This window comes from Streptococcus sp. CCUG 71758 (assembly GCF_011714815.1).
Classification (GTDB): domain Bacteria; phylum Bacillota; class Bacilli; order Lactobacillales; family Streptococcaceae; genus Streptococcus; species Streptococcus halitosis.
Genome location: NZ_RXXO01000002.1, coordinates 1 through 115,343, shown reverse-complemented (window position 1 = coordinate 115,343; position 115,343 = coordinate 1). Strand labels below are relative to the sequence as shown.

Annotated in this window: 102 protein-coding genes, 4 tRNA genes, 1 pseudogene and 1 riboswitch (1 of these 108 running past the window's edge); of the genes and pseudogenes, 28 read left to right on the top strand and 79 right to left on the bottom strand. The window is 39.8% G+C overall.

All coding sequences use genetic code 11. From position 1 onward, the window contains the following. The 12 genes from EKB01_RS04045 to EKB01_RS03990 form a co-directional block, all read right to left on the bottom strand. Nucleotides 1-98, bottom strand: partial view of an XRE family transcriptional regulator gene (locus EKB01_RS04045; protein ID WP_109289559.1) — the 5' end (the start) only. The gene continues 826 nt to the left of window position 1, outside the view; 98 of the gene's 924 nt are visible here — the first part of the coding sequence; it begins with the start codon at nt 96-98; the stop codon falls past the left edge of the window. A 154-nt stretch (nt 99-252) separates the two neighbouring features. Continuing rightward, complete coding sequence (locus EKB01_RS04040) at nt 253-1,113, bottom strand: DUF4299 family protein (RefSeq protein WP_167265745.1); 861 nt, start codon at nt 1,111-1,113, stop codon at nt 253-255. Nucleotides 1,114-1,234: 121 nt separating this feature from the next. Continuing rightward, nucleotides 1,235-2,221 carry a rhodanese-related sulfurtransferase gene (locus EKB01_RS04035; protein WP_001030025.1) on the bottom strand — a complete coding sequence of 329 codons (987 nt, stop codon included), beginning with the start codon at nt 2,219-2,221 and terminating at the stop codon, nt 1,235-1,237. A gap of 129 nt (nt 2,222-2,350) precedes the next feature. Continuing rightward, on the bottom strand, nt 2,351-2,647 hold the full coding sequence (locus EKB01_RS04030; RefSeq protein ID WP_167265743.1) for a bacteriocin immunity protein: 297 nt from the start codon (nt 2,645-2,647) through the stop codon (nt 2,351-2,353). A gap of 68 nt (nt 2,648-2,715) precedes the next feature. Continuing rightward, on the bottom strand, nt 2,716-3,405 hold the full coding sequence (locus EKB01_RS04025) for a CPBP family intramembrane glutamic endopeptidase (RefSeq protein WP_167265741.1): 690 nt from the start codon (nt 3,403-3,405) through the stop codon (nt 2,716-2,718). A gap of 160 nt (nt 3,406-3,565) precedes the next feature. After that, entirely contained in the window at nt 3,566-5,050 is a 1,485-nt protein-coding gene (locus EKB01_RS04020; RefSeq protein WP_084939959.1) for an ABC transporter substrate-binding protein, read from the bottom strand. A 108-nt stretch (nt 5,051-5,158) separates the two neighbouring features. After that, nucleotides 5,159-6,082, bottom strand: coding sequence for a carbohydrate ABC transporter permease (locus tag EKB01_RS04015; protein ID WP_000818344.1), 924 nt, complete (start codon nt 6,080-6,082; stop codon nt 5,159-5,161). Nucleotides 6,083-6,095: 13 nt separating this feature from the next. Next, nucleotides 6,096-7,025, bottom strand: a complete 930-nt coding sequence (locus EKB01_RS04010) for a sugar ABC transporter permease (RefSeq protein ID WP_000714584.1) — start codon at nt 7,023-7,025, stop codon at nt 6,096-6,098. Between the two features lie 402 nt (nt 7,026-7,427). Further along, entirely contained in the window at nt 7,428-9,308 is a 1,881-nt protein-coding gene (locus tag EKB01_RS04005; protein ID WP_167265739.1) for a beta-N-acetylhexosaminidase, read from the bottom strand. After that, nucleotides 9,302-10,171, bottom strand: a complete 870-nt coding sequence (locus tag EKB01_RS04000; protein ID WP_000150731.1) for an ROK family protein — start codon at nt 10,169-10,171, stop codon at nt 9,302-9,304. Before EKB01_RS04000 ends, EKB01_RS04005 begins: the two co-directional genes overlap by 7 nt. Nucleotides 10,172-10,269: 98 nt before the next feature. Then, complete coding sequence (locus EKB01_RS03995; protein ID WP_167265737.1) at nt 10,270-12,915, bottom strand: alpha-mannosidase; 2,646 nt, start codon at nt 12,913-12,915, stop codon at nt 10,270-10,272. 54 nt (nt 12,916-12,969) lie between these two features. Further along, the gene (locus EKB01_RS03990) at nt 12,970-14,250 is read right to left on the bottom strand and encodes a glycoside hydrolase family 125 protein (RefSeq protein WP_000263081.1); all 1,281 of its coding nucleotides are present in this window, start codon (nt 14,248-14,250) and stop codon (nt 12,970-12,972) included. Between the two features lie 168 nt (nt 14,251-14,418). Between EKB01_RS03990 and EKB01_RS03985 the strand changes: the two genes are divergently transcribed. Next, entirely contained in the window at nt 14,419-16,503 is a 2,085-nt protein-coding gene (locus EKB01_RS03985; protein WP_109289551.1) for a GH92 family glycosyl hydrolase, read from the top strand. 37 nt (nt 16,504-16,540) lie between these two features. On the opposite strand, the gene EKB01_RS03980 is transcribed toward EKB01_RS03985, so the two are convergent. The 11 genes from EKB01_RS03980 to EKB01_RS03930 form a co-directional block, all read right to left on the bottom strand. Next, the gene (locus EKB01_RS03980) at nt 16,541-18,220 is read right to left on the bottom strand and encodes an alpha-L-fucosidase (protein ID WP_167266174.1); all 1,680 of its coding nucleotides are present in this window, start codon (nt 18,218-18,220) and stop codon (nt 16,541-16,543) included. Nucleotides 18,221-18,759: 539 nt separating this feature from the next. Beyond that, on the bottom strand, nt 18,760-20,265 hold the full coding sequence (gene adcA / locus EKB01_RS03975) for a zinc ABC transporter substrate-binding lipoprotein AdcA (RefSeq protein WP_061588548.1): 1,506 nt from the start codon (nt 20,263-20,265) through the stop codon (nt 18,760-18,762). A gap of 9 nt (nt 20,266-20,274) precedes the next feature. Continuing rightward, nucleotides 20,275-21,081 carry a metal ABC transporter permease gene (locus EKB01_RS03970; RefSeq protein WP_061588547.1) on the bottom strand — a complete coding sequence of 269 codons (807 nt, stop codon included), beginning with the start codon at nt 21,079-21,081 and terminating at the stop codon, nt 20,275-20,277. Continuing rightward, nucleotides 21,074-21,778, bottom strand: a complete 705-nt coding sequence (locus EKB01_RS03965; protein ID WP_061588546.1) for a metal ABC transporter ATP-binding protein — start codon at nt 21,776-21,778, stop codon at nt 21,074-21,076. Before EKB01_RS03965 ends, EKB01_RS03970 begins: the two co-directional genes overlap by 8 nt. Beyond that, a complete protein-coding gene (adcR, locus tag EKB01_RS03960; RefSeq protein WP_001249327.1) occupies nt 21,778-22,218 on the bottom strand; it encodes a zinc-dependent transcriptional regulator AdcR in 441 nt (146 codons plus the stop codon). The genes EKB01_RS03965 and adcR overlap by 1 nt, the downstream gene beginning before the upstream one ends. 148 nt (nt 22,219-22,366) lie before the next feature. Further along, nucleotides 22,367-24,430 carry a cell surface ecto-5'-nucleotidase Nt5e gene (gene nt5e / locus EKB01_RS03955; RefSeq protein WP_084872340.1) on the bottom strand — a complete coding sequence of 688 codons (2,064 nt, stop codon included), beginning with the start codon at nt 24,428-24,430 and terminating at the stop codon, nt 22,367-22,369. Between the two features lie 142 nt (nt 24,431-24,572). Then, nucleotides 24,573-25,841, bottom strand: a complete 1,269-nt coding sequence (dltD, locus tag EKB01_RS03950) for a D-alanyl-lipoteichoic acid biosynthesis protein DltD (protein WP_084872338.1) — start codon at nt 25,839-25,841, stop codon at nt 24,573-24,575. Continuing rightward, nucleotides 25,834-26,073: a D-alanine--poly(phosphoribitol) ligase subunit DltC gene (gene dltC / locus EKB01_RS03945; RefSeq protein WP_000351972.1), complete on the bottom strand. Its 240-nt coding sequence runs from the start codon at nt 26,071-26,073 to the stop codon at nt 25,834-25,836. Before dltC ends, dltD begins: the two co-directional genes overlap by 8 nt. Nucleotides 26,074-26,086: 13 nt before the next feature. After that, a complete protein-coding gene (gene dltB, locus EKB01_RS03940; protein WP_084872336.1) occupies nt 26,087-27,331 on the bottom strand; it encodes a D-alanyl-lipoteichoic acid biosynthesis protein DltB in 1,245 nt (414 codons plus the stop codon). After that, nucleotides 27,328-28,878: a D-alanine--poly(phosphoribitol) ligase subunit DltA gene (dltA, locus tag EKB01_RS03935; RefSeq protein ID WP_167265735.1), complete on the bottom strand. Its 1,551-nt coding sequence runs from the start codon at nt 28,876-28,878 to the stop codon at nt 27,328-27,330. Before dltA ends, dltB begins: the two co-directional genes overlap by 4 nt. 20 nt (nt 28,879-28,898) lie before the next feature. After that, nucleotides 28,899-29,030 carry a teichoic acid D-Ala incorporation-associated protein DltX gene (locus EKB01_RS03930; RefSeq protein WP_007518064.1) on the bottom strand — a complete coding sequence of 44 codons (132 nt, stop codon included), beginning with the start codon at nt 29,028-29,030 and terminating at the stop codon, nt 28,899-28,901. Between the two features lie 286 nt (nt 29,031-29,316). On the opposite strand from EKB01_RS03930, the gene hslO reads away from it, so the two are divergent. Further along, on the top strand, nt 29,317-30,189 hold the full coding sequence (gene hslO / locus EKB01_RS03925; protein WP_167265733.1) for an Hsp33 family molecular chaperone HslO: 873 nt from the start codon (nt 29,317-29,319) through the stop codon (nt 30,187-30,189). Beyond that, nucleotides 30,176-31,156, top strand: coding sequence for a tRNA dihydrouridine synthase DusB (gene dusB, locus EKB01_RS03920; RefSeq protein WP_162279321.1), 981 nt, complete (start codon nt 30,176-30,178; stop codon nt 31,154-31,156). Before hslO ends, dusB begins: the two co-directional genes overlap by 14 nt. Nucleotides 31,157-31,211: 55 nt before the next feature. On the opposite strand, the gene EKB01_RS03915 is transcribed toward dusB, so the two are convergent. The 34 genes from EKB01_RS03915 to EKB01_RS03750 all read right to left on the bottom strand — a co-directional run bounded on the left by EKB01_RS03915 (nt 31,212) and on the right by EKB01_RS03750 (nt 69,258). Beyond that, entirely contained in the window at nt 31,212-31,898 is a 687-nt protein-coding gene (locus EKB01_RS03915) for a YoaK family protein (RefSeq protein ID WP_167265731.1), read from the bottom strand. A gap of 126 nt (nt 31,899-32,024) precedes the next feature. Beyond that, a complete protein-coding gene (locus tag EKB01_RS03910) occupies nt 32,025-32,708 on the bottom strand; it encodes a hypothetical protein (RefSeq protein WP_084872328.1) in 684 nt (227 codons plus the stop codon). 272 nt (nt 32,709-32,980) lie between these two features. Next, complete coding sequence (locus tag EKB01_RS03905) at nt 32,981-33,754, bottom strand: NUDIX hydrolase (RefSeq protein WP_000763405.1); 774 nt, start codon at nt 33,752-33,754, stop codon at nt 32,981-32,983. A 1-nt stretch (nt 33,755) separates the two neighbouring features. Then, complete coding sequence (pnuC, locus tag EKB01_RS03900) at nt 33,756-34,535, bottom strand: nicotinamide riboside transporter PnuC (protein WP_167265729.1); 780 nt, start codon at nt 34,533-34,535, stop codon at nt 33,756-33,758. A gap of 9 nt (nt 34,536-34,544) precedes the next feature. Continuing rightward, a complete protein-coding gene (locus EKB01_RS03895) occupies nt 34,545-35,603 on the bottom strand; it encodes an AAA family ATPase (RefSeq protein WP_084872325.1) in 1,059 nt (352 codons plus the stop codon). A gap of 318 nt (nt 35,604-35,921) precedes the next feature. After that, entirely contained in the window at nt 35,922-39,179 is a 3,258-nt protein-coding gene (locus EKB01_RS03890; protein WP_109289543.1) for a GAG-binding domain-containing protein, read from the bottom strand. 82 nt (nt 39,180-39,261) lie between these two features. Then, nucleotides 39,262-39,789: an isoprenylcysteine carboxyl methyltransferase family protein gene (locus tag EKB01_RS03885; RefSeq protein WP_033584714.1), complete on the bottom strand. Its 528-nt coding sequence runs from the start codon at nt 39,787-39,789 to the stop codon at nt 39,262-39,264. Nucleotides 39,790-39,897: 108 nt separating this feature from the next. Further along, entirely contained in the window at nt 39,898-41,238 is a 1,341-nt protein-coding gene (gene bgrS, locus EKB01_RS03880; protein ID WP_033584712.1) for a sensor histidine kinase BgrS, read from the bottom strand. Continuing rightward, the gene (gene bgrR / locus EKB01_RS03875; protein WP_001024193.1) at nt 41,235-41,888 is read right to left on the bottom strand and encodes a response regulator transcription factor BgrR; all 654 of its coding nucleotides are present in this window, start codon (nt 41,886-41,888) and stop codon (nt 41,235-41,237) included. Before bgrR ends, bgrS begins: the two co-directional genes overlap by 4 nt. Nucleotides 41,889-42,141: 253 nt before the next feature. Then, entirely contained in the window at nt 42,142-44,574 is a 2,433-nt protein-coding gene (locus EKB01_RS03870) for an ATP-dependent Clp protease ATP-binding subunit (protein ID WP_001109664.1), read from the bottom strand. A gap of 1 nt (nt 44,575) precedes the next feature. Next, nucleotides 44,576-45,034 (bottom strand): CtsR family transcriptional regulator, encoded by a 459-nt coding sequence (locus tag EKB01_RS03865; RefSeq protein ID WP_001211252.1) that lies wholly within the window; start codon nt 45,032-45,034, stop codon nt 44,576-44,578. A gap of 118 nt (nt 45,035-45,152) precedes the next feature. After that, nucleotides 45,153-45,881, bottom strand: a complete 729-nt coding sequence (locus EKB01_RS03860; RefSeq protein WP_000136199.1) for an ABC transporter ATP-binding protein — start codon at nt 45,879-45,881, stop codon at nt 45,153-45,155. Further along, entirely contained in the window at nt 45,881-46,888 is a 1,008-nt protein-coding gene (locus EKB01_RS03855; RefSeq protein WP_000754533.1) for an ABC transporter substrate-binding protein, read from the bottom strand. The genes EKB01_RS03860 and EKB01_RS03855 overlap by 1 nt, the downstream gene beginning before the upstream one ends. A 37-nt stretch (nt 46,889-46,925) precedes the next feature. Continuing rightward, nucleotides 46,926-47,684 (bottom strand): ABC transporter permease, encoded by a 759-nt coding sequence (locus EKB01_RS03850; protein WP_162279548.1) that lies wholly within the window; start codon nt 47,682-47,684, stop codon nt 46,926-46,928. Next, on the bottom strand, nt 47,647-47,937 hold the full coding sequence (locus EKB01_RS03845) for a thiamine-binding protein (protein WP_002880743.1): 291 nt from the start codon (nt 47,935-47,937) through the stop codon (nt 47,647-47,649). The genes EKB01_RS03850 and EKB01_RS03845 overlap by 38 nt, the downstream gene beginning before the upstream one ends. Before the next feature lie 72 nt (nt 47,938-48,009). Further along, nucleotides 48,010-48,112, bottom strand: a riboswitch (TPP riboswitch). Between the two features lie 102 nt (nt 48,113-48,214). Continuing rightward, entirely contained in the window at nt 48,215-50,848 is a 2,634-nt protein-coding gene (gene polA / locus EKB01_RS03840; RefSeq protein ID WP_049501318.1) for a DNA polymerase I, read from the bottom strand. A gap of 84 nt (nt 50,849-50,932) precedes the next feature. Further along, on the bottom strand, nt 50,933-52,042 hold the full coding sequence (locus EKB01_RS03835; protein ID WP_000143407.1) for a CHAP domain-containing protein: 1,110 nt from the start codon (nt 52,040-52,042) through the stop codon (nt 50,933-50,935). A 99-nt stretch (nt 52,043-52,141) separates the two neighbouring features. After that, on the bottom strand, nt 52,142-52,408 hold the full coding sequence (locus EKB01_RS03830; protein ID WP_001278165.1) for a Veg family protein: 267 nt from the start codon (nt 52,406-52,408) through the stop codon (nt 52,142-52,144). A gap of 1 nt (nt 52,409) precedes the next feature. After that, a complete protein-coding gene (gene dnaB, locus EKB01_RS03825) occupies nt 52,410-53,762 on the bottom strand; it encodes a replicative DNA helicase (RefSeq protein ID WP_000852476.1) in 1,353 nt (450 codons plus the stop codon). Nucleotides 53,763-53,805: 43 nt separating this feature from the next. Beyond that, nucleotides 53,806-54,258: a 50S ribosomal protein L9 gene (gene rplI, locus EKB01_RS03820; protein WP_000864211.1), complete on the bottom strand. Its 453-nt coding sequence runs from the start codon at nt 54,256-54,258 to the stop codon at nt 53,806-53,808. Then, on the bottom strand, nt 54,255-56,228 hold the full coding sequence (locus tag EKB01_RS03815) for a DHH family phosphoesterase (RefSeq protein WP_167265727.1): 1,974 nt from the start codon (nt 56,226-56,228) through the stop codon (nt 54,255-54,257). The genes rplI and EKB01_RS03815 overlap by 4 nt, the downstream gene beginning before the upstream one ends. Nucleotides 56,229-56,403: 175 nt before the next feature. Continuing rightward, nucleotides 56,404-57,384, bottom strand: coding sequence for a nitronate monooxygenase (locus tag EKB01_RS03810; RefSeq protein WP_256283325.1), 981 nt, complete (start codon nt 57,382-57,384; stop codon nt 56,404-56,406). Nucleotides 57,385-57,448: 64 nt separating this feature from the next. Beyond that, nucleotides 57,449-58,366, bottom strand: coding sequence for an MBL fold metallo-hydrolase (locus tag EKB01_RS03805; RefSeq protein WP_000137959.1), 918 nt, complete (start codon nt 58,364-58,366; stop codon nt 57,449-57,451). 3 nt (nt 58,367-58,369) lie between these two features. Beyond that, nucleotides 58,370-59,482 (bottom strand): acyl-CoA dehydrogenase, encoded by a 1,113-nt coding sequence (locus EKB01_RS03800; protein WP_000221881.1) that lies wholly within the window; start codon nt 59,480-59,482, stop codon nt 58,370-58,372. 15 nt (nt 59,483-59,497) lie between these two features. After that, the gene (locus EKB01_RS03795) at nt 59,498-60,406 is read right to left on the bottom strand and encodes a LysR family transcriptional regulator (protein WP_000351428.1); all 909 of its coding nucleotides are present in this window, start codon (nt 60,404-60,406) and stop codon (nt 59,498-59,500) included. 194 nt (nt 60,407-60,600) lie between these two features. Further along, the gene (locus EKB01_RS03790) at nt 60,601-61,254 is read right to left on the bottom strand and encodes a 3-oxoacid CoA-transferase subunit B (protein WP_000644731.1); all 654 of its coding nucleotides are present in this window, start codon (nt 61,252-61,254) and stop codon (nt 60,601-60,603) included. Between the two features lies 1 nt (nt 61,255). Beyond that, nucleotides 61,256-61,978 (bottom strand): 3-oxoacid CoA-transferase subunit A, encoded by a 723-nt coding sequence (locus tag EKB01_RS03785; RefSeq protein WP_000869893.1) that lies wholly within the window; start codon nt 61,976-61,978, stop codon nt 61,256-61,258. 15 nt (nt 61,979-61,993) lie between these two features. Further along, complete coding sequence (locus tag EKB01_RS03780) at nt 61,994-62,773, bottom strand: enoyl-CoA hydratase-related protein (protein WP_167265725.1); 780 nt, start codon at nt 62,771-62,773, stop codon at nt 61,994-61,996. A 320-nt stretch (nt 62,774-63,093) separates the two neighbouring features. After that, nucleotides 63,094-64,272 carry an acetyl-CoA C-acetyltransferase gene (locus tag EKB01_RS03775; protein WP_000656060.1) on the bottom strand — a complete coding sequence of 393 codons (1,179 nt, stop codon included), beginning with the start codon at nt 64,270-64,272 and terminating at the stop codon, nt 63,094-63,096. Nucleotides 64,273-64,290: 18 nt separating this feature from the next. Then, nucleotides 64,291-65,139, bottom strand: a complete 849-nt coding sequence (locus tag EKB01_RS03770; RefSeq protein WP_167266171.1) for a 3-hydroxybutyryl-CoA dehydrogenase — start codon at nt 65,137-65,139, stop codon at nt 64,291-64,293. 80 nt (nt 65,140-65,219) lie between these two features. Continuing rightward, complete coding sequence (locus EKB01_RS03765) at nt 65,220-66,428, bottom strand: acyl-CoA dehydrogenase family protein (protein WP_167265723.1); 1,209 nt, start codon at nt 66,426-66,428, stop codon at nt 65,220-65,222. A gap of 244 nt (nt 66,429-66,672) precedes the next feature. Beyond that, nucleotides 66,673-67,221, bottom strand: coding sequence for a ribosome-associated translation inhibitor RaiA (gene raiA / locus EKB01_RS03760; protein WP_000599111.1), 549 nt, complete (start codon nt 67,219-67,221; stop codon nt 66,673-66,675). A 79-nt stretch (nt 67,222-67,300) separates the two neighbouring features. Further along, nucleotides 67,301-67,963 (bottom strand): ComF family protein, encoded by a 663-nt coding sequence (locus tag EKB01_RS03755; RefSeq protein ID WP_007520941.1) that lies wholly within the window; start codon nt 67,961-67,963, stop codon nt 67,301-67,303. Next, nucleotides 67,960-69,258 (bottom strand): DEAD/DEAH box helicase, encoded by a 1,299-nt coding sequence (locus EKB01_RS03750; protein ID WP_007520942.1) that lies wholly within the window; start codon nt 69,256-69,258, stop codon nt 67,960-67,962. The genes EKB01_RS03755 and EKB01_RS03750 overlap by 4 nt, the downstream gene beginning before the upstream one ends. 56 nt (nt 69,259-69,314) lie before the next feature. Here EKB01_RS03750 and EKB01_RS03745 point away from each other — a divergent pair, with 56 nt between their 5' ends. The 3 genes from EKB01_RS03745 (at nt 69,315) to cysK (ending at nt 71,432) form a co-directional block, all read left to right on the top strand. After that, on the top strand, nt 69,315-69,950 hold the full coding sequence (locus EKB01_RS03745) for a YigZ family protein (protein ID WP_167265721.1): 636 nt from the start codon (nt 69,315-69,317) through the stop codon (nt 69,948-69,950). Nucleotides 69,951-69,965: 15 nt separating this feature from the next. Continuing rightward, nucleotides 69,966-70,409 (top strand): PH domain-containing protein, encoded by a 444-nt coding sequence (locus EKB01_RS03740; protein ID WP_049537937.1) that lies wholly within the window; start codon nt 69,966-69,968, stop codon nt 70,407-70,409. A gap of 96 nt (nt 70,410-70,505) precedes the next feature. Continuing rightward, nucleotides 70,506-71,432, top strand: a complete 927-nt coding sequence (cysK, locus tag EKB01_RS03735; protein ID WP_167265719.1) for a cysteine synthase A — start codon at nt 70,506-70,508, stop codon at nt 71,430-71,432. Between the two features lie 279 nt (nt 71,433-71,711). On the opposite strand, the gene tsf is transcribed toward cysK, so the two are convergent. The 12 genes from tsf to EKB01_RS03675 all read right to left on the bottom strand — a co-directional run bounded on the left by tsf (nt 71,712) and on the right by EKB01_RS03675 (nt 82,909). Next, nucleotides 71,712-72,752 carry a translation elongation factor Ts gene (tsf, locus tag EKB01_RS03730; RefSeq protein ID WP_000808088.1) on the bottom strand — a complete coding sequence of 347 codons (1,041 nt, stop codon included), beginning with the start codon at nt 72,750-72,752 and terminating at the stop codon, nt 71,712-71,714. A gap of 78 nt (nt 72,753-72,830) precedes the next feature. After that, a complete protein-coding gene (rpsB, locus tag EKB01_RS03725; RefSeq protein ID WP_000268476.1) occupies nt 72,831-73,610 on the bottom strand; it encodes a 30S ribosomal protein S2 in 780 nt (259 codons plus the stop codon). Nucleotides 73,611-73,834: 224 nt separating this feature from the next. Then, entirely contained in the window at nt 73,835-75,064 is a 1,230-nt protein-coding gene (locus EKB01_RS03720) for a CHAP domain-containing protein (RefSeq protein WP_000727001.1), read from the bottom strand. Nucleotides 75,065-75,157: 93 nt separating this feature from the next. After that, nucleotides 75,158-75,652: a rod shape-determining protein MreD gene (gene mreD / locus EKB01_RS03715; RefSeq protein WP_001237922.1), complete on the bottom strand. Its 495-nt coding sequence runs from the start codon at nt 75,650-75,652 to the stop codon at nt 75,158-75,160. Nucleotides 75,653-75,654: 2 nt separating this feature from the next. Continuing rightward, nucleotides 75,655-76,470: a rod shape-determining protein MreC gene (gene mreC / locus EKB01_RS03710; RefSeq protein ID WP_001078968.1), complete on the bottom strand. Its 816-nt coding sequence runs from the start codon at nt 76,468-76,470 to the stop codon at nt 75,655-75,657. A gap of 60 nt (nt 76,471-76,530) precedes the next feature. After that, a complete protein-coding gene (locus EKB01_RS03705) occupies nt 76,531-77,325 on the bottom strand; it encodes an energy-coupling factor transporter transmembrane protein EcfT (RefSeq protein WP_033584631.1) in 795 nt (264 codons plus the stop codon). Beyond that, nucleotides 77,318-78,157 carry an energy-coupling factor transporter ATPase gene (locus EKB01_RS03700; protein ID WP_033584628.1) on the bottom strand — a complete coding sequence of 280 codons (840 nt, stop codon included), beginning with the start codon at nt 78,155-78,157 and terminating at the stop codon, nt 77,318-77,320. The genes EKB01_RS03705 and EKB01_RS03700 overlap by 8 nt, the downstream gene beginning before the upstream one ends. After that, complete coding sequence (locus EKB01_RS03695; RefSeq protein ID WP_033584626.1) at nt 78,142-78,969, bottom strand: energy-coupling factor ABC transporter ATP-binding protein; 828 nt, start codon at nt 78,967-78,969, stop codon at nt 78,142-78,144. The genes EKB01_RS03700 and EKB01_RS03695 overlap by 16 nt, the downstream gene beginning before the upstream one ends. Then, nucleotides 78,966-79,511: a CDP-diacylglycerol--glycerol-3-phosphate 3-phosphatidyltransferase gene (gene pgsA / locus EKB01_RS03690; RefSeq protein WP_000712151.1), complete on the bottom strand. Its 546-nt coding sequence runs from the start codon at nt 79,509-79,511 to the stop codon at nt 78,966-78,968. Before pgsA ends, EKB01_RS03695 begins: the two co-directional genes overlap by 4 nt. A gap of 10 nt (nt 79,512-79,521) precedes the next feature. Next, nucleotides 79,522-80,343: a cytoskeleton protein RodZ gene (rodZ, locus tag EKB01_RS03685; protein ID WP_033584624.1), complete on the bottom strand. Its 822-nt coding sequence runs from the start codon at nt 80,341-80,343 to the stop codon at nt 79,522-79,524. 35 nt (nt 80,344-80,378) lie between these two features. Further along, the gene (locus tag EKB01_RS03680; RefSeq protein WP_000170122.1) at nt 80,379-81,662 is read right to left on the bottom strand and encodes a pitrilysin family protein; all 1,284 of its coding nucleotides are present in this window, start codon (nt 81,660-81,662) and stop codon (nt 80,379-80,381) included. Next, nucleotides 81,659-82,909: a pitrilysin family protein gene (locus tag EKB01_RS03675; protein WP_167265717.1), complete on the bottom strand. Its 1,251-nt coding sequence runs from the start codon at nt 82,907-82,909 to the stop codon at nt 81,659-81,661. The genes EKB01_RS03680 and EKB01_RS03675 overlap by 4 nt, the downstream gene beginning before the upstream one ends. Before the next feature lie 160 nt (nt 82,910-83,069). Between EKB01_RS03675 and yaaA the strand changes: the two genes are divergently transcribed. Together yaaA and recF are read left to right on the top strand one after the other, a co-directional pair. Beyond that, nucleotides 83,070-83,438: a S4 domain-containing protein YaaA gene (yaaA, locus tag EKB01_RS03670; RefSeq protein WP_033584618.1), complete on the top strand. Its 369-nt coding sequence runs from the start codon at nt 83,070-83,072 to the stop codon at nt 83,436-83,438. A gap of 2 nt (nt 83,439-83,440) precedes the next feature. After that, nucleotides 83,441-84,532 (top strand): DNA replication/repair protein RecF, encoded by a 1,092-nt coding sequence (gene recF / locus EKB01_RS03665; protein ID WP_033584616.1) that lies wholly within the window; start codon nt 83,441-83,443, stop codon nt 84,530-84,532. 55 nt (nt 84,533-84,587) lie between these two features. Here recF and guaB read toward each other — a convergent pair whose 3' ends face one another. Both guaB and trpS read right to left on the bottom strand, forming a co-directional pair. After that, the gene (guaB, locus tag EKB01_RS03660) at nt 84,588-86,066 is read right to left on the bottom strand and encodes an IMP dehydrogenase (protein WP_033584615.1); all 1,479 of its coding nucleotides are present in this window, start codon (nt 86,064-86,066) and stop codon (nt 84,588-84,590) included. Nucleotides 86,067-86,225: 159 nt separating this feature from the next. Next, a complete protein-coding gene (trpS, locus tag EKB01_RS03655; RefSeq protein ID WP_033584613.1) occupies nt 86,226-87,254 on the bottom strand; it encodes a tryptophan--tRNA ligase in 1,029 nt (342 codons plus the stop codon). A 195-nt stretch (nt 87,255-87,449) separates the two neighbouring features. On the opposite strand from trpS, the gene EKB01_RS03650 reads away from it, so the two are divergent. Together EKB01_RS03650 and EKB01_RS03645 are read left to right on the top strand one after the other, a co-directional pair. Beyond that, on the top strand, nt 87,450-89,072 hold the full coding sequence (locus EKB01_RS03650; protein ID WP_000958793.1) for an ATP-binding cassette domain-containing protein: 1,623 nt from the start codon (nt 87,450-87,452) through the stop codon (nt 89,070-89,072). Nucleotides 89,073-89,133: 61 nt separating this feature from the next. Continuing rightward, nucleotides 89,134-91,686, top strand: a complete 2,553-nt coding sequence (locus tag EKB01_RS03645; protein ID WP_033584611.1) for a YfhO family protein — start codon at nt 89,134-89,136, stop codon at nt 91,684-91,686. A gap of 21 nt (nt 91,687-91,707) precedes the next feature. On the opposite strand, the gene EKB01_RS03640 is transcribed toward EKB01_RS03645, so the two are convergent. Beyond that, on the bottom strand, nt 91,708-94,362 hold the full coding sequence (locus tag EKB01_RS03640) for a YhgE/Pip domain-containing protein (RefSeq protein WP_109289535.1): 2,655 nt from the start codon (nt 94,360-94,362) through the stop codon (nt 91,708-91,710). Nucleotides 94,363-94,490: 128 nt separating this feature from the next. Here EKB01_RS03640 and EKB01_RS03635 point away from each other — a divergent pair, with 128 nt between their 5' ends. Then, nucleotides 94,491-95,033 (top strand): TetR/AcrR family transcriptional regulator, encoded by a 543-nt coding sequence (locus EKB01_RS03635; protein ID WP_000665084.1) that lies wholly within the window; start codon nt 94,491-94,493, stop codon nt 95,031-95,033. A 39-nt stretch (nt 95,034-95,072) separates the two neighbouring features. Here EKB01_RS03635 and EKB01_RS03630 read toward each other — a convergent pair. The 7 genes from EKB01_RS03630 to rlmH all read right to left on the bottom strand — a co-directional run bounded on the left by EKB01_RS03630 (nt 95,073) and on the right by rlmH (nt 98,252). Further along, nucleotides 95,073-95,146: transfer RNA gene (locus EKB01_RS03630), tRNA-Asn, on the bottom strand. Between the two features lie 5 nt (nt 95,147-95,151). Next, a tRNA-Glu gene (locus tag EKB01_RS03625) sits at nt 95,152-95,223 on the bottom strand. 51 nt (nt 95,224-95,274) lie between these two features. Continuing rightward, nucleotides 95,275-96,027: a competence system response regulator transcription factor ComE gene (gene comE / locus EKB01_RS03620; RefSeq protein ID WP_000866079.1), complete on the bottom strand. Its 753-nt coding sequence runs from the start codon at nt 96,025-96,027 to the stop codon at nt 95,275-95,277. Beyond that, nucleotides 96,024-97,343, bottom strand: a complete 1,320-nt coding sequence (gene comD / locus EKB01_RS03615) for a competence system sensor histidine kinase ComD (protein WP_167265715.1) — start codon at nt 97,341-97,343, stop codon at nt 96,024-96,026. The genes comE and comD overlap by 4 nt, the downstream gene beginning before the upstream one ends. Nucleotides 97,344-97,363: 20 nt before the next feature. Continuing rightward, the gene (gene comC / locus EKB01_RS03610) at nt 97,364-97,489 is read right to left on the bottom strand and encodes a competence-stimulating peptide ComC (RefSeq protein WP_033583718.1); all 126 of its coding nucleotides are present in this window, start codon (nt 97,487-97,489) and stop codon (nt 97,364-97,366) included. A gap of 166 nt (nt 97,490-97,655) precedes the next feature. Continuing rightward, a tRNA-Arg gene (locus EKB01_RS03605) sits at nt 97,656-97,729 on the bottom strand. A gap of 43 nt (nt 97,730-97,772) precedes the next feature. Then, on the bottom strand, nt 97,773-98,252 hold the full coding sequence (gene rlmH, locus EKB01_RS03600) for a 23S rRNA (pseudouridine(1915)-N(3))-methyltransferase RlmH (protein ID WP_167265713.1): 480 nt from the start codon (nt 98,250-98,252) through the stop codon (nt 97,773-97,775). A 177-nt stretch (nt 98,253-98,429) separates the two neighbouring features. Between rlmH and EKB01_RS03595 the strand changes: the two genes are divergently transcribed. From EKB01_RS03595 to EKB01_RS03520, 17 genes and pseudogenes are all read left to right on the top strand, one after another. Beyond that, on the top strand, nt 98,430-99,620 hold the full coding sequence (locus EKB01_RS03595) for a S1C family serine protease (protein WP_084851116.1): 1,191 nt from the start codon (nt 98,430-98,432) through the stop codon (nt 99,618-99,620). Nucleotides 99,621-99,677: 57 nt separating this feature from the next. Continuing rightward, the gene (locus EKB01_RS03590) at nt 99,678-100,436 is read left to right on the top strand and encodes a ParB/RepB/Spo0J family partition protein (protein WP_109289533.1); all 759 of its coding nucleotides are present in this window, start codon (nt 99,678-99,680) and stop codon (nt 100,434-100,436) included. A gap of 216 nt (nt 100,437-100,652) precedes the next feature. Further along, nucleotides 100,653-102,014 (top strand): chromosomal replication initiator protein DnaA, encoded by a 1,362-nt coding sequence (gene dnaA / locus EKB01_RS03585; protein WP_167265711.1) that lies wholly within the window; start codon nt 100,653-100,655, stop codon nt 102,012-102,014. Nucleotides 102,015-102,172: 158 nt separating this feature from the next. Continuing rightward, entirely contained in the window at nt 102,173-103,309 is a 1,137-nt protein-coding gene (gene dnaN / locus EKB01_RS03580; RefSeq protein WP_000581142.1) for a DNA polymerase III subunit beta, read from the top strand. 64 nt (nt 103,310-103,373) lie between these two features. Next, nucleotides 103,374-103,568, top strand: coding sequence for a DUF951 family protein (locus EKB01_RS03575; RefSeq protein ID WP_000285177.1), 195 nt, complete (start codon nt 103,374-103,376; stop codon nt 103,566-103,568). Nucleotides 103,569-103,652: 84 nt separating this feature from the next. After that, complete coding sequence (gene ychF, locus EKB01_RS03570) at nt 103,653-104,768, top strand: redox-regulated ATPase YchF (RefSeq protein WP_167265709.1); 1,116 nt, start codon at nt 103,653-103,655, stop codon at nt 104,766-104,768. Nucleotides 104,769-104,841: 73 nt separating this feature from the next. Next, nucleotides 104,842-105,411, top strand: a complete 570-nt coding sequence (pth, locus tag EKB01_RS03565; RefSeq protein ID WP_007520977.1) for an aminoacyl-tRNA hydrolase — start codon at nt 104,842-104,844, stop codon at nt 105,409-105,411. Continuing rightward, entirely contained in the window at nt 105,412-108,915 is a 3,504-nt protein-coding gene (mfd, locus tag EKB01_RS03560) for a transcription-repair coupling factor (RefSeq protein ID WP_167265707.1), read from the top strand. A 57-nt stretch (nt 108,916-108,972) separates the two neighbouring features. Further along, nucleotides 108,973-109,239 carry an RNA-binding S4 domain-containing protein gene (locus EKB01_RS03555; RefSeq protein ID WP_007520979.1) on the top strand — a complete coding sequence of 89 codons (267 nt, stop codon included), beginning with the start codon at nt 108,973-108,975 and terminating at the stop codon, nt 109,237-109,239. After that, nucleotides 109,232-109,600: a septum formation initiator family protein gene (locus tag EKB01_RS03550; protein WP_000041917.1), complete on the top strand. Its 369-nt coding sequence runs from the start codon at nt 109,232-109,234 to the stop codon at nt 109,598-109,600. The genes EKB01_RS03555 and EKB01_RS03550 overlap by 8 nt, the downstream gene beginning before the upstream one ends. A gap of 4 nt (nt 109,601-109,604) precedes the next feature. Next, nucleotides 109,605-109,727, top strand: coding sequence for an SP_0009 family protein (locus tag EKB01_RS09345; protein WP_000429343.1), 123 nt, complete (start codon nt 109,605-109,607; stop codon nt 109,725-109,727). Continuing rightward, nucleotides 109,720-110,988, top strand: coding sequence for a serine hydrolase (locus EKB01_RS03545; RefSeq protein WP_033583701.1), 1,269 nt, complete (start codon nt 109,720-109,722; stop codon nt 110,986-110,988). Before EKB01_RS09345 ends, EKB01_RS03545 begins: the two co-directional genes overlap by 8 nt. Then, on the top strand, nt 110,985-112,262 hold the full coding sequence (gene tilS, locus EKB01_RS03540) for a tRNA lysidine(34) synthetase TilS (RefSeq protein ID WP_033583699.1): 1,278 nt from the start codon (nt 110,985-110,987) through the stop codon (nt 112,260-112,262). The genes EKB01_RS03545 and tilS overlap by 4 nt, the downstream gene beginning before the upstream one ends. Before the next feature lie 4 nt (nt 112,263-112,266). Further along, nucleotides 112,267-112,809, top strand: a complete 543-nt coding sequence (gene hpt, locus EKB01_RS03535) for a hypoxanthine phosphoribosyltransferase (RefSeq protein WP_000889395.1) — start codon at nt 112,267-112,269, stop codon at nt 112,807-112,809. A 15-nt stretch (nt 112,810-112,824) separates the two neighbouring features. After that, nucleotides 112,825-114,783, top strand: a complete 1,959-nt coding sequence (ftsH, locus tag EKB01_RS03530; protein WP_033583696.1) for an ATP-dependent zinc metalloprotease FtsH — start codon at nt 112,825-112,827, stop codon at nt 114,781-114,783. Between the two features lie 54 nt (nt 114,784-114,837). Then, nucleotides 114,838-115,083: pseudogene (locus EKB01_RS03525) on the top strand (23S rRNA (uracil-5-)-methyltransferase RumA); the annotation flags it as partial. A gap of 58 nt (nt 115,084-115,141) precedes the next feature. Further along, nucleotides 115,142-115,213, top strand: a tRNA-Glu gene (locus tag EKB01_RS03520). Nucleotides 115,214-115,343: the final 130 nt, after the last annotated feature.

Below are 115,343 nucleotides of genomic sequence, written 5' to 3'. Positions count from 1 at the left end.
GTTATCTCAGTTTCATCATCACAAAGAGTTTCACGAGTGATATGTTTCATCTCTCGCAACATTCGGATTCTTTTACCTACTTCCTTCTTGATATCCATCTCAAGATCTCCTGATCATTATTTAACGAACAATATTCTATTTTTTGTTATATTATACTATTTTTCATTGAACTAAGCAATTTTTGAAATTTCACATTACAAAACCTAACTAAGCTAAACTATCTTTCGCATGCTAAATAGCAGTTGACCTGCTTTACTTTTCTTGTGCCAATTCTTCAAAGTCTTTTCCCAAAATGGCTTGTACTTCTAGTTGATTGGCATCTAGTTGGTGGTAAAATGCTTCTGGTAGCGACTCTAGGAATCTTGCATAGTCCAAGCGAGCGATGGATTCATAGTCTTCTGCTTTGGACCCATCACCAGAAATCTTCACTAAATCAATCTCCCAAACAAGCTCCTTACCTGCCAGCTGCTCCGTATAAGGCACAGGTACAATGGGTTCTTTTGGCAAAATCGTCTTGACTCCTTGGGCTAGGTGATAGATACCGTGCACCTTGCCTTGAGCATCTGGGTAAAATTTCACACTGGCAAGGTAGGCATCAGAGCCTTGAACCTTCTTGACCAACTCTTCAAAATGTGCCAATCCATCCTCAGCCAAAAAGCTCTCGAGGTATTCCTTGTTGAGATAGATAGGTGACAAGAGCCCTTGGCAATATACTAAACGAACTGCCTTATCCGCTAAATATTGCTTGACCGTTTGTCGGAAATAAGCTTCAAAGTCAAAGTCTTCTAGCCCTTCTACCGCTTCCCCCAACTTGCCAGATAGGGCCTGGAGGAGAGTCTCTACAATCTCCCAGTCTGCTCTAGTAAGAAAATCTGGAATCACCACTTGATAACCTTTTCGACTATCCGCATAGTTCACCTTGAAGAGAAATTGCGACTGGCCTACAATCCCACACTCGATATACTCGAGACGATTGAGGGGCTGACGGAGATAGACGGCATCATAACTATGCGACTCCAAGCCCTCCACCAAGGCCAAGATGGACTTGGCAGTCAAGACCTCCTGTTGTCCTAGGATGCTTTCTTTATTTGGGATAAAAAATGTTTTCGCCATAACCGGCCTCCTTTGAAATCGTTTACATATAGTATAATCTATTTTCCTGAAAGATACAGAAACAAATTTTAGATTTTTAGATAAAAAGCATAGAAAAACAGCCCCTGAAGGCTGTTTGATGTTATACAGTAGCGACTTGATCCAAGCTTTCACCGATAGCAGCTAGGCGCTCAACAACTTCTGCTTGTGTCAATTCATTTTCTGAAACATAGCGGTTGCGTGGGTGAACACGGCACTCGTGTGAGCATCCACGGAGGTACTTGTCTTCATTTTCTTCTGATGTCAAGATACGACGGTTACAGAAGGGATTTCCACAGTTGACATAGCGTTCACATGGTGTTCCATCAAACCAGTCTTTCCCTACGATGGTTGGGTTAACATGGTTAACATCAACGGCGATACGCTCGTCAAAGACGTACATTTTCCCATCCCAAAGCTCACCTTGAACTTCTGGATCTTTACCGTAAGTTGCGATTCCTCCGTGCAATTGGCCGACATCTTTGTAGCCTTCACGGACCATCCAGCCTGAGAATTTCTCACAGCGAACGCCACCTGTACAGTAAACCACAACACGTTTATCCATGAATTTTTCCTTGTTGTCACGGACCCATTGTGGCAACTCACGGAAGTTGCGGATGTCTGGACGGATAGCCCCTCGGAAATGTCCTAGGTCGTACTCATAATCGTTACGTGTGTCAAGAACCACTGTATCTTCGTCAAGAAGGGCTTCTTTAAACTCTTTTGGAGACAAGTAAGCGCCTGTTGTTTCAAGTGGATTGATGTCGTTGTCAAAATCGTTGTCTTCCAAACCAAGGTGGACAATTTCTTTCTTGTAGCGAACAAACATCTTCTTGAAGGCTTGTTCACTTTCTTCGTCAATTTTGAACCAGAGGTCTTCCATACCTGGGAGGCTGTGAACGTAGTCCATGTATTTTTGAGTTGTTTCGTAATCACCTGAAACAGTCCCGTTAATTCCCTCGTCAGCGACTAGGATACGGCCTTTGAGACCGATTGATTTACAGAAAGCCAGGTGGTCTGCCGCAAATTGCTCTGCATTTTCAATTGGAGTATAAAGGTAGTAAAGTAAGACACGAATATCTTTTGCCATAAGATTTGTTCTCTTTTCTATTCTTAAATTTTCAGAATTTTTCATTCAACTATACTAGTATACCCACTTGAGAAAACGAATGCAATTTATTTGACCGGAAATTGTAGAGAGACCTGCCACTGCACTTCATCAGTAACCATACCGAATCGCAGATAATTCTCTCAATTTTTTGATTTGTTTAGCTTGACTTTCTGACAAACTTAGCTTGTTTTCAATCAACACACGTGAGATGTCAACGTTCATTTGGCTCAGAATAAATGGAGTAGAGGTTCCATCGTCCTTTAATCGTTTTTTATAACGAACTAACTGATTTTTCAGGGGAGTAAGTTGAGGCGCAGCCTTTATATCTTCCAATAGATGATCGATGATGGTCATCGCTTCACAACGCCTTTCTCTACCTCCATCGAACCATTTTAATGGTGTCATTCTCATTTTCCTCCTGGAATTCGCTTATAAATTGAAAAACTATAATTCCTAACTCTCCAGCCAGTATTTTACCCAAACACCCTATGTAAAAAAGTCAGCAAAAATGGCAAGGTTGCTACGATATTATTGATAACATGCACCGCATAGGATGGATAAATGCTCTTGGTATAGCGGGTCAAACCAGCAAAGATGATTCCAACTATTGCAAAGACGAAGATATCTAACAGACTAGGCAGGCTTGAAAAATGAGGGAGAGCAAATAAAATGGACGGAAGAAGCAAATCAAGACCACATCTCGAATCTTTAAAAAAGGCGTGTTGCAGTAATCCTCTGTAGATTAACTCTTCCATCAGCGGAACCAGAAAGAACAGGGCTATATAGATACCTAGCTCTGCAAAGTTAGTCCCACTATAGCCAATCAATACAGCCCAACCTTCAGCAGTTGACTGGACATGTTTAGCTGTCTGAACGTTAAAAGAGATCTGGAGCACTACCACTAATACTGTCAAAATCGAATACCAAAGCCATTTTTCTCTTGGAATGCGAAAGAGATAACCATGGCCTGTCTTAACCAGAATCCAAATCATGACTCCGCTAAATAGCAAACTCAAGATATTTTGAATCCAGAAGAAATTGCCAATCTGGGAAGAAAATTGCCAATAGTTTTGGACAATAAGCGTCAGCTGGGAAAGGCCAAATACGAAAAATAGATAAGAGAAGACAGCACTCATTTTGAAAAGAAGACGATATTTTTTCATAATAAATCCCCTATAGATGTATGTGTATCACATCGCATAAACCCTCAGAACCACTGTTTTCATTTTTACATCCTAAAAATCACTACCTCCCCTAGAGAACTAAGGAAGGCAGTGATCACATTTTTAGGAATTAGGAATGAATACACGAAATCAATCAATCTTATGATTTTTTGTTTTTCAAGAATTCGTCATATTGTTTTTGCATTTCGTTCAATACTTTTTCGTAGGCACCTTCAGATTTCAATTTTTCCATCAATTCTGGAATAGCTTTATCTGGGTCTACAGTACCAGTGTTGATAGCTGTATCGAATTGTTGCATTGTGTTAGAAATTGCTGAGATTTCAGATTTCACATTGTCAGTGTTAAAGATAAATCCAAGTGCTGGAGATTCTTTAGCTTCTGCCAATTGTTTCTTAGAATCTTCGATTTGTTGGTCTGTAACGTTTTCGTTAATGTAAAGGATCCAGTTGTTACCAGTGTTCCATCCACCCATGTGAGTATTTCCTTTGTAGCCATCAAGGACGCGTACACGGTTTTCTTTACCTTGAATTTTTTCCCAGTTCTTGCCTTCTGGACCGTAAACAAGACCGTTCAAGAGTTCTGGGTTCGTGTTCAAGAGGTTCAACACTTCCATTGATTTTTCTTTGTTCTTAGAGTTGTTTGAGATAACAAAGTTGGCAACTTGTGTTGTTTGGTTTTTCTTGATAAAGTTAGTGATTGGTTTGATTTGGATGTCTTTGTTCGCAACGCGTGAAAGCAAGCTGTTACCGTAGTCAGCTGGTCCTACTGTTTCTTCACGAACAAACCAAGTATCTTGTTGAAGGTCAAATGAAGTGTCGCTTGTTGCTACGTCTTTTGGAATGTATCCTTCTTCATAGAATTTGTGAAGAGTCTTCAAATGTTCTTTGAAACGAGGTACTTCGTAACGGTTTACGATCTTAGTAGTGTCTCCTTCAAGGTCGATAACAAATGGAAGTCCATTTGGTACTGGGTAGTCAAAATTATCAGATGGGATAAAGTTCTTCGTAACCGCAAATGGTACTACATCTGGAGCTTTTTCTTTGATTTGTTTCAAGACTGGCTCAAGTGTTTCGTATGAAGTGACACCTGAAATATCGATACCGTATTTAGCAAGAAGAGTTCCGTTGAAGGCAAAGTTTTGAGATGATGCAACGTTAGCTGCAACTGGTACTGCATAGATCTTACCGTTTACAGTGTTCCCTTTGATGTAAGCTGGGTCAAGTGCTTTGTAAAGCTCTGCTCCTTCTTTTTTATACAATTCTGTCAAGTCAGCATAAGCACCTTTTTGAGCATTTACGACATAGTTAGATGCAAATGCGATATCATAGTTTTCACCAGATGATGTGATAACTGACATTTTCTTATCATAGTCACCCCATCCGAGGTATTGGATATCCAATTTAGCACCGACTTTTTCTTCGATGATTTTGTTTGCATTTTCTAGCAATTCATCCAAGTTGTCTGGTTTGTCACCGATTTGGTACATTTTGATTACAGGTTTTTCACCTGAAGTAGTATCTGCAGCTTTTTTGTTGTTACCTGTAAGGTTTCCACAAGCAGCAAGACCAGCAGCCAAAGCGACTACGCTAGCAGATGCAAAAGCATATTTTTTCCAGTTTTTCATGATAAAAACTCCTTTTTTTATTTTTAAACTTATAAACGATTTAATAATTTGTAACTTCAGTCACTAAGATGAAGTTGGGAAGGGAGAAACGGTGTTTCTCAGCAAGTGCTATTCTTTCACACCACCGATTGTCAACCCTTTAACAAAGTAGCGTTGGAAGAATGGATACAGAATCGCGATTGGAAGGGTTGCAACCACAACCATGGCCATACGACCTGTTTCTTTTGGTAGAGCAACTCCCAGTTGGCCAGATAGGCCGACTGCTTTTGCAATGTAGTCCATATTTTGCTGGATTTGCATAAGCAAATATTGCAATGGATACAAGTTGTCACTCTTGATGTAAAGAAGGGCGTTGAACCAGTCGTTCCAGAAACCAAGAGCTGTCAAAAGCGTGATGGTTGCGATACCTGGAAGTGACAATGGCAAACAAATCTGGAAGAAGATCCGAGCTTCACTGGCACCATCGATACGAGCAGATTCGAGAATGGCTTCTGGAATGGTCTTCTTGAAGAAGGAACGCATCAAGATGATGTTGAATGGTGAGAGAAGCATTGGAACAATCAAGGCCCAAACGGTATCACCCAGTTGAAGCAGGCGAGTGACCACGATATAGCCCGGTACCAAACCAGCATTGAACAACATACTAAGAAGAGCGAAGATCGTAAAGAATCTGCGGTACTTAAAGGTTGTCCGTGAGATGGCATAGGCATAAGTGGTTGTAATGAAGACGTTGGTCACTGTTCCGACTACAGTTACAAAAACTGAGATAAAGAGCGCTTGGAGGATCTTATCTTTAAACTGAGCTAGGAACTGAAATCCATCTACACCAAACTTCGAAGGGAAAAAGCTATATCCATACTGGAGAATGCTCTTTTCATCTGTTACCGAAATGATGATAACGAAGATAAATGGCAAGATACAAGAAAGAGCGATCAAACCAGAGATAATACTAAAGAAGATATCTGCTTTCTTACTGAAGGAGTGAATGCCGACATTATCGATTTTTTCTTTTTTAATTTTCTTTTCTGCCATATTCTCCTCCTTTCTAGAACAAAGCTGAGTTTGGATCAACTCGTCTTGCAAGCAAGTTTGATAGGATAACCAGAATCAAACCGACTACGGATTGGTAAAGACCGGCTGCTGAAGCCATACCGATATCTGCTGTCTGAGTCAAACCATTAAAGACATATACATCCAAAACGTTGGTTACATTGTAAAGCTGACCAGCATTGTGTGGGATTTGATAGAAGAGACCAAAGTCTGCACGGAAGATATTTCCGACTGCAAGGATGGTCAAGACTGTCACAAGCGGAGTCAACTGAGGAATGGTTACGTTGCGAATACGTTGCCACTTGCTAGCCCCGTCCACTGTTGCTGCTTCGTAGTAGGTTGGGTCAATTCCCATGATCGTCGCATAGTACATGACACTGCTATATCCAAAGCCTTTCCAAATACCTAGGAAAAGGAGAAGGTATGGCCAAATGCCTAAGTCAGCGTAGAAGTTGACTTCCTTCATGCCAATGGATGTTAGGAAATGGTTGAAGACCCCTTTGTCAATGTTTAGGAAGGCATCTGTAAAGAAACTGATGATAACCCATGACAGGAAGTAAGGGAACAACATAGACGTTTGGAAAATCTTAACCATTCTCTTAGAGCGAAGCTCGCTGAGGATGATGGCAATCCCTACTGATACAATCAAACCGATAAAGATAAAGCCGAGATTGTAGAGAACGGTATTTCGAGTGATGATAAAGGCATCTTTTGAACTAAACAAGAATCTGAAATTATCTAACCCGACCCATTTACTATTCACAATACTATCTATGAAACCATTACTGGTCATATGGTAGTCTTTAAAGGCGACCACATTCCCAAATACTGGAATGTAAAAGAATAGAATCAACCAGAGTGCCCCTGGTAAAACCATCAAGAGAAAGATCCAGTTATCTCTCAAGGTCTTTGAAAACTTTTTCATAATTTCCTCCCTTTTTATTCCTAAAAACTGATTTCATCGAATTTTTAGGTTTGATAACGATTACATTATTAGTATACTCCTATTTGAAGGCTAGGTTAAACTACTAATTATAGAAAAAACTCCACAAATTATTTTTTGTGGAGAAGTTTTTTATAAGAAATAGGTTTCACGAGAAACACTCTGAACAAGGGACACTGTTCTTGTTTTTATACTCAATGAAAATCAAAGAGCAAACTAGGAAGCTAGCCACAGGCTGCTCAAAGCACTGCTTTGAGGTTGCAGATAAAACTGACGAAGTCAGCTCAAAACACTGTTTTGAGGTTGTAGATAAGACTGACGAAGTCAGTAACATCTATACGGCAAGGCGAAGCTGACGTGGTTTGAAGAGATTTTCGAAGAGTATTAAGTCGTATAAATCGTCGATGCGGTCGCAATAGTGTGCCACTGATTGGCTGTAGTTGCTGCGAAATCCTTGTCTGCGTAGAAATCAGTAAATGGTAGGATTTCAACTTCTAGCTCGTCGATGCGATCAATCTGACCTGCCAGATAAGCCTCGATGCGACTTTCTGCTCGTTTGATACGTTGCAAGAGTCCGCCCATACGGATATCGACTGTATCCAAGCCAAAGACCTTGTTTTCTTTCAACCATTGGTGGCTAAAGAGAGCATGGAAGTGTTCAATCTCGCTTCTGAGTTTTGGTAATTCTTCTCTGGCGATTTGCTGCAAGCTGACTTTGTCATCGACTTTATAAGTTTCACGAATGCGTCGTCCAACATCTACTTTACTGCTTAAAATCTGGTTCAATTGAGCCTGAGTTTCAAAGAGATAAGAGTAGGCACCAGCTTTTTCTTTGATAGCAGCAAGGGTCACAGCAGCCTGAGCGAAGTGCGGTTTGTCCTGTTCAGGTGTCATGTGTCTGTCAAGAATCGGACAGAGAACATCCTGATAAAAGACATAGCGGTTGGGATTGATACCACTGAGATTGCCTGGCAAGTCTGGCAAGAGATTGGCAAGGTCAATCTGCATAAAGTCCTCAACTGATAGACCCGTATTGGTCTTGAAGTGAGCAGACAAACGATCTAGGTCATTGCGGTAGCTGAGTTCTGCCCAGATTTGCAGACTTGGTAGGATAGAGAACTGTGCAGTTTCCCCACCGTTATCCCCCCAACCCGTCACGATGACTTCTTTGATATCATTGGCGCGGCAGGCTTTGTTGGCTTCTACAGCAATGAGACGGCTGAAATGGTTGTTGGGTGTGAAACCGATCCACTTCCAAGCTCCGCCTGCAAAGGCAAGGTCTTGGCTAATCTTGTGGTGGTTGCGGAAATTGCGATTGTACTTTTCTTCGCTGTCTTGATAATAATCCCAGTAAACCAAGGTCACACGGTCTTTTAGACGGTCTAGGTAGACATGCGTTTCCTCTGGAATCTCCACATCACGGTCGTACTGACCATCCGCTGACATGAGTTTGAAGAACATATCGCTCCACATCTGGCAGTGGAAACCATACTTGTCGGCAATATCCAGCACGCGCTCCAAGTGTTGACACATGAGGAGACTACGGTCTACAACGCCGTTCAAAATGAGGTAGCGCCCCAAACCAACCAAATGGGCTTCGTCCATCCCGATATTGACCTTGCGAGTCTGCAGTTTAGATAGAGTGGCAAACATGCCATCAATCAGGTCATAAACCTTTTCTTCGCCAATAAGGAGAATGTCCTCCACATCACGGAGTTCTTGCACTTCCTTAACACCCCATTTGACGAAGGCTGACAAGTGGGCCAAGGTCTGGATGCAAGGCACAAAGGTCATATCAAACTGCTGGACATAGGCTTCGATTTCCTGCAACTCCTCTGCTGAATAGGCGCCACGGAAGTAACCAAAGTAAGGTTGCCCCTCAATCTGATAGGTGTCTTCCATGTAAAGTTCAAAGGTTGAGTAACCCATGAGAGCCAAGACCTCAATCATCTGCTTGGCAGAAGCCACATTCAGCACCGCATTTCGAGAACAGTCTGCCATGTAGGCCAAATCTTCATAAGCTGCCTGCTCCTCAATCGCTACTTTATCACCTTCTACTAGAGCTGTTGCCAATAAGGACAAGGCGCGGTAAAGTTGGTGAGGTTTGCGATAAGTTAGTTGATAATGTCCACCTTCACCCTTGATAGAGATAGAGGCTTGGTCAGACTGAGCGACTACTACCTCTACATCTGCTAGCGAAATATGCTTTTTAAGCAACTCTAATGCTTGCTCTTGTTTGGGACTAAGTCCTGTAAAAATTACCATTGATTTTCCTCCTGTAGCCAGTTGACAAGGGCACCATAGAGATTGGCATCTGCATGATAGGTGCAAGCTTGGATAACTGGTGCGACCGTGTATTCTTCGTAGGTTTTGACAAATGCATCGACAGCTTTTTTGACGCCTTGGATAAAATCTGGATTCTGGCTAATAGATCCTCCCAGACTAATGACATCTGGGTCGATGAGGTACTGGATATTGAGCAGTCCTTGCGCCAGATTACGGTTCATACGTTCAATGGCTTCTTGGCAAAGGGCATTGCCTGCTGCAGCTTCTTGGTAAATCTTGCGACCATCCCAGTCAGTCTGACCAGATTTTTCAATCACGTAGCGAACCATGTTTCCTGTAGAGGCTAGTAGCGACCAGTTGTTGAGTTTTTCAGCTGGTTCAATGGTTGTCATATAGCCAAACTCACCACCTAAGCCGTGGCGACCACGGTGAAGTTTGCCATTGATTATCATAGCTCCGCCAATTCCTGTCCCAATCACGACACAGGCTGCATTTTCAATCTCTGGGTGAGCCAGCAGTTCACTAAGTCCAACACAGTTGGCATCATTTTCTAGATGGACAGGTAGCTGATGATGAGCAAGCGTCTCATACCAAGAAAAGCCATGAATGTAAGGTACGGCACTGATTCCCTCAATCACACCTGTTTCTTGATTGACCGCGCCTGGAACGCTCATGGCAATGCCCTTATAATCTTGTTCTGCCAAGCGTTGGTCTAGCCAATCTAGTAAATCCTCCAAACTTTCTGGCGTCGGAGTACTTGTCTTATCTAGTATCTTTCCATCAGGAGTCAGACTGGCAAACTTAATCCCAGTCCCTCCGATATCAATGGTTGCAATGGTCATTGTTCTTCCCATAAAAAGGGGCGAATCAGTAGTTAGTCCTTACTCTTTCGCCCCTCCTTTCTATCTCATAGTATTAGTTATCAAACACTTTAAAACTATTAAATGTCTTCTTTTTTGATCAATTCTGTGCGAATTTCTTGTGGTGCTAAGAGTCCTGAATGAACGGGATATGGCCGCTCAAGCAAGTCCAAAATGGTTTGTTGGTGTTCTGATATACGCACATTTTCTTGACTCATATTGTAGTAACGAAGTACATATCCTTCTTCATTTTCAGCTACCTTAAAGGCTGTCGGGCAGACTTGTGGCAAGCTGAGCGCCGCATGGCACAAGAGGCTGCCAGTCGCAGCAACACTTCCTTCTTGTTTAGCAACTTGAAGACTAGTGAATGGTGTTTGGAAGGCTTTAGCACGACGGAAGGCTGAGAAGCGTTCCCCTGCTTGGTGGCATTCGAGAGCAAACTCGACTTCAAACTCACGCAAGCACTGAGCCTCTGGTGTCGGGAAGTAACCCCAGTCACCTAACTCACCTGAGGCACGAAGAATGGTCACAGCAATGGTATCGTCTCCAAGGATTTCATACTCGTGCAGTCCTTTATTAGCCACTGTCACCCCTTTTTCATCGTCATAAAGGCTGACGAAGGCTTGCTGGTGTTGTGGATTTTCAGGATTTTCCCAAGAAGCAGCTGGTTTGTTTGGTCGTGTTACTACCTCATAGATGCTTTCAGAGTCATTGCTTGGACGCGTGTTATGAGTCTTAACCAAGAGACGGATACGGTGGTCCTTGGCAGTATTGGTAAAGCGAGTCTTGAAGCGGATTTGTGGATTGTCGACAAAGACGGTCATCTCTGTTTCCAGAGGAAGGGTTGTCAATTCTTCTGAGCGCCCAGCTTCACGCGTCATAAACTCGATGATACCTCTTTGTTCCGCATCCAGTTTTTCATCTGCACTTACTGGAATTGTCAATTCATGCTTGAGCAAAATCTTGGCAAAACGAGCTGTATTTTCCAAGACTTCACAGCCTTTGAGTTCTGCGTAGATAGGTTCTGTTCCTTTTGGTTGGAAATAGATGTACTCATTTCCAATGTCACCACGGTCTTCAAAGCGAAGAACATCTTCATAAGCTTCATGAGTTGTCTTGTCGTAGACTGTGATATTTTCATCTACACTGACCGTTACAAATGGCGTATCAATCACTCCATTTTGGTAAATACCGTCACGGTGTTCTTGTTCTCCTTCAAGCAATTGGAAGGTTGTCCAAGAAAGTGGTGCCAGATGAACAGGCACTGTCACGCGCACTTGTCGAGCGATACGAGCCTGACGGAACTTGTCTTTTGGTAAATCATACTCAAAATTAGCTCCCAGATCTTCGATTTTCGCTTCTACAGCATGCCCTTCTAAGTCTTCGACACGGTAGCTTGGCAAGGTCAAAGCTGCCATCTTCTTATAGCCTTCTGTTGGGTGCAATTCCTTGAAATCACAAGTCGCCACATCAATCACGGTGCTGACCGTATCAACCTTGTCATGCAAGCCTGTGTTGATGACCGTAAAGAGATGATCGCTTTGGGCTTCGTGGGTTGCAATTTTACCCTTCCACTCGTTGAGAAGATTGGTCTTAACGAAATTTCCAACTTGGTTAACCTTGGCAAAACGTGTCTCCATCTCACGGTGAACCTCGTCCACGCTACAGCCACAGATACTGTCATGTGGCGCATTTTGTAGAAGGACTTTCCAAGCATAGGTCAACTGGTCCTTATGGTTGTGCCCGCCAGTGATGACAGTCAATGGCTCCACTACTTGTTCTAGCAAGTTGCTATTTTCTTGGAAGGCTTGTTTGAGGTAAATGCGTGAAGAAGAAGTGTTGGCAAGTGTGTACCAGCCATCTGTTTCCTGACTGGTCAACTCACCTGTAACGGTAGATAGTTGCTCAGGTAGAGCACTTTCTACTGCATGGACATAGTCATCAAAGGAACTATGCACAAAGGTCACATCTGGAAAGAGTTCATTGGCCACACGAATGGCTTCGCTCAGATTTCGCTGTACAGGCTGGTGGTCACATCCGTTCATCATCAACCATTGGTTGGTCGAAGCGTAGTCACGCACGTCTGACAGTTTTTGTTTCCAGAAGGCCAGGGCTTCATCCTTATCAACTGGAATTTCATTTCCATTACTGTACCAGTTGGCAAAGAGGATACCGAGGACACGACTTCCGTCTGCACCCTGCCAGTACATTTCTGAAAACTGGGAAGTAAACTGCTCATCTTCGAGAACTTGGTTGTCAAATCCAATCGGCTTCACACCACGCCCAAAAGCTGCCACGTGAATGCCTGATTTTTGAAGGATTTGAGGAGCTTGTCCCATATTTCCAAAGGTATCTGGGAAATAACCAATCTGGGTTGATTTGCCCCATTTTGCACATTCTGCTTGACCAATCAAGGTATTGCGGACATTGGCTTCACTTGAAATCAAGTAGTCATCCTGCAAGATGTAAAAAGGACCAATTTTGAGTTTGCCTTGGTCGATGTAACGTTGGACTTTGTCGCGATTTTCAGGGCGAATTTCCAAGTAGTCATCAAGGACAATGGTTTGTCCATCCAAGTGGAAACTCTTGAACTCAGGGTCATTTTCAAAGAGATCAAAAAGATTGTCAAACAATTCCACCAACTGCATCCGGTGGCTTTCAAAAGGTAGATACCACTCACGGTCCCAGTGACTATGTGAGATAATATGTACAACAACATTTTCCATGAGTAAAACCTCATTCTAACTTAAATTTTTATTTCTATCTAACTAAAGAACTGACTAGCGAATATCTAGATAATCCAAGACTAACTCACAAAACATCATGTTGGCCCAAGAGAACCATTCACGAGAGTAGAGCGTTGGATCATCTACGTGGAAGCTTTCATGCATGACACCTGTGCCACCATCGCAGGCAACGAGCTGATCCAGCAAGAATTTCTTCTCTGCCTTATCTCTTGTTGTCAAACCTTGGATAGAAAGGGCAATCGGCCAGATATAGCGATAGAAGGTATGAGAACTTCCGAGACCGCTAGCGTATTCTCCTTGGTAAAAATATGGATTTTCAGGGCTCAGAATGGTACGGCGTGTGGCTTGGTAAACCTCATCGTCAATCGCACAGTAACCAAGATATGGAGCAGCCAGTAGACTTGGTACGTTTGGATCATCCATGATGCTAGCATTTCCTAGACCATCCACTTCAAAGGCGTAAATCCTTTCTCCCTTGCTGTTGGTTGTATAGGCATAGTTTTCGATGCCTTCTTGAATCTCTGCTTGGAGACGCTTAGCGTCTGCCACGATGTTTTGGCTATCAGCTAGGTCTAGTTCTGCAAAGATTTCTTGCACATACCCCAATACGACTACGGCAAACATATTGGACGGAATCAAATAGCTATACTGACAGCAGTCATCACTCGGACGAAAAGCTGACCAGGTCATACCTGTCACTACAAAATCAGGTCCAAAGCCATCATTTACTAAGGTGTCTTCCTTGCGGTCCGTATCCCTAACAAAACGATAAGGAGAGTTCTTGTGGTCTTGTTCCACTGTCCAGAGATGAAGAATTTCCTTGGTCGCTGTGACAAAAGTCTCATCAAACTGACTGGTCTCGCCAGTCTCTTTCCAAAGGAGATAAGCCAGCTGCAAAGGATAGCAAAGCGAATCCACCTCGTACTTGCGTTCCCAAATCCAGCCATTAAGCTCTGTGTGATCAGTCTCATGGTGCCCCTTCCAGTTTTCCTCAATATTGAAGGAATTGGCATAAGGATCCTTGAGCACCAAAGTCATCTGACGCTTGACCAAACCTGCAATGGTCTGACGCAAGAGAGGATCTCTTTTAGCCACGTGCAGGTAGGGTCTGAGTTGGGCTGTCGAATCCCGAAGCCACATAGCAGGAATATCCCCTGTCAAGACAAAAGTTGAGCCATCTTCTAGAATCTCGACCGTATTGTCCAAGGTGTCTGTATAGCAACGCTCAAAGACATCCACCCACTCGGGATGGTCCTTAGCCCGCTCCGCTACTTGGTCTAGCCATTCTCTAACAATTTCTTTCGAATAAACCATAGTATTTTTTCCTCTTTCAAACAAGATTCATTTTCAGTATATAGCTTTTAGCCCAGAAAATATATACACAAATGATAGTCATTTTTCTACAAAATTGTTATATTTGAAACTCCTTTTCTAAAGACCATTTTTTCTGATATAATGTAGAAAACAGCTAAAGGAAATACCATGAAACCACTACTTGAAACCATCGATACCCGCTTTGGGACTGCTAGCAAGCATGCCTTTTCTCGGGGAAATACCCTGCCTTACACGGGCGTTCCTTTTGGGATGAATTATTTTGTGCCTCAGACCAGCGATCAGGAGGGAGCTTGGTTTTTCGAACCACATCTGCCCATCTTTCAAGGGATTCGATTAACCCACCAGCCCAGTCCTTGGATTGGCGACTACTCTTGGCTGCTTCTGACACCTATCACCGGCCAGCTTGGGGGAGATAGCCTCTTTCACCGTCAATCCTCCTATGATAGGGATAAAGCTTCCTTCCAACCTCATTATCTGAAGATTTTCTCCCTGCGCTTTCAGATTGAAACCCAGCTTACACCGACTTGCTATGGCGCTTCTATTCGTTTGGAGCAAAAGCAAGGCAAAGCCCTCTCCCTCTATCTTCACGCAGCAGATGACTTGACAGTCAAGCAAGTAGATAAGCGGACTCTTTCCCTACGACAAGAAGGAAAAACAGAGACAAACAAAAATACGCTAAAACTATTCACTGCCCTGCAAATGAATACGGATATTCTTGCTGTCAGCCAAGAAGGTGGAGACTGGCGAATTGACCTGACAGATAGTCATGCTGACATCCAGCTAGCAACTTCTTTCATCTCGCCTTCTCAAGCTCTGCTTAATCTACCTCAAACGGACTTTGATAGCTGTAAAGAAAGTGCGAAAGCAGACTGGGAAGACCTCCTCCATCGTTTTGACATACTAGAGACAGGAGAGACTGACCGGACCTTCTTTGATCACTGCCTCTACAGACTCTTCCTCTTCCCGCAGACTTTTTATGAGGTTGATGAATCAGGGCAAGCCATCCACATGGATCTGGCTACTGGTACTATCAAGCCCGGCGTCCTCTTTAGCAACAATGGCTTCTGGGATACCTTCCGCACCACCTTCCCCCTCTTTGCCCTTATCATACCGGAGCACTATCACCGCTTTTTAGAAGGTTTCCTCAATAGCTACCGCGATACTGGATTCCTTCCAAAATGGCTAGCTCCGGACGAACGGGGTATGATGCCTGGTACCCTTTTAGATGGCATTATCGCAGACAGCGCCTGCAAGGACATGGCCCCCGACCTAGAAAAAGAACTCCTTCAAGCCATGCTTGAAACAGCCACTAAGTCCGACCCTCTCGGCATCAATGGCCGCCACGGACTAGCCCAATACCAAGAACTGGGCTACCTCTCTACCGACCACCACGAAAGCGTCAGCCATACCCTAGACTATGCCTATAGTGATTTTTGTATCGCCAGCTGTGCCGAAAAACTAGGTCAGAATGACATCGCGGAAACTTATAGAACTGCGTCTCAAAATTACCGTCATCTATTTGATGCTGAGACAGGTTACATGCGAGCGCGAGATAGCCAAGGCAACTTCCGCCCTGACTTCTCTCCTTATGGTTGGGGACGCGACTACGCCGAATGCTCTGCCATTCAAGCGACTTTAGGCGTCCTCCATGACATCCCAGGCTTAATCCAACTTATGGGTGGAAAAGAAGCCTTCAGCAATTATCTATTGAAAGCCTGTCAGGACGCTCCTCTCTTTGAAACCACCGGCTATGGTTACGAGATTCACGAGATGAGCGAGATGGCAACAGCTCCCTTTGGACAACTCGCCATCTCTAACCAGCCTAGCTTCCACATCCCTTATCTCTTCCGCTACAGCAACTACCCAGACTACACTGCCCTTCTCATCAAGACGCTCCGTCAGAAAGCCTTTCACCCCAGCTGGAAAGCCTATCCTGGCGATGAGGACAATGGCAGTCTCTCTGCTTGGTACATCTGGTCAGCTCTTGGATTCTACCCGACCTGTCCGGGCAAACCAAGTTATGATCTCGGAATCCCTCTCTTTGACCATCTCCGTATCTACCTAGCTAAGGAAAATAAATGGCTGGATATCCATGCCGAGCAAAACCACAGCCATTTCAACTTTGTCAAAGAATGCCGATTGGACAAGACTATAGTATCTAGCATTCAACACCAAGACCTCTTGAAAGCTGAGCAACTGACCTTCACCCTCAGCTGGCTACCAAATCACTAATAACCCAAAAAACCTTTGCATCGCGCAAAGGTTTTTTTTATGAAACTTGGACTTGAAGTTGATCTACAAGCTGACCACCCACCGTTAGGTTCAGATAGAAATCCAAGGTTTTATCTCCTGTATAATACAAGGTTGGAAGCGTCAATCTTTTTTCAGTCTCGCCAACTTGAAACGCAAGGACTTGAATCTCATCCTGATAAGCGACACCATGTACACCCGTCCCTGGTTGAATCGAAATCTTAGCTTCTAAAGGACCACTACATTCTCTGCGCTTAACTGTAAAGTGGACATTTTCTCCCTTGGTCACAGCTAGACTTTTTTCTGAAAACTCTAGTTGCTGAACAGCTTCTTTTTTCAACAAGGTAGGTGTTTTATAGAGTGAAATTTTGGTCAACAAAGGCAAAGCCTGTGCCTCTGTAATGGTCACGCGTATCTTCTGCGCCTCAACGACTGATCCTCGTAAGAGACGTTTGTAGCCAACAGTATAACCAGAGCCAAACTCCTGCCAGACACCATCCAACTCTACCTGAACATGGTAAGCAGCGATGCGTTGCCCCAACTTCAAATCTTCTCTTAACTCAATCACATCAAAAGTTTTAAGTGCCCCTAAATCGAGCTCTAATTGGATTGGCAACTCTGCATCACTTGCCCAAGAACTAGCCTCCAGTCCATCTGTCAGATGATGACAAGCAAAGTCTGGTGATAGAGCAGGGCCAGATACCTTGGCTCCCAGAGCTAAATCTTCCCTATAGAGTGTGTCACGGTAGGCAGCAAATTCATACAGTCGCCGGATATCCTTTTCGTCAAAGAGGCCATCTTGGTTCGGTGGGATATTAAGCAAGAGTGGAGTTCCCCGCCCTACCGAGTGAAAGTAGATTTCGACCAACTCCTCCAGAGACTTAGGATCCTGATCCTCATGGTAAAACCAGCCCGGGCGAAGAGAAACATCTGCCTCACCGATTGAAAATAGCGTCCCAGAGGGGTCTCCGTGCTGTAGATAATCTAATTCCGCCTCTGTCCCCAACTGGTCTGGCTTGACTTTTTGCCACAAGGAATCCCCTGCATAGCCTCGTTCATTGCCAATCCAGCGAATACTAGTTCCCTCTGTTGAGAAAATCAAACAATCGCCCTGCAAGTCACGAATGGTTTCAAACCAAGTCTCAAACTCATAGTTGACCTGCTGGGCCCCTTCCCCTCTAGCACCATCCATCCAAACCTCAGCGAACTTACCAGCATTCCCATAGGCAGGATTTGATAAGATTTCCTTCAATTGAGCCAGATAATAGGCATTGTAGTCCGCTTCTCGGTCCACATGATAGAGGGGACTATGGGCATCCCACGGAGACAAATACACTCCCAAATCCATGTCAAACTCAGTTGCAGCTTGAGAAACTTCGAGAAGCAAGTCCCCCTTTCCATCCCTCCAAGGGCTAGCCTTGACCGAATAATCTGTATGGGCTGTCGGATAGAGGACAAATCCATCGTGGTGCTTCACCACCAAAATCAGTTTTTTAAAACCTGTTTCTTTGAGCACCCGAACCCATTCACGCGCATCCAACTTGGTCGGGTTAAAGCGCTCAGGCTCCTCCTGACCTGTTCCCCATTCCTGGTCATAAAAGGTATTAGGACCGAAGTGGATAAAGGCTGCTAGCTCATCGCCCAGATAAGTTAGCTGGACCTGACTTGGTAATGGTCCGTTTGGTTTTATGTTCGTCATCATCTCATATCTCTTTCTCTTATCAATTTGCTTATTCAAAAAGTTATCCACAACCTGTGGATAAGAAAACATACCTAAAAATTAGCTTTTTCAGACTCCAGCTCTTAGACTTTAACCCTGTCACTCTCAGGCAGACCTGCTCAAATCCCTACTAGACTAAGATTTCTACTAGAAAGATAAGCCCGTTACTAGTTTCCGGAGCAATTCTCAAGATCCCTCTAGGATATTAGCTAAATGTCCTGTTCTCCCCAGACTTATCCACAACTTGTGAATAAACTATTGTTTCAGGCCACTCTCTCCTTGACTATAACAAAAAGCGATAGCAGCGTCAATATGGCTAAGCTCCCTTCCTAAATCCCCTGAAAAGATTCTATAATTTGTACAATCGTAGCTTTTGCATTCGCCAGCTAGTGAGAATCAGCCAGTAGAAAATGACCTCTTTATCACATTGTGAACAGCACAACTGTGGTACTATAATACCTAACAACCTAATCACTTCCAGCAAAAAATCCCGCAGATTTGCGGGATTCTCTCTTGCATCAATGTGCCAACATTTCTTGGGCGATTTCTTGTCCAGATAAGTTATCTGGATAGTAGGTTGGCCAGTTATCCATCTCTTCAAAGAGGGCTTCTTGGCTAGTACCTCCAAAGAAGATATGGAAATGTTCTGCCTTGACTGGGGCGATATTGTGGTCACTAAACTGAACGTACTTGAACTGTCCAGCATCCGCATCTGTCGCTTCAAAGAGGAAGCGCACGCCACGATTGCCTTTCTTGTAAGTCAAGATTTTCTTACCAACATACTTGTAGGTGAATTTCTTACTTTGTCCACCTTGAACAAATTCCATAGTGTTATCAGTAATGTTAATCTTGGTCACATCTGTCTGATAGCCTTTTCTATAGTAGGCCTTGTACTCATCCTTTGTCATCTTGCCAGTTAACTTAGCCTTGTAGTCAAAGACTTGATCAAAAGTTCCATCTTCAAGGAAAGGATAAACTGACTGCCAGTTACCAGCATAGTCACTCAAGGTACGGTCCTTGACAGCTGCATCCTCAAAGTAACCATTGTGAACTGTCTTGGTGTTTTCTTCCTTCTCTGGCTCGATTTCCGATCCTTCTTGGTCTGTTGTTTGTTTCAAAGCCTTGAGGTTTTTCTCCATGATAGAGATGTAATTTTCTCCCGCCTTGGTGTCCTCTTCTGTCAGACTTTCTAAAGGATTGAGGACATCTGTTTTGACACCTGCCTCTTTTGAAAGTGTATTGGCTAGGGCTTGTGAGGCATTTTCTTCAAAGTAAATATAGGCGATTTTATTTTTCTTGACGTACTCTGTCAATTCTGCCAAACGTGCTGCTGATGGCTCAGCATCTGGTGAGAGACCTGAGATGGATACTTGCTTGAGACCATAATCCAAGGCAAGGTAGTTAAAGGCAGCGTGCTGGGTCACAAAGCTCTTTTGTTTGGCTTGAGACAAACCATCTGTGTAGGCCTTATCTAAGGCTTGCAATTTTTCGATATAGGCAGCAGCATTCTTCTCAAAGGTTTCTTTTTTATCAGGATAATCTGCTGACAAGCTGTCACGGATATGCTCTACTAGTTTAATGGCACGGACTGGTGATAACCAAACATGGGGATCGAACTCATGGTGATGGCCTTCTTCTCCATGGTCATGGTCTCCCTCTTCTTCATCGCCACCTGGCAAGAGCAACATATCGCCTGTCGCCTTGATGGTTTTCACCTTTTTCTTATCCAAAGTATCTAGCAATTTTGGAACCCATGTTTCCATGTTTTCATTTTCATAAACGAAGGTGTCTGCGTCTTGGATTTTGGCAACTGCCTTGGCAGACGGTTCGTATTCGTGAGGTTCTGTACCAGCACCGATTAGAAGTTCTACATTAGCAGTATCTCCTGCGACTTGCTTGGTAAATTCGTAGATAGGGTAAAAGGTTGTCACGATATTTAGCTTCCCATTTGCCTGTTTTTGATTGGAACAAGCCACTAAAAACAGGGCACATAGACTAGCTAGTAGTAAGCTCAGTTTTTTCATTTCATTCTCCTATTTGATAAAACGTTTCAGTAGACTGACTAATAAAAAGACAGCTACAAAGATAATGGTAATACTAGCGCTGGCAGGGGTTTCCGCATAGTAGGAAATATAAAGTCCTGCCACCATTCCCAAAAAGCCAATAACGCTGGCTAGTAACATAACGGATTTAAAGTTTTTCCCCAGACGCAGGGCAATACTAGCTGGCAAAACCATGATGGTCGATACCAGAAGAGCTCCTGCCGCAGGAATCATAAGGGCAATGGCTACCCCTGTCACCATGTTAAAAAGAATGGACATGGTACGAACGGGCAAGCCATCCACAAAGGCCGTATCCTCATCAAAGGTCAGGATGTACATTGGTCGCAAGAATAAGAAAGTCAAGAATAAAACGACCGCCGCAATGGCAAAGAGGAAAATCACCTGCTCCCGGCTAATGGTCACAATCGAACCAAAGAGATATTGGTCCAAACTCATAGAACTCGAACTTTTACCCTTACTCATGACAATCAGAGACACTGCAAGTCCTGTTGACATGAGGATGGCAGTCCCGATTTCCATAAAGTTCTTGTAAACCGTACGGAGATACTCCAGAAAGACCGCAGCGATCAAGACAATGGCAATGGTTGAAATAGTTGGAGAAATTCCCAAAACCAGACCAAAGGCTACTCCTGATAGAGAAACGTGACTGAGGGTATCGCTCATGAGACTCTGACGACGTAAGATAAGGAAGGTACCAAGAACTGGAGAAAAGAGACTCATGGCAATGACCGCCAAGAAGGCACGCTGCATAAAGTCATAGGATAACAAACTAAGCATGTTCCACCTCCTGGTCGCTTTCGTGAACGTTGAAACAACGCCATGGCGAATCTTGGTTACGAACTAGATGAATATTGCGATCCGCATAGTCCTTGACCTCCTCAGGATCATGGGTAATCATCAAAACGGCCTTGCCATGATGATGAGCGCTGTGGTGCATGAGTTCGTAAAATTCATTTTTGCTCCCCACATCCATCCCTGTCGTCGGCTCATCCAAGACAAAGATGTCTGGGTCAGAAGCAAACATCCGTGCAATCACTGCTCGTTGCTTTTGCCCTCCCGATAGGGAGCCAATTCGTTTATCACGATGTTCCCACATACCAACTGAGTCTAGACTGGCCTTGATATGCTCCTCATCGTGGGCATTCAAACGACGGAACCAGCCCTTTCGCGGATAGCGACCCGACTTGACAAATTCATAAACTGTACTTGGAAAACCAGCATTAAAACTAGCAATCTGCTGGGGAAGATAAGCTATCCTTAGCTTTTTTCCATGAGTATTTGTCTTTGAGATAGTTACCTTGCCAAATCTTGGCTGCAAGATGCCTAGGCTCGCCTTGATAAGCGTTGTCTTGGCAGCTCCATTTTCACCAGTCAGGGTGACAAACTCCCCACTATCAACACTATAGTTGATGTGCTCGAGGACAGGCTCTTTGTCATAATAGAAAGACAAGTCCTCTACTGTAATATACCGCATTATTTGATTTCTCCTACTAAAGCAGTTAAAAACCGCTGGATAACTTCTTGTTCATCTGGAGTAAACTGACTTGCCACTTGTTCATAGGCTAAGAGCGTGTGTTCATGATGATGGTGGTGTTCCTCTGCCACTGGTCGAGCTAGCTCTGTCAGTTGGTAAAAAATCACACGCGCATCTTTTGGATCTCTGGATGTCTCTAACATGCCCTCTTTGACCAAAGATTTGATAGCCTTGGTCACTGCCGCCTGACTGACATTAAGGCGACGGGCCAACTCCGAGTTGGTTAGGGATTCTTCTGACAAGAGCATGAGGATGTGTTCCTGAGTATTGGTCAAGGCAACGTCACTTGTGCAATGCCCGATCAGAATTTCATGCTGGTTCTCAGATCTCAAGATCACCTCGTTTAAAAAGTTATCGATTTCCTGTGCAAGCTGTCTCATGTGTTACTCCTTCCCTAGCTATCTTTTCCATAAAAAACTTAGATAGCCACCGATTCTTTACTGGTTAATTATATCATAAACCAAAAAAGAGTCAAGGGAAAAAGGCGTAAAAACGTTTCCCTAGACTCTTCTAGATGTGAAATTTAACCTATTTTTGCTTTGGTTTTCGACTCGATAAGATACCTGCCAAACCAGCTACCATTCCCATCAAGAGTAAGAAGATGGATTGTTCACTTCCTGTATTTGGGAGAGCTTTTTCTGAGACAACTGCCTTCTTGCTAAATTGACCTGCCACCTCATAAGTAAGTGGTACATTCGTAGTCGCATCGCTAGCAGCTGTATTCGTTTGAGGTGTTTCTACTGGCAGACTAAAGTTTTTAGAATCCACAGAAATCGTCCGTGAGTTCGGATTGATCTTTTCATACTGAGTCAAATCAGCTGTTTTCAGATACTCTTCAAAGGCCGCATCCATAGAAGGACCCTCTTCTCGCGCACCACCTAACATCGTGTAGCCATCGCCACCTGCAGCTAGGAAATCATTGGTTGCAAGATAGTAGGTTTTTGCGAGGTCTAGGAGATCATAACGACCAGTTGTACGGTTTTTGGCCTGGATGGCCAAGACACGTTTACCTGATGGTAGGTTGGTATCATAGTAGACCTTCACACCTGAAACTTGCAAGAAGCCACCACTTGGTTCTAGCAATGGTTGTCCGTTCTCATCCAAAACCTTCTTGCCATCCTTATCGACCTGCAAGATAGATCCGAGTGATTTTTCAAACATATCTAAGACTTGTTGCCCCGTCACTTGGATTTGTGAAATGGTATTTCCAAATGGAAGAACAGCAATGACATTTCCTTTAGTGATTGGTTTGCCTTTTGCAATGGTTTCACGCAAGCCACCACCATTTGTCACAGCGATGTCTGTCGGATGGCTAAATCCTGTTTGACCATACTGATAGAGGGAGTCTGCTACGACGTTTCCGAGGTTGGTTTCACGAACTCGAACATTTTCACGATCACCGTTTAGTTCTACAGGGCTGTTTGAGACAATCTCAACTGCATTTTCAGCATCGTATTTTTGTTTAATGTCTTTGACTAGTTTTTCAACTTTTGGATTGGCAGTCAATTTCTTGGCATCAGCAGCTGCAATCAACGTAGGATTCCCCAAAAGCTGACGTGATTTGTAGATAACTTTCCCAACATTATGAAGGTAACTTCCTGTTTGGTTATAGGTAACATTGTTGCCATAAGTTGTGGAAGCTACTGTATGAGAATGCCCATCAATAACTGTCACACGTTTGCCTTTGAGACGAGGATTTTTAGATAGAGCTTCTGCCAAGGTTGAACCACGCCACTCGACTGGAGTTGTGGTATCTACACCCAAGTGAGCGAGCACAACATAGTGTTTGTAGTCCTTGCCTTCTGCACGAGCCTTGGCTTGAACTTCTTCGATGACCTTATTGACTTCAGAGATTGGATCTGTAAAAGTTACCCCTTTAATGTTTTTAGGGTGAGTTTTGGTTGCTGTTTCAGGTGTTGTCACGCCGATTACAACAAACTCATCACCTTCCACAGTCTTATCTTTATCAACGATTGTAGAAGCTTCAAAGAGACGAGCACCATTGACATAGGTATTTGAGCTAAGTAATGGGAATTTCAAGATTTCCTTGTATTTTTTAACTTCATCAAGGCCAAAGTCAAACTCATGGTTTCCTACTGCCATGGCATCATACTGCATCTGATTGAGAATTTCAGCACGCGCTTCACCCTTCGTAGAGTTGGAAATCGGCAAACCTTGGAAGGCGTCTCCCGCATCAACAACCAGAGTATTTTGATTTGATTTCGCACGTTCCTGCTCAATGACAGTCGCTAACTTGGCATCTCCAATTACTCCTTTTTCCTCTACGATACGACCATGGACATCATTGGTGTGTAAGATAACGGTGTCCTTTTCTTCGCTTTTAGTAGATTCAGCAGGAGCTGACGGAGCTTCTGCAGATGCAACGGTTGCTGGAGTCTCTACCTCGTTTGTTGGAGTTGCTGACGCTACAGGGTTCGACACAGGAGCAGGAGCCTCCGACGTGGCGGGAGTTGCTACAACAGCTGAACTTTCTGCAGGAGTTGTTGCTTCTTCAGCGTATACTTGTCCAGCTAAAAAGGCTGGGGCTAATAGAGCTGTCGATAAGACAGGTAACAAAGAACGTTTATTCATTTTGAAATCCTTTTCTTTTCTTTTTTCCTTTATATTATACGATATTTCTAGAAAATTTGAAACTTTTGACTTATTTTCATCTAAAACATTCGCTATTTAAACAAAAAAAGCTTGGGTTCCAATCCCAAACTTTTAGCTGATTTTATTGGAAATCATTCATATTCCCATCATAGCTTGCCCAGTCCTTGCTAAAGAAGCGGTTATTCATCTTGTAGTCTGGAGCTGGCTTTGGATCCGTTAAGAAAGGATTGGCAACTTTATCAAAAGCTAGCCAACCCAACCATCCTAGATGAATGGTATCTTTAACAAAATATGGATCTCCTCCATTTTTTGAAAAATCAGCAATATTGGTAAAGCCCTGACTTTCTAATTGGTAACGAATTTTCTCCACTGCATGTTGATACATCTCTTCGCTGAGCCCTGTGTACTCCATCCACTTCTTGTTAACGGGCTGGATGACAAAGAGTACATTGACATTCGACTTAGCAAATTGATTGAGGACCAGCTGCAAATCATTGTACTCAGAGGACTTGAGGAAGTTGTAATTTTTTTGATACCCTTCCCATTTTTTTAAATCCTTTTTAACCTCTCTCGTATAGAAATGATTTTCCATTCCCATATCGTTATTGGTCGTATTTGCTTCTGCGTCCTTACGAACAATTTTTTCTAACTCATCATAAGAAAATTGATCCGGAAGATCCTTTAAATAGTTCTCCACGTGTTCCTTGTACTTGAGTTTTCCTCGAATGGAGAATTGTCCAAAGAGAGCGGATTGCTTTTCATTGAATCGCGCAAAAATATCAATAGCAACCTGATCAACCTCTGATAATTCTTCACCCTTTGACAGTTTTTGAACAATGCCTTTTAATGCAACATTAGGATTCTGCTTTAACAATCGAATAGCCGCATGCTTTGCAGCAATATCACCAGATTGATTTTCCAAAAAAGCTGTCAATTGGTCACTGTTAAAAAATCTCTGAAACGCTGCGGGTTCATAATCTGTCTCCGTAAACCACTGAGGCGAAATCACAAATACAGCCTGCTTATTCTCTATTTCTGGCAAAATTTGCTGTAGACCAAAATATTGATTGAGAGAGGCTGCTCCTGCTTGACCTAGAAAGTAAGGACGATAGGGACGATGGTATTTTTCCGCTAAAACAGCTGGATGGACACTATCAAATCGAATCCATTCACTGGACCCTAGAAAAGGAATAAAACGCATATTTGGATCCGTAAGAGCCCTTACTTTTTGGCTTCTCTCTTTAAAACTCTCTATACTAACAGAAGCCGCTGAGTACTTCTCCTCCGTCAGATTATGACTTGTTGTACTTGGATAAAAAAAGATGAGTAAAAGAATCAAAAGGCCAGCAATGAAGATAGGCCCGAAGATCAGCCACAAGCGTTTAAGCATTCTTCAACTCCGTAATACCTTCTACGATTTTATTAGCCGTATTCCAGTCATCACGACCGAACTCCGTCACTGGAACACGAATGTCAAAACGATTTTCAATCTCAACAATCAATTCAACCGTTCCCATGCTATCCAAGACACCGGCATCAAAAAGATCTTCATCCATCATGTCAGAAACATCTTCCATAAACAACTCATCAATAATTTCAATAACTTCTGATTTGATATCCATTTTTTATATCCTTTTATTTTTTAAACCACAAATCATTCAAAAATCCAGAAAAGATTAAGAATGAAACCATCACGACATGGAAGGTGACAACCATGCCAAGCAACTGAATCCAGCGATTCTCAGGTAAGGAACCCTTTCCAGCTTTTTTCCGTTCTTTATTGAGCGCTTTTTTCTTACGAACCCAAGCGTCATTGATGACTAGCCCAATCCCATGAAAAAGTCCATAGGCGATGTAATACCAAGTCACACCATGCCAAAACCCCATAATCAGCATATTGACAACATAGGCCACACTTGAGGTCACATTGCGATTTTTAAAAATCTTCTTTCTGGTCATGACCATCACCATCCGCATAAAGACAAAGTCACGAAACCAGAAAGACAGACTCATGTGCCAGCGATTCCAAAACTCTTTTAAATCCCTTGACAAAAAGGGCTTGTTAAAGTTGATGGGACTATGAATCCCCATCAAGTTTGAAATGGCTAAGGCAAACATAGAGTAGCCCGCAAAGTCAAAGAACAAGTCTAGACCAAAAGTATACATCACCGCCAGAGCATAATGATTAAAGAAACCACCTGTCTGTAAGGCCAAATTTTTCAGCGGAGGCAGTAATATCTCTCCTAAAACATGGGCCAAGATAAACTTGTAAAGGAAGCCAAGCATGATATACTTGACAGCCTCTTCTAGCATGTCCATCAACTCATCCCGTTCAGGAATGGTCTCATAATTTTCATTGAAGCGTTTAAAACGATCAATGGGACCACTCGAGAAAGTCGGCATAAAGAGAAGAAAACGTAAGAATTGCCGAATCGTTAAATCCTTGATAACACCATCTCTCAACTCAACGATAACCCCAACTGCACGAAAAGTTAAGTAAGAAATCCCTAAAAAGCCAAACAAAGATTGAGGTCCATGAATAGCAGGAGATACCTTCACAAAAACTATTGGCAATAGGGATAGAAAGCTAACCAGGTAAAATATCCATTTGCTATCCCGTTGTTTCCTGTACCTTTTGTAGAAAGATATAAGCAACACTTGCCAGATAACATAAAGGATAAGAGCACTTATTTGATTCGTCTTTCCACCGACCAACATGGTGACGATAAAGAAGAGACTAACAAGCACCTCGTACAAGGCAAAACGTTTCTTGAAAAAGAGACCAATGAAGATAGGTAAAGTCGCAACAATTACGTATAAAAAGTACTGAAGATCACCATAAGGTTCCAAATGAGGTAGCTGTTTATAAAGCTCCATCATCTACTGTTTACCTCGTTAATCAAGCCCTTGATATCAATTTTACCATTAGGCGTTAGCGGCAAACTATCTCGATAAAGAAACTTAGACGGCATCATATAAGACATCATGATATCTGCTAGGTCTTCTTTGATAGCCTTGGTAATATCGATATCACGTTCAAACTGTTCACGAACACCGTCCTTTAGGATGACATAGGCCAATAGATTTTGTACCTTGTGGTCCTTGTTATAACGTGGGACAGCAACAGCCGACTCGATATAGCGAGACTTGTTGAGGTTTTGAGAGACATCTTCAAGCTCAATGCGATAGCCATTAAACTTAATTTGGAAGTCCATGCGTCCGCCATAGAGAAGCAAGCCCTCCTCTGTCATGGTTCCTACATCCCCTGTGTGGTAGGCTGGAAGACCTTCGAACTCAAAGAAAGCTTCTGCCGTTTTTTCAGGATTGTTCATATAGCCTTTTGAAACAGCTGGTCCAGAAACAATGATTTCTCCCTGTTCACCATTTGGCAGTTTCTTACCTTCTTCATCAATGACAAAGGTTGGAGAATCCGCCTTGGTATAGCCGATTGGCAGGCGTTTGAGAGTCTTCAACATCTCGTCTGTTACAGCAACTGCTGACAAAGCTACTGTCGCTTCTGTTGGACCGTAGGCATTGATAATACGAGCATTTGGGAACCGCTCACGTAGTTTTTGAGCTGTTTTAACCGTTAATTCTTCACCATCAAAGTAGAAATGCGTGATCCCTGGCATTTTCTCGCTGTTAAAGTCTTCTGACAACATGGCCATATCTGCAAAGGACGGTGTTGATGTCCAGATAGCGATTGGCAATGAAAAAATCGTCGCAAAGAGTTTTTTGAAGTCCTGAGTAATGGCTGAAGGAAGAGCGAAAAGCGTACCACCTAGTGCCAAGGTTGGCGCCCAGTACATGACAGATAGGTCAAAAGAATAAGGGGGCTGAGCCAGCATTTGTGGACGACTTGGCGTCGCAAATTCCTTATCTGTAATCATCCAGTTGGTAAAACTGAGGAGATTGTCATGGGAAATCTGCACCCCCTTAGGCTTACCAGTCGTACCAGAAGTAAAGATGATGTAGTAGTTGTCATCCCCCTTGACTGGATGGGTCATCTCGTAGCTGGAAGCTTGAGCAAAAGCTTCATGGACTTGCTCCAAATTCAGCATCGGTGTGCTAGTTTGCTCTAATGGAAAATCTGAGATAGCAATAATCAAACTTGGCTCTGCAACTTCTACGATAGCAGAAACTCGTTCCAAGGCCGAATGGCTATCAATTGGGATGTAGGCATGACCTGACTTAGTTAGCGCTACAAAGGTAGCCAACATCTCATATTCCTGACCACCAAAAACGACGACTGGAGATTTCTCAGGCAAGTCAAGTCGATCGATAGCTGCAGCTAAACTATCTGAATCAGCCTTCAGATCACCATAAGTATGCTCTTGACCTAAAACATTATAGACAGGATATGTTGGTTGTATTTGAGCAAAGTGCTCAATCGTTTCAATCATATCTTTTATCGGTTTATTAGACACTGTTCCTTTTCTCCTTTAAACTAGAACTCATTATAAATAAAGCCACCTTGTCCCTGCCCAAGGTAACTAAAAAAATAAAGCAGGCCAAGCAAGATTACAAAATATAGGGCCGTCCGGCCTAAAAATACATGTAGGTTTCGTTGTTTTTTCATAAGCTATCCATTAATATATCATTTCTATCGACTACAAATACGCACTATTAGTAACTTATCTTCCTAACATTTTACCACTTTATCAACCTTTTTTTCAACTGTTTACCATAACTTAAAAGTTCGTTTTAGGTTATTTTAAGATAAATTAAAATGTTAACAGTAGATGCAGGCAAAGATTTCCATTTCTATAAATCTCCTATACCAGTCATCAGAAATTAAACAGTTTAAAGAATGACAGCAAACACACGGCTCCCCCTTTGGGCATTTTTATGCTAAAATAGTAGCTATGGATAAAATTATTAAAACTATATCAGAAAGCGGAGCCTTTCGTGCTTTTGTCCTTGATAGCACTGAAACCGTCCGCACTGCTCAAGAAAAACATCAAACTCAAGCCAGTTCGACTGTTGCACTTGGTCGTGCCCTTATCGCTAGCCAAATTCTCGCAGCCAATGAAAAAGGAAATACCAAGATTACTGTAAAAGTTCTTGGAACGAGCTCTCTCGGTGCCATCATAACGGTCGCAGATACCAAGGGAAATGTCAAAGGCTACGTTCAAAATCCAGGTGTTGACATCAAAAAGACTGCAACTGGTGAAGTTCTAGTCGGACCTTTTGTTGGAAACGGTCAATTCCTCGTTATCACAGACTATGGTACTGGAAATCCTTACAACTCTATGACTCCCCTCATATCTGGGGAAATCGGTGAAGACTTGGCCTACTACTTGACCGAAAGTCAACAAACTCCTTCAGCCGTCGGCCTCAATGTTCTTTTGGATAAAGACGACAAGGTCAAAGTTGCCGGAGGTTTCCTTCTCCAAGTGTTGCCAGGAGCCAAGGACGAGGAGATTGCTCGCTTTGAGAAACGCATTCAAGAAATGCCAGCCATCTCAACTCTTCTAGAAAGCGACGACCATATCGAGGCCCTTCTCAAGGCTATCTACGGCGACGAATCCTACAAACGCCTTTCCGAAGAAGAAATCCGTTTCCAATGCGACTGCAGCAAAGAACGCTTTATGGATGCTCTTGCCAGCCTTCCAAGCTCAGACTTAGAGGAAATGAAAGAGGAAGACCACGGGGCAGAAATCACTTGTCAATTCTGCCAAACAACTTATAATTTTGATGAAAACGACCTGGAGGAACTCATTCGTGACAAATCTTAATACACCTTTTATGATTGGCAATGTTGAGATTCCCAATCGTACTGTTTTAGCGCCCATGGCTGGTGTCACCAACTCAGCCTTTCGTACCATCGCAAAAGAGCTTGGAGCTGGACTCGTTGTGATGGAAATGGTCTCTGACAAGGGAATCCAATACAACAACGAAAAAACCTTGCATATGCTTCACATCGATGAAGGCGAAAATCCCGTTTCTATCCAACTCTTTGGTAGTGATGAAGACAGCCTCGCACGCGCAGCAGAATTCATCCAAGAAAATACCAAGACTGATATCGTCGATATCAACATGGGCTGCCCAGTTAACAAAATCGTGAAGAACGAAGCTGGCGCTATGTGGCTCAAGGATCCAGACAAAATCTACTCTATCATCAACAAAGTCCAGTCTGTCCTTGATATCCCACTTACTGTCAAAATGCGCACCGGCTGGTCTGATCCATCCCTAGCCGTGGAAAATGCTCTCGCCGCTGAGGCTGCTGGTGTCTCTGCCCTTGCCATGCACGGTCGTACCCGTGAGCAAATGTATACTGGTCATGCGGACCTTGAGACCTTGCACGATGTAGCCCAAGCCCTGACAAAGATTCCATTTATCGCCAACGGTGACATTCGTACGGTTCAAGACGCTAAACAGCGTATCGAAGAAGTTGGTGCTGACGCAGTTATGATTGGCCGAGCAGCCATGGGAAATCCCTACCTCTTCAATCAAATCAATCATTACTTTGAAACAGGAGAAATCCTTCCTGATTTGACCTTTGAAGATAAGATGAAAATCGCCTACGAACACTTAAAACGCTTAATTAACCTCAAAGGAGAAAAAATTGCAGTCCGTGAATTCCGTGGCCTCGCTCCTCACTACCTTCGTGGTACATCTGGTGCAGCCAAGCTTCGTGGAGCCATTTCACAAGCTAGTACTCTTGCAGAAATTGAGGCCCTCTTGCAACTAGACAAAGCATAGTCTCACATCTACAACTCACAAAAACGGCAAAGCTCAAAAATGAGTCTTGCCGTTTTTATATGTTTTCATCTTGTAAATCTAATTGCTTCACTCTAGCTATATAGTAGGACATAATCAAAAACAAATTAAGGCTGACAATCCATATAGACCATTCATGAAGAAAATGCATCAATACAGCCAAGCTGATTGCGCCCACTATAAAACTTCCCACAACAATCCCATAATTTAAGGCCTGACGACAGTATTCTTGGATATTTCCTTCTCTTCTAGCAATGCGATACAAAGCAGTCAACATCTTTCGGTAATTTCCAGACGTCATAAAAATGACATAGGGATGATCTTCAATCAAACTGCCCGTAAATGTTAGCATCATCATTCCTGTTCCAAAAGCGATGAAAGGAACTTCTAATAGAGGAAATCGTGAAAAGAAAGGTAGAATAAGAGTTCCAATAAATAAAGGAAGCAGCATCTTAACCCGCCAGTAGGCCGTTTTACGGTATTCTTTCATGTGCAATGCAAACAGAAACCCTAGAGAAAAGAAAATAATGGAGCAGAATCGTAGCATCGTATTGATAACATTTGGATCGTGCCAATCAGATATCAATAGGAGAATATTCCCTGTCTGTGTCGCTACCAAACTATGGTATTGAATATGGCAAAACACATCCAAAGAACCACCTACAAATCCAAGAAATACTCCCATCAATCGTGTGTTTTGAGGTAAGATTAATTTATCCGCCATGTATTATCACTCGTTTTCCTTTGATTTTTTTATTATACCACTTTCTCTTGGAGAAACTAAGTGAAAAACAGTTGACTCACTCTTTTACAGAACGATTTCTAGTAAGAGTTAAAACACCAAATTTTATTATTGAATCAAGGCAACGCTTGAAACTTTACCATCCGCACCTGTTGTAATTTGGATGATTTTTCCTCCTCCGATTTTAGCATTATACTTGCCATCATCAAGAGTGTAAGAGTAGCCTCTAATAGAGTAGTTTTCTTTATTTCCTTCTGCAGTTTCTACTGTAAATTGGCCCCCTGATGAAACCGTAATAGTTTCGCCATTCGCTCCCTTCCAGTTGCCTGCTGCAGCTGAGAAGTCACCATCCACCATGGTTAAAACTCCCTTGTAGCGTTTGTTGTGTTCTGCTTGCTTGTCTTGAAGTTTGCGGTCAGTTGTTGGATCATAGCCTGACTGGTTAGACTGGGCTTGAGAGCCTTGCTGAGTTGAAGGTGCCTGAGATGGAGCTTGCTGACTAGGGGCTGCTTGTTCTTGTCTTGATTCAGGCGCTGGTTTCGCTTGTGACTGATCCGCCGCTGTAGAAGACTGACCAGAAGATGCCTGGGCCTTTTCAGATGAAGCTGAGCTTGAAGATTTTTGAATCTTGCTTTCTTTGCTAGAAGAAGTTGCTTTAGAGCTTGATGATTGACTTGTCTTTGCAGAGCTACTAGTTTGAGTGGTTTCGTTTTTATTTCCACAAGCTCCTAGTAGCAAGGTAGAAGCCAACACAGTCGCTGCCATCAATTTGATATAGGTTTTCTTTTTCATTTTTTACTCCTTTGTAACGTTTTTGAAATATTAAGAAATCTTTTTGTAACATAATTGTAACATTAGGTTTTGAATCTGTCAACTATTTAGAGAACCTATTTTAAAAATTGTTCCCTCCACTATTTCAATTCGTAATCGAAACGAAAAAATAGGAAATTTTTTAGATTAGAGTCCTATTTTTTGCATCGTTCTTGTGTAATTCTAAGAAAGATAGCCATTCATAAAAATGATGATAAATAAAGAGGTCGGAAACTTTGTCCCGGCCTTACTTTTTATTTCAATCGATAGGTTTTTCTTGGTTTCTTTTTAGGTACTCGTTTGAGCCCGACTTCTTCTACATATTCTCCGTATTTTACGAGAAAGTTATTGCTGACGATGGGCCGACCAGGATTGATGAGATTGACCAGTTCAGTCCCTTCGTAGACAGTGAACTCTTCCTCCAGCAGATAGAGGAAGGTCGGATTCCAGTCAAGACGGCCTTGGATTCGTTTGATGGATTCTTGGATAATGGCATAATGGTCAAAGGCGAAGGCTTGCTCCTCCAGCTCCACTCCCTCTAGGAAGCATTTCCCCGTCTGAAAATCGACATCTACGAAAACAACATCCTTAGCATCGTCTCCTGCCTGAACGAGGTCTAATGCACGACTAGGTAGGTACACCAAGTGGGCAATGGTCACTGTCCAGCCCCGTGGATCACGCCCAGGGGTCGATACGGTCATCAATTGCTCGATTTTTTCCAAAGGTAGATCGAGATTGACTTCTTCACTCACCTCGCGCTGACAGGCATGTGCAGCATCTTCTCCCTTGTCCATAAAGCCTCCAACCAGAGCCAAGCAGTTTTGATAAGGGTGGGCCTTGCGACGGATCAGTAAGAGCTTGATCTTTCCTTCGACAAAGCAGTAAGCCACCATATCCACTGTCACACTTGGTTTTTCATATTGAGGGAGTTCCTGCCTGTAGTACCAGTCTAAAAACTCCTCCTGACTGGCATGGATTTCATAATATTCTTTTTCCGTCATTCCTTCTGGAATCTTTATGTCTGCCATCTTATGCCTCCTTTCGAACTGCCTTGGTCCATTGGTACCATCCCACTAGACTGTTCAGTGTGTAAACCCAGTACATCCCTTGAATGTGGATATTTTCACCCCACCAGAGGTAGATACTAAAGAGATTGGTTGCAATCCAGAAAATCCATTGCTCGCGGTAAAGACGTGTCATCAAGAGCTGACCAACACCATTGGTCGCATCGGTAACACTATCACGGAAAGGGCGAGCACTATGGATACTTTGGTAAGCCAAGCCCATACCAATCCAGATAATGGCAGTCAAGACCAAGTACTTGAGCCAGTCAAGAACAGATAATTTCTTAGCTTCAAAGTGGGATTCTTCTGGTTTTCCTTGGTCATTGATACGATTGGACAGCCAAGCATAGAGACCAATCGGCTGCATGACAAAGAAGTAAACAGTCGTCAAAACTTCTCCGTAAAAAGTCGCATTCATGGCCAAGATCAAATAGATAGCCGAGTTAATGGTCCCAAAGAGATAATTGCTTGCACGACCTTCTGCTACCAAGATAACACAGACAATCCCAGTCCAGGATGCAAACAAGCTAAGCCAGTCATGGCTTTCCGTATTTTGTGTAAACTCCAAGATCAAGGGAACACTTGACAGGGCGATGAGATACAACCACTGGAAAAGACTGCGACCGACAAAGAGATCTTTCCAGAGCAAGCGCATGATTCCTGCAAAACCAATCTTGCGAGCTTCGGCATGGACATTTTTAAAGTTTTCGATAAATTGTGTGATTTTTTCAGTTAGCTTTTTCATCATTTTCTCCTAATCTGCTTGGTAAATGGCATCAATAGCTACTTTTGCTGCTTCATAATTGCCTAGATAATCCTCAGCCAGATAAACTAAAGGAATGGTCGTTAAGTATCGCTCCCTCATCTGGTCCAAATGCTGGGAAAAACTGTAGCGAATGTGGTCTTCTGCCATGGTCATATCTCTAAATCCGTCATTGACATAGGAACCAACAGGCTGCACAAAGAGAATCAAGTCCCATTTTTCCTTAGCCAAGATTGAAACAAAGAGATTGTCAAAGGTTTCTCCTGATAAGTCCTCTTGGTCCTCAGTCTCCATGTAATAGTCATAGTAGCCCTTGGTTACCAAAGAGTTGGTATCGGCTATCACAAGGCCTCGATTGGCATTACTATCGATTAACTTAGAGGTCTGGTCATACTGTCCCAACAGGAGATAGTAGTAATCCTTTGGAGTCAATTCATCGTCGCGGACATTGTTTTTGATCTGGTACTCACGCGCGTATTCCAAACTAACGGGCGCATCGTAATACCTAGCCAAATCCTTGGCCAGAGTGGTCTTCCCATTGCTAGCACTTCCCATGATCAACACTTTCTTTGTAAACTGACGACGGAAGGGTTGAGCGATGTATTTCCAATATTTGCTTGGATTTTCTCGAATCATAGTCGCTGAGATACCAAACTTTCTTTCTTGCAAGACAGTGCCAAATCCACGTTTAGCTAGCTCCTGCTGGTAGTCTTCTTCTCCTACAAAAAAAGTCAGTTCTTGCTGGGTTTCATCATAGGAAATCTCCGCTAACATCTGGTCCAACCACTCCTGCCAGCCCATAGGGTAACGAGGAAGCTTGGTCTCATCCAGCTTGCAGACAGAGGTCAATTCGTCATCACGAAAAGCCTCTCTGATATAGCGAAATCTTTTTTGAAGACTTAAACCTACCTGCTCACCTCGGTCTCCCTCGTAGCCTGAAACGACTACCCAGACCTGGTCACACTGACGCTTCGCTCGCTGGATCAGATCGATATGCCCTTGATGGAGAGGGGCAAAGGTCCCAAATACCACTGCTGTTTTCTTTTTCATAAACGCTTTATCTTTTTATAGTTTTTAATATTTTTATTATATACTATATTTTTGTTTTGTCAATAGTCTTTTATTACTTTTTATAAAAAGGTAACAAAAAAAGAGAAGGCCATCTTTATACTGCCCCTCAAAAGTTGGACATAAAAAATCTAACTTTTGCGGTTCACTAGCCTTCTCTTTTTATATCTTAGATTCATCTCTATATGAAATGACTTATCATTATTAGATACCAATTATAAGTAAAATCTTTGGGATCTTCAATGGTTAACCAATCAAATGCTAAATATCGAAAGTGGATATTTTTAAAAAACTGAATCATTATTTCCTTCTTTTCATCGCGATGAATGAAGTTCCAATCAAACCAAGGAGACCAATGATCTCAAGAACTAGATTAGACGCCACTCCTGTAGATGGTAATTTCTTCTCAGTTGCTGATGTAGGATTTCCTTTTGCCACCGTTTCATTTCCAGTAGCCAGTGGTTTATGATTAACTTCTTTATTCTGGAATTTTCCAGTTCGGCTCTCTCCTATCTGTGTTTGACTATCTTGGATAGACGGCTTAGTCTGCTTAGGTGTAGTGACATTTTGATTCTTAGAAAGTGTCTTAATCGCAAACAAACTGAAGTGGCTCGTTTTAAAGACAACTTGCCCATTTTCAACTTTAGAAGGAATGCGTTCAAGGTCGCCATTTTCCTTTATGTGATAGACGTGAACATCTGATCCAGTCTGCCCAAGCGCGAGCCGAACAGTTCGTTCTCCATTGACATGAGTTTCCTTGCCTCCTTTAGAAAGAGATAAGTCAAACACACGAACTGTTCCCCCTCCTGTTTTACGAGCAATTTTATCAGCCAACTCTTTCGTCGTTACTTCCTTGAGATGTAACTTATCAGCATCTGTAGGTTTATCAAATATTACTGAGACTTTCGTCTTGCCATCTGCTGCTGTAAAAATTTTATGTGTCTTTGGTTGTGCCGGTGTTTGCGGTTTCTTACCCTCTGGTTGAGGACTTGGTTGCATACCTGGTTTTGGAGCAGATGGCTTCTTATCCTCAGTACCGGGTTGCGCCGGTGTTTGCGGTTTTTTACCTTCTGGTTGAGGACTTGGTTGCATATCTGGTTTTGGAGTAGATGGCTTCTTATCCTCAGTACCGGGTTGCGCCGGTGTGTGTGGTTTCTTACCCTCTGGTTGAGGGCTTGGTTGCATACCTGGTTTTGGAGCAGATGGCTTTTTATCCTCAGTACCAGGTTGTGTCGGTGTTTGCGGTTTTTTGCCTTCTGGTTGAGGACTTGGTTGCATATCTGGTTTTGGAATTTCTTTCTTATCTTCTTTCTTTGGCACTAAGTTGGCCTTCGCTACCTTCAATTCCGATAAGCTCTTCTGAAGCTCTCCTATCTGAGTATCTAGCTGCTTTTCTGTAATATTTACTTGTTCTAGAAGCTCTTTCCCCTGTTTAATGATTTCGCTTGCGCGATTTCTGACCTTTTCATAAGCAGAACCAGCTTCTCCTGTTAACTTAGCTCCATCTGGAACCGTCTTCATTTCTTCTTCAAGCTGACTGATAGCCTTCTGAAGTTCCACAATCTGCTGAATCTTATTAAAGGATGGAAGAAATTCGTTCTTAAAGTAATCCGCTAGATATTTCCCTTCTAAGGTAGCATAATTCTTATTCCATATTTGCTTGATACCTGATTCAAATTCTTTTTCTAAACTAGGAATTTTCGCGTATTTCTCTCGATACAAAGCGACTTGTCTTGTCATCTTTTCGATTTGTGCATGGATTTGATAATAGATAAAGTCATCTATAAACGTTTGGAGAGTTTTGGCAGTGTATGAACCTTTTTCTAACTGCTCTCTAAATGCTTTTATTTTAGCAGGAGCAATCTTTTTAGAATCTTCCCAAATATCTTTTTTCTGCACCTTATAATCACTGTTATTTTCTGGTAACTCTGGATAGTTATTCACTTCAGCCAAAGCTTGCTCTAGTTTTTTTAGCTCTTCCTTAGCCTTATTCTTCAAAGATTCTATCTCTTTCGTTTCTTCAGTCGGTGTCTGAGATTTCCCATCTTTAGTTGGAGGAATATGACCTTCCATATCAGGCTTTCTTTGAGGCTCAGTTGGTTTCGTTAACCCTTTTTTGAATTCCTCCACAACAGCATTTAGCTCTGACTTCGCTGTTTCTAGAATCCGATCTAGTTCCTCTTTTGTTTGAGCTTTAGAAAGCTCTGATCTATATTTATTTACAATTCCTAAGGCATTTTTAATTAATTCATCAAATTTAGACTCGTCCTCAGATTTCAGATCCTTTTTAGTTCTATCCAACAGCTCACTCATGTGATTAGAAAGCGATAGATTAGCTTCTGAAATTTGTTTAGCCAAATCTTGCTGATCAGTCTCCTTAGCACTTCGTTTGTCTCTCGGTTTCGTTGTCTCTTTATTGCCATTAGATGTTTTGAGTTTTGCAATCTCATCAAGAAGACTGTGTTTAGCCTTCAGCACCTCTTCGTTTTTCGCGGCCTGATCGAGTTGCTGAAGCGCCTTTTTTTCCAACTCGCGTAACTGTTTGATTGTGGCATCCTCGTTTGCTTCTTCTTTGTTTAGTTTTTTCTCCTTTATGTTTTTGTCCACTCGTTCATTGACGTAGTTTTGAATTTCTTTTTCAACGTAAGCTTTGTAAGATTTGAATAACTTACCTAGATCAGCAATAACTTCTTGTTTAATCGTTTGGAGTGATTTATCCGACTCGTTCTTAAAATCATTTACAACTCGCTCTTTGATTTTATTGATTTCGCCTACTAAAGAACTTTTATCCTCTTCGGTGATACCTTTTGTAGTTACCATATCGCTAATCAATTTCTTTTGATGGTCGAGTTCTTCATTGATTTTTTTGAAAGTATCTTCCAGCTCTCTATAACTATTCTCCAAAGTTTCTAGGTTATCACGGTCATCTTCTCCCTCAATCTCTTTTATCAAGGAATCTTTCCGCTCAGTTGGTAGGGTACCCTTTCTGATTTCTTCTTTTAAACGTTTTTGAATTTCAGCGACCGCACCTGTGTTCTCTTTTGTAGAAGTATCTTGAGACTGTTCCGAGCTCTCCTTAGTCGGTGGAACTACCTTGTTTTCATCTTTCGATTGATTTTCTTTTTCCTTACTTTCTTGTTCTATATGCTGCTTTTCATGATGTTTTAGTAAGTCTAGGTGAAAATCATTATCTATCGAAAGCAAGCTTCCTGTATCATTCGCCCGTTCGATTTTCTGCTTATATGCTGCTTTTTTATCTGCAGGAAGGTCACTTTCCGCTAGCTCTTTTATTAATTTTTCTTTTGCATCTTTCAAAGTTTCTCTAGCTGGTTCTGTTTTTTTATTATTTTCAGAAGAAGTTTCTTTGTTTTCTCCTGCCTTATCCTTAGATGAAGTTTGTTCAGTGACCTTGGCACTATTTGTGGGTGCACTCGAGTTCATCTCATCAGCATGAGCAACACTCCCCATAAAGAAGCTAGCTACTAGTACACTAGCTACTCCTACACTAAATTTACGAATGGAATAACGCATTCTTCGTTCATGATTTGATTTAAACATATCTATATCCTCCGTGATTTTAATTAACTACAGTATATCCTGCCAATATGAATTGTATATAAAATTTGCTATATTATTTTCGCTATCCTTTCATTCTTCCATTAGGAATGATAACTTCTTGCAGTAATTTCTCTTCTTCTGCTATTCTTTGATAAAGAATAACCGCATAGACAGGAAAAATAAAGATAAAAGTTACGTAAGCATGACTCACCAAAGCTAAACCAACTAGCTCAGGGAGAATATTTAAAAAGTAATTGGGATGTTTCACAATTCGAAAGAGAGGATGATCTACATATTTGTGATTATTGACAAGCATTAGCTTAACTGTCCAAATATCTCCCAACAAGTGAATGACCAGCAATAACATCAACATGGAAAAAATAAGCAAAACTAAACCAACTATGCTCATGCCATCAAAATTTGTCTTGTGCACCATTGCTTCAACGAAGCAAGAGAGATAAAAAACAATATGAGCCATCGTTAATCGTTTTGTATTCTCAACTCCAAATTCTTTCCCGCCATTGCTAAGGATTCGTTTTTCATTCTCCATCGAACGTTTTAAAAAAATCAATCGAACGAGGAAGGTTACTAAAATAATCGCTAATACCATACCAGTATCCTTTCTTTTTTCTATATTTAAAATAATATTCTCATGTTAAACCTATGTGAACTTTAACAAAAAAGAACGGAGAGATTTCCGTTCTGTTACTTTATACAACTAATCTGCTTGCAAGTAAATTTTAAATTCCATTCCCTGTTCATAAGGGAGAAAACTATAAGACATTTGATAACTTTCTAGGATGTTATTCACGATATAGAGTCCTAAACCAGACCCTTCAGACTTGTCTGTAACAACTTGAGAGTGGTAAAAAATATCAAACAAATGATTCAACTCTTCTTGATTAAGAGGTTGGCAGGTATTTTTGATAGAAAGATAGCCATCTTGCTCGGATAGGATTACGCGCCCATTTTTATCTGAATATTTAATCGCATTACTAATCAAGTTTGTCAAAACCTTATCCAATGCCTTGAGACTCATGATGACCCTAGTAGCATCTGTCAATTGATTTTCAATTTCTATTCCTCTTGAGCGTGCTAATTCCTGATAGCGAGATAAAACATCCGTCAAAACAGTCTGGATTATCAAGGTCTCGCTACACTCTGTCCACTCTTGGAACTTAGAGGACTCCAAAACTTCTTCGAGCAAGTGACTCATTTGATCAATTTGATCGATACTCTTTGCTATATACTTAGGGTGGTCTTTATAATCCCCAATATTGTACTGCATATTCTCTAGAATAATTCGAAGACTGGCTAAAGGGGTTTTCAACTCATGTGACGCTCCACGAACAAAAGAAACTTTCTGCTTTTGCAACCTGATAATCCGTTCATTTCTTCTCTCAGATTCATCAATGACTGCCAACAAGTTTTCATACACATCATTGATTTGCTTTCCAACTTCCCCAACTTCATCCTTTCGCGTTTCATCAAAGCGAATATCATGATCCAACTCCTGCATCTTACCTGTAACTTTTGAGATATAAAAGAGAGGCTCCAATAAACGTTTCGTATAGAAGTAGGAAAAGAGAAAGGCAAATACAAGCGTTGCTAAAAAGGTATAAGGGAGATAGAGAAGCATAATCCGTGTTGCCTCTTTATAAATATCCACACCTTGAATAAATTGAATGGTTACCTTTTTACCATCAGCTGTCGTAATCTGACGGTCAATCGTTACGATATAGTTAGTGGGGCTGCCTTCCTTTATTTCCAAGTCGTGCACAAGGGAAATTCTCTTATCCAGTACGTCATCTTTCAAATGGGCAGAGATACGAAGAGATTTCGAATAGGACTCCAGCAAACTAGGCAGTTCATGAAAATTTTTGCCTTCTAAGTACCTGCTCATAATAGTCGCACTCTCATTAAACTTCTCACCCTCTTGCTGAATGTAATAAAAAGGAAAGGTCAGATAGATGGCAATGTGGATGACCAAAGCGATTGCACCTAAAAGCGAAAAACTTCTTAAAAATGATTTGGTTAATAATTTAGGGTTTTTTATCATAAGCTAATTTTATATCCGGCATTTTTCACTGTTACAATGCAATCCAGATCCAACTTCTTACGAAGATTTCGAATGTAAACATCAACTACTCTATCAAGAGGCAAATCTGCAAAATCATTTGAGATAGACTCGAGTATCTGCTCTCTACTCAAGACCTGGTTCTTATGTTGGATCAAACATTTTAAAACCAACAATTCTTTCGGCTTAATTGCAACCTCCTCGTTCTTGACTCGAGCTTGGTAGGATGTGAAATCCACTGTCACATCTTGATAATGCCAAATATCCTCCACAACATAGTAACGCCTAAGCAAGGCTTGAATCCGTTTGACTAGGAGCACCAGTGAAAATGGTTTTGTCACATGATCATCAGCATAAAGGTCAAATACCTGCATCTGAGTTTCCTCATCTCCGAGCGCACTTAAGACGATTACAGGAATATCATGATTTCCATTAATTTCTTTTAAAACCTCAAATCCACTCCGCTTCGGTAACATCAGATCCAAGACCATCAGATGAATCGGGAACTCATGAAATTTCTCCAAAGCCTCCTGCCCATCCTTTGCTAGAATAACATGATAGCCTTCTTCTCTCAAAAAAGCAGCGACCCCCTCTCTAATCATATCCTCATCATCTACAACTAAAATGTTCATCTATTTCCCTTCTTAACCTATCTAAAATTCACCCTTTTGCTAGGTTTACATTATTTTCATTTCATACGCAAAAAAAGAAACAGGGCTCTATTGAAATGGTGGAAATTTCAGGAAACTCTGCTCTTTTTCATGCTATACAAATCTTAATATCTATTCTTATTATAACCAATATTTACATATTGTCAACTTGTTTCCTTTGGTTTCATAAAAATAAATACAAAAAAGAATCAGGATTGCTCCTGACTCTCCATTTTTAAGCAATATCAAATTTTAATTGACCAGCTTTAACACCTATCTTGAGGGTCTTGCCTGCTACTAGTTCTCCCTTGAGAAGGAGTTCTGCTAGCTTGTCTTCCACTTCTGTTTGCAGGGTTCTGCGAAGTGGGCGAGCTCCCATTTCTGGATCATATCCTTGACTTGCTAGTAACTTCAACGCTGAAGCTTGCAGTTTCAAGTCGATGCCCTTCTCAGCGAGGCTAGCAATCAATGGTTTCACCATAATCTTGACAATTTCCTGCATGTGTTCGCTATCTAAGCTATGGAAGACCAACTTTTCATCAATACGGTTGATAAACTCTGGTCGATAAGCTTTTTTCAACTCTTCAAAGATTCGTTTTTCCATATTTTCCTGGTCAAAACGAATGTCCTTGGCCCCAAAGCCGACCGTCTTGTCATCACGAAGAGCCGTCGCACCAAGGTTTGACGTCATGATGATAATGGTATTTGAAAAATCAACCTTGCGCCCCTTGCTATCTGTCAAGACGCCGTCGTCCAGAACCTGCAAGAGAACATTAAAGATATCTGGGTGGGCCTTTTCTACCTCGTCAAATAGAAGAACGGAGTATGGTTTGTTGCGAACCTTCTCAGTCAACTCCCCACCTTCTTCGTAGCCCACATAACCCGGAGGAGCTCCATTGAGACGGCTAGCCGCAAATTTCTCCATATACTCACTCATATCAAAGCGAATAAGGGCTGATTCGTCATCAAAGAGGACTTCTGCCAGAGCCTTGGCCAATTCGGTCTTACCGACTCCTGTCGGCCCTAGGAACATAAAGGAACCAATCGGACGCTTGTGACTACGAATACCTGACTGATTACGGCGAATGGCACGGCTAATACTTGAAACAGCTTGATCTTGTCCGATGACGCGTTTATGCAGTTCTGCTTCCAAGTTCAGGTACTTCTTAGCATCTGTTTGCGTCAGCTTTTGGACTGGGATACCTGACAAGCGACTCAAGGTGGTCAAAATATCGGATTCTGTCACCAAGTCTTTATAGACAGGCAATTCTTGTTCTTTTGCGATTAGCTGGCCTGCTTGTTTCCACTTGCCATCCATCAAGGCCTTGTCAGCTGGACTCAAGTCCGATTCGTCCATTCTCACATGCTTGGATTTGTTTTGCACTGTTGCTGCCGCCTCATCCAATAGATCGATAGCAGAGTCTGGCAAGTGACGACTAGTCAAGTAACGATGCGCCATCTTAACAGCTGTTTCGACAGCTTCATCTGTGATTTGCACACGGTGGTGTTTCTCATAGGTAGCCTTCAAACCTTGCAAAATGGTCATGCTGTCAGCTAAACTTGGCTCTTCAATGGTCACTTTGGCAAAACGACGAGAAAGAGCTGCGTCTTTTTCGATGTGTTTTTGGTATTCTTCCTGAGTGGTTGCACCAACCGTTCTCAAAGTTCCACGAGCCAAGGCTGGCTTCAAGATATTGGCCGCATCCAGAGTAGAGTCAATACCACTTCCAGAACCCATGATGGTGTGGAGTTCATCGATAAAGAGGATTACCTTACCATCTTCCTCGATATCCTTGATAATGTTGTTCATGCGTTCTTCAAAATCTCCACGGAAACGTGTTCCCGCAACAACATTCATCAAATCAAGCTCCAAAACGCGCATCTTGCCCATTTCCGCAGGTACATCCCCACTAGCAATACGCTGGGCAAGTCCAAGAGCCAGAGCTGTTTTCCCGACACCAGCATCTCCAACCAAGACAGGATTGTTCTTGGTCTTCCGACTCAAAATCTGAATCATACGTGAGATTTCCTTGTCACGACCGATAACTGGCTCTAACTTGCCAGAGCGCGCTTGCTCTGTCAGGTCATGCGTGTAGTCCTCTAGACCGCCACTTGGATTCTGAGGCATGCCCATCATATTGGCCATGGAATTTTGCTTATCTGCCACGGTACGGTGGCGCTGACGCAATGCCTTAAGGTCTTCTCTTGTCCATCCAGCACGCTCTTCTAGATTGCGACGAAGAGCAGCAATTCTGACCTGATCTTTCTGGTCTTCATAAGAAAAGCCTGCTCTCTCCAAGATACGAGTTGCCAAGGCATTGCCATCATGCAAAATCGCATAGAGGACATGCTCTGTCCCTAGCACCTTAGTATGGACCACTGAGGCCACATACTCTGCTTCTGCAAAGAGAACCTCCAAACGATGGGAAAAAGGCAATTCCGTAAAGGTTTCGTCTTGGCTATAGTCCGTTTCAGTCAGTTCTAACGCAACCTCTTCTAAACGGTCCATTTCATAAGGATAATCATTTAGAGTCGCACCTGCCACACTGTAACTGTGATTGGACATGGCAATTAACAAATGCCAAGACTCTAGATATCGAGCTCCAAAATGGCCCGCAACCATGTAGGCACTTTCGATACATTCATTCAACGCTTTTGAATAATTCATCTTACTTCTCTTTTCTATCTACCTCTTGTAATAGCTGTCGGAGCATATTGGCACGGACAACTGAGGATTCCTCCCCTAGAACACGATCTGTTGCTACAGAAGTCAGTAAGGTCATCTCCTGCTTGGTCATCAAGTCCTGCTCCACCAAAAGCTGGAGAATATCCTCATAAATCTCCTGACTAACTCGCTCACCAATCGAGTAAAGCAAATCGCGGAGCATCTCATGATGATTGGAAAACTCAATCCGTCCGATGCGAATGTAGCCTCCGCCACCACGCTTACTCTCAACTAAGTAACCTCTGCTTTCAGTAAAACGTGTCTTAATGACATAGTTGATCTGACTTGGCACAACCTGAAAGGTATCTGCCAACTGGCTCCGCTGCAATTCCACGATACCAGCTTGGTCTAAAATTGCCTTGATATAGGCTTCGATATGATCTGATGTATTTTTAAATCTCATAGTAAATCAAACTCCTTCTTTGAACCTTGACTATCTTTGACTATTATACCGAAATTTTCTCATTTTTAAAAGAAAAAGAGCGCTGGTAAAGGATAATCTTCACCAACTCCCTATTTTTCTACTTATCTAAGCCTAATTCTGCCAAGATTTGACGTTTGTAGGCAATCTTTTGAACTTCCTTGTCCTCATCTTCAGACCAATCTAGTTTGACTTCAGAAACGATCTGTCCAGGCCGATTTTTTAGGATATAGATGCGGTCACTGAGATTGAGGGCTTCCTCAATACTATGTGTGATGATCAAGGTTGTCAGTTGCAACTGTTTGTGAATCTCCAGATACCAAGCATGGAGCTCCATCTTAGTCATTTCATCCAAGGCACTAAAGGCCTCGTCTAGAAGAAAGAGCTTGTGCCCGAAAAGGTAGGTCCGAAGCAAGGCTACACGCTGGCGCATCCCTCCGCTGAGTTCGTGAGGATACTTGTCCCGTACAGCAGTCAACTGGAAGGTCGCAAGGATATCATCCGCTCGGGCAATAGCCTCTGCTTTATCCACCTTTTGAATCAAGAGGGGCAGGATGATATTGCCAAGAACCGTCTTGTGCTCCAAGAGGAGATCCTTTTGCAACATATAACTCACGCGCCCCTTGGGATTTTCCTCGCCATCAAGGACAATTCGCCCAGACTGGACTTCTAAAATTCCAGCGATTAGGTTAAAGAGGGTGGTCTTTCCTACACCACTTGGACCTAGGATAGAAACCACTTCACCCGAAGCCACCTGCAGGTTGATATCTTCTAAAATCTTTTCATCGCCATAGGCATAGCTGACGTGTTCTAGTCTAATTTCTGTCATTATTTTACAAATTCATTAGTGAAACCTTTGTCTGTCAAGTCTTCTTTAAGGATACCATTTTCTTTATCCCATTTGTAGAAGGCATTCCAACGTTCAGCGTCAAATTGTCCCCATTTTTCCTTGTCGCTTGCATATTCTTTTGACAAGTATTTTTGAGATTCGATGACAAAGTCACGTTTTTCCTTGAGTTCAGGTGCATTCTTGATGAGGATATCTGCAGCCTCTTCTGGATGCTCCATGGCATATTGGTAGCCTTTTTTGATGGCTTGGATGACTTTACGAGCTTCTTCCTTGTTGTCTTTTAGATAGTCATTGTTTGCGATGATAACGGGTGAGTAGTAGTCAAACTCCTTGACATAGTCTTTCAAGTACATGAAGTTAGCATCTACGCCTTGCGATTTGGCAAGGATACCATCCCAACCGTAGTAAATCCAAGCGGTGTCAAAGACGCCATTGGCAATCGGTGTAATCGAGTTTGAGTCGTTGTTTGGTACTTTTTCGACCTTCTCAAAGTCTCCGCCTTGTGATTCTACCAAGGTTTTCAACATAGCAAGCTCCGTTGGGTCATTCCAGGTTCCGTATTTCTTGCCAACCAAGTCTTTTGGACTGGTTACATTATCAGATTTACGAGAGATGATTCCAGATGTATTGTGCTCAACGATCGCTGCTACGGCAGTGATACCTGCCCCTTTTTCCAATTTCTTAGCCATGTAGTCTTGGAAATAGATAGCAAATGGTGCCTTGCCATTGATTACCAAGTCAGATGAGCTTTCTTCAGGCGGCAATTTCAAGTCAACATCCACTCCAGCTTCCTTGAAATAGCCTTTCTCCTTAGCCACATAAAGTCCTGTGTGGTTGGTATTTGGCGTCCAGTCTAGGATAAAGTCAATCTTCTTAACTTCTGCTTCTTTGTTGTCCTTAGAAGCAGTTCCTTGGCCACAGGCCACCAGCACGACAGCTACAAAAGCTGTTACAAGCGTTAAAAACACTTTCCATGTTTTCTTCATTTTCATTTCCTCTTTTCTTTTTCAAAAACGCTCTATTTTAAGTACGTTTCCATTTAATCACATATTTTTCACTGATATCGACCAGTTTCATACCCAAAAGACTGATAATCGACACCAGAATAATAATCGCAAACATGGTATCATACTGAAACAGTTTCTTGGACTGAATCATATAAACACCAAGACCTTCAAAACCTCCCAACCACTCAGACACCACGGTTGTGATAAAGGCGTAGGAGACACTGACCCTCAGACCTGCATAAAAGTAAGGCAGACTGACAGGGATTTTAAAATGCCACAGGATTTGCCAAGGATTTGCACGCATCAGACTAAACAAGGTTAGCATATCCTTATCACAATGCCTAAATCCATCCAAAATACTGACGATGATAGGGAAGGTTGTCGTCAGGATAATCAAGACAATCTTGGGCAAAATCCCATAGCCTAGCCACAAGACCAAGATAGGCGCTATGGCAATGGTCGGAATGGTCTGAACAACCACCATCATAGGATAAATCAAGTCATTGAGCCAAGTCAGACTATCCATGAGCACCGCCATAAGACAGGCAATCAAGACTCCTAGAACTAGACCTAGTAAAGCCACTCTCAAGGTCGCCCAGCTATGGTACCAGAGAAATTCTCTGTCACGAACAAAGGACTGGAGAATCTCAAGAGGAGTTGGCAGGATAAACTTGGGTAAAAGTTTGAATATGCCCGCTAACTGCCAGATTGACAAGACTCCTAGAAAACCCAATAGACTAATGTGTCGTCTCAGTATACTTTTCAAGTTTGTCATCAATACTTAAAATCTCTCCTACATTTATTTTGACATTGGCAAAGACATTATCTGCCTCCTGCCCGGCCACTTCAAGCGCTTCTTTGAGAATGCGCATGAGCTCATCCAACTCCCCTTCCAAGACCGTTTCAAAGGGTGTCACCACCATAGTCACGGACTGAGCTTGCAGATAAGCAATCACTTGATCGATAATAGCAATTCGATCAATCCCCTGTGATAGGGGCAAGACTTGCAAGGCAATGCTTGCTTTCATAAAATCCTCCTCTTCTCGGCTTTCCTTTTGAACAAAAAGAAAAACCTTTGCCATATATGGAAAAGGTGCAGAATTCGGCTAAGTATCGTTCCCTACGCTGGCATTACCCAGATCAGGTGCGGTCGAAGTTTAACACTTCCTCTCAGACTGTACACAGACTCCCATATCTTATATGGAATATAGTAACGCAAATGCAAGGAAAAGTCAAGGAAACTGCTTACAGAAAACTATGAAAAAGAGTTTGAAGACAAATGCTTCAAACTCTATCATAGCTTTCTTATTTAGCCTCGTACCAGGTTGCCCCTTCATTCTCATCAGCAATGAGTGGGACACTAAGCTGGATGGCTTCTTCCATGGTTTGTTTCACTAGTACTTTGACAGCTGCTAGTTCTGATTTCGGAACCTCAAGGACGATTTCATCATGCACTTGCAAGAGCATCTTGGTCTGATAACCACCCTCAACCAGAGCTTTGTCTAGCTGAATCATAGCAATTTTGAGAATATCTGCTGCCGAACCCTGAATAGGGGAGTTAATGGCAGTTCGCTCTGCAAAACCACGAATGTTAAAGTTGCGCGAATTTATATCTGGTAGCTCTCGACGACGCTTGAAGAGGGTCTCTACATATCCCTTGTCACGCGCTTCACGTACCACTTCTTCCATATAGTTTTTAATCCCAGGAAAACGCTCAAAGTAGGTATCAATGTAGGCTTTGGCCTTCTTACGACTAATACCAAGATTGTTCGCCAAACCAAAATCTGAAATCCCGTAAACCACTCCAAAGTTGACAGCCTTGGCATTGCGACGGTCGTTTGGCGTCACATCCTCAGGACGTTCAATTTCAAAGACACGCATAGCTGTCGAAGTATGGATATCTGCTCCCTCTTGGAAGGCCTTGATTAAGTGCTCATCCTTAGAGATATGCGCCAAAACGCGCAACTCAATCTGTGAATAGTCGGAGCTAAGAAGGACACTATCCTCCCACTCTGGCACAAAAGCCTTACGAATGAGGCGACCTTGTTCCAAGCGAACAGGGATATTTTGCAAGTTTGGATCTACACTAGACAAACGCCCAGTCTGAGTCAAATCTTGCACATAGCGCGTGTGGATCTTGCCATCATCTAAAATCCAATCCTGCAAGCCAACCACGTAAGTCGATTGAATCTTAGCAATCTGACGGTAGTCTAGAATTTTTTTGACAATCGGTGCAATAGGAGCCAGACGCTCCAGCACATCCACTGCTGTCGAGTAACCTGTCTTGGTTTTCTTGGTGTATTCTAGAGGAAGTCCCAGTTTTTCAAAGAGAAGTACGCCCAACTGTTTAGGTGAGTTGATATTAAATTCCTCACCAGCCAGCTCATAAATCTCTTGGGTGAGTCGCTCAATGACAATCTCATTTTCAGCTTGCATCTCAAGTAGGGTTTCTTTTTTAACCTTGATTCCAGCAATTTCCATCTTGGCAAGGACAAAAGCCAGAGGTTGCTCCATGTCATAGAGAAGATCTAACTGCCCGTGTTCACTGAGTTTTTCAAGCAAAACAGGCTCCGTCTCAACCAATACAGCAACCTTGCGAGTCAAGTGCTCCAAGAATTTCTCTCTCTCAGGGATAGCTTTCTTGACCCCCTTACCGTAGAAGGTCTCATCATCAGCCAAATAAGTCTGGCCATAGAGATTCGCAATGGTTGAAATTTCATTGTTCTCGACAGTAGAGAGGAGGTATTTGGCCAAACGACTGTCAAAAGCAGGGGCCTGCAAATTCAAGCCCAAACGATTTAAAAGAACCTTCGCTTTCTTAAAGTCATACACTTTCAGAGGTGTTTTTTCTAGAAAATTCTTGAGAATCGGCTCCTGCAAGAGCTCAAGTTTGTCTGTAGCGTAAAGTTTATCCCCACAGGACCAGGCAAAACCAACCAAGTCATCTGTATGGTAATTCTCACCAAAAAGCTCAAAGTGGAAGATAGAGTTGGCGCTCAGCATGTCTTGACTGACTTGGTCAACGATAGTGAAATCCAAACTTTCAGGCGCATCCGTTGATGACACATTTAAAGCTTGCTTGAGCTGTTTGAAGCCCATCTCATCGTAGAATTTCCCGAGATTTTCCACATCTGGTCCACTATAAAGCAAATCATCAAGGCCAATCTCAATCGGTGCCTGAGTCTCAATGGTCGCCAAGGTTTTAGACAGGAAGGCTTGTTCCTTGTCATTGATGAGATTTTCCTTCATCTTAGAAGCCTTCATCCCATCGATATTTTCATAAATACCCTCTAACGAACCGTGTTCTAGCAAGAGCTTGATACCCGTCTTTTCACCGATCTTAGTGACACCAGGGATATTATCAGACTTATCCCCCATAAGAGCCTTAAGATCAATGAACTGAGCTGGTGTGAGGCCCATCTTTTCCATGAGATAGTCTGGCGTAAAGGCCTCAAACTCAGCCACACCTTTCTTGGAAATCTCGACCACCGTATGCTCATCCGTCAACTGGATCAAGTCCTTGTCTCCGCTGACAATAGTCACTTCAAAAGAATCCTTCTCAGCCAAGCGACCTAGGGTCCCGATGATATCATCTGCTTCATACTGGGCCAACTCATAGTGGCGAATCCCAAGATGATCTAGCAACTCACGAATGAAGGGAAATTGCTCACGAAACTCATCTGGAGTTTTAGCACGACCACCCTTGTAGTCTGCATACATCTCTGTACGGAAAGTCGTCTTACCTGCATCAAAAGCTACCAAAACATGACTGGGCTCAACACGCTCCAAGACGTGATTCAACATGAGTTGAAAGCCATAGATTGCATTGGTATGAAGGCCATTAGCATTTTTAAAACGATCCAACTGCTGATAGAGCGCAAAAAAAGCTCGAAAAGCAACTGAAGATCCATCAATTAATAATAATTTTTTCTTGTCCATACACCCATTATAAAGGAAAGCAGGGAAAAATACCATCGGAAAGAATAGGCAAATGGTAGTGAAGCCCTCTTTTTTATATTCTTTCTAGATTCTAGCTCCGTTACTATCCACTCGATAGCCATCCACAGTGGTATTCACTGCTAAAGCCCCTGAAGCATTGACGTAGTAATACTTTCCTCCTACTTGGAACCACTGGCTAGACTTCATAGCCCCTGAACTCTCCAAATAATACCATGTTCCATTTTCCTTTAGCCATCCTGTCTGCATCTCCCCTGATGCCTTTAGATAGTACCAATGCAAACCATCCTTCACCCAACCTGTTGACATGGTTCCATTGTCTTTAAAGTGATACCAACTGCCATTTATTTTCTTCCAACCAGTTGCGAGTTTCCCGTTCTCACGGTAATTCCAACTCCCTCCTTCTTTTTTCCAGCCTTTTTCTGTATTGCTTAGCTCTGCATACTGCACATATCTTCTAGAACCGCTATAAGACAAATAACCGAGCCACTTATAACCATCCTTTTCAAGAACTTGATCATAACTCACACTCTCACCAGCATAATAGTAGTCAATAACTTGTCCTGTGCTTGCTGGCTGGTCCATAATTGGCAATTTCCCCGTGAACACTATTGTCCCACTGGACGGAAGCTCTGAGCTACGAGCACCCTCACTCGCACCATGGCTAGCGGATAAATCCTTGAAATGAATAAAACCCGTCATCGAACTAGCCTTGACTTTTCGACGGTTATACTTTTCTCGAACCCCATAATTATACTCTTCGATCTCAATCGTATCCCCTGATACATGAGATACCCAGGCAACATGCCCATAGTAACCTTCTGTCGACCAGGCAATAGATCCAACTTCTGGCTTCGTATCCACACGGTAGCCTTCTCGCCTTGCACGATGACCCCATTCATTTGCATTTCCATAGGCAGGAGGAATCTCAAAGCCATTTACACTACTCAAACGAAAGGCCGCAAAAGAGGTACACTGGCGAGAATACATCCGCCACTGATCGATTTCAACACTACCATTTTTGTAGTGAAGCGGATAGTCATCTCCACGCGCTACACTGTCGGCCTGAACTGATTCCCCACCAAACAAAAAGGTACTTGTAACAAACAAAGTAGCCAGCCCTACACTCAACTGAGTACATCTACTCTTCTTAACTCCTGATTTTAAAAACGTCATTCATTCTCCTTAATAATATAAATTTCCGAGGTTCCCCTCGTTTATACTATTCGGGAGAAAAAGAAAAAAGTGAGTAAAGCTCACTTCATTTTAGGATTCTTAGTCTAGATAGCGAATCAAGTTCTTTTCTGTCAAGATATCTGAGTAGGTGAAGGATTCAACGTAGACATTGGCTTGTTTGTCTCCCTCAACATCCCCAAATTCAACGATAAATAAAGATGGATAAACCTCAATTAACTTACCTAGTCTGTTTTTTTGGCGCTTACGGCCATTCTCCAAAGTCATTTCAACGACTTGTCCCTCATGTGCCTTGATTTCTTCTTTGATTTTTTTCATCTTGGCTACATCTGTAAATGCATCTGACATCTTATGCCTCCCTCTTTGAGATACTTGAAAATTTATTGTATTCTTTTTGGAAAATCAATTCCACCGTTCCACGAGCTCCACTACGGTTTTTCTCGATGATAACCTCAACCTTGTTATTTGGAATTCCTTCCTCTTCTTCACCCGCACGATCGTAGTAGTCGTCACGGTACAGAAAGGCTACGATATCCGCATCCTGCTCGATAGAACCCGATTCACGAATATCAGACAAGACTGGTCTCTTATCCTGACGCTGTTCCACTCCACGAGATAACTGACTAAGAGCAATGACTGGAACCTTTAGCTCCTTAGCTAGAATTTTTAACTGACGAGAAATTTCAGAGACTTCTTGTTGGCGGTTCTCACGACCAGTACCTGTGATAAGCTGTAGGTAGTCGATCAAAATCAAGCCTAGATTGCCTGTTTCTTGAGCCAGTTTACGTGAACGCGAACGAATTTCCGTGATCCGAATCCCTGGTGTATCATCGATATAGATACTCGCGTTGGCTAGGTTCCCTTGAGCAATGGTATATTTTTGCCACTCCTCATCAGTCAATTGACCCGTACGGATAGAATGGGACTCCACCAAGCCTTCGGCCGCCAACATACGGTCTACTAGACTTTCCGCACCCATTTCCAGCGAAAAGATAGCAACCGTCTTGTCCAACTTAGTCCCAATGTTCTGAGCAATGTTCAAAGCAAAGGCCGTCTTACCAACTGCTGGTCGCGCCGCTAGAATAATTAATTCCTCCTCATGGAGACCTGTCGTCATATGGTCCAAATCACGGTAACCCGTTGCAATACCAGTGATATCCGTTGTTTGTTGTGACCGAACTTCTAGGTTCCCAAAGTTGATATTTAGAATATCTCGGATGTTCTTGAACCCACTACGATTGGCGTTTTCGCTAACATCAATGAGTCCCTTTTCAGCCTGAGCGATGATTTCATCTGCAGGCTTAGAAGCCTCATAGGCTTGGTTGACAGACTCTGTCAACTTGGAAATCAAGCGACGTAGCATAGCCTTTTCCGCTACAATTTTAGCATAATATTCCGCATTCGCTGAAGTTGGTACTGAGTTGACAATTTCAACAAGATAAGACAAGCCACCAATATTTTGGAGATCCCCTTGGCTATCCAAAATCGTTCGAACCGTCGTCGCATCAATCGCTTCCCCACGATCCGACAAATCTACCATCGCTTGGAAAATCAACCGATGAGCATACTTAAAGAAGTCACGAGAATCAATGTATTCTCGGACAAAAACGAGCTTACTCTCATCTATAAAAATAGCCCCCAGAACAGATTGTTCTGCTAAAATATCCTGAGGTTGAACTCGCAGTTCCTCTACTTCTGCCATCCAACTTTCCTTCCTTTTACAATCTTGTCAAGAAGTTGTAAACTTAACCTTCTTTTACACGAAGATTGATGACACTTGTAACATCTTGATAGATCTTCACTGGTACATCAATCAAACCTACTGCTCGAATTGGTGCTTGCACTTGAATATTGCGTTTGTCAATCTTAATACCAAACTGCTTTTGCAATTCTTCTGCAATTTTCTTGTTAGTGATAGAGCCAAATGTACGGCCATCTGGTCCAACCTTTTCAACAAACTCTACAACTGTTTCTTCTGCCTCAAGCTTAGCCTTGATGGCTTTTGCTTCAGCAATCATTTCAGCATGAGCCTTTTCTTCTGATTTTTGTTTTCCACGCAACTCACCCACTGCTTGAGCAGTCGCTTCCTTGGCCAAATTCTTTTTAATCAGGAAGTTTTGAGCGTAGCCAGTTGGTACTTCCTTAATTTCGCCTTTTTTTCCTTTTCCTTTAACATCTGCTAAAAAGATTACTTTCATTCTTCTTTCTCCTTTTCCTTTAGTTCTTCCAAGATTAGTTGAGTCAATTTTTCTCCTGCTTCCGACAAACTCATATCCTCGATTTGCGCGGCAGCTAGATTAAAGTGACCTCCACCACCCAACTCTTCCATAATGCGTTGCACATTGATTTTACTACGACTTCGAGCCGAGATAGAGATAAATCCTTGTGTATTTTTTGCCAGAACGAAACTAGCCTCAATACCAGACATAGCCAGCATAGCATCGGCAGCCTTACTGATAACAACTGTGTCATAAGACATTGAGTCCTTAGCTTGAGCAATCAAGATATCTGAACCTAACTTACGACCTTGTAAAATGAGTTCATTTACCTCACGGTACTCTTCAAAATCTGTCGCAGCAATCTCCTGGATAGCAATACTGTCACTTCCCCGTGTTCTCAGATAGCTAGCCACATCAAAGGTTCGGCTCGTCACGCGAGATGTGAAATTCTTGGTATCCAGCATCATACCAGCCATCAAAACACTGGCCTGCATACGACTCAAACGATTCTTCTTAGAATTTTGGAACTGAATCAATTCTGTGACCAACTCACTGGCACTACTTGCTCCACTTTCAATATAGGTGATGACTGCATTCTCAGGGAAATCCTGATCACGTCTATGATGGTCAATAACAATAGTTTGAGTGAACAAATCATAAAAATCTTTTGACAAAGTCAAAGCCGTCTTGGAATGATCCACCAGAATCAATAATGAACGGTTTGTAACTAACTTCATCGCATCTGTAAGAGATAAAAGCTTCGTGACATCTTCCTTCTTCAAGAACTGAATAGCACGTTCGATATCTGCTAGCATATGGTCTGCATCATAGACAGCATAACTGTTCTCAATAATATTACTTGCAAACAACTGCATACCAACAGCAGAGCCCAAAGCATCCATATCTAGATTTTTATGACCGACTACAAAAACCTGATCAACACTTCGAATCTTATCAGAAATGGCTGTCATCATGGCTCTGGTACGTGTACGAGTACGTTTGATAGACGCAGCAGTTCCTCCACCAAAGTAGACTGGATTCTTGGTTTCGTTATTTTCCTTGACCACCACCTGGTCACCACCGCGAACTTCTGCTAAGTTCAAGTTGAGCAAGGCAATTTTCCCTATCTCTTCATGGTTTCCATCACCATAAGAAAATCCCATACTTAAAGTTAGGGGTAGCTGCCTCTGTTTTGATTCTTCTCGGAAACTATCAATAACGGAGAATTTATCATTCATCAATTCCTCTAGTACCGTGTAATCTGTGAATACATAAAAACGATCCATCCCCACACGGCGAGAAAACATAGCATACTTACTAGCAAATTCTGAAACAAAATTGGCTACAAAACTATTGATATGACTGATATCGGAGTCAGATGTCGCATCCTCCAAATCATCATAGTTATCTACTGAGATGACTCCAATGACTGGACGGCTAGTTACCAATTCTACAGTTGCTTCGTACTCCCCAGAAACATCAAAGAAATACAAAACACCCGAAGCCTTGTCCATATGAACAGCATATCGTGTTTCGCCCAAGGTAGCATACGAACCAGGATTTCCAACAGAAGCCTTGATGATGGTTTGAATTAACTCAACATCAATTTCGCCCTCTTCAGTAGTTAAAATCAGCTCAGCATAGGGATTAAACCATTCCACTTCGCCACTAGATAAGTCTAATTTCAGGACTCCCACCGGCATTTGATCAAGCAAAGTACTCAAGCTATTTTCAGCTTGATGATTTACGTATTGGATTTGTTCAATTTCGCTCTTTTCATACTGTTTTTTTTGCCAGACAAATAAAAGCAGATAAAGAAGTACAAATAAAAACAAGACACTGATTGTTACAACATTATTTTGTGAAAAAATAATCAGCATTGTTAAGGTTCCGAAAGTTGCAATCCCTAGTAGAATCGCAGAATTCGGAGTTAAATTATTTTTTTTCATTCTAAACCTCTTGCGCATTATTATATCACAAATGCCCTTAAAAAGCGACCTTTAAAGAGAAAGCACTGCTTTTATTATAGTAAGATACTCTTAAAGAAACCATACATAAAAAAGGAGAGCAAATGCCTCGCTCTCCTTTTTCCACATCAGTGCAGAATCTTCCGCCTAGATTACATTATTCACCTAATTCTAGTCGAATGTCTTGTAGGCGCTCTTGCGCCTGTTTCACAATTGATTCTAAAATAGACTTACATGGTTTGATGTCTTTCACCAAACCTGCAATTTGTCCGCTCATCATTGAACCATGAACTGTATCACCTTCATAGACAGCCTTAGATAGGGAACCGATCGTAATTTCTTCCAGTTCCTCTCGGTTTGTACCTTTCTGCTCTAATTCAATATAGTGATCTGTCATCTCATTGCGAATACAACGAACTGGCGCTCCCGCGATGCGACCTGTAACCGCAGTCGCTGTATCACTTGCCGCCAAAATAGCTTCTTTATAGGCTGGAGAAATTGGACATTCTTCTGAAGCAAGAAAAACTGTTCCCATTTGAACTCCTTGTGCACCTAGGGCAATCGCAGCAGCCAGCCCTCGGCCATCTGCCACACCTCCGGCAGCAATGACCGGAATTGATACCGCATCAACGATTTGCGGGATAAGAGCCATTGTATTGGTCTCTCCTATATGCCCACCAGCTTCTGAACCCTCAGCGATTACAGCATCAACTCCCAATTCTTCCATTTTTTGAGCATGCTTGACACTGGCAATAACTGGAATAACCTTGATTCCTGCTTCTTTCAAGTAAGGCATGATATGCTTAGGTGTTCCTGCACCTGTAGTTACCACCGGAACCTTTTCTTCGATGATAACAGTCACAATATCCTTGATGTTTTTCATCATCAACATAATGTTGACACCAAAAGGCTTATCTGTCAACTTTCTCAATTCACGAATTTCTTCTCGCAACTGCTCTCCAGTCATACCACCTGACGCAATAATTCCTAGTCCTCCAGCCTCAGAAACAGCTGCTGCTAGTTGATAGTGGGAGATTTGAGCCATGGCCCCTTGGAAAATTGGATATTGAATCTGTAAAAGTTTTGTAATTGACATATGAGTCCTCCTTTTATTTTCTGTTGATTCTTGTTGGCAAATGGATGCATAGTGCACCAATATCCCCGTCAACAAGAAAATGTTACATTTGTCTCCTCATATTCTGCTATCCTAAAAAGTCTGGCTTACGATCCTGCTCATCTGTAAAAGGAATAAGTGGGGGGCGAGAACGTAGAACATAATCTACCAACTCCTTCCCTTCCTTATCAAACTCTACCACCGCGAAAAATTGATCATGATAAAAGAAAAACTTGTAATGATTCTCAAAAGCCTGACGCAACCATTTCTCTTTGGCTAAAATGGATTTCATAGGATAATCATCTACTGCTGGAACCCAGAGAGGATTTCGATGAACATGTGATAACATCAAGTCCCCCATGTGGATCATCGTATCTTTCCCCTGTTTGAGCAAGATAATACTGTGGCCATTGCTGTGACCACTTGTGTGAATCATTTGGATTTCTGGAATGACATTGATATACTCTGAGAAAGTCGTCACCTGATCTTGAATCGGTTCCCAATTCTCTCTCAGATAAGTTCCTCGTGTTCGATTATTAGGGTTTCTCATCTCATACCATTCGACATCATTCACAATAATCTTGGCATTTGAATACTTGGAAACCAACTCTCCTTGATCATTCACACGCGTCAAGCCACCAGAATGATCATGATGCATATGTGTCATCAGCACGATGTCAATATCTTCAGGCGATAGTCCTAAAAGAGATAAACTTTCTTCTACCCGACTTTCAGTTAAGATTCCTAAGTTGCGCCTTTGTTTATCAGATAATTTTGCTGTATCAAAACTTGCATCTATCAAGTAATTTTTACCCTTGTACTGGATCAAAATAGGATCCGTCAATTCTGCCATCATATTAGCATCATTTGTTGGGTAGTAACGAGACCACACAACTTTCGGAACCGGACCAAAAAGAGTCCCTGCATCCGTCAATTTATCGGCTCCACGTAGCCATGTCAGTTTCATATCATGAAATTGATATTCCTGTAAGGTGAGTTCTGTCATGCTTTACTCCTTTATCCATTGGGCTGCTATTCTTTTACGAATCGAATCCCCAGATTTTCCATAGATTTCAATCGTTTTGGCATCCTTTAGATAACGGTCTATGGGGATGTCATCCAAGGTTTGAAGAGGTCCAATTAATCTAATAATTTCCTCAGAAATCTCAATTGCTACTTTTGTCGTATAAAGTTTTATCTGAGATACAAAGAGAGAATCCGCCTTCATCCTATCCTTGTAGGAAGCAAAGTAAGATTCAGCCGCACACAGCTTAGTATACAAGTCTGCGAATTGATGTTGATAGACTGTCGCATCGATTAATGGTTTCCCAAATCTTCTTTTGACCTTTACAAAAGCCAGACCTGTTTCAAAAGCTCCCTCAGAGATACCAATAGAGATAGCGCTTAATCCTAGCTGTAATTTTTTGATAATATCATTTAACTGAGTTTCCCCATTTAGCGTCAATCCTAGAAGACTATCTTCTGGCAATATGACCTGATCAAAAGTTACCGAATTCACAGGCAAACCCTGTAAACCAGGTTTTGCAATATCATCTCCAAAAGCAACTCCCGGTCGAGTCGTATCAACAATGAAAAATCCGTATCCATATTCTCCGTTAGCTTCTTGAACCTTGGCTAAGATTAACAAAATATCTGTATAGCGGCAATTTGATACAATTGACTTCTTCCCAGTTAAAGACCAACCTGTTTCTGTTTTCCTTGCAGTTGTTGCAATAACCTCCAAGCTGTCCATCAATTTTCCTTCAGAAAATCCCAAGCCAGCTAAGATTTCTCCCCTTACTAATGGTTCTACATAACGCGATTTTTGTTCCTGACTCCCATATCGTAAAATAGGATAGATACCATAACATGCCTGAGTTAGTAGAACAGCAGAAAAAGCAGGAAAATCTTTTGAAATCAAGCGAATAAAGGTTAAAAACTCGGTTCTCAAAACAGAATCTTGACTATCTAAAAGCAAGGAAAAGATATCAAATTGCTCAATAAACTGATAAAGCAATTCTCTAGGGAACTGTTGTTCATCCTCATGAGACTTGAAATAGTCCCGAATCAACACTTTCACGTCTGCCTTCAATTCTCGCGCCAGCACGTCATTATAGGTCATCGCATTCACCTCATCTTAGTTGTCAGAAAACGGTTGGTAATAATCTTTCAACAATTCTTCATACACATAAGACTCTACTTCATTGTAGGAGTTTTTATAGGGTCTACAAAACCAAATATTAAATGGAATCGGATCTTTGAATCTAACCGCCTTAAAACGACTCTTATCCACAAAATATTCAACCGGCCTTGGCAAAAGGGCAATCAAATCTGTCTGATGAGTTGATTCAACTAGGAAGTCCCAAGTAGAGGAAAGATAAGCAAATTTAGCCTCAATTCGTTGTGAACGAAGTTTTTCTGTCACTAAATCATAAGTCGTAAATGTTTTGTTGAAGGTTGCCAATTCATAACCAGCAATATCAGACCATTCCAACAAGCTTTTCTGAGCCAACGGATGATCCTTATCCATATAAGCAACGTATTCATCCAATTGAATGATATGTTGTTCATATTTTTTAGCATCCAGGCTCGTAGGCTCTATCAGAATAGAGAGATTCAAATCTCCATCAACCATTTTTTGACGAATTTCCTTCCCTCCACCTTCCGTAACCTGGATATGGATATGAGGATTATTTTTCAGAAAATGAGGCAAGGCACTAGCAAAATAAACTCGTAAAATCAAGGACGGAATACCAAAATTAATGGTGCCTTTTTGCTTTTGAGCTTCTATATGGATCATGGAAAGCATTTCTTCATGTCGATTCACAATCTCGGTCGCATAACGATAAATTTTGCGTCCCGCCTCTGTTAAACTTTCTAATCTTCCATTCTTGCGATTGAATAATTGAACCCCTTCAGCTGCTTCAAAATTTGTCACAAATTGACTCAAGGCTGATTGACTAATGTGAATCTTCTTTGCAGCAATGGAAAGGTTGCATCCGCATTCTATGATATTGATGAAATAGTTCATTTGGATAATATCCACTTACCCATCACCTAGCTTTCCTTCACTATTTTAGTAAGTCAATTAGACAACTATTCTAGTGTTTGATAGTTGTCTACTGACTTTTTATCGAAATAACATTTCGAATACTTCATTTTAACGCTGTATATAAAGCGCTTACAATACTATCTGGTTTATATCATAACACACTAAGTAGAAAATAGCTCTTTTTTTGCTTAAATCGGCATTGTTTTCAGGTCTTCTGAGACAATGACTTCCCCAGCTGTTTTTTCAAGAACTTCTTCTAATGTCACACCAGGAGCCAGCTCTTTCAACAGGAATTTACCATCTTTGAATCCAAAAACAGCTAATTCTGTGATGACAAGATCCAATACTCCTTTAGCTGAAAGTGGCAAGGTACATTCTTTCAACAACTTAGATTCCCCATCAGCAGTTGTATGTTGGATAGCCCCGATTACGCGCTTAGCTCCTACCAATAAGTCCATTGCGCCACCCATACCAGGAGCAAATTTCCCTGGGATAATCCAGTTCGCAATGCTTCCATCTTGGCTGACTTCAAGAGCTCCAAGAACGGTTGCATCCACGTGTCCACCACGAATAATGGCAAAGGAAGTTTGTAGATCAAACAAGGCTGCTCCTGGCAACAATGTAATAGGAGCTCCACCAGAGTTCGCTAAATTGGCATTATAGTTGTCCTTGGTAGGTGTTTCCCCAAATCGAAGAGCGCCATTTTCTGCCTGTAAAATAACATTTACACCTTCAGGAATGTAATCAGCAGAGGCATTTGGAATCCCAAAACCAAGATTGACCACATCTCCATCTTTAAATTCAAGTGCTACACGTCTTGCGATAATCTCTTTTGCTTTCATTTTACTTCACCCCCGCCAGTTTCTTTGTCTCTGTCCACAGATCTCCCATCATCTGATGATGCTCTTGTGGTGTCAATCCTTGAACGACATAGTCAACTAGGATACCAGGGATGTAAATATCATTTGGATCAATTTCTCCGACTTCAACCAATTCGTTTGTCTCAACAATAACTGTGTCAGCTGCTAGAGCGAGTTGAAGGGAGATGTTTTTAGTAGTCCCATCCAGATAAAGGTTGCCATACTTATCCGCCTTTGTAGCTTTAATCAAGGCAACATCAATCTTCAATGGATCATAAATCAAATATTCTTTTCCATTTCGAGTCACTTTTTCGTGTTCATCTTCAAGAATTGTTCCTACACCTGTTGGTGTTAAGACTGCTCCAAGGCCAGCGCCCGCAGCATGCAAGCGTTCTACGACAGTTCCCATCGGAGTGAACTCCACTTTCATGGCTCCCGAGAAATAATCATGCTGAGCAGCAGCGGATGTCCCTACATGGGCTGCAATGTACTTTGTAACCTGATGGTTTTCACAAAGTCGACCAACTCCAACTTCCTTACCGGGTTGAGAGGTTACAACAGACACCAAGGTCAAATCTTGCTGGTTTTGACGAACCAGTTCCTCAATTAACTCTAGTGGCTCTCCCACTCCGAGAAAACCAGAAATACCAACTTTATCTCCTGAATGAATCAAGGAAATAGCTTCAGACAATGTTACAACTTTCATAACCTATCTCCTCTCTTATTTACGTTGAAAGACAGCTTTGCGTTTTTCAACAAAAGCGCGCATTCCTTCTACCTTATCTTCTGTTGAGAAGAGTAGAGCTTCCGCTTCTGTTTCCAAACGAATAGCATTTTTCAGAGGGAGTTCTGAGCCAACTTGGATAATATGTTTAGCTTTTTCAACTGCTAGCGGTGCATTTTTCATAATCGCTCCTGCCAGCTCTTCTGCCGCAGGCAATAGTTCTTCTGCTGCTACCAACTTGTTAAGAATTCCAAGATCATATGCTTCTTGTCCGTTAACCATTCTAGCAGTAAAGATTAATTCCTTTGTTTTGCTAGTACCAATCAAACGAGACATTCTTTGAGTACCTGCAAAACCAGGAATGATTCCCAAGCCAACTTCAGGGAAACCAACCATTGTCTTGTCATAGCCGATTCGGATATCAGTTGAAAGAGCTAATTCTAGACCGCCTCCCAAAGCATACCCATTCAATACTGAAATAGTTGGTTGAGTCAATTCAGATAAACGGGTAAAGGTGTCGTTCGCATAGGTCATGTATTCATGAGCCTGAATTGGAGACATTTGGTCCATCTCTTTAATGTCTGCTCCAGCGACAAATGCTTTTTCCCCTTTACCAGTCACGATGACAACACGAATGTCCTCGCTAGCTTCAATTTGGTCTAAAACGAGATTCAAATCCTTTAAGACTTCTGAACTTAAAGCGTTCAAAGCCGATGGACGGTTAATTGTTAGATAGCCAAGACCATTCTTAACCTCTAATAAAACAGTTTTACTCATTGTTTTGCTCCTACTTGATTTATTTTGAGTACAGAGTACAGCGTCAACAAATACCAACACAAAATGTAAGAGCTTACATTTTTATCATAATCCTTTTTTCCCTATCCGTCTACTTAATCTTTATTTATAGACCTATAAGTCCATCTTATAGAATAGAGCCATTCAATCTATCCTCAAAGTCTTAGGAAAAGCAAAAATACCTTATCAGGCACTTTCGGAGAAAGACACTTGATAAGGTATGTAACTATGAGATCGGATCAATATCTCATTTTGTAATCGTAATATTGAAAAAGAGGAAATGACGTTCAGTTTTCTAATAACTAACGTTCAACGATGAGGGCTGTTCCCATCCCTCCTCCGATACAGAGAGTAGCTAAACCAGTTTTAGCATCACGTTTCATCATCTCATGTACCAGAGTCACTAGGATACGGCAACCTGAAGCTCCAATTGGGTGACCAAGAGCAATCGCGCCACCATTGACATTGACAATATCAGTATTGAAACCAAGTGTTTTCCCAACCGCACAAGCCTGAGCAGCAAAGGCTTCATTTGACTCGATCAAGTCAAGATCATCAACTGTCAAATTACCTTTTTCAAGAGCTTTACGGGTCGCATAAATCGGTCCACATCCCATAATCTTAGGATCCAAACCTGCACTTGCATACGAACGAATGCGCGCAATGACTGGAAGTCCTAATTCTTCAGCTTTTTCAGCACTCATGACCAAGACAGCCGCCGCTCCGTCATTGATACCTGAGGCATTTCCCGCTGTAACAGAACCGTCTTTTTTGAAAACAGGACGTAGCTTAGACAGACTCTCCAAGCTAGCATCTTTTCTAGGAAATTCATCTGTATCAAAGATGATAGGATCGCCTTTGCGTTGAGGAATGACCACCGGAACAATCTCTTCCTTAAAACGTCCAGATTCTATAGCCGCCACTGCTCGTTTTTGAGATTCCAAAGCAAGCGCATCTTGATCATCCCGGCTAATACCATATTCTTCTGCCACATTCTCAGCTGTAATCCCCATATGGTATTCGTTAAAGGCATCAGACAAACCGTCCTTAATCATGGTATCTACCACTTTCGAATCTCCCATACGTCCACCCCAACGGAAGCTTGGCAAAACATATGGAGCCTGGCTCATGTTTTCTGCACCACCAGCCACGACAATATCTGCATCTCCGCACTGAATCGCTTGAGCAGCTAACTGCACTGCCTTCAAACCGGAACCACAAACCTTATTAATGGTAAAGGCTGGTGTAAATTCAGGAAGCCCAGCATGAATACTCATTTGGCGAGCCACGTTTTGGCCTAAACCTGCGCCTAGGACATTCCCCATAATCACTTCATCTACCTGTTCTGGTTTAATATTCGCTTTTTCCAAAGCACTCTTAATGACCAAAGATCCCAAATCAACAGCAGAAACATTCTTCAAGCTCCCGCCAAAGGAACCTAAAGGTGTTCGCACTGCCGAAACAATAACTACGTCTTTCATGACTACCTCCATCAGTGTCTAGTAAGTAAAGAATCCTTCTTTTGTCTTCCGTCCCAATTTTCCTGCTTCGACCATTTTCTTAAGAAGAGGGGCAGGACGGTATTTTTGATCACCAAACCCTTGGTTTAGGACGACCATAATAGCCAAACAAACATCCAACCCAATCAAGTCAGCAAGAGCCAAAGGTCCAATAGGATGATTTGCACCAAGTTTCATCGCTTCATCGATTTCCTCGGCACTAGCCACTCCCTCACCTAGAATGTAAACGGCTTCATTGATCATAGGAATCAAAATTCTGTTCACAACAAAACCATAAGAATCTTTAACATCAACTGGTGTTTTACCAATTTTCACTGTCAATTCACGAACCGCCTGAACCACTTCTTCTGAAGTCTGCAAGGCCTTAATAACCTCTACCAGTTTCATGATTGGGGCAGGATTAAAGAAGTGCATTCCAATCACGCGCTCCTGATGTTTAGTAGCAGCAGCTATATCCGTGATTGACAAAGAGGATGTGTTTGATGCTAAGATAGTTTTAGGATCTGTCAATTCATCCAATTGTTTGAAAATATTCAACTTAATCTCACGATTCTCAGTTGCAGCTTCAATCACCAATTGGACTTGTTTCGCATCTTCATATGAAACAGATGGAAGCAAATTGGCTAATACCTGATCCTTCTCATCCGCAGACATCCGTCCTTTTTCAACTGAACGTTCCAATTGTTTTGTGATATTATTCAAGCCTCTTTGAACAAATTCTTCTTTAATATCGTTTAAGTAAACTGTAAAACCAGCCTGAGCAAATACTTGAGCAATTCCGCTTCCCATTTGACCAGAACCAATAATCATCACCTTAGATATCATTATTTTCTCCTTCTTATTTTACAAAAATCCAGTGCATGAAGCAAGGACTATTGAACAGAAATCCTTCAATCGCCCTTCTGACATTAAACAAAGGCACCTAGTCCAGTAATCTCACGACCAACAATCAAGGCATTCACTTCGTGTGAACCTTCATAGGTATAGATTGATTCAGCATCTGCAAAGAAACGAGCAACGTCTGTCTCAAGTGTAATACCATTACCTCCGCAAGTTTCACGAGCAAGGGCAACTGTTTCGCGCATCACCAAGGAATTGTGCATCTTAGCAAGAGCAGAGTTAAGCATCAATTCATTACCTTTCTCTTGCATCTCAGCAATACGAGTTGAATAAGCAATAACTGCTACAGCATTTGCTTGCATACGAGCCAATTTTTCTTGAACAATTTGGAATTTGGCAATTGGACGTTTGAACTGTTCACGATCTTTAGCATATTTAAGAGCTGCTACATAAGATCCACAAGTCACTCCCATAGCAATGTGAGCAACGTCCGCACGAGTGAAGGTCAAGATACGGGCTACATCACCAAAACCATTGATATTTACCAAACGGTCTGAATCTGGAACCTCTACATTCTTCATAGTAATATGGCCATTGCGGACACAACGAAGAGCAATCTTATGTGGGATTGGTTCCGCATGATATCCAGGAGCTCCCTTACGAACGATAAAGCATTTCACCTTGCCATCCGCAACATCACGAGCAAATACAGGAACGACATCCGCAGTATCTGAACCACCAATCCAGCGTTTTTCACCATTTAGAATCCACTTGTCTCCAACACGTTCTGCAGTAGTCGCAAGTCCTCCAGCAATATCAGAACCTGAAAGAGGTTCAGTTAAAGCGAAGCAACCTTGCCAATCAAATGCAGCTAGTTTTGGAAGAAATTCTTTTTGTTGACGCTCATCACCACCCAAGAGAATTGTGTTGTAGCAAAGTCCGCCATGAACGGTGTAGAATGTTGCAATAGAAGCATCGAAGCGAGCAAGTTCAAGATACAAGAAAGCAATATAAAGTTCAGAAGGTTTCCAGCTACCCTCACGTCCCTCAAACAATTTTGGATTGTTCATAATTTGAGCGCCCTTAGCTACAGCATAGAATTCTTCAAAAGGAAAATCAGGTTTTTCCCAGTATTCATTAATAACCGGACGGAGATGTTTCTCAATCAAACGGCGAGTTTCTTGTAAAACCTCTGCTTCTCCCAAAGTTAGACCATCCGCATAGTGAAAAAGGTCTTCAGGATATAGTTCGCGTAAAATTTCTTCTTTTGTTGCCATAGTTATGACTCCTTTATTTGTTATAAGAGCGCTTACATTTTTGTATTCGCTATTTGTTGACAACCCCATTCTATCCCTTAGGGTATTATTTTGTCTACTTAATAAATATAAACACCCCTATAAGTTCAGATTATAGGGGCTGATTCTGACTGTTTATCAAGGATTTCCTCGTTTTTCTACTTACTTAGGCACAAGAAAAAGTGGTTTACAAATCAGTAAACCACTTTTGTTAGTTATTTCAATTTTATGATTCTTTTACTTCGAGCAAACCAACTTCACCATCTTCACGACGATACAAAACATTTGTTGTTTGATCTTCTACGTCTACATAGATAAAGAAATCATGTCCCAACAAATCCATTTGAAGAAGGGCTTCTTCTAAATCCATTGGCTTCAAATCAATTTGTTTTGAACGAACAACTTTTGGTTGCACAACATTTGCATCCTCAACTAGAGCATCTGTAAAGAGTTGACTTGTCGCAACTTTATTTTTATTCTTACGTTCGATTTTAGTCTTATTTTTACGAATCTGACGTTCAATTTTATCTGTTACAAGATCGATAGAACCATACATATCTTGAGAAATATCTTCAGCACGAAGAGTGATAGATCCAAGTGGAATTGTTACCTCAACCTTTGCTGTTTTTTCACGGTAAACTTTCAAGTTCACACGTGCATCCAACTCCTGCTCAGGTTGGAAATACTTTTCGATCTTTTCGAGTTTAGAAACTACATAATCACGAATTGCTTCTGTTACTTCTAGGTTTTCACCACGGATACTATATTTAATCATATAAGTACCTTCTTTCTAAACATTTTTGTTTTTCTAACTATATTATAACGCTTTCATTTTCATTTTGCAAATTTTTTCCTCATCTTACAAGGGAAAAAGTTTTAACTTCCAAAGCACCTGCTTCTGCCAAAAGTCGTTTCACACGATTCACAGTTGCCCCTGTTGTATAGATGTCATCAATCAGCAAAATCTTCTTAGGAAGTGAGATTCCATCTTTAATAAAAAATGGAATTTCAGTAGCCAACCTTTCTAAACGGCTTTTAGAAGAACTAGCACTCTCTTCTCTTTTTCCTAGTATATCTTTAAAAGAAAAGCCTGCTGCCTCAACCAAACCCTCGACTTGGTTAAACCCCCTCTCAAGCAATCTTTCAGGACTTAGGGGAATGATAACAAATTGATAACCTCTATACTTTTTCAGTTCCTCAGCAAGAACGGAAGCAAAAACTTTTCTAAGCAAAAAATCACCATCAAACTTATATCGACTGAAAAAGTCTTTCATAGCTTGATTATAGGTAAAGATTGCCTTATGATCAACCTGAATTCCTTCTTTACACCAAAGTTTACAATCTTGACACTTAGTTGACATGCCTGTTTTCATACAGTTTGGGCAATAATTCTCACCAATCCTCTCAAAACTAGAAGCACAAGCTGAGCAAAGATAACTGCAATCATCCTTCAAAAGGAAGAGACTGCTAAATGTCAGCTCACTCTTTGTAGTCTGGCCACATAATAAACAGTTCATAACCCTGCCTCCTTATTCATATTCTTGATTTCCTTGATTGCCTTTTTGATGGAAGCATTTAATCCATCATGAAAGAAGAGCAACTCACCAGTTGGTCTGTCCATACTGCGTCCAACTCGCCCTCCAATCTGAATCAAGCTAGACTTGGTAAAGAGTCGATGATTAGCTTCTACTACGAAAACATCCACACAAGGGAAGGTAACCCCGCGTTCCAAGATTGTCGTACTGATCAGTATTGTTAGTTCTCCATCTCGAAAAGCTTGCACCTGCTCTAATCGGTCTTCTGTCACAGAAGACACAAAGCCGATATTCTCATTCGGGTACTGCTCCTTCAAGATTTCTTTTAGTTTTTCGCCTTTCTTAATCTCTGATGCAAAAATCAGTAAGGGATAACCTGTTCTTCTCTGTTTCTCAATATAAGTCTTTAACTTGGTTGACAATTGATTTTTCTCTAAACAGCGATTAAAGTCTGATAACCAAACTGGCTTTGGAATAATCAATGGATTTCCATGAAACCGTCTTGGCAAGCTTAATCGTTTTAATTCCCCTGTGCGAACCTTCCTATCTAACTCATCTGTAGAAGTTGCCGTAAGGAATATCCTCAATCCATCCTCCTTTACACTATTCTTTACAGCATAGTAAAGCATAGTGTTGTCAACATAAGGAAAGGCATCTACCTCATCCACTATCAACAAATCAAAAGCATGATAAAATTTTAATAACTGATGAGTTGTTGCAACTACTAAGGGAGTTCGAAAATAGGGCTCTGATTCGCCATGGAGTAGCGCTATATCGCAAGCAAAGTCATTCTGCAGTCGCTTATACAGTTCTAAACACACATCAATTCGAGGACTGGCCAAACAAACTGCACCACCATCATCAATCACTTTAGCCACAACTTGATAAATCATCTCTGTCTTTCCAGCTCCTGTCACAGCGTGAACCAAGGTTGGCTCTTGCTTGTCTACCGCCTGAAGCAGTCCCTCTGACACTTTTTCTTGAAAAGGTGTTAACTGACCACGCCATTTGAGGACGTCTTGCTTAGGAAAATCCTCTTGAGGAAAATAGTATAAAGCTTGATCACTCCTGACTCTCTTCATCAGTAAACACTCCCTACAATAGTAAGCGCCGATAGGCAAATACCATTCTTCTAGAATCAAACTATTACAACGTTGACAAAACAGTTTCCCCTTCTCTTTTCTCATTGCTGGCAGTCTCACTGCTTCCTGTCGTTCTTCTTCCGTTAATTCTTTCTCAGTAAACAAGCGACCGAGATAATTTGGATTTACTTTCATACTTTAATATTCGTAAAAATATAGCGCTTTAGGTAATTTTTTAGTACAATTAAATCATGGAATTTAGAACAATTAAAGAGGATGGGCAGGTCCAAGAAGAAATCAAAAAATCACGCTTTATCTGTCATGCCAAGCGTGTCTATAGTGAAGAAGAAGCTCGTGACTTTATCACTGCTATCAAAAAAGAACACTACAAAGCCACCCATAACTGCTCTGCTTTTATTGTAGGGGAACGCAGTGAGATCAAGCGTACGAGTGATGATGGCGAACCTAGTGGTACTGCTGGAGTCCCTATGCTTGGCGTCTTAGAAAATCATAATCTTACCAATGTCTGCGTAGTAGTTACTCGTTACTTTGGTGGAATTAAGTTAGGCGCTGGAGGTTTGATTCGTGCTTACGCAGGAAGTGTAGCCTTGGCTGTCAAAGAAATTGGCATTATTGAAATCAAAGAACAGGCTGGCATAGCCCTTCAGATGTCTTACGCTCAGTATCAAGAATATGGCAATTTTCTTAAAGAACATCATCTCATGGAGCTGGATACAAACTTTACAGATCAAGTTGATACAATGATTTATGTTGATAAGGAAGAGAAAGAAAATATCAAGTCTGCTCTTGTAGAGTTTTTTAATGGAAAGGTTACTTTAACAGATCAAGGTTTACGAGAAGTTGAAATTCCTGTAAACTTAGTGTAAACAAAGGAGAAATACATGGCGTTTGGGAAATTTATTCAAGGACTTGCTGGTAACTTTAGCGAGCAAAATAAAGATACTCTTATCAAAGAATATGGTCAATATCTACTAGAGAACGAAGAAATTCAAAGTGGATATAAACTTATCCGCGATTCTATTATCTTTACAAATATCCGTATCATCTTTACAGATAAACAAGGCGCTACTGGTCGTAAGATGTCTGTTAAATCAATCTTTTTGATGAATATTGTTAACGTTGAAATGGAAACTGCTGGAGCAGGTATAGACGATAGTGAGATTACGATCACTTATTTAGAGAATGTCTTTCTAAAAGCACATAATGAGCATTTTAGTGCTCATAAATTTGAATTCCCTAAGAAAACGGATATTGTTCCACTTTATACATATTTATTAGAATTAGCTTATCACAATCGCTTGAAAATTAATGGCTTAGACCTTTGATATAAAAAAATCCTATCACTTTGATAGGATTTCTATATTTTACAAATAGCCGAGAGCACGTTATACTAGTATCATCTTATATAAAGAGGTATATCTATGACTATTTATAACAATATCACTGAACTAATCGGACAAACACCAATTGTTAAACTCAACAATATCGTTCCAGAAGGTGCCGCAGATGTTTATGTAAAACTTGAAGCTTTTAACCCTGGATCGTCAGTAAAAGACCGTATTGCCCTTAGCATGATTGAAAAGGCTGAACAAGATGGTATTCTAAAACCCGGTGCTACTATTGTTGAAGCAACAAGTGGGAATACTGGAATCGGACTTTCTTGGGTTGGTGCTGCTAAAGGATATAAAGTTGTTATCGTCATGCCTGAAACGATGAGTGTGGAACGACGTAAGATTATCCAAGCCTATGGTGCTGAACTCGTCCTTACTCCTGGTAGCGAAGGAATGAAAGGAGCAATTGCCAAAGCTCAGGAAATCGCTGCTGAACGTGACGGATTCCTTCCGCTCCAGTTTAATAACCCAGCTAATCCTGAAGTACACGAAAGAACAACAGGAGCTGAAATACTAGCTGCTTTCGGTTCTGATGGACTAGATGCCTTTGTGGGTGGTGTCGGTACTGGTGGAACAATCTCAGGCGTTTCTCATGCACTTAAAGCAGCAAATTCTAACATTCAAGTTTTTGCAGTTGAAGCTGATGAATCTGCGATTTTGTCTGGTGAAAAACCAGGACCTCACAAAATTCAAGGTATCTCAGCTGGATTTATTCCTGAAACACTCGATACAAAGGCCTATGACGGTATTGTCCGTGTAACCTCAGATGATGCTCTTGCACTTGGTCGTGAGATTGGCGGAAAAGAAGGCTTCCTTGTTGGAATTTCTTCAGCTGCAGCGATTTACGGGGCAATTGAGGTTGCTAAGAAATTAGGTACAGAGAAGAAAGTTCTTGCTTTAGCACCAGATAACGGCGAACGTTATTTGTCTACAGCACTCTACGAATTTGAAGTGTAGTCTCCTAAATGCACTTAGCCCTTATTAAAGGGCTTTTTATATACTCATATAGAGCCTATTCTCTAAAACAAAGTTTTGGGGCAGATAAAGGCTTGCTGGGGTTACACGAGATGTAATCTGAGAGGTAAGCGTCAAGTGAGAATTAACATGGGATTCATACTCATGGCCAATAACCTCTTAAAATACAATAAGAGAAGGAGTCAAAATTAAAAAGCTAGAGTTCCTCAATTGGAAACCTCTAGCTTTTTTGTGGCTGAGAACTATTTTGTTTCAGATTCTTTAGTTATTCAAGGCTGCTGCCATTGTAGCTGCAACTTCAGCTTCAAAATCATTTGCAGCTTTTTCGATACCTTCACCAACTTCAAAGCGAGCGAACTCAACTACTGAAGCGTTAACTGAATCAAGGTAGGCTTCAACCGTCTTGCTGTCATCCATGATGTATACTTGTGCAAGAAGTGTGTATGCTTGGTCAACTTTAGTGTTGTCAAGCATGAAGCGATCCATTTTACCTGGGATGATTTTATCCCAGATTTTTTCCGGTTTGCCTTCTGCAACCAATTCAGCTTTGATATCTTCTTCAGCTTGAGCAATCACTTCATCAGTCAATTGAGCTTTTGATCCATATTTCAAGTGTGGAAGAGCTGGTTTACCAACCATTGCACGGCTATCATTATCTTGGTCAATCACGTGGTTCAATTGTGCCAACTCATCTTTAACGAACTGCTCATCCAATTCTTTGTAAGAAAGAACTGTTGGTTTCATCGCAGCAATGTGCATTGAGATTTGTTTAGCAAGCGCTTCGTCTCCACCTTCAATAACAGAGATAACACCAATTCGACCACCATTGTGTTGGTATGCTCCAAAGTGTTGCGCATCTGTTTTTTCAAGCAAAGCAAAACGACGGAATGAGATTTTTTCACCGATTGTAGCTGTTGCAGATACATAGGCTGCTTCAAGAGTTTCACCTGAAGGCATTGTCAAAGCAAGTGCTTCTTCGTTGTTCGCTGGTTTACCTTCAGCAATTACTTTAGCTGTTGCATTTACCAACTCAACGAATTGAGCGTTTTTCGCAACGAAGTCAGTTTCAGCATTTACTTCAACTACTGCTGCAACGTTACCGTTAACAAATACACCAGTCAAACCTTCAGCTGCAACACGGTCAGCTTTCTTAGCTGCCTTAGCCATACCTTTTTCACGAAGCAATTCGATTGCTTTTTCGATATCACCTTCAACTTCAACCAATGCTTTCTTAGCGTCCATAACACCAGCACCAGATTTTTCACGCAACTCTTTAACAAGTTTAGCTGTAATTTCTGCCATTTTGATTCTCCTATATTTTTTAAAAATAGGAGAGCCGGGCTAAGCCCCGCCCTCCTAGGTAATGATTACTTATTTGAATTAAGCGTTGTCGCCTTCTACAACTTCAACGATTTCTTCGATTGAGTCAGCTTGAGCTTCTGAAGCTTCAAATTCTGCTTCAACTGCTGCTGCATCTTCACCTTGACGTCCTTCGATGATAGCGTCAGCCAATTTAGCTGTGATCAATTTAACCGCGCGGATAGCGTCATCGTTAGCTGGGATGATTACATCGATATCGTCTGGATCAGTGTTTGTGTCAACCATCGCTACAACTGGGATTCCCAATTTTTTAGCTTCTTTAACAGCGATTTGTTCTTTATGTGGGTCAACTACGTACATTACATCTGGGATACGAGGCATGTCTTCGATACCACCCAAGAATTTTTCAAGACGTGCACGTTGTTTGTTAAGAAGTGCAACTTCTTTCTTAGGAAGAACATCAAAGATTCCTTCTTCTTCCATGCGTTTGATTTCTTTCAAACGAGCAATACGTTTTTGGATAGTTCCCCAGTTCGTAAGAGTTCCACCCAACCAACGGTGGTTGATGTAGTATTGACCTGAACGTTCTGCTTCTTCCTTAACAGCATCAGCAGCTTGTTTCTTAGTACCAACAAACAATACAACTGCATCGTTAGCCGCAGCATCACGCATGAAGTCGTATGCTTGGTCAGCGTATTTTACAGTTTGTTGCAAGTCGATAACGTGGATTCCGTTACGTTCAGTGAAGATGTACTTAGCCATCTTAGGGTTCCAGCGACGAGTTTGGTGACCAAAGTGTACACCAGCCTCAAGAAGTTGTTTCATTGAAATTACTGCCATGAGTATTTCTCCTTTTTGTTTTTTTCCTCTTCTTGATTTCAACTTGCAAAACGACCCGAGGGCAACAGTTTCACAATTCATCAAGAATGAGTATTATCGTTTACACGACAAGTTTCATTCTACCACATTTTAGCGATATTTTCAAGTGATTTTGATAGATTTCGATCTTGCTCTCGATTAAAAATAATAAAAGAGGCTCAAATCGAGCCTCTTCGTTTCATTCATTAGTTTGGATAAATGTAAGTAACATAACCTTCAGATGTTGTAGTTGGGTTGAACCATCCACGTTTGTTACCGATTGTACGATCTCCACCATAGTTTGATTCTGATACTTGAATACGAGTAGTTGAATCAACTGCTGTAACAACCGCTACGTGTCCATAGCCACCATCATTCCAACATGCAATCGCACCAACTTGTGGTTGAGAACCAGTACGGAAACCTGCAGCTGCTGCACTTGTAGCCCACTGTGCTCCGTTACCCCAGTAATCTCCAGCCCAAGGTGCTAATGTTTTAGCTCCCCAAGTACATTCACCAGTTGGATAACTTGAAGCATTTGTACTGTATGTTGGACGTTGTCTAGTAGGAGTTGGAGTAGGTGTAGGTGCTGGAGTGTAGCTTGAGTCCTCGTCATCAGATGCTGATGCTGACGTTGATGTAGATGTTGCTTGCACTTGAGCTGAGAAACTTGTGTTTCCAGAAGCAACAACTGATTGTTGTTGACTTGTTTGACGTGCTTTATAAGCTGCCTCTGCTTCAGCTGCTGCTTTCGCTTCTGCCTCTGCTGCTGCTTTTTGTTCCAACAAGGTAGCTTTCTCACCTTCTGCAGTAGCTTTCTCTGCAGCAAGGTTCAACTCAGCAACTTTTAACTCCGCCTGTTTTGTTGTCAATGTCTGTGCATCGTCAGCAAGCGTTTGTTGGTTCGCAATGACAGTATTGATTGCTTCATTATTTGCGACTTGTTTTTCTGAAATTGATTTTTTATCAGCTTTTTGTTGCTCTAACATTTTGTTGTTAGCCGATACAATCTCGCTCATAGCCGCAACACGGGAAATAGCTTCTGTAATTGATTTTGAATTTACAATTGTGTTGATATAGCTAGTTGCAGCACCGTTTGTTTGTGCGCTACGTGCTTGTTTTTCCAAAGATTCATTACGAGCAACAATATTCTTAGAGAGCTCTGTAATTTCTCCTTCGAGTTTTTTAGATTCCGCTTGTAGTGTTTCATTTTCAGCTTGTAAGTTTGCTTGCTGTGTTTGAATGGCTGTAACTTGCGTTTGGATTTCATCTACCTGTTGTTGAGCTTCTTTTTGTTGAGCTGTCAAGTCACTAATCTTACTATCTTGAGCAGCAATTTTTTCATCAGTTGTTTCAGCGTGAACAGTTGTTAACACTGCCACTTGAGACACTAATACTGTACTTAATAAAAGTGACGCTAAGATTTTTTTCTTCATATTGTGTAGATACTCCTTCTATTTAAGACATTACTAGTATACCAAAAAAAGACATAATAAATATTACGCCTTTGTTACATTTTTATTTCTTTCTTATAGATAATATTTTTCAAAAATATATTGGAAAATAAGCATCCATAAAAAGTTTAAAATCATTGATGGGACAAGGCTGTAAACAATGAAAACTGGCATTGATTCTACTGTCAGTCCCATAGCAAGGGCCAGAAGATAACTACCCATATCAAATAGGAAGCTCATCACAACTATTGTTAACATTCTCGTCCAACGGTTCAACAAAGTTACACTATTAAACTTGTGAAGTGAGGCACCTATCAAGATAAATAAAAGTGTCGCAATTCCTATCAAGTGGAAAAAATAGATATCGTACACCAAACCTGCTATACAGCAATAAGCTAAATAGAAGTATTCTGATACCTCAATTGTCTCAAACAAGAGAAATAAAAACAGGAAATGACTTGCTAAGTGAAAATGTGGATAAAAGGATTCTACTAATTGACCAATATGTGCATCAATTAGCACAAGAAAAGGAAGTAAAAAGAAAATACCAACTTGTTTTAACAGTCTCATTGCTAATTCCCCACTAACTCTACCACATGAAGATCTTTAGTATCAGCACTTAACTTTACTGTTACCTCTCGTGTTAGATAATCACTGCTATGAGTTGTAGCAACAACCTCTCCAACAGGAATATCCTTAACATTAAAGTTTCCAAGCCCCCCTGTAGTCACCCTATCTCCGGCACTAATGTCGTTGTTACTGTTTAATTGACTAATTTTAAGAAGTTCGGTTTCTTTGTCATAACCAACGATAATTCCGTAAATTTCAGTAGAACCATGCAAGATTTTAACGGAAATTTTGTCTGAATTTTCGGTGTTTGTCAATAGGTTGATCGTTGTTGAATGATCCTCCACTTTTGAAACACTGCCAATCAAGCCCCCGTTTGCAATGGCCAACATATTTTCAGAAGCACCCTTTGAACTTCCTGCATCTATCGTTAACTCTTGCTTCCAAAATACCGGTGAGCGCGTAATCACATCTGCTGCTAAGTTTTTTGTAGCCTGCAATTTTGACTTCATATCCAGCAACTGACGTAGTTGTTCATTTTCATTTTTTAAACTTTCTGATTGATTAGACTCCACTTCTAGTTTGTAGAGTTGCTTTTTTAAGCTTTCGTTTTCATTGTAAGTCTGCGTCAAATGTCCCAAATCTGATTTGAAAGTATCAAACCACTGAAAGGGTTTTTGGACAATTCTATCTACTAAGGAAATCCCATCTCCTAGTTTTGTCACGATAGCGCTTGAATAGGTTGTCACTAATAGTACAGAAACTGCCAGAACTGTGACAAAAACGATGATTAGATATTTTGATTTTTTAAAACGGTTCATATTCCTACCTTTATACTAAAAATCTGCTACAGTGAGCTTCTTATCAATCCTACAAACCTGCTAAGATTTTAAGAAAAATAAGAAACATCCCAGTACCAAAATCACAAGAATTGCCAGTGTATCCTTTTGACTCCATCTCAATTGTCTATACTGACTTCTACCCTTTCCTCCCTGATAACCACGCGCTTCCATGGCTATTGCCAATGAATCTGCACGCTTTAAGCTCGTCGCAAAAAGAGGAATTAAAATTGGAATCATAGCCTTTACTTTTTGAACGATGCTTCCCTCGCCAAAATCAACTCCACGAGCTTTTTGAGCATTCATAATTCTCGTCGTGTCATCCATCAAAGTTGGAACAAAACGCAAACTCATTGATAACATCAGACCAATTTCATGAACGGGAACTTTCACGCGTTTCAGCGGTGCTAAAAGAGCTTCAACTGCGGCTGCCAGACTCAAAGGCATGGTCGTTAAGGTTAGCAAGGTTGAAAAGAAAATAATTAACACAAAACGACAGAAAATGATTCCCGCTTGTTGCAAAGCATAATCCGTTATTCTTATAAAAGAAAACTCAAATAGGACATTTCCACTTGAAATGAAAAAGAGCTGAAAAAGAGTCGTAAAAGCAATCAAGAAGAACATGGATTTTAATCCCTGAATGAAAAATGAGAGGGAAACGCCTGACAAAGCGATAAATATACCTGTCGCTATAAACAAAATGAGATTGGTGAGAGGATTATTGGCCCAAAATACAATCAAAATCAGCAGAATCATGGCAAGCAATTTACTACGTGGATCCAAACGATGAATGATGGAATCCCCCGGTATATAACGCCCTAAAATCATACTATCCATTTAGCGACTCCTTAAACTCCTCTATCTTGATTGGCAGTTTTTTAAAAGCTACACCCCTATCTGCCAAACGTTTACAAAAGGCTGTTATTTTAGGCACACCTAACTGTACTTTTTCCATAGAGGCTACATCTTGGAAAACTTCGCTCGGTTTACCACTTTTGACTAAACGCCCCTTTTCCATAACATAGACCTGATCAGCATACGTAGCTACGTCATCCATCAAATGCGTTACCAGAACGATTGTCATTCCAGAAAGGTGGAGTTTTTTAAACAAGGTCATCAATTCTTTTCTGCCCAGAGGATCTAGCCCTGCTGTTGGCTCATCCAAAACCAGGACAGTTGGCTCCATGGCTAGCATACCTGCTATAGCCACACGTCTCATCTGGCCACCCGAAAGTTCAAAAGGACTGCGCTCAAAAAGTGACTCATCAATGCCTACCAAGGCTAACTTTTCACGCGCAATTTTCTTGGCCTCTTCCTCAGAAACTCCAAAATTTTGCGGTCCAAATGCAACATCTTTCAAAACAGTCTCTTCGAAAATCTGATTTTCAGCAAATTGAAACACTAGACCAACTTGCTTTCGAATCTGACGAATTTCTTTATTTGTTGATGTAGGGGTAATGACGGTATCGAAAACTCGAACAGAACCCTTACTTGGTACCAATAGGCCATTTAAAAGCTGTAAAATCGTTGATTTCCCACTACCTGTGTGCCCTACTAAAGCTGTATAGGAACCATCCTCAATCGTCAAAGAAACATCAGTCAAGGCTGATGAAGATAGGGGAGTCCCCTCTTGATAAGTAAAGCTCACATTTTCTAGAGTAATTCCCATAGCTTGTCCTCTAGCTCTCCTTCTGTCAAATAGCTATCCGGCAACTGATAGCCAGCCTCTCTCAAAGATCCTCTCAATTGATTAGTAAAAGGCTCATCTAACCCTATCTGGTCAAGGTCATCCCGAGAAAAAAGTTCTCTTGGGCTGCTGGTTGACTCCACTTGGCCTTTTTTCATGACCAAGACACGGTCACTCATCGCAACTTCTTCCAAGTCATGTGTAATGGAGACGACTGTCATCTGGTGGTCTTTTCGGATCTCTTGAACTGTCTGAATCAGTTCTCTGCGGCCCTCGGGATCCAACATACTTGTAGCCTCATCCAGAATTAAAATAGCTGGCCTCAGGGCAACAACTCCTGCAATAGCCACCCGTTGTTTTTGTCCACCAGATAAACGAGCTGGTTCTCTCTTCTTAAAGTCCAGCATCCCTACCAACTCCAAAGATTCAGACACTCTCCTCTTCATTTCTTCACGAGGAAGTCCCTGATTTTCTAAGCCAAAGGCGACATCATCTTCAACAGTTGCCCCCACAAATTGGTTATCTGGATTTTGAAAAACCATACCAATTTGACGGCGTAAGTCCCAAACATTCTCAGAGGACAACAACTGCCCATCTATCCAGATTTCCCCAGACTCTGCTTCAAGCAAGCCATCAAGCAAACGGATAGTTGTCGATTTCCCACTCCCATTATGACCTACAATCGAAAGCCATTCTCCCCGTTTCACGTGAAACGAGACATTATTAACGTCATAATGTTCCTGGTCTTCCTTGTAACGAAAAGACAGATTTTTTACTTCAATAATCGATTTCATTTCGAACCAAATGTCCCTTTGAATACATGAGCGCTACCCTTAAAATAATCATAGCCAGAGTAGATAGTGAAAAACAAAGCGATATAAAGCAACAGTTGACCAATTAAATTCCAATGTAAGAGCAAAAAGATAATGGCAAACATCTGACTAAAGGTCTTGATTTTCCCTGGCATCGCTGCTGCTAGAACTGTCCCTCCAGTCTCAACAAGCAACAAGCGTAAGCCTGTCACCGCAAGTTCACGACAGACGATAATAGCAACAACCCAAGCTGGAGCCATACCTAACTCAATCAACATGATGAAAGCTGACATAACCAACAGCTTATCGGCCATCGGATCAGCAAATTTTCCAAAATTGCTGACTACATTCCATTTACGAGCAAGGTAGCCATCGAGATAATCCGTTATACTAGCAACTGCAAAGATGATCGCTGCTAGCAAATGACTGCCTTGTGAATGGCCCAAAGTCAAAATAAGAATAAAGAGAGGTATAAAGAGAATTCTACCAATAGTTAATACATTAGGAATTTGTTCTTTTTTCATTGATTTTTCCTTAATCTGTAGTAAATGTAAGTGTCACAGTTCCAGTCTGAGTTGTCAGCTTCGAAGTATCAATCGTTTGATTGTCCACAGTCACAGTAACTCCCTTTACCACACCCAAAGTAATAGTTACAGAATCTTTCGTTGAAACTGTTGTTTTTGCATTCTTATTGTCTGCGGATAGTGTCACACCACCTTCCAACTCACTTCCCGAAACACTAACCCAGCTAGTCGTATCTGAAACTGCCAGCTGAACAGTAGCTGTTTCCTTACTCGTTTTATAGAGAGCTTCAATGCGGTTTCCTTCGCCTGACACTGTAATAGTTGATTCCGTAGTAGAAGACGAGCTAGACGTCTGACTACTAGAAGATGAACTAGATGAGGTTGTTGAACTAGTTGAGTTCACAACGCTATAATTAGCTGAAGAAGGACTTGGCTGAGTTTGGATGTAGTTCCAAACATAGTAAGTCACAAAAATTAAAATCGACAAAGCAAATAGAACGAAATAAAACAAAGGAAGATAAGACGTTTTTTTCTTATTTGATCGTCTGCGACCAGACAAGTCTTCTTCATCAACATCAACCTCTTCATAAGTGATCATACTACCTGAATCATAGGCGTCCAAAACAATTCTCTCATCCAACTCTACTGCCCAGGCATATTTTCTTAAAAAAGAACGAGCGTAGAAGGTACTAGGAAGTAAATCGAAATCATCAGCCTCCATGGCCTCTAGAAAATGCAACTGAATTTCAGTTTTTTCCTGTAATTCTTCCAAACTCAATCCCTGGTTAATTCTAGCTAAACGTAGAACCTCGCCAATTGTTTTTTTTCTCATACGTATCATTCCTTCTTTCTAGTATTAGTCATCTTTTAAGCTGGAAAGATGGTAAAATCAACTAAATCACCATCATCAATCAAACGATGTCCAGCTTCTAGAACATCTTCCAAAGTAATTTCCTGTAAAATTTTTGGAAAATCAAAAATTGTTTCTCCGCGATCCATCGGATCGTATTGAGTTGCAATAAATTCCAAGGAGTTCATGCTACTGAAAAACTCCCCAAACATCTCACTCTTAACAAGATCTAAATGTTCCTCTGTAATATCCGTATCACTACTAAACTGACGAATCGCTTTCCGAAATTGATGCGACAGAGAAACAGGCTCTTTGGTATCCATTGTCAATATCACAAAATGAAAGCGACTGTTGACTTCAACCTCAAGTGACAATGACGCATCTAACTTCCCAGACTCATATAACCTTTGAAAACGATCTGAGGTCCAGCCAAACATCATCGTAAATAGTATTTTCAATAAAATATTGTAACGATAAGACTCAGCTTCTGTTATTTGCCCATTACCTCTAATCGCAACAGCAAGTTTGGGTGAAGAAACTTCCATCCGAAGACTATCTGTTTGCTTCACAGGCTGCAAGGGTAGTTTCTCTTTTGTAACTGTAAACTGTTCTAAAGTCTTCTTTTCCTTTTTCGAAAAGTATTCCTCTACAACTTTTACATCAATATTTCCAGCTAAAAACAATGACATGTTGACAGGTTTGTAAAACTCTGTAAAGTTCTCTTTTAAATTTGAAACCTGAATCTCAGAAATTGATTTTTCACTTCCAACAATATCTGTTGCTAAAGGAGTATCAGGATAAAGGTTGGCTAATGTTGCAAAAAATAAACGTGAGTCTGGATCGTCTTGGTACATCTCTCGTTCTTGCTGGATAATAGCCTGTTCCCTCAAAACAGACTCTTCTGTAAAATGAACATCTCCGACTAACTCATTTAGCATATCTAAATTCTCTAATAGATGGTCAATTGTTGAAAAAAGATAGCTGGTCTTAGTAAAGCTTGTAAAGGCATTACTGTCCGCACCTAATCGAGTAAAAGCTGCCATCATATCCTCAGAATTTTCTCTTTCAAACAATTTATGTTCAAGAAAATGTGCAATTCCTGCTGGATGATGACGTAAACCTTTTTCCAAGCTTGTATAAGTTGCATCTACAGAACCAAATTGAACCGTTACAATCCCATAAACCTCATTGAAATCTTGCTTATGGAGTAAAGAAACTGTCAATCCATTTGACAATTGTGTTTTGTAGACTGTTTCCTTTACAGCAGGATAGTATTTTTCTTCAAAAGTAACCTTTGTCATTCTACTCCTTCCATAAAGTAAATCGCTTGTAACTTCAAACTGTTGGCAACTTTACATACAGCTTCTTTATCAACACTCTCTAATTTTGCCACCAATCGATCAATATCAAAGCTTGATTTCCCCAATAGAGCATTCAAATAGGCTCTTTCAACCAGGGTCTGTTGATTATCTTGAGCCATCAACAAAGATCGTCGAATCATCTCCTTGGTTTGTTCAAGTTCAAAATCTGTAAAGTTACCCTTTTTCAGATCTAGCAATTGATGATTCATCATTTTTCTAGCCTGATTTCGATTTTCTCTATCAATACCCGCATACATCCTTAACAGACCACTAAACAAATCCAATTGACTAGAGACTGAATAGGCTATTCCAGCATTTTCACGAACATTTGTAAAGAGTTTCGAATGTGCGAATTCACCCAACAGACCATTCATAACAAGCATGGGCAAATGCTCATCATCACCATATTCTACAGGAGAATGATAGCCTAATTCCAAAATAGATTGCCCAACATTCCTCTGAAACATTCCTTCTCGTAGAACATTCGAATAAGATTGATGGTACTGGATAGTGACGCCGTTCTCTCTAACTGTAAAGGGTAATGACTTCAGTGATTCTGTAATTTCTACTTCGTTGAAATCACCTAAGAAAAAGAAATCAATACAATCATTCTTCAGAGCATTTTGAAAGCACGTGTAGCTACTTTCCGGAGACTCATTTGAAATGCTATTTCGTAAATCACTGTATCTCAATTGAAGACGCTCATCATGGAAGAACAAGCTATCCAACTCCTTATGAGCAAAATAAAATGAATCATCTATATCAGTAGCTAAACTAGCCAATAATTGTTTTTTTTCAATTTTAAATAAGGCTGGCTCAAAAGCACCATCTTGAACTAAGGGGGAAAATAAAGTCTGTTTCACCAATTCCAAAATTTGAGAAGTCAAGACATTCTTTTTACTTAAAAAATCATCTCTCACATAGGTAAATGTTAGATCAAGAATATGTGCCTGTCCCCTACGATAAGCACCTGTAGAAATATCTGTTCCATATAAACTTGCCAAGTATCTGCGAAATGCTTGTGATGTTGGGTAAGCTTGATTTGCCGTCTCCAACATACTTGCACTTAACATGCGTCCTGCTATTGTCTCAAGAGATAAGGGAGCAGTAAAACGAATAGTAATTTTATTTGTTTTAAACTTTTTGGATTGAACAAAATGTGCTGAAATTCCAGGCACCAATTCCATACCTTACCTCCTTACATATAGAGTTCTATTATACCACGAAAATCAAAATTTTTCTTGTTCTCTTTATAGCTTTAAAGAGTAAAACCGTTTTCATTTCAACTGACTTTCCTTCAGCTATTTCGATGAAAATATGGTATAATACCAAAGATTGAGGTGAATTATGGAATACAAATTATTTGAAGAATTTATCACGCTCCAAGCCCTCCTAAAAGAGCTTGGAATTATACAAAGCGGCGGTGCTATCAAAGCCTTTTTAATAGAGCATCAAGTTTACTTTAATGGTGAGTTAGAAAGTAGACGTGGGAAAAAAATCCGTATTGGAGATACAATTGACATTCCTGATTTAAAGGTTGACATCACCTTGACACAACCAAGTTTAAAAGAGCAAGAAGAATATCAAGCAGACAAGATTGAGAAAGAGCGAATTGCTAAACTTGTCAAAGAGATGAATAAAGGTGTCAAGAAAGAAAAACAAAAAACTTCTTCATCACCTAAGACCAAACAAGCTCCACGTTTTCCAGGAAGATAACTATGTGGCTCCAACATTTAACAATTAAAACCTTTCGAAACTATAAAGAGGCAAAAATTGATTTCAATCCAAAATTAAATATCTTTCTAGGTCAAAATGCACAAGGAAAAACCAATATTCTAGAAGCAATCTATTTCTTGGCCTTGACACGTAGTCATCGGACTCGGACAGATAAAAATCTCATTCATTTTGATGACGAGCAACTCCATCTTTCTGGCTTGCTACAGAAAAAAACAGGTTCTATTCCTCTAGAAATTGATTTAACGCCAAAAGGGCGTGTGACTAAAGTCAATCACTTAAAGCAAGCTCGCCTCTCAGACTACATCGGACATATGAATGTGGTCCTCTTTGCACCTGAAGATCTCCAGTTAATTAAAGGGGCCCCCTCTGTTCGTCGAAAATTTATAGACATTGAACTGGGACAAATTAAACCAATCTACTTGTCAGACCTATCAAACTATAACCATATACTCAAACAAAGAAATACCTACCTAAAATCCAGCCAAAAGATTGACGAAACATTTCTGTCAGTCTTAGATGATCAGTTAGTAGAATACGGTTGTCGCGTCATAAAGCATCGGATAAAATTCATTAAAGAGTTAGAGAAATTTGGTCAAAAAAAACACTTAGAAATTTCAAATCAATTAGAAGAGTTGTCAATATTTTATCAATCATCTGTCAACTTCACTGATGAAGAACAGCTAACGAATTCTTTTGAAATCGCTTTAGAAAAAAGTAGATCCAGAGATTTATTTAAAAAGAATACTGGTGTTGGTCCTCATCGAGATGATATTTCTTTTTATATAAATGGGATGGATGCTAGTTTTGGAAGCCAAGGCCAACATCGTAGTCTCGTCCTGTCTATAAAATTAGCAGAAATCGAACTAATGGAAAGTATTACTACAGAATCCCCGATATTATTGCTTGACGATGTTATGAGCGAGCTTGACAACACTAGACAACTAAAATTATTAGAAACGATTTCTCAGTCAATCCAAACCTTTATCACAACAACAAGCTTAGACCATCTTCAAAACCTACCAGAAAATCTAAGTATCTTCACTATTCAGGATGGTAAAGTTGCTGTAAACTAAAATTGACAATATTGTAAAAGAACTCCTGTTTTCACGGGAGTTCTTTTTATCTCTTTTACATAGAATAATTTGGTGCCTCATTAGTAATTTGTACATCATGAGGGTGGCTTTCTTTCAAACCAGCACCAGACATTTCAATAAATTGAGCATTATCGTGTAGTTCTTTAAGGTTAGCTGCACCACAGTAACCCATACCAGAGCGGATACCACCAATCATTTGGAAGACAATATCAGCTACCGCTCCTTTATAAGCAACACGACCTTCAATTCCTTCTGGAACAAGTTTGTTTGCTTCATTGACAGAACCTTGGAAGTAACGATCGCTTGAACCTTTCTTCATTGCTGCGATTGATCCCATACCACGGTAAGTCTTGAATTTACGTCCTTGGAAGATTTCAGTTTCACCTGGTGCTTCGTCTGTTCCAGCAAACATTGATCCAAGCATAACAGCATTTCCACCTGCAGCAAGGGCTTTTACAATATCTCCAGAATACTTGATTCCACCGTCAGCAATGATCGTTTTTCCATATTCACGCGCAACAGCTGCTGCATCATAGATTGCTGTAACTTGTGGTACACCAACCCCTGCAATCACACGAGTGGTACAGATAGAACCTGGTCCAATTCCAACTTTGACAACATCTACACCTGCTTCGTAAAGAGCACGCGCACCTTCTGCAGTGGCAATATTACCCGCAATCAAAGTGCGGTCTGGGAAGTGAGCACGAATTTCAGCAATTTTACGTAGAACACCAGCAGAGTGACCATGGGCAGTATCAATAACAATTGCGTCAGCACCTGCTTCAAAAAGGGCTTCGGCACGTTCAAATGTATCTGAAGTAACACCTACTGCACCTGCAACTAAGAGACGACCAAACTCATCTTTGGCAGCATTTGGAAATTCAATCACTTTTTCAATGTCTTTAATAGTAATCAAGCCAGAAAGACGACCTTCTTCATCAACTAAAGGAAGTTTTTCAATACGGTGTTCTTGAAGAATGCTCTCAGCTGTTGCAAGATCTGTACCAACAGGAGCAGTAACAAGATTTTCACTGGTCATGTGGTTTGAGATTGGCTGATTGTAATCTGAAATAAAGCGAAGATCTCGGTTTGTTAGAATACCAACCAATTTACGATTTTCAAGTGTCTCTACAACTGGAACACCACTGATACGGTAACGTCCCATCAGTTCATCTGCTTCAGCAATAGTGTGTTCTGGAGTCAAGAAGAATGGATCAATAATAACACCATTTTCAGAACGTTTTACCTTGCGAACTTCATCTGCCTGTTGCGCAATAGACATATTTTTATGGATTACTCCAAGACCACCTGCACGAGAAATGGCAATAGCCATTTGACTTTCTGTGACTGTATCCATGGCGGCTGTTATAATTGGGATATTTAAAGTCAGATTATCTGCCAATTTTGTTGTTAAATCTGCATCATTAGGCAACACATGACTTTCTGCTGGAATGAGCAATACATCATCAAAGGTAAAACCTTTTTTCAAAAATTTAGTATCCCAATTAGACATTGAAGTTTCCTCTTTTCTTTCTTTTTGAGCTTGACTCTTTTTGTATTGTATCTATCATACCATTCTATGAAAATTTGTCAATTATATTTATGGTAGAAATCATAAAAAAACTATCCCTGTGATCCTATGGAAGAGATAGTTTTACGATTCATATTTTATCTATAATTTAAAATAATTTAGTCCCATTGCTCCCTTAACTTCAGATAGAGTTTGCCCCGCAACCTCACGCGCTTTCTCACTACCTTTTTGAAGCATATTGTACACTTCTCCCATATCCTTAGCAAATTCGATACGGCGCTCACGAATAGGACCAAGTTCGCGTTCTAATATTTCAAGTAGATAACGTTTCGTCTTTACATCACCAAGACCACCACGTTGATAATGTTCTTTCATATCCGCAATTTCTTGAGCATCTTCTGGACGACCAAACACATCTAGATAATGGAAAACCATATTTCCTTCAATCTTACCTGGATCCTCTACTCGAATATGGTCCGGATCAGTATACATACTCATGACTTTTTTACGCAAAGTATCTGCATCATCAGCTAGATAAATACCATTATTAAGGGATTTAGACATTTTAGCATTTCCATCTAAACCAGGCAAACGCCCTGCTCTCTCATTTTCTGGATAAATACCTTCCGGCTCCACCAAGACCTCACAATTATAAGCATGATTAAAGGAACGAACAATCTCGCGAGTTTGCTCAATCATTGGTTTCTGATCTGTCCCAACAGGAACATAATTAGCCTTGAAGGCAGTAATATCTGCTGCTTGCGCAATCGGATAAACTAAAAATCCTGTCGGAATACTTTCTCCAAACCCTTTCTGAGCGATCTCTGTTTTCACTGTAGGATTGCGCTCTAAACGTGCTAGTGACACCAAATTCATATAGTACATAGACAGTTCAGCTAACTCTGGAATCTGACTTTGAATAAAGATAGTTGATTTACTTGGATCCAATCCAACTGCTAGATAATCCAAGGCAACATTCCCAATTGATTCTACAATCGTTTGAGGATCTTTGGCGTGATCTGTCAATGCTTGTTGGTCCGCCAAAAAAACAAACATCTCATACTTGTCTTCTTCCTGCAGTAATACTCTATTTTTAAGACTCCCAACATAATGTCCAATATGCAGTTTTCCTGTTGGGCGATCTCCTGTTAAAATAATGGGTTTCGTCATTTTTTTCTCCTTCAAAATGGTCTCTTCAATTATAGCATTTTTTTGTTAAAATAACAGAAAATTATTAAAATCAAACAACTAACTCATTGTAAATAGACCTGTAAACTTAATTGACATAAAATTGACAAACAAAAATTTGAATATTTCTCTCTTTTCTAGTAGAATAAATATATTACATATTATAGGAGAAAAACATTGCTTACAGTATCTGATGTTTCACTACGTTTTAGTGATCGCAAACTTTTTGATGATGTCAATATCAAATTTACAGAAGGAAATACATACGGATTGATTGGTGCTAATGGTGCTGGGAAGTCTACATTCTTAAAAATCTTAGCTGGTGATATCGAGCCAACAACTGGTCACATCTCTCTTGGTCCAGATGAACGTCTCTCTGTTCTCCGTCAAAATCATTTTGACTATGAAGATGAACGAGTTATTGATGTCGTCATTATGGGAAATGAAAAACTTTACAACATCATGAAAGAAAAAGATGCCATTTACATGAAGGAAGATTTTTCAGATGAAGATGGTGTTCGTGCAGCCGAACTCGAAGGTGAATTTGCTGAACTTGGAGGTTGGGAAGCAGAAAGTGAAGCGTCTCAACTACTTCAAAACCTAAACATTCCAGAAGAATTGCACTATCAAAACATGAGCGAATTGGCCAATGGTGAAAAAGTGAAGGTTCTCCTTGCCAAAGCACTTTTTGGCAAACCAGATGTTCTTCTCTTGGACGAGCCGACCAACGGGTTGGACATCCAATCTATTACTTGGCTAGAAGACTTCTTGATTGACTTTGATAACACCGTTATCGTAGTATCCCACGACCGTCACTTCTTAAACAAAGTGTGTACTCATATGGCCGACCTTGACTTTGGAAAAATCAAACTCTATGTCGGAAACTACGACTTCTGGAAGGAATCTTCTGAGCTTGCTGCTAAATTGCTAGCAGACCGTAATGCCAAGGCAGAAGAAAAAATTAAGCAATTGCAAGAATTCGTTGCTCGATTCTCTGCTAATGCTTCTAAATCAAGACAAGCAACGTCTCGTAAAAAAATGCTTGACAAGATTGAATTAGAAGAGATTGTGCCATCTAGTCGTAAATATCCATTTATCAACTTTAAAGCAGAACGTGAGATTGGTAATGATCTCTTGACAGTAGAAAATTTAACTGTAAAGATTGATGGCGAAACTATCCTAGACAATATTAGTTTCATCTTGCGTCCAGGTGACAAGACTGCTCTTATTGGACAAAATGACATCCAAACGACTGCATTAATTCGTGCAATTATGGGTGACATCGACTATGAAGGAACTGTCAAGTGGGGAGTTACTACTAGCCGTTCTTACTTGCCAAAAGACAACTCGGCTGATTTTGCAGGAGGAGAGTCAATCCTTGACTGGTTGCGTCAATTTGCAAGTAAAGAAGAAGATGACAATACCTTCCTACGTGGTTTCCTTGGTCGTATGCTCTTCTCTGGTGATGAGGTTAACAAACCTGTAAACGTCTTGTCAGGGGGAGAAAAAGTACGTGTCATGCTTTCAAAACTCATGCTCTTGAAATCAAATGTCCTTGTACTTGATGATCCAACAAATCACTTGGACTTGGAATCTATCTCAAGCTTGAACGATGGATTGAAAAACTTTAAAGAATCAATCATCTTTGCTAGTCATGACCACGAGTTTATCCAAACTTTGGCAAACCATATCATTGTTTTGTCTAAGAATGGCGTCATTGATCGTATTGATGAAACCTACGATGAATTCCTAGAAAATGCAGAAGTACAAGCAAAAGTTAAAGAACTTTGGAAAGATTAAATAAGACTTCAAAACTCAGTTGGGGTAACCAACTGAGTTTTCTATCATTCTACGAGGTAACATGAAATCATTTTTTAAAACATATTGGACCTATTTTGTTTCTTTCATCATTCCTTTAGTAATTATGACTGGAGTATACTTAACTCAAGGTATCTACTGGAATAGCGATGCATCTCCACTATTAGGAGACGGTTTCCATCAATACGTTATTTTTGATGTAGCTTTACGAAATATTCTGCATGGAAATGGCAGTTTGTTTTACACCTTTACAAGTGGCCTCGGACTGAATTTCTATGCTCTATCTAGTTATTACTTGGGTAGCTTTCTTTCACCCATAGTTTACTTTTTTAATCTGTCGAATATGCCAGATGCTGTCTATCTAACCACTCTCTTAAAATTTGGATTGATTGGTCTGTCAACCTTCTTTAGTTTGACTAGATTATTTAAAGATATCCCAAAATTTTTAAAACTTGCATTATCTACTTCCTATGCTTTAATGAGCTTCACTGTCAGTCAGTTAGAGATTAAAACCTGGCTAGATGTTTTTATCTTGATTCCTTTAATTATAACTGGTTTACACCTACTTATAACACAAAAGAAGCGCCTACTATACTTTACAAGTTTGTCAATCTTATTTATTCAAAATTATTATTTTGGGTATATGACAGCATTGTTTCTTATTTTCTGGTATCTCTGCCAAATTTCTTGGGACTTTAAAACTCGAAAATCATCTTTTCTTGATTTTGTTGTTACCTCCTTTTTAGCTGGAATGGCTAGTTTGATTATGACTCTTCCTACACTGTTTGATTTACAAACTCATGGAGAGAAGTTGACTGCCATCACAAAATTAAAGACAGATAGTAGCTGGTATTTGGATATTTTTGCAAAACAATTCATTGGATCTTTTGATACAACTAAATATGGATCTATACCAATGATTTTTGTTGGATTGCTTCCTTTTATTTTGACTATTCTATTTTTCACAATAAAATCCATAAGGTTTCACGTGAAACTTACCTATGCAATTTTCTTTACTTTTTTAATAATAAGTTTTTATATAGAAGCACTTGATTTATTTTGGCAAGGGATGCATACCCCGAATATGTTTTTGCATCGCTATGCTTGGATTTTTTCTACTCTGTTAATTTATACTGCAGCAGAAGTCTTAAACCGTCTGAAAGAACTGAAGCTCTGGAATCTATTTGTCTCACTTTTTCTTGTACTAACAGGATTTTTGGCTACTGTCTATTTTAAATCACACTATTCTTTTTTAACTGATTTGAATATCCTACTCACTCTTGAATTTCTTCTAGTTTATGCTCTTTTACTTCTTGCAGTCATTAGAAAATTTATCTCTGTAAATCTATTTGCAATTCTTTTGTCTTTATTTATAACAGCTGAGATAAGCTTAAATGCATCATCTCAAATGGAAGGAATAGCTAAAGAATGGGCCTTTGCTTCTCGTAGCGCCTATAATAGAGATATCACCGCTATGGAATCCATTCTAAATCAAATTGACAATCCATTTACACGTACTGAAAAACTGCAAATTCAGACTGGAAATGACAGTATGAAATTTAACTACAATGGAATCTCTCAATTTTCGTCTGTACGAAATCGTTCAGCTAGCACTAGTTTGGATAAACTTGGATTCAAATCCTCTGGAACTAACCTCAATCTCCGTTATGCTAATAACAGTCTTTTAGCAGATAGTTTATTTGGAATCCAGTACAATATTTCTGAAACTTCACTTGATAAGTATGGCTTTCAAGAGATTTATCAAAAGGATCATTTAACCTTATATAAAAATCAACTCTCTTTACCCATTGCCTTTGCCACTCAATCTATTTACACAGATGTAAACTTTAATAATCACACTCTGGATAATCAGGCTTTATTTATAAACCAGCTTGCTAATCTCAACTTAGATTACTTCTCCCAAATAGCATATGATAAAACAGATAATTCTGAAGGTTTAACAAGTATCACAGGTTCTGCGAATGAAGATGCAAAGATTGATTATCAAATTGAGGTTCCTCAAAATAGCCAAGTCTATCTCTCTTTTTCAAATCTTCATTTTACAAACGATAAGCAAAAGAAAGTTGACATCATTGTCAATGGAGAAAAAAAGACTTTTACAACTGACAATGCATTTAATTTCTTTAATTTGGGTTATACTGAAGAACAAAAAACTTTCAATATCAGTGTTAGTTTCCCTGGAAATTCTCAGGTGTCCTTTGAATCTCCAACCTTCTATCGTTTAGATACTCAGGCTCTTACTGAGGCAATTCAAAAGATTAAAGAACAACCTGTAGAAGTATCCACCTCTAAAAATAAAGTCTTTGCTACATATGAAGTAAAACAAGATACCTCTATTTTCTTCACTATTCCTTATGACAAAGGTTGGTCTGCATACCAAGATGGGAAAAAACTTGAAATCAAGCAGGCTCAGACTGGTTTTATGAAAGTTGATGTTCCAGAGGGAAAAGGCACTATTACACTTTCCTTTATCCCCAATGGTTTTGTTATTGGAGCAGTCTGCTCAGTAACTGCCCTTCTTCTTTTTGGAATCTATAATCACAGACGAAATTTATCTAAGACAGAAAAAGATTGACCAATTCCTTGGCCAATCTTTTTAATCTTCTTCCATTTTCTTAGGTTGATAAGCTAGCATACCTAAAGCAGTAAATAAAGCTAGAGTTATAATAAGGAAAATCACTTGATGATGAATATTTCCTGTCATAGAGATTGTTTGTCGTAAGCCTGATACTGAGTAACTCATTGGTAACCATGGATTGACACCTTTAAAGAAATCATTTGTCAAAGCAAGGGGATAAGTTCCTGCACTTGATGCTAACTGTAATAAAAGTAAAATAAGAGAGAAGAAAGCTCCTATACGGCTATTCCAAGTTGTTAAAGCTGTCACCATAGACATGAAAGCTAAACTTGTGATTATAATTAGAATCAAGGTCCTCATCTCATGGTTCGAAGTCAATCCAATAAGATGGACACCTCCATAAACTAAAACACCTGCTAAGACAGCTATAATCCCATTTATTTCAGAGCGAGACTTCAACCAAGCCCAACGACTCTCTGGATGACGTCCAGAAGGCAACTTAGCAAAAATCATATTGGTAGATATAGCAGCAACAAAAAGAGCAACTGATATCATATAAGGAGCCATGGCAATCCCATTTACAGGAACTTGGTCATTGTCTGTTTTTGAGAGAACTAGAGGATCAGATAATGTTTCTGCATTTTTAGATTCTGTCGAAGCTGATTTAAGTTGAGTATTTGCATTACCTAATCCTTGTCCTAATGAATCAACTCCTGTCTGTAAATTTTCAAGACTAGAGGTTAAGGTTGTTCCACCATCTGCTAGTTTTCCAGCACCATCTGCAATCTTCATAGCGCCACTTCCTAGTTGAGATGCTGCAGAAAGTAACTGTGTTGATTTATCTGTTAATTGACCAGAGCCAAATTGTAATGTAGTAAGACCTGCTATCAGCTCTGGACTCTTATTGTTCAATTGGGCAGAACCAGTTGACAAGCTTTCTATACCTGTTACTAATTCTGGAGTTTTCCCAGCTAGAGTATCCAAACCAGTTGTCAATTTTGAAGAGTTTTCTGTCAACTTGGTTGAGCCAGAAACCAATTGATCCAAACTTGTTGTTAAACTTGTATTCTTTTCACTTAGTTGATTTACACCTAAAGAAATAGTATCCAATCCTTTAGTATACGCATTAACTCCATTTTCAATTGATTGACTTCCGGGAACTAACTGATTATCTACAGCATTTTGCAACTGTGTAAATCCACTTGACATAGATGTCAAGGAACTAGACGCTATAGGTAAAAGTTGATTTGCTTTAGTCTGTAAAGTAGAAAGATTAGAGACTGGTTGGTTTATACTTCCTAAATTTTCTTTTAAATCTCCTGCCGTCGTTAAAATTGCTTTTGCTGACTCTATCGTAGAATTAGAATTATTTGAAACAGCTTCAGTCAATTCTTTTTTCTGAGTTTCAGTGAGAGATTGATAAGTTGCTGTTGCTTGAAGATTTGTAAGAGCTTTCTCTTGCTCTGCTTGACTATTAGTCACAATAGTTTGAGCAAGAGTCGTTATATTTGTTAAGTCATTAGATATTGTATTTTTAAGATCAGTATTATCTGAAACTGTAACTGATTGGAGAGCCTTATTCAACTCATCTAAACTGCTTGCTAACTGTGTTATATCCTCTTTCTGTTGAGATGAAGTATTTAATTGTGTGGATATTTTTTTGATTCCTTTATTTAATTGAGTAATACCGTCTCTCAATGTATCTGATTGACTTGATAGTTGGTTTGTACCAACAGATAATTTGTCAACTCCGCTTGTATAGGCATTGGCACCAACCGAAAATTTACTGAGACCTGAATTGAGTTGTGAAACTCCACCTGTATAGGTCTTTATACCTGTATTCAGCTGATTTACACCTGTCACCAACTCAGGAGTTCTTGAGGCCAATTGACCAAGTCCAGTGTCAACCTGTGAAACTGCATTTGTATAACTTTGTAAACCACTATTAAAAGTTCCTAAACCAAGATGTAATTGCTCTATGGCAGATACATAGGCAGACAATCCTTTTGTAAATTGATTAGCACCATTTGAAAAAGTTACACTTGAGTTAGCTAGAGTATTGAGATTTGTCGTCAATGTTTGACTTCCTTTTGCTAACTGATTAGTCCCATCAGCCAGTTGTTCACTTCCATCAGCTGCTTTATTTATCCCAGACTTCAAGTCACTCATTTTTTGAAATAGTGCCTTGGTATATGTTTCAGTTACATTCGTAGAGACGGTTTGTTTTAATTGTGTCATTGCAGAATCACTCATCTTACTTGCAATAAAGCTACGACCGCTTGAAGTTTGATAATCAATTTGCATCTGTTCAGGGTGATTTGTTAGGATCGAAGTAGCTTTTTCAGATAAATCACTTGGTAAAGTCACTACCATATAGTATTCGCCATCATCTAACCCCTTTTTCCCCTCTTCTTCATTGACAAAATGAAAATCCAAAGTCTTATTTTCTTTTAAATTAGACACCATGTCTTTTCCTATAGCCATTGTATTTCCATTATAAGAAGCTTCCTTATCATTATTAACAACTGCTACAGGTAACTCCGATACTTGACCATATGGATCCCACATTGACGATAAAAATATGATATTGTATAAAGCTGGAATAAGAGAAATCCCTATCATTACAATAATGAATGTCGGTTTTTTAAAAATTGCTTTCCATTCTTTAAACATATTTCCTCCTTTTTTTAAACATATTGTCTAAATTTTTGATATAATAGATTATACATTAAAAAATCTAAATTACAAGATAAAAAATATTTTTTTAGACATATAGTCTAAATTGTTCAAAAGGAGAAACTATGAAAGAAAGTAACAAACGATTAAAAACAAAGAGAAATATTGAAAATGCCATGGTTCAATTATTGATGGATCACCCCTTCGATCAAATTACTACAATTAAATTAGCAGAAAAAGCTGGAATTAGTCGTTCTAGCTTCTATACCCATTACAAGGATAAGTATGATATGATTGAACACTATCAAAGTAAGTTATTTCATACATTTGAGTATATCTTCCAAAAACATGCTCATCATAAAAAAGATGCCATTTTAGAAGTATTTGACTATTTAGAATCTGAACCATTATTAGCTGCTCTTTTATCTGAAAATGGTACCAAAGAAATCCAAAATTTCTTAAGAAATAAGCTTCATATCATGCTGAGCACAGATCTTCAGAAGCGCTTTATGCAACTACAACTAAATTCAATTGAATTAGAATATAGCAGCATTTATCTGACAAATGCCCTATTTGGAGTTTGTCAAACTTGGATTGCTCGTGGAAAAAAAGAAAGTCCGCAAGAAATGACAGACTTCCTTATGAAAATGCTAGGTGATGCCAACTAAGAACAAAAAAGAACACCATCTGGTGTTCTTTTTATCTAACTCCGCCAGTAGGACTCGAACCTACGACATCATGATTAACAGTCATGCGCTACTACCAACTGAGCTATGGCGGATAAAATAGTCCGTACGGGATTCGAACCCGTGTTACCGCCGTGAAAAGGCGGTGTCTTAACCCCTTGACCAACGGACCATCTATCTGTAGCAGATATAACCATTATATCAATTTCTTACTGATTGTCAATCACTTTTTAGATTTTTTCTCTAGAATATCTTTTAGTTTACGAACTTTCAAACGGGTAATGGGACAACGATGATCTTCATAAAAAACAACTTCTAAATTCTTTCGATCAATTTCTCTCACATTTCCCACATTGACAAGGAAAGATTTATGGGAGCAATAAAATCGTTGAGTATGTTTGTCCTTTTCCTGAATATCTGTCATAGTTCCATAAAACTCTTTAGCAAAATTCTTACCAATAATACGCAATTTATGAGAAACACCTGTTGTTTCGATATACAGAATATCATGGTAAGGAATTTTCAAATCATTTCCCTTATAGTTGTAATCAAAATAGTCTACAACATCTTCGTTTTCAAGCAGCATGCTTTTGGTATAGAAGATACTCTGCTCGATACGTTTTTTGAACAATTCATCATTGATGTCCTTATCTACAAAATCTAAAGCTGATACCTGATACTTATAAGTTAAAGTAGCAAATTCAGATCGACTAGTAATAAAGACAATAATAGCATAAGGATTGTGATGACGGATAAATTGAGCCACTTCAAAGCCTTTTTTCTCGATTCCATGAATATCGATATCTAGGAAATAAAGCTGGTTTACTTCATCATTTTCGATATATTCCTTAAACTCACGAACTTTTCCTGTTGTCTTATATGAGATAGGAATATTCGATTCCTCAGAGATTTCATTCAATATTCTCTCTAGTCTCACTTGATGCTCAATAACATCTTCTAAAATTAATACTTTCATTCAAATTCTCTCTTAAATCTAATAATTTGTCTAAATGTGTTGTCTTCCATTTCTGTTTCTAAAATAATGTTGTCATACTTATCTAAGATCTCTTTGACATTATTTAGTCCTAGACCTCTATTTCTTCCCTTGGTAGAGAAACCTAGGGTAAATAAGTCTTCTGAAGGCTTCATAGTGATTTTACATGAATTCTGGATAACTATAACTGTTTCAAAATCCATTTTAATGACTGCAACTTCCATTTGTTTCAAGTAACTATCTGCGGCACCTTCAACAGCATTATTTAATAGAATGCTCATGATGCGAACAAGATCAAGTAAATCCATTGACAATCTAGTAATGACATCTTTTACTTCCAATGTAAACTCTACATCATTATTTCGTGCATATACAATCGATTGAGCAATTAAACTTCGTAAAGCCGAATCTTCTATGTTGTTTAAATCAAAGTAAGTATATTTGTCTGACCTCAATTTCTGATTTGCTTTTACTAAGACCTCGTTGTAAATCCTGTCAATTTCGTGTAAATCTCCGCTGTCAATCGCTATTTGCATGCTGACAAGCATACCTGCATAGTCATGACGAAAACCTCGAATCTCATTATACAAACCTACAATCTCATCTGTATAAGTTTGCAAATACTTTTGTTCAAATTTCTTCTGCTTTAGGGCAATCTCTTTTTCAATTTGAACCTTATAAGAATTCATTGCAAAGAAAACTAATAGCAGACAGATAAAAACAATGGTTGATAAAATACTTCCAAAACTATTTAAGTGATGAATCGTACTTACTATATCTGAAACAAACAATAAGATATGCAATCCAAAAAAAGCAACTATCACTTTTTTTAAAAAAGGGTAGAGGTAATCTTTGTCAAAATATGTTATTTCCAAGTGGAAATAACGACTTATTTTTATAATAATAAAATAAGTCAACAATAATACTACTAAAAAGAATATACTTTTATATTGTAATACAAGAACATCACCCATTATAGAAGATAATGTTACGGATATAAAAGTATGGGTACTATGATATAATAAGGATAGTAGTAAACTAATAAAAATTCCTTTATATTTTTCATACTTCTTTAACTTTCTTAAATAAAGGTACACAACCAAAGGAAATAAAAATTTAGACAAAGCAAAACTATTAGAATATACTAGAGTAATAATTTCTTCGAGTATCAAAACTGATATGCATGTGTAACACAAAAAAATAATTTGTTCTTTTCTATTTACTTTACAAATCCACTCATAACTTTTGCTAATGATGAGAAAATAAAAAATAGCTATCCCTAATCCAAATAAATCCATTACTCACTACCTTTATTTCATTACTTTTTTCTTGGAAAAATAAGATTACGAATCGATTCTGAAATTCTCCAGTCTCCTCCTCGAATTTCTTGCAATTCTGCCTCTGTTACCTCTTTAAATTGTTCCAATTTTACTGTATTTTTCATAATGAAATCTCCTGTATTATTTTTTTTCTTGTAAATTAACTTACAAACCTATTATACAAAATGAAGACCATATAAGAAAAAATTTTTCCCAACTGTACATTTTTGCACCTGAAACGCACTTTTTTAAGAAAAAAGCTGGGATGAATCCCAGCTTCGCATCTAACATTGATCCCAGCAGGATTCGAACCTGCGACCGTTCGCTTAGAAGGCGAATGCTCTATCCAGCTGAGCTATGAGACCTAACATGACCATTCTATCAAAAAACAAGAGGTAAGTCAATCTTCTATTTGTGGTAAGGAGAACCCTGCTGAATCGTAAAAGCACGGTAAATTTGTTCAACTAAAACCAATCTCATTAACTGATGTGGTAATGTCAGACGTCCAAAACTGACAGAAAGATTGGCCCTATTTTTTACAACAGGAGCTAGACCTAAACTTCCTCCAATGATAAAAGTAAGAGTTGAATAGCCTTTGATAGAAGCCTGCTCTAGTTGCTTACTAAATTCCTCTGAGGAGAGTGTTTTTCCTTCAATGGCTAGTACAACGACAAAGTCTCTTTCTCCAACTTTAGAAAGAATTCTTGCGCCTTCTGTTTCCAAAATTTTTTGATTTTCTAATTCACTGGCTTTGTCAGGTGTCTTCTCATCAGCGAGCTCAATCATTTCTAATTTAGCGAAACGTGAAATTCGTTTGGTATATTCAGCAATGCCATCTTTTAAGTATTTCTCTTTCAGTTTTCCTACTGTTATAACTTTTATTTTCATTCTTCTATTCTATCATATCCACACTTTATTTCACATCTTATACACATGAAAATCATCCAAAAATACTATTAAATTCACAGAATAATGTGAGTTATCCACAACTTGTGTAAAACTTTTAAGCTTAGATTAAGTTAATAGGTTTATAATCTTGACAAACAATAGCAAACGGAGGCGTTTATGAAACACTTACAAAAATTTTACAAAAAAGGAGTTACTTTTCTTGTAATTATTCTAATAGGATTTTTGAGTGGGGCACTAGGAAGTTTTGTAACATTGCAACTTTATCAAAAACAAGGAAATCAAGCTACAAATAATAATTCTGGCACTGTAACTCAAACATCATACAAGAATGAAAACTCAACTACTCAAGCAGTGAATAAAATTAAGGATGCTGTTGTATCAGTCATTACTTACTCTGCTAATAAACAAAGTAGTGTATTTGGAACCGAAGAATCAAATTCTGATACGGATAATCAACAGATTGCAAGTGAAGGATCAGGTGTCATCTATAAAAAGAACGAAAATGATGCTTATATTGTAACAAATACTCACGTTATTAACGGAGCTTCAAAAGTCGATATCCGTTTAGCTGATGGTACAAAAGTCCCTGGTGAAATTATTGGATCGGATACCTTCTCTGATATTGCTGTCGTAAAAATTTCTTCAGAAAAAGTTACAACAGTGGCAGAATTTGGTGATTCAAGCCAACTTAACGTTGGAGAAACAGCGATTGCTATCGGTAGTCCTTTAGGTTCAGAATATGCTAATACAGTTACACAGGGAATCATCTCAAGTCTTAATCGAAATGTTTCTCTAAAATCTGAAGATGGTCAAGCTATTTCAACAAAAGCCATTCAAACAGATACGGCCATTAACCCTGGTAACTCTGGTGGTCCTCTTGTAAATATTCAAGGACAAGTAATTGGTATTACATCAAGTAAGATTGCAAGTAATGGTGGAACATCTGTAGAAGGTCTTGGTTTTGCAATTCCTTCAAACGATGTACAAAATATCATTAAACAGCTTGAAAGTGATGGTAAAGTGACTCGTCCTGCTCTTGGAATCCAAATGGTCAATCTGTCCAACGTTGGAGCTAATGATCTTAGAAAACTAAACATTCCAAGTGGCCTCACCTCAGGTGTAGTTGTTCGATCTGTTCAAAGTAACATGCCTGCAAATGGACATCTTCAAAAATACGATGTCATTACTAAAGTTGATGACAAAGAGATTACTTCATCAACAGACTTACAACATGCTCTTTACAACCATTCTATTGGAGACACTATAAAAATAACCTACTACCGTAATGGTAAGGAGGAAACAACCTCTATAAAACTAGATAAGAATTCTGGTGATTTGGAACGTTAATTGACATCAGTGTAAAGAAAACTTTACAGAAAGTAAAAGATATGTTAGTGTAGAATCATGGAAAAATTTGAAATGATTTCTATCTCTGAAATACAAAAAAATCCTTACCAACCTCGGAAAGAATTTGATGTAGAAAAATTAAAGGAATTGGCTCAGTCAATCAAAGAAAATGGGCTCATCCAACCAATCATCGTTCGTCAATCTCCTGTAATTGGTTATGAAATCCTTGCAGGAGAGAGACGATATCGAGCTTCTCTCTTGGCTGGTCTGACCTCTATCCCAGCCGTTGTAAAGCACCTCTCAGATCAGGAAATGATGGTTCAATCAATCATTGAGAATTTGCAGAGAGAAAATTTAAATCCTGTTGAAGAAGCACGCGCCTATGAATCTTTAGTAGAGAAAGGATTTACTCACACTGAAATAGCGGATAAAATGGGGAAATCTCGTCCTTATATCACTAATTTTATTCGTTTACTTTCCCTACCAGAATATATCTTAACTGAAGTAGAAAATGGAAAAATTTCTCAAGCGCATGCACGTTCCCTAGTTGGTTTGGACAAAGAGCAGCAAGACCATTTCTTTCAACTAATTAAAAATGAAGACATCTCTGTGAGAAAGTTGGAAGCACTACTGACAGAAAAAAAACAAAAAAAGCAAAAAAAAAGTGATTCTTTCATCAAAGATGAAGAAGATAAATTAAAAAAACTACTAGGTTTAAGTGTAGAAATTAAACTTTCTAAAAAAGATACTGGAAAGATTGTCATCTCTTTTTCAAGTCAAGAAGAATACGATAGAATTATTAACAGCCTGAAATAAGGCTGTTCTTTTATTTTCTTAACCCACAAATTTATCCACTAATTTTTTTATCAAAAACCCTACTAAATCAAGGAAAAAGCTATTTATCCCCAACCTGTGGATAAATACTACTAACATTGTGGATTCTTTTCCACAATCTGTGGAAAAATCCTACTATCTATGGTAAAATAAGTCTAGCACTAAACTACTAAAATCATAGTAAAGGAGGAAAAATAGTTGAAAGAAAAGCAATTTTGGAATCGTATTTTAGAATTTGCTCAAGAAAGATTGACTCGATCTATGTATGATTTCTATGCTACACCTGCTGAACTCATCAAAGTAGAAGAAAATACAGCTACTATATTTCTACCGAGATCAGAGATGGAAATGGTGTGGGAAAAGCAATTAAAAGATATTATTGTTGCTGCTGGTTTTGAAATTTATGATTCTGAAATCAAACCTCACTATATTTTCACTAAACCTCAGAGTACAGAATCTCCTCAAGTAAATGATACGAATAGTGTCTCTACTTACAATTACACACCTGCACTACCAACGATTCCTTATTCTGAAACAGGATTAAAAGAAAAATATACCTTTGATAACTTTATTCAAGGTGATGGGAATGTTTGGGCGGTGTCTGCTGCGTTAGCTGTATCAGAAGATTTAGCTCTAACCTACAATCCTCTTTTTATCTATGGAGGACCTGGTCTTGGAAAGACTCACTTGCTCAATGCGATTGGAAATGAGATTTTGAAAAATATTCCTGATGCGCGTGTCAAGTACATTCCTGCCGAAAGCTTTATCAATGACTTTCTTGAGCACTTAAGACTTGGGGAAATGGAAAAGTTCAAAAAAACTTACCGTAGTCTTGATCTCTTGTTGATTGATGATATCCAATCTCTCAGCGGTAAAAAAGTCGCAACCCAGGAAGAATTTTTCAATACCTTCAATGCTCTTCATGATAAGCAGAAACAGATTGTCCTAACCAGTGATCGAAGTCCTAAACACCTAGAAGGCCTTGAGGAAAGACTTGTCACGCGCTTTAGCTGGGGATTGACGCAAAATATCACTCCCCCTGACTTTGAGACACGTATCGCCATTCTTCAAAGTAAAACAGAGCACTTGGATTACCATTTCCAAAGTGATACTCTGGAATACTTGGCTGGCCAATTTGATTCAAATGTTCGAGAATTAGAAGGAGCAATCAACGATATCACTTTAATTGCCAGAGTAAAGAAAATTAAGGATATCACTATTGATATTGCTGCGGAAGCTATCAGAGCACGTAAACAAGATGCCCGCCAGATGCTTGTTATTCCAATTGAAAAAATCCAAACTGAAGTTGGTAATTTTTATGGAGTGAGTGTCAAAGAAATGAAGGGCACGAGACGAGTTCAAAACATCGTTTTGGCGCGTCAAGTTGCTATGTATCTAGCTAGAGAACTGACAGATAATAGTCTTCCAAAAATCGGAAAAGAATTCGGCGGAAAGGATCATACTACCGTGATTCATGCTCATGCTAAAATAAAATCATTGATTGACGAAGACGATAATTTACGTTTAGAAGTAGAATCAATCAAAAAGAAAATTAAGTAGAGTGTGGATAACTCTCACTTTCCTATCTTTTTTATCCACATTTTTTAAACAAGCTAAGAAACTTGAGTTTACTAAATAGAAATCAGTTTTCCACAGAATTCACAGACTCTATTATTACTATTAACTTTCTAATACTAAGAATAAATAAAGGAGAATCCATGATTCATTTTTCAATTAATAAAAATTTATTTCTACAAGCCTTAAATACCACAAAACGAGCAATTAGCTCTAAAAATGCTATTCCAATTTTATCAACAATCAAAATTGATGTTACCAATGAAGGAATTACTTTAATTGGATCAAATGGGCAAATCTCCATTGAAAATTTCATTTCTCAAAAAAATGAAGATGCTGGTCTTTTGATTACTTCCTTAGGTTCGATTCTTCTTGAAGCCTCTTTCTTTATCAATGTTGTATCCAGTCTTCCAGATGTAACCCTTGATTTCAAAGAAATTGAACAAAAACAAATTGTCTTAACAAGTGGCAAATCAGAAATCACTCTAAAAGGAAAAGATAGCGAACAGTACCCACGAATTCAAGAAATTTCAGCAAGCACACCTTTGGTTCTTGAAACCAAACTACTTAAGAAAATTATCAATGAAACAGCTTTTGCTGCAAGTACGCAAGAAAGTCGTCCAATTTTGACTGGTGTCCATTTTGTTTTGAGCAATCACAAGGAACTAAAGACAGTTGCAACAGACTCTCATCGCCTTAGCCAGAAAAAATTGACTCTTGAAAAAAATGGTGATGATTTTGATGTGGTGATTCCTAGTCGCTCTCTACGCGAATTTTCAGCTGTATTTACGGATGATATTGAAACTGTGGAGATTTTCTTTGCAAATAATCAAATCCTCTTTAGAAGCGAAAATATTAGCTTCTACACTCGTCTCCTAGAAGGAAACTATCCTGATACAGATCGTTTGATTCCAACTGACTTTAATACGACAGTAACTTTTGATGTTGTCAACTTGCGTCATTCAATGGAACGTGCTCGTCTCTTATCAAGTGCGACTCAAAATGGTACTGTGAAGCTTGAAATTAAAGGTGGTGTTGTTAGCGCCCATGTTCATTCTCCTGAAGTTGGTAAAGTAAACGAAGAAATCGATACTGAGCAGGTTACTGGGAATGATTTGACTATTAGTTTCAACCCGACTTACTTGATTGATTCCCTCAAAGCTTTAAATAGCGAAAAAGTAACTATCAGCTTTATCTCAGCTGTTCGTCCATTCACTCTTGTTCCAGCAGATACTGATGAAGACTTCATGCAGCTCATTACTCCAGTTCGTACAAATTAAGTGAAAGAGGTTGAGCCTAGCTCGCCTCTTTTATGATATAATCGAAAAAGAAAAGGAGAGTAGTATGTATCAAGTTGGAAATTTTATTGAAATGAAAAAGCCACATGCTTGCACCATCAAGTCAACAGGAAAAAAAGCCAATCGTTGGGAAATTACACGTGTTGGGGCAGATATCAAAATCAAATGTAGCAATTGCGACCACCTTGTTATGATGAGCCGCCATGATTTTGAACGAAAAATGAATAAGATTATTGACTAAGAACCCTTAGCTAGAGAGTTAGCAAGTTTTCCCTTTTTGTGTTATAATGTTAGGGATTGAAATGAGAACGGAGAATGAGAAAATATGGCTTTAACAGCAGGTATCGTTGGTTTGCCAAACGTTGGTAAATCAACCCTTTTTAATGCAATTACAAAAGCAGGAGCAGAGGCAGCAAACTACCCATTTGCGACTATTGATCCAAACGTTGGAATGGTAGAAGTTCCAGATGAACGCCTACAAAAACTAACGGAAATGATTACTCCTAAAAAGACAGTTTCAACAACTTTTGAATTTACAGATATTGCAGGGATTGTAAAAGGCGCATCGAAAGGAGAAGGTCTAGGAAATAAATTCTTGGCCAATATTCGTGAAGTAGATGCGATTGTTCATGTAGTTCGTGCTTTTGATGATGAAAATGTTATGCGCGAGCAAGGACGTGAAGACGCCTTTGTGGATCCACTTGCAGATATTGATACCATTAACCTAGAGTTGATTCTTGCTGACTTAGAATCAGTCAATAAGCGCTATGCGCGTGTAGAAAAGATGGCACGTACGCAAAAAGATAAAGAATCAGTAGCAGAGTTTAACGTTCTTCAAAAAATCAAACCAGTCCTTGAAGATGGAAAATCAGCTCGTACCATTGAATTCACAGATGAAGAACAAAAAGTTGTCAAAGGTCTCTTCCTTTTGACCACTAAACCAGTTCTTTATGTTGCTAATGTGGATGAGGATGTAGTTTCAGATCCAGATTCTATCGAATATGTGAAGCAAATTCGTGAATTCGCAGCGACAGAGAATGCTGAAGTAGTAGTTATTTCCGCGCGTGCTGAGGAAGAAATTTCTGAGTTAGATGAGGAAGATAAGCAAGAGTTTCTTGAAGCACTTGGTTTGACTGAATCAGGCGTTGACAAGTTGACTCGTGCAGCTTATCACTTGCTTGGGCTTGGAACTTACTTCACAGCTGGTGAAAAAGAAGTCCGTGCTTGGACCTTTAAGCGAGGGATGAAAGCTCCTCAAGCAGCTGGTATTATCCACTCAGACTTTGAAAAAGGGTTTATTCGTGCAGTAACAATGTCATATGAGGATCTAGTGAAATATGGATCTGAAAAGGCTGTAAAAGAAGCTGGGCGTTTGCGTGAAGAAGGAAAAGAATATGTCGTTCAAGATGGCGATATCATGGAATTCCGCTTTAATGTCTAATAACATTTAACAAATAGTGTCAACTAGGTTGGAAAAAAATTCCAACCCTTTTGGCTTTTGAAAGGAAAAATAAATGACCAAATTACTTGTAGGATTAGGAAATCCAGGGGATAAATATTTTGAAACCAAGCACAATGTTGGTTTTATGTTGATTGACCAATTAGCTAAAAAACAAAATGTCACTTTTACACACGATAAGATATTTCAAGCTGACCTAGCATCTTTTTTTCTTAATGGCGAAAAAATTTATCTTGTTAAACCAACGACTTTTATGAATGAAAGTGGAAAAGCAGTTCATGCTTTATTAACCTACTATGGTTTGGATATTGAAGATTTACTCGTTATTTACGACGACCTTGACATGGAAGTTGGAAGAATTCGTTTAAGAGCAAAGGGCTCAGCAGGTGGCCATAATGGGATTAAATCTATTATTAAACATATAGGTACTCAGGTTTTTAACCGTGTTAAAATAGGTATTGGCAGACCTAAAAAAGGCATGTCTGTTGTTCATCATGTTTTAAGTAAATTTGATCAGGATGACTATGTAGGTATTTTACAGTCAGTTGACAAGGTTGACGATGCTGTAAATTACTATTTACAAGAGAAAAACTTTGAGAAAACAATGCAGAGGTATAACGGCTAAATGGTGACTTTATTAGATTTATTCTCAGAAAATGATCAGATAAAAAAATGGCATCAAAATCTGATAGATAAGAAAAGGCAACTAATGTTAGGTCTGTCAACTTCTACCAAGGCTCTTGCAATTGCAAGTAGTCTAAAAAAAGAAAAAAAGATTGTGTTACTGACATCGACTTATGGAGAAGCAGAACGAATTATCAGTGATCTTCTTTCTATCTTAGGAGAGGAACTTGTCTATCCATTTTTGGTAGATGATTCTCCTATGGTAGAGTTTTTGATGTCTTCACAAGAAAAAATCATTTCGCGGGTTGAAGCCTTGCGTTTTTTAACTGATTCATCTAAGAAAGGGATTTTAGTTTGTAATATCGCAGCAAGTCGATTGATTTTACCTTCTCCCAATATATTCAAAGATAGTATTGTAAAAATCTCAGTTGGTGAAGAATATGACCAACATGGCCTTCTTCACAAATTAAAGGAAATAGGCTATTGCAAAGTTACGCAAGTACAAACTCAAGGTGAGTTTAGTATTCGAGGGGATATTTTAGATATTTTTGAGATGTCTCAGTTAGAACCTTTCCGAATTGAGTTTTTTGGGGATGAAGTAGATGGAATTCGAACTTTTGAAGTAGAAACACAATTATCAAAAGAAAATCAAACAGAACTCACCATCTTTCCAGATAGTGATATACTTTTAAGAGAAAGGGATTATACACGAGGTCAGTCAGCTTTAGAAAAGCAAATTTCAAAGACCTTATCACCGATTTTAAAATCATACTTGGAAGAGATTTTGTCAAGTTTTCATCAAAGACAGGTGCATTCAGATAGTCGGAAGTTTTTATCTTTATGTTACGATAAAACATGGACAATATTTGATTATATTGAAAAAGATACACCAGTATTCTTTGATGATTACCAGAAATTGATGAATCAGTATGAAGTCTTTGAAAGAGAATTAGCTCAATACTTTACAGAAGATTTACAGAACGGTAAAGCATTTTCTGATATGCAGTATTTTGCAGATACAGAGCAAACCTATAAAAAACAAAGTCCAGTTACCTTTTTCTCCAATCTACAAAAAGGATTAGGAAATCTCAAGTTTGATCACATTTATCAATTTAATCAATATCCTATGCAAGAGTTTTTCAATCAATTTTCTTTTCTTAAAGAAGAAATTGAGCGATATAAAAAAATGAACTACACTATTGTTCTGCAGTCTAGCAATTCAATGGGAAGTAAAACATTGGAGGATGTTTTAGAGGAATACCAGATTAAATTGGATTCCAGAGATAAGTCAAGTATCTGTAAAGAATCTGTAAACTTGATTGAGGGTAATCTAAGACATGGTTTTCATTTTGTAGATGAAAAAATTCTCTTGATTACTGAACATGAGATTTTTCAAAAGAAATTAAAACGTCGGTTTAGAAGACAACATGCTTCAAATGCAGAGCGATTAAAAGATTATAATGAACTTGAAAAAGGGGACTACGTTGTTCACCATATCCATGGAATTGGTCAATATTTAGGCATTGAGACAATTGAAATCAAAGGGATTCACCGTGATTATGTCAGTGTTCAATATCAAAATGGGGATCAAATCTCCATCCCAGTTGAGCAGATTCAATTACTGTCCAAATATGTTTCAAGTGATGGGAAAGCTCCAAAACTTAATAAATTAAATGATGGTCATTTCAAAAAGGCCAAGCAAAAAGTTAAGAACCAGGTAGAGGATATAGCTGACGATTTAATCAAACTTTATTCTGAGCGTAGTCAGTTGAAGGGATTTGCTTTCTCAGCTGATGATGATGAGCAACATGCTTTTGATGATGCTTTTCCTTATGTTGAAACGGATGATCAACTTCGCAGTATTGAGGAAATCAAGAAAGATATGCAGGATTCTCACCCCATGGATCGACTTTTGGTTGGAGATGTTGGTTTTGGGAAGACTGAAGTTGCAATGCGTGCAGCCTTTAAGGCGGTCAATGATCATAAACAAGTTGTCGTTCTAGTCCCGACGACGGTTTTAGCGCAACAACACTATACGAATTTTAAGGAAAGATTCCAAAATTTTGCTGTTAATATTGATGTATTGAGTCGCTTTAGAAGTAAAAAAGAGCAGGCGGAGACACTTGAAAAATTAAAGAATGGTCAAATCGATATTTTGATTGGAACACATCGTGTTTTGTCAAAAGATGTTGTATTTTCAGATTTAGGCTTGATGATTATTGATGAAGAGCAACGATTTGGTGTCAAGCATAAGGAAACATTGAAAGAACTGAAGAAACAAGTGGATGTCCTAACCTTGACAGCAACACCAATCCCTCGAACCCTTCATATGTCTATGTTGGGAATCCGAGATTTGTCTGTTATTGAAACACCTCCGACCAATCGGTATCCAGTGCAAACCTATGTTTTGGAAAAGAATGATAGTGTGATTCGTGATGCTGTCTTACGTGAAATGGAGCGTGGTGGTCAAGTTTACTATCTTTACAATAAAGTTGACACTATTGAACGGAAGGTTTCAGAATTACAAGAGTTGATTCCAGAAGCTTCGATTGGGTATGTTCACGGACAAATGAGCGAAATTCAGTTAGAAAACACTTTGTTGGACTTTATTGAAGGTCAGTATGATATTTTGGTGACTACCACAATCATTGAGACTGGCGTTGATATTCCAAATGCTAACACCTTATTTATTGAAAATGCAGACCATATGGGCTTGTCAACTTTGTATCAATTAAGAGGGAGAGTTGGTCGAAGCAATCGCATTGCCTATGCCTATCTTATGTATCGTCCAGAAAAATCAATCAGTGAAGTCTCTGAAAAGAGATTAGAAGCAATCAAAGGATTTACAGAATTGGGATCTGGATTTAAGATTGCTATGCGTGATCTTTCAATTCGTGGAGCAGGAAACCTCTTAGGAAAATCTCAATCGGGCTTCATTGATTCTGTTGGTTTTGAATTGTATTCTCAGTTACTAGAGGAAGCTATTGCTAAACGCAATGGAAATGAGAACACGAGAACTAAAGGAAATGCCGAGTTGATTTTACAAATCGATGCCTATCTTCCTGATACTTATATTTCTGACCAACGACATAAAATTGAAATTTACAAGAAAATTCGTCAGATTGACAGTCGTGTCAACTATGAAGAATTACAAGAAGAGTTGATGGACCGCTTTGGAGAATATCCAGATGTGGTGGCCTATCTTTTAGAGATTGGTTTGGTCAAATCATACTTGGATAAGGTCTTTGTTGAACGCGTAGAAAGAAAAGAGAATAAGATTACAGTTCAATTTGAAAAAGTCACTCAACGATTATTTTTGGCTCAAGATTACTTTAAATCCCTATCTGCAACGAACTTAAAAGCAACTATAGCGGAGAATAGAGGATTAATGGAAGTCGTATTTGATGTCCGAAACAAGAAGGATTATGAAATTTTAGAAGGTCTGATGATTTTTGGAGAAAGTTTGCTAGAGATAAAAGAATCAAAGGAAGCTAATTCTATTTGACGTTTTTCTTCTATAAAAAGGATAAAAATGGTACAATAATAATTTGAGGTAATAAAAATGAGATTAGACAAGTATTTAAAAGTATCACGAATTATTAAGCGTCGTACCGTAGCAAAGGAAGTAGCGGATAAAGGTAGAATCAAGGTAAATGGAATCTTGGCCAAAAGTTCAACAGATTTGAAAGTTGATGACCAAGTTGAAATTCGCTTTGGAAGTAAATTGTTGCTTGTAAAAGTACTGGAGATGAAAGATAGTACAAAAAAAGAAGATGCAGCAGGCATGTATGAAATTCTCAGTGAAACACGGGTAGAAGAAAATGTCTAAAAATATTGTACAGATGAACAATCCTTTTATTCAAAATGAACACCAACGTCGTCGTTACCTGATGAAGGAAAGACAAAAGAGGAATCGCTTTATGGGTTGGGTTCTGATTTTGATGATTTTATTGTTTATTTTACCGACCTATAATCTGGCCCAAAGCTATAATCAGTTACTGCAACGTCGTCAGCAATTGACAGAGTTGAAAGAGCAGTATCAAACTCTCAGTGATGAAAAGGACAAGGAATCTGCTTTTGCTGCAAAGTTGAAAGATGAAGACTATGTAGCAAAATATGCACGCGCCAAGTACTATTACTCAAAGAAACGAGAAGCAATTTACACAATTCCTGATTTGCTTCCGAGGTAATGTCATGGAAAATTTATTGGAAGTTGTTGAACAATTTTTAAGTTTATCAGATGAAAAATTAGAGGAATTGGCAGCTAAAAACCATTTATTACGATTACAAGAAGAAAGGGAAGAGAAGAATGCGTAAGTTCTTAGTAGTTTTATTGCTACCTGCTTTTATCATAACCTCAAGAGTAGTTAGCACAGAAAAACAGCTTCCTTACTCTTCGCAAGAAATTTATTATCTAACCGAGTCTGATTATGGATTCTACTATAAAGAAACTCTGGAATCCCCAATGGTATATGGAGAAACAGCTGTCTATGCTAATGAGGATCTTGTCAAGGAGTCTGGTAAATTGACTCCTGAAACCACCTTTAAAATAGTAGAATGGCGTTTGAATAGACAAGGTGTTCCTGTTTTTAAATTAGATAATCACCAGTTTATCCTTGCAGATAAGCGCTTGGTCTATGATCAAAGTCAAGTTCAAACTCAAAATAGGCAAGTATGGTTGGAGCCAGGGTTTGTTATCTACAACAGCCCCTATGATACGAAAGAAATTTCTTCCTCTTTCTCTCCCTATCAACGCGTAACAGTGGATAGAACCCTTTTTGCTGAGGGACAAGAATTTCTTCATATTGATCAAGTTGGGTGGGTATCAAAAGAGTTCACCTCAGAAGAAGACAATCGCATCCAGAAGGTTCAAGAAGTTTTATCAAGTAACTATCAGAACGAAAATTATTCTATTTATGTTAAACAACTGACTACGGGTAAAGAGGCTGGGGTGAATGAAGACAGTAAACTCTATGCAGCTAGCATCTTGAAACTAGCCTACCTTTATTATGCTCAAGATAAGATAAATCAAGGGGAATATACGCTAGACAGTAGCTTCAAGTATATCCCAGAAGTAAATAGTTTCCCTGGGTCCTATAAACCAGAAGGTAGTGGTAGCTTACCTAAAAAAGAAGATAACAAAGAATACAGTCTTCAACAGTTGATTACCAAGGTAACAAAAGAGTCTGACAATGTTGCTCATAATATTTTAGGTTATTATGTGACCAATCAATCTGACGGGGCTTTCAAAGAAAAAATGTCCACCATTATGGGTGAAGATTGGGATGTGAATGACAAATTGACTTCTTCAAAAATGGCTGGAAAACTTATGGAAGCTATTTATAATCAGAATGGTTTTGTCCTAGAGTCTCTAGGTAAGACCGATTTTGACAACCAACGAATCGCAAAAGGTGTTTCGGTTAAGGTAGCTCATAAAATTGGAGATGCCGACGAGTTTAAACACGACACTGCCATTGTCTATACGGATTCTCCTTTCGTTCTTTCCATTTTCACTAAAAATTCTGATTATGACACCATTGCTAAGATAGCCAAGGATGTCTATGAGGTTCTAAAATGAGGGATCAGGATTTTTTAAATCATTTTCTCCAAAAAGAGTATTTCAAAAAACATTCTAAAGTCTTATTGGCTCTGTCTGGCGGACTGGATTCAATGTTTTTATTCCAGCTATTGTCTACTTACCAAAAAGAGTTGGAAATTGAGTTGATTTTAGCACATGTAAATCATAAGCAGAGAAGTGAGTCTGACTGGGAGGAAAATGAACTAAGGAAGTTAGCTGATGCAGCTGAACTTCCTATTTATATCACAAGTTTTTCAGGAGACTTTTCAGAAGCGCGTGCTCGAGAGTTTCGTTATGATTTTTTTAGGAAAATCATGAAAGAGGTTGGAGCGACTGCCTTGGTTACTGCCCACCATGCAGATGATCAAGTTGAAACGATTTTGATGCGCTTGATTCGAGGAAGTCGGCTACGTCATTTAACAGGAATAAAAGAAAGTCAAGTAGTTGATGGCATTGAAATCATCCGCCCCTTATTGCATTTTCATAAAAAGGATTTTCCACCAATTTTTCATTTCGAAGATCAAACAAATCGTGAGAACAGCTATTTTCGAAATCGGATTCGAAATAGGTATTTACCAGAACTTGAAAAAGAAAATCCTCGTCTTAAATCCGCCCTTTTAGATTTAGGAAGGGAGATTTCAGATTACCAAGCAACAATAACGGAGCTTTCTAAACAAATTGATGTGGAAGATTTGAATGAGCTATTTTCATACTCTCAACAAACTCAAGGAATCTTGCTCCAGAATTATCTTAATCAATTTCCAGACTTAAATCTGACAAAGGCTCAGTTTGCCGAAGTTCGACAGATTTTAGCAACGAAAAGCCAGTATCGTCACTCTCTTAAAAATGGTTACGAACTGATAAAAGAGTATCAGAATTTTCGAGTTTGTAAAATCAGTCCTCAGGCCGATGAAAAGGAAGATGAACTTGTGTTACACTATCAAAATCAAGTTCAATATATGGGTTATTTATTTTCCTTTGGTATCCCTATTGAAGGGGATTTTGTTCAAAAAGTAACGGTTTCACGGGAAACATCTGTACATATTAGATGTCGAAAACCTGGCGATGTTATTATCCTAAATGGTCATCGAAAGAAACTGAGACGTTTATTTATAGATTTGAAACTCCCTATTGAAAAACGAAAAACAACCCCTATTATTGAGCAATTTGGAGAAATTGTCTCAATTTTAGGAATTGCGACCAGTGATTTGAGTAAAAACACGAAAAATGATATAATGAACACTGTAATTTATATAGAAAAAATAGATAGGTAAAAAGATGTTAGAACACGATATTGAAAAAATCCTCGTTTCACATGATGAAATTACAGAAGCAGCTAAAAAGCTAGGTGCACAACTAACAAAAGAATATGAGGGGAAAAATCCAATTCTTATTGGAATTCTAAAAGGATCGATTCCTTTTATGGCTGAATTGGTTAAACATATTGATACGCATATTGAGATGGACTTCATGATGGTATCTAGTTACCATGGTGGAACAGCAAGTAGTGGTGTCATCAATATCAAGCAAGATGTGACTCAAGATATCAAAGGAAGACATGTTTTATTTGTAGAGGATATCATCGATACAGGTCAAACTTTGAAAAATTTGCGAGATATGTTTATTGCAAGAGAAGCAGCTTCTGTTAAAATCGCGACTTTGTTGGACAAACCAGAGGGACGTGTTGTTGAAATTGAAGCGGATTATACCTGCTTTACTATTCCAAATGAGTTTGTAGTAGGTTATGGTCTGGATTATAAGGAAAATTATCGTAACCTTCCTTATGTCGGAGTATTGAAAGAAGAAGTTTATTCAAATTAGAAAGATCTATCTTTAATGAAAAAACAAAATAATGGTTTAGTTAGAAATCCATTTCTCTACTTGTTAATTATCTTCTTCCTAGTGACAGGATTCCAGTATTTTTACTCTGGAAATACTGCTGGACGAAGCGAAAAAATTAACTATACAGAATTGGTAAAAGAAATTACAGCAGACAATGTAAAAGAATTAACCTATCAGCCAAATGGTAGCATCATTGAAGTGTCTGGTGTTTATAAAAATCCTAAGACTAGTAAAGAGGAAACAGGAATTCAATTTTTTACTCCTACAGCTACAACAGTAGAAAGATTCTCAAGTACTATTCTTCCGTCTGATTCAACAGTTTCAGAATTGCAAAAACTTGCTTCTGAACATCAGGCTGAGGTTACAGTCAAACATGAGAGTTCAAGTGGTATGTGGATCAATATCCTTGTGTCTGTTGTGCCATTTGCTATTCTCTTCTTCTTCCTATTCTCTATGATGGGAAATATGGGAGGAAATAATAGTAGAAATCCAATGAGTTTTGGACGTAGCAAGGCTAAAGCTGCTAACAAAGAAGATATCAAGGTACGATTCTCAGATGTTGCAGGTGCTGAGGAAGAAAAACAAGAATTAGTAGAAGTTGTTGAATTCCTAAAAGATCCAAAACGATTTACAAAACTTGGTGCGCGCATTCCCGCGGGTGTTCTTTTGGAGGGACCTCCGGGAACAGGTAAGACCTTACTAGCTAAGGCAGTTGCCGGAGAAGCAGGGGTTCCGTTCTTTAGTATCTCAGGATCTGACTTTGTAGAAATGTTTGTCGGAGTTGGTGCAAGCCGCGTTCGTTCTCTTTTTGAGGATGCAAAAAAAGCAGCGCCAGCCATCATCTTTATCGATGAAATTGATGCTGTTGGTCGCCAACGTGGTGTTGGTCTTGGTGGAGGAAATGATGAACGTGAACAAACCTTGAACCAACTCTTGATTGAGATGGATGGTTTTGAGGGAAATGAAGGAATCATCGTTATCGCTGCAACTAACCGTTCAGATGTTCTTGATCCAGCTCTTCTCCGCCCAGGACGTTTCGATAGAAAAGTCTTAGTTGGCCGTCCTGATGTTAAAGGTCGTGAAGCAATCTTGAAAGTTCACGCTAAAAATAAACCTCTGGCAGACGATGTTGATTTGAAACTGGTTGCCCAACAAACCCCAGGCTTTGTGGGAGCTGACTTAGAAAATGTTCTAAATGAAGCGGCATTAGTTGCTGCTCGTCGCAACAAATCAATCATTGATGCTTCAGATATTGATGAGGCAGAGGACAGAGTGATTGCTGGACCATCTAAGAAAGATAAAACAGTATCACAAAGAGAACGTGAATTGGTTGCTTATCATGAGGCTGGACATACCATTGTTGGTTTAGTCTTGTCAAATGCCCGTGTTGTTCATAAAGTTACAATTGTACCACGTGGACGTGCAGGTGGTTACATGATTGCGCTTCCGAAAGAGGATCAAATGCTTCTATCTAAAGAAGACATGAAAGAGCAATTGGCAGGTTTGATGGGTGGTCGTGTAGCTGAAGAGATTATCTTTAATGTCCAAACGACAGGAGCTTCAAATGACTTTGAACAAGCTACACAGATGGCTCGTGCAATGGTCACTGAATACGGTATGAGTGAAAAACTTGGCCCAGTTCAATACGAAGGTAATCATGCTATGTTTGGTGCACAAAGTCCTCAAAAATCAATTTCAGAGCAAACAGCCTATGAGATTGATGAGGAAGTTCGTTCATTATTAAATGAGGCACGAAACAAAGCTGCTGAAATTATCCAATCAAATCGTGAAACTCATAAGTTGATTGCAGAAGCATTGTTGAAATACGAAACATTAGATAGTACACAGATTAAATCTCTTTACGAAACAGGAAAAATGCCTGAGACAGTAGAAGAGGAATCCCATGCACTATCTTATGATGAAGTAAAATCAAAAATGAGTGAAGAAAAATAAATTTAGAGAGGTTCGACCTCTCTTTTTATGTTCTAATGTGATGGCTACCGAGCGGATGCCCTGATAGTCGACCCTCCTCGTACAGGCTTAGATGATAAGCTGTTGGATGCCATTCTGACCTATGTTCCAGAAAAAATGGTCTATGTATCCTGCAATGTTTCGACCTTGGCACGAGATTTAGTTAAACTGGTAAAAGTCTATGATCTCCAGTATATCCAGTCAGTTGATATGTTTCCCCACACTGCACGAACAGAAGCAGTTGTTAAGTTAGTGAAGAAAAGAAAAAATCAACTTCACTGAAAAAAGATCTTGACAAAGTAGGAAAAGTAGGTATAATAGAAAGAGTTGAAAAGCTCAAGGTCCGTTGGTCAAGGGGTTAAGACACCGCCTTTTCACGGCGGTAACACGGGTTCGAATCCCGTACGGACTATGTGTGTATCGCGGTAAAAAAACTTGAAAAAAGTTTTAAAAAAGTGTTGACATAGGTTAGCAGCTGTGATATACTAATATAGTTGTCGCTTGAGAGAGATTGAGTGACAAAGACCTTTGAAAACTGAACA

What these genes read in the sequence shown, in the direction of transcription:
- EKB01_RS03865 (WP_001211252.1), bottom strand. Translation starts at nt 45,034, where the DNA reads ATGAGATTTAAAAATACATCAGATCATATCGAAGCCTATATCAAGGCA.
- EKB01_RS03995 (WP_167265737.1), bottom strand. Translation starts at nt 12,915, where the DNA reads ATGGAAAATGTTGTTGTACATATTATCTCACATAGTCACTGGGACCGT.
- EKB01_RS03910 (WP_084872328.1), bottom strand. Translation starts at nt 32,708, where the DNA reads ATGAAAAAGAAAACCTATATCAAATTGATGGCAGCGACTGTGTTGGCT.
- ftsH (WP_033583696.1), top strand. Translation starts at nt 112,825, where the DNA reads ATGAAAAAACAAAATAATGGTTTAGTTAGAAATCCATTTCTCTACTTG.
- EKB01_RS04035 (WP_001030025.1), bottom strand. Translation starts at nt 2,221, where the DNA reads ATGGCAAAAGATATTCGTGTCTTACTTTACTACCTTTATACTCCAATT.
- EKB01_RS09345 (WP_000429343.1), top strand. Translation starts at nt 109,605, where the DNA reads ATGGAAAATTTATTGGAAGTTGTTGAACAATTTTTAAGTTTATCAGAT.
- pth (WP_007520977.1), top strand. Translation starts at nt 104,842, where the DNA reads ATGACCAAATTACTTGTAGGATTAGGAAATCCAGGGGATAAATATTTT.
- EKB01_RS03645 (WP_033584611.1), top strand. Translation starts at nt 89,134, where the DNA reads ATGAAATCATTTTTTAAAACATATTGGACCTATTTTGTTTCTTTCATC.
- EKB01_RS03965 (WP_061588546.1), bottom strand. Translation starts at nt 21,778, where the DNA reads ATGCGGTATATTACAGTAGAGGACTTGTCTTTCTATTATGACAAAGAG.
- EKB01_RS03705 (WP_033584631.1), bottom strand. Translation starts at nt 77,325, where the DNA reads ATGGATAGTATGATTTTAGGGCGTTATATACCGGGGGATTCCATCATT.
- trpS (WP_033584613.1), bottom strand. Translation starts at nt 87,254, where the DNA reads ATGACGAAACCCATTATTTTAACAGGAGATCGCCCAACAGGAAAACTG.
- EKB01_RS03845 (WP_002880743.1), bottom strand. Translation starts at nt 47,937, where the DNA reads ATGAAAGCAAGCATTGCCTTGCAAGTCTTGCCCCTATCACAGGGGATT.
- EKB01_RS03575 (WP_000285177.1), top strand. Translation starts at nt 103,374, where the DNA reads ATGTATCAAGTTGGAAATTTTATTGAAATGAAAAAGCCACATGCTTGC.
- hpt (WP_000889395.1), top strand. Translation starts at nt 112,267, where the DNA reads ATGTTAGAACACGATATTGAAAAAATCCTCGTTTCACATGATGAAATT.
- EKB01_RS03550 (WP_000041917.1), top strand. Translation starts at nt 109,232, where the DNA reads ATGTCTAAAAATATTGTACAGATGAACAATCCTTTTATTCAAAATGAA.
- EKB01_RS03780 (WP_167265725.1), bottom strand. Translation starts at nt 62,773, where the DNA reads ATGAGTAAAACTGTTTTATTAGAGGTTAAGAATGGTCTTGGCTATCTA.
- EKB01_RS03970 (WP_061588547.1), bottom strand. Translation starts at nt 21,081, where the DNA reads ATGCTTAGTTTGTTATCCTATGACTTTATGCAGCGTGCCTTCTTGGCG.
- EKB01_RS03745 (WP_167265721.1), top strand. Translation starts at nt 69,315, where the DNA reads ATGGAATTTAGAACAATTAAAGAGGATGGGCAGGTCCAAGAAGAAATC.
- mfd (WP_167265707.1), top strand. Translation starts at nt 105,412, where the DNA reads ATGGTGACTTTATTAGATTTATTCTCAGAAAATGATCAGATAAAAAAA.
- EKB01_RS03980 (WP_167266174.1), bottom strand. Translation starts at nt 18,220, where the DNA reads ATGACGAACATAAAACCAAACGGACCATTACCAAGTCAGGTCCAGCTA.
- EKB01_RS04040 (WP_167265745.1), bottom strand. Translation starts at nt 1,113, where the DNA reads ATGGCGAAAACATTTTTTATCCCAAATAAAGAAAGCATCCTAGGACAA.
- EKB01_RS03990 (WP_000263081.1), bottom strand. Translation starts at nt 14,250, where the DNA reads ATGGTTTATTCGAAAGAAATTGTTAGAGAATGGCTAGACCAAGTAGCG.
- dltD (WP_084872338.1), bottom strand. Translation starts at nt 25,841, where the DNA reads ATGCTTAAACGCTTGTGGCTGATCTTCGGGCCTATCTTCATTGCTGGC.
- raiA (WP_000599111.1), bottom strand. Translation starts at nt 67,221, where the DNA reads ATGATTAAATATAGTATCCGTGGTGAAAACCTAGAAGTAACAGAAGCA.
- EKB01_RS03635 (WP_000665084.1), top strand. Translation starts at nt 94,491, where the DNA reads ATGAAAGAAAGTAACAAACGATTAAAAACAAAGAGAAATATTGAAAAT.
- hslO (WP_167265733.1), top strand. Translation starts at nt 29,317, where the DNA reads ATGGATAAAATTATTAAAACTATATCAGAAAGCGGAGCCTTTCGTGCT.
- pnuC (WP_167265729.1), bottom strand. Translation starts at nt 34,535, where the DNA reads ATGAAAAAGCTAACTGAAAAAATCACACAATTTATCGAAAACTTTAAA.
- EKB01_RS03985 (WP_109289551.1), top strand. Translation starts at nt 14,419, where the DNA reads ATGAAACCACTACTTGAAACCATCGATACCCGCTTTGGGACTGCTAGC.
- rlmH (WP_167265713.1), bottom strand. Translation starts at nt 98,252, where the DNA reads ATGAAAATAAAAGTTATAACAGTAGGAAAACTGAAAGAGAAATACTTA.
- bgrR (WP_001024193.1), bottom strand. Translation starts at nt 41,888, where the DNA reads ATGAACATTTTAGTTGTAGATGATGAGGATATGATTAGAGAGGGGGTC.
- EKB01_RS03640 (WP_109289535.1), bottom strand. Translation starts at nt 94,362, where the DNA reads ATGTTTAAAGAATGGAAAGCAATTTTTAAAAAACCGACATTCATTATT.
- EKB01_RS04015 (WP_000818344.1), bottom strand. Translation starts at nt 6,082, where the DNA reads ATGGCAGAAAAGAAAATTAAAAAAGAAAAAATCGATAATGTCGGCATT.
- dltC (WP_000351972.1), bottom strand. Translation starts at nt 26,073, where the DNA reads ATGGATATCAAATCAGAAGTTATTGAAATTATTGATGAGTTGTTTATG.
- EKB01_RS03835 (WP_000143407.1), bottom strand. Translation starts at nt 52,042, where the DNA reads ATGACGTTTTTAAAATCAGGAGTTAAGAAGAGTAGATGTACTCAGTTG.
- ychF (WP_167265709.1), top strand. Translation starts at nt 103,653, where the DNA reads ATGGCTTTAACAGCAGGTATCGTTGGTTTGCCAAACGTTGGTAAATCA.
- EKB01_RS03765 (WP_167265723.1), bottom strand. Translation starts at nt 66,428, where the DNA reads ATGGCAACAAAAGAAGAAATTTTACGCGAACTATATCCTGAAGACCTT.
- rpsB (WP_000268476.1), bottom strand. Translation starts at nt 73,610, where the DNA reads ATGGCAGTAATTTCAATGAAACAACTTCTTGAGGCTGGTGTACACTTT.
- EKB01_RS03695 (WP_033584626.1), bottom strand. Translation starts at nt 78,969, where the DNA reads ATGAAATCGATTATTGAAGTAAAAAATCTGTCTTTTCGTTACAAGGAA.
- EKB01_RS03595 (WP_084851116.1), top strand. Translation starts at nt 98,430, where the DNA reads ATGAAACACTTACAAAAATTTTACAAAAAAGGAGTTACTTTTCTTGTA.
- EKB01_RS03755 (WP_007520941.1), bottom strand. Translation starts at nt 67,963, where the DNA reads ATGAACTGTTTATTATGTGGCCAGACTACAAAGAGTGAGCTGACATTT.
- recF (WP_033584616.1), top strand. Translation starts at nt 83,441, where the DNA reads ATGTGGCTCCAACATTTAACAATTAAAACCTTTCGAAACTATAAAGAG.
- EKB01_RS03870 (WP_001109664.1), bottom strand. Translation starts at nt 44,574, where the DNA reads ATGAATTATTCAAAAGCGTTGAATGAATGTATCGAAAGTGCCTACATG.
- EKB01_RS03885 (WP_033584714.1), bottom strand. Translation starts at nt 39,789, where the DNA reads ATGGTATTAGCGATTATTTTAGTAACCTTCCTCGTTCGATTGATTTTT.
- EKB01_RS03855 (WP_000754533.1), bottom strand. Translation starts at nt 46,888, where the DNA reads ATGAAGAAAACATGGAAAGTGTTTTTAACGCTTGTAACAGCTTTTGTA.
- polA (WP_049501318.1), bottom strand. Translation starts at nt 50,848, where the DNA reads ATGGACAAGAAAAAATTATTATTAATTGATGGATCTTCAGTTGCTTTT.
- tilS (WP_033583699.1), top strand. Translation starts at nt 110,985, where the DNA reads ATGAGGGATCAGGATTTTTTAAATCATTTTCTCCAAAAAGAGTATTTC.
- yaaA (WP_033584618.1), top strand. Translation starts at nt 83,070, where the DNA reads ATGGAATACAAATTATTTGAAGAATTTATCACGCTCCAAGCCCTCCTA.
- EKB01_RS03860 (WP_000136199.1), bottom strand. Translation starts at nt 45,881, where the DNA reads ATGACAGAAATTAGACTAGAACACGTCAGCTATGCCTATGGCGATGAA.
- EKB01_RS03830 (WP_001278165.1), bottom strand. Translation starts at nt 52,408, where the DNA reads ATGTCAGATGCATTTACAGATGTAGCCAAGATGAAAAAAATCAAAGAA.
- EKB01_RS03915 (WP_167265731.1), bottom strand. Translation starts at nt 31,898, where the DNA reads ATGGCGGATAAATTAATCTTACCTCAAAACACACGATTGATGGGAGTA.
- EKB01_RS03740 (WP_049537937.1), top strand. Translation starts at nt 69,966, where the DNA reads ATGGCGTTTGGGAAATTTATTCAAGGACTTGCTGGTAACTTTAGCGAG.
- EKB01_RS04020 (WP_084939959.1), bottom strand. Translation starts at nt 5,050, where the DNA reads ATGAAAAACTGGAAAAAATATGCTTTTGCATCTGCTAGCGTAGTCGCT.
- EKB01_RS04010 (WP_000714584.1), bottom strand. Translation starts at nt 7,025, where the DNA reads ATGAAAAAGTTTTCAAAGACCTTGAGAGATAACTGGATCTTTCTCTTG.
- tsf (WP_000808088.1), bottom strand. Translation starts at nt 72,752, where the DNA reads ATGGCAGAAATTACAGCTAAACTTGTTAAAGAGTTGCGTGAAAAATCT.
- bgrS (WP_033584712.1), bottom strand. Translation starts at nt 41,238, where the DNA reads ATGATAAAAAACCCTAAATTATTAACCAAATCATTTTTAAGAAGTTTT.
- mreD (WP_001237922.1), bottom strand. Translation starts at nt 75,652, where the DNA reads ATGAGACTGTTAAAACAAGTTGGTATTTTCTTTTTACTTCCTTTTCTT.
- EKB01_RS03890 (WP_109289543.1), bottom strand. Translation starts at nt 39,179, where the DNA reads ATGTTTAAATCAAATCATGAACGAAGAATGCGTTATTCCATTCGTAAA.
- dnaN (WP_000581142.1), top strand. Translation starts at nt 102,173, where the DNA reads ATGATTCATTTTTCAATTAATAAAAATTTATTTCTACAAGCCTTAAAT.
- adcR (WP_001249327.1), bottom strand. Translation starts at nt 22,218, where the DNA reads ATGAGACAGCTTGCACAGGAAATCGATAACTTTTTAAACGAGGTGATC.
- rodZ (WP_033584624.1), bottom strand. Translation starts at nt 80,343, where the DNA reads ATGAGAAAAAAAACAATTGGCGAGGTTCTACGTTTAGCTAGAATTAAC.
- guaB (WP_033584615.1), bottom strand. Translation starts at nt 86,066, where the DNA reads ATGTCTAATTGGGATACTAAATTTTTGAAAAAAGGTTTTACCTTTGAT.
- nt5e (WP_084872340.1), bottom strand. Translation starts at nt 24,430, where the DNA reads ATGAATAAACGTTCTTTGTTACCTGTCTTATCGACAGCTCTATTAGCC.
- EKB01_RS03790 (WP_000644731.1), bottom strand. Translation starts at nt 61,254, where the DNA reads ATGAAAGCAAAAGAGATTATCGCAAGACGTGTAGCACTTGAATTTAAA.
- comC (WP_033583718.1), bottom strand. Translation starts at nt 97,489, where the DNA reads ATGAAAAATACAGTAAAATTGGAACAATTTAAAGAGGTAACAGAGGCA.
- EKB01_RS03700 (WP_033584628.1), bottom strand. Translation starts at nt 78,157, where the DNA reads ATGGGAATTACTCTAGAAAATGTGAGCTTTACTTATCAAGAGGGGACT.
- EKB01_RS04000 (WP_000150731.1), bottom strand. Translation starts at nt 10,171, where the DNA reads ATGACCATTGCAACCATTGATATCGGAGGGACTGGGATTAAGTTTGCC.
- EKB01_RS04025 (WP_167265741.1), bottom strand. Translation starts at nt 3,405, where the DNA reads ATGAAAAAATATCGTCTTCTTTTCAAAATGAGTGCTGTCTTCTCTTAT.
- EKB01_RS03775 (WP_000656060.1), bottom strand. Translation starts at nt 64,272, where the DNA reads ATGAAAGACGTAGTTATTGTTTCGGCAGTGCGAACACCTTTAGGTTCC.
- EKB01_RS04005 (WP_167265739.1), bottom strand. Translation starts at nt 9,308, where the DNA reads ATGGTAATTTTTACAGGACTTAGTCCCAAACAAGAGCAAGCATTAGAG.
- pgsA (WP_000712151.1), bottom strand. Translation starts at nt 79,511, where the DNA reads ATGAAAAAAGAACAAATTCCTAATGTATTAACTATTGGTAGAATTCTC.
- EKB01_RS04030 (WP_167265743.1), bottom strand. Translation starts at nt 2,647, where the DNA reads ATGACACCATTAAAATGGTTCGATGGAGGTAGAGAAAGGCGTTGTGAA.
- cysK (WP_167265719.1), top strand. Translation starts at nt 70,506, where the DNA reads ATGACTATTTATAACAATATCACTGAACTAATCGGACAAACACCAATT.
- adcA (WP_061588548.1), bottom strand. Translation starts at nt 20,265, where the DNA reads ATGAAAAAACTGAGCTTACTACTAGCTAGTCTATGTGCCCTGTTTTTA.
- EKB01_RS03720 (WP_000727001.1), bottom strand. Translation starts at nt 75,064, where the DNA reads ATGAAGAAAAAAATCTTAGCGTCACTTTTATTAAGTACAGTATTAGTG.
- EKB01_RS03930 (WP_007518064.1), bottom strand. Translation starts at nt 29,030, where the DNA reads ATGAAAAAACAACGAAACCTACATGTATTTTTAGGCCGGACGGCCCTA.
- EKB01_RS03815 (WP_167265727.1), bottom strand. Translation starts at nt 56,228, where the DNA reads ATGAAAAAAAATAATTTAACTCCGAATTCTGCGATTCTACTAGGGATT.
- mreC (WP_001078968.1), bottom strand. Translation starts at nt 76,470, where the DNA reads ATGAACCGTTTTAAAAAATCAAAATATCTAATCATCGTTTTTGTCACA.
- EKB01_RS03805 (WP_000137959.1), bottom strand. Translation starts at nt 58,366, where the DNA reads ATGACAGAACTCACCTTACAGGAATATCAATTTCATGATATGAAACTG.
- dnaB (WP_000852476.1), bottom strand. Translation starts at nt 53,762, where the DNA reads ATGGCAGAAGTAGAGGAACTGCGAGTTCAACCTCAGGATATTTTAGCA.
- comE (WP_000866079.1), bottom strand. Translation starts at nt 96,027, where the DNA reads ATGAAAGTATTAATTTTAGAAGATGTTATTGAGCATCAAGTGAGACTA.
- EKB01_RS03675 (WP_167265717.1), bottom strand. Translation starts at nt 82,909, where the DNA reads ATGGAATTGGTGCCTGGAATTTCAGCACATTTTGTTCAATCCAAAAAG.
- dltB (WP_084872336.1), bottom strand. Translation starts at nt 27,331, where the DNA reads ATGATGGAGCTTTATAAACAGCTACCTCATTTGGAACCTTATGGTGAT.
- comD (WP_167265715.1), bottom strand. Translation starts at nt 97,343, where the DNA reads ATGGATTTATTTGGATTAGGGATAGCTATTTTTTATTTTCTCATCATT.
- EKB01_RS03895 (WP_084872325.1), bottom strand. Translation starts at nt 35,603, where the DNA reads ATGAAAAAGAAAACAGCAGTGGTATTTGGGACCTTTGCCCCTCTCCAT.
- EKB01_RS03555 (WP_007520979.1), top strand. Translation starts at nt 108,973, where the DNA reads ATGAGATTAGACAAGTATTTAAAAGTATCACGAATTATTAAGCGTCGT.
- EKB01_RS03850 (WP_162279548.1), bottom strand. Translation starts at nt 47,684, where the DNA reads ATGACAAACTTGAAAAGTATACTGAGACGACACATTAGTCTATTGGGT.
- EKB01_RS03785 (WP_000869893.1), bottom strand. Translation starts at nt 61,978, where the DNA reads ATGAAAGTTGTAACATTGTCTGAAGCTATTTCCTTGATTCATTCAGGA.
- EKB01_RS03680 (WP_000170122.1), bottom strand. Translation starts at nt 81,662, where the DNA reads ATGACAAAGGTTACTTTTGAAGAAAAATACTATCCTGCTGTAAAGGAA.
- EKB01_RS03590 (WP_109289533.1), top strand. Translation starts at nt 99,678, where the DNA reads ATGGAAAAATTTGAAATGATTTCTATCTCTGAAATACAAAAAAATCCT.
- EKB01_RS03905 (WP_000763405.1), bottom strand. Translation starts at nt 33,754, where the DNA reads ATGGCAGACATAAAGATTCCAGAAGGAATGACGGAAAAAGAATATTAT.
- EKB01_RS03545 (WP_033583701.1), top strand. Translation starts at nt 109,720, where the DNA reads ATGCGTAAGTTCTTAGTAGTTTTATTGCTACCTGCTTTTATCATAACC.
- EKB01_RS03750 (WP_007520942.1), bottom strand. Translation starts at nt 69,258, where the DNA reads ATGAAAGTAAATCCAAATTATCTCGGTCGCTTGTTTACTGAGAAAGAA.
- EKB01_RS03800 (WP_000221881.1), bottom strand. Translation starts at nt 59,482, where the DNA reads ATGACCTATAATGACGTGCTGGCGCGAGAATTGAAGGCAGACGTGAAA.
- rplI (WP_000864211.1), bottom strand. Translation starts at nt 54,258, where the DNA reads ATGAAAGTAATCTTTTTAGCAGATGTTAAAGGAAAAGGAAAAAAAGGC.